The sequence below is a fragment of the Paraliobacillus salinarum genome, from assembly GCF_014083865.1.
GTDB classification, from domain to species: domain Bacteria; phylum Bacillota; class Bacilli; order Bacillales; family Amphibacillaceae; genus Paraliobacillus; species Paraliobacillus salinarum.
The window spans coordinates 173,015-288,357 of record NZ_JACEFA010000001.1 but is presented as its reverse complement, the minus strand read 5'-3'; the positions used below and the strand labels follow the sequence as shown (position 1 = coordinate 288,357).

Genomic DNA, 115,343 nt, shown 5'->3' with positions numbered 1-115,343 from the left:
GCATGATGATTGGGCAAATTGCATTAAAAGATGTCCCTAATTTGGCGTTAGCTGAGCAGGTTCTTTTAAAAGAAGCAGATGATATTATCGAAAAGGCAAATGCCGCCCACCCTTCTATTGTTAATCGTGGTGGTGGTGCCAAGTCTATTGAAACAAGAATAATAGAAGCAAATGATACTTATGATTCTCCCGATTTTCTCGTTGTACATATTCATGTAGAAACGTTGGAAGCGATGGGTGCTAACATTATTAATACAATGGTGGAAGCAATTAAGCCATATATAGAAGAATTAACAGGTGGATCAGCTATTATGGGGATTCTCAGCAACTATGCAACGGAATGTCTGGTAACTTCTACTTGTCGTATTCCTGTACATTTGTTAGAACGTGCTGGATATACAGGTGAAGAAGTACGTGATCGAATTGTGGAAGCTTGTCAATTTGCCTTAGTAGATCCTTATCGTGCAGTAACACATAATAAAGGGGTAATGAATGGTGTAGATGCTGTTGTATTGGCGTCTGGAAATGATACACGCGCTATCGAAGCTGGTGTTCATGCTTATGCTGCAAGATCTGGCCAATATCGTTCATTAACAAAATGGACGAAGGCGGCAAATGGGGATTTATTAGGTGAAATAACATTCCCTCTACCTATAGGAACTGTTGGTGGATCGATCAGCATTCATCAAGCAGCCCAATTTACGAAAGAAGTCTTAGGTTCTCCTTCAGCAAAAGAATTAGAATCTATTATTGCATCGGTTGGATTAGCACAGAATTTCTCAGCGATTCGTGCACTTGTTACAGAAGGAATTCAAAAAGGACATATGGGCTTACAAGCAAAATCACTTGCTATTAGCGCTGGTGCTAAAGGTGATCAAATAGAGAAAGTTACTAAACAATTAAAACAAGCAAAGAATATGAACCTAGAAACAGCAAAAGCATTACTAAGCAAACTAAACAAGTAAAATAAAAACCATTCACCTCATGTAGATGAATGGTTTTTACTATTACTGATCTTTGCGTACATATTGACGCATATGATCTTTAATTCCTGCGAAACAAATAGTTGCTGGATCTTTATCAGTTGGTAAGTCTATATTTTCAACAGCAACTGGTAACGTATCATTAAACTGTGCTTCATACTCAGCAACAGTTAATGCTGTACGATTCGCTAGCATTTGTTCATGCTGCTCTTTATAAAGGTGTTCACGATAGTTCGGTTGCAGTACACCTGTAAAGAATTCCCCAACAGCACCTGAACCATAGCTGAACAGGCCGACTCTAGCACCTGGATCAATATTTGTATTGCCTTCTAGTAGAGACAACAAGCTCAAATATAGCGATCCAGTATAAATGTTCCCAACAGTGGCATTATATTTTTTACTTGTATCAAAATTAGCTAATAAACGCTCTTTGTCTGCCTCATTTGCATCTTCAAGCACAGATTTTAACGCTTTTAATCCCATTTTTGTATATGGTAAATGGAAAAGAATTGCCTCAAGATCGGATAAGCCAACACTTGTTTTTTTCGTATATTCCGCAAATAATTCTTGGAAGAAACCAATATATTTATCGACTGAATATTTTCCTTGTACAAATGCAGTATCTGAGTACAGTGGACGCCAGAAGTCCATTACATCTTCCGTTTGATAAACGCTTGGGCTTTCTACTGTCATAATTTTTGGATCGGCACTCACGACAATAGCAACAGCACCGGCACCTTGTGTTACCTCACCAGATGTTTGTAAGCCATAGCGAGATATATCTGCACCTAATATAAGCGCTTTACTTTCTGGGTTCAAAGCAATATGACCTCTTGCCATTTGAATACCAGCTGTAGCACTATAACATGCTTGCTTTACTTCAATAGAACGTGTGTTTCGGTTTAAACCTAACAATTGATGAATATAAATCGAAGCTGCTTTCGAATGGTCAATACCTGATTCTGTAGCAAAAATCACATAATCAATTGCTTCTTTGTCTTCATCAGTTAATATTTCTAATGCTGCATTTGCTGCTAATGAAACAGCGTCTTGTGTAATCGGTGGAACTGCGATTCTTTCTTGACCGATTCCTATAGTGAACTTGCCAGGTTCAATGTTACGTGCGACTGCTAAATCTTCTGTTTCTACATACATGTGTGGCGTGTAGAAACCAATCTTATCAATTCCAATTTTCAATATCTCTCACACCTTTTAAAATTATATGTCTGCTTTTCCTATTTTAGATGATTTTAATACTTTTTTCTATTAAAAAGACATAATTCTATCTATTTTCTTTATTTTTAAGCAAAATTTATGATTATTTCTTTCACGTTATTTTATGTTATATTAGTATCATGACTTAGGTAGATCCGTATTTTTACCTAGATATATAATCTTTTTTTTTATGAAGGAGTGCTATCTGGATGGAAGAAGTAGTAATTGTAAGTGCAGTTCGAACCCCAATCGGTAAGTTTGGTGGTAGTTTAAAAGATATATCTGCAAAAGAGCTTGGGGCATTCACTGTAAAGGAAGCGCTCAAGCAAGCTAATCTAAAATCTGAAGAAGTTGATTCCGTGATTTTCGGAAATGTTTTGCAGGCTGGTTTAGGACAAAATTTAGCTCGTCAAATTTCTGTACATGCTGGAATTCCGCATGAAGTACCTGCAATGACAATCAATGAAGTTTGTGGTTCAGGTATGAAATCCACTATTCTAGGTGCTCAAGCGATTAAATTAGGCGAAGCAGATATCGTTGTCGTTGGTGGGTCAGAGAATATGAGTCAAACCCCTCACCTTGTTCATGACTATCGTTGGGATAAGAGCATGGAAGGTAAAAAATTAATCGACAGTATGATTCACGACGGTTTAACCGATGCTTTTGAACAGACACATATGGGCGTTACTGCTGAAAATGTTGCTGAAAAATACGGGATTACTCGTGAAGAACAAGATCAATTTGCATTAGAATCTCAAAGAAAAGCACAAGCAGCCGTCGAACAAAATAAATTCGCCGATGAAATTGTACCTATACCTATTAAGAATAGCAACGGAGATGAACACCTTTTTACTACAGATGAACATATCAGACATAATTTACAACTACCAGATTTACAAAAATTAAAAACCCCTTTTATTGAAAGCGGTTCAGTGACAGCCGGCAATGCATCTGGAATTAATGATTGTGCTGCGTCATTAGTTTTAATGAAAAAATCATTAGCAGAAGAAAAAAACATTCCTTATTTAGCAACGATTAAAGGATATGCAGAAATTGGAACAGATCCAGCATTAATGGGTTATGCTCCTTATCATGCTACAAAGAAGTTAATTGAAAAAGAAAATATAGAATTAGATGATATTGATTTGTTTGAATTTAATGAAGCATTTGCTGCACAAAGTGTCGCTGTGTTACGCGACTTAGAACTAGATACATCTAAAGTAAATGTAAATGGTGGTGCAATTGCATTAGGTCATCCAATCGGTGCATCAGGTACACGAATTTTAGTTACATTGTTACATGAAATGAAGAAAAGAGATGCTAAGCTAGGATTAGGTTCGCTCTGTGTTGGTGGCGGTATTGGTCTATCCCTACTAGTCGAACGTTAATAGCTAAAGTTAAGCCACTACTAGATCGGTAGTGGCTATTTTATTTACTTCCCATCTGTATATTTTCTACCTTCAGCTGGGCTTGCCATTTTGGTTGCTCCATTATGACTTAGTGCTTGATCACGATCAGACTCAACTTTTCTACTTCGCTTCAGTTTCTTTTCTTGCCTATCCTTTCCCACATTCAACACCTCCTATTTTTGCTATTAGTTTTGTTTAAAATAGCAAAAATATGCAGTAAGTAATATGAGTTTATAGCTTTTAATCTAAAGGCGTAGGGAATAACCAGTGATTCGATCATTAGGTGCTTATTTCTCTCCTCTTTTGTTCGAAATAATCATTAATTCGAACACTAGGCACTTGTTTTTCTACTCTTTTGTTCGAAATAATGATTGATTCGATCACAAGTCACTTGTTTTTCTACTCTTTTGTCCGAATTAATCACTGATTCGATCACTAGGCGCTTATTTCTCTCCTCTTTTGTTCGAATTAACCACTAATTCGAGCACTAGGCACTCATTTCTCTCCTCTTTTGTTCGAATTAACCACTAATTCGAACACTAATCACCCATTTTCCCTCCCTTTTGTTTGAATTAATTTTTTCCCTCTATTTAAAGCACTGATAGAACAAAACGCACCCCACATTTAGTATAGAGACACAAAAAATCCATTCCTACAGATTGATGTAAAAATGGACTCTTCAAATGCTTTATTCTTTTGTAATCATTTTTTCTGTTAAGCCATAGATAATAGTAATAATCGGGCTCAGTAGACAGAAGAATGCAAAAGGTAAATAATCTATTACAGCCACATCTAAAACGTCCGCAAGAAAAACACCACACACACTCCACGGAACTAGTGGATTAATAACCGTACCCGCATCTTCTAACGTTCTTGATAAATTCTTTCTTGCTAACCCTGCACGATCATATAAATCTTGATAAGCCTCTCCTGTTAACAGGATGGATAAATATTGTTCTCCAACAAAAACATTGATACCAATGGCTGTTGATGCTGTAGCTAATGTTAACGATCGAGCTGATTGCAATCGATGTTGTATATTAGCAATGACAGAAGGAATTACTCCAGTAACAAAAAATAATCCACCAAGCGCTAAAGCTAAAATAACTAATGAAATCGTGAAAAACATACTATCTATGCCACCTTTAGTTAACATTTCATCAATTATTCCATTGTTTGTTTGTGACACATAACCACCAAACCAAATTTCCGGAATCTCTTTCCACTGCGTCACGCCACGTATACCAGCAATAATGGTTGCGATCACACTACTAACAGCGATAGAAACAAATGCAGGTCGTTTCGTTAGTGTCATCATAAGTAATACCACAATTGGTATCCAAGCAGTCCAATGAATCAGAGACGATTGACTCAATGCTGACTGAATGATTTCTAAGTTTTCCATATTTCTCTCTTGAGATGGTGATAATATCGCAAATAAAACAAAAGAAATAATAAATGCAGGAAGCGTCGTCCATGCCATATGCTTAATGTGTTCAAATAAATCTACTTTTACAATAGAAGAAGCTAGATTCGTTGTATCCGATAAAGGTGACATTTTATCACCGAAAAAAGCACCAGATACAATTGCGCCTGCTGTGATTGCAATAGATGCATCCATGGACTGCGCAACACCTAGAAATGCCACGCCTAATGTTGCACTTGTCGTAAATGAACTACCTAATGCTACTCCAGAAATAGCTGTTATGGTAAACACAATAGCAAAGAACCACGGACCATCTGCTAATCCGAAAGCTGTTTCCATTAATACCGGAATGGTTCCACTAATCATCCAACTACTAATTAATATCCCAATAAGAAAAAACAGGAGTATTGCTCCCATTCCTGACTGTGCACCTTCAATCATTCCGTTTTGCAATTTAGAGAAAGAAAACCTTTTAGCAAGTCCGTAACTAATCATAAGCAAAATTGCTATTAGAATCGGTATATGAGGCTTGCTTTCTATTTCAATGATAAAAAAACTAATCATTGCAATAATGATACCCAATACGAGTAGTGATTCAATTAAACTCGGTAATTTTTTTGGTTGTAAATGTAACATTTAAAAGTCCCCACTTTTCTTATGAAAGGGAAATACTTCTATTTAATTTTTCGCGAATTCCCCATCCACTTCTACTGTCTCATATATGTTTATAAATGCTTGTTTATCATGTTTACGGACAATTTTCTTTATTTGTACTGTCTCGTAACGCGTTACTACCATCATTAATATTTGTTTTCTTTCTTCTGTATAGCCTCCATACCCATCCATCACGGTAATACCACGATAAATGGATTGAATTAAATCTTTCCGAATGTCGTCACCTTTCGAAGTAACAATCTGCATCGTTAATTTGATATGGTTTGTATGAATCGTATCAATTACTTTCCCTGTTAAGTATATGGATAACATCGTATATAATGCTAAGTTCCAATCAAATACAGCACCTGAAATTAAAACAATCAAGCCGTTCATACCAGTTAAAAGCATTCCAACACTGACATTACTCGCTCTAGATATTATAATTGCAACAATATCCAATCCACCAGACGTACCAGAGAATTTTAAAATTAAACCGATACCTACTCCACCAAATACACCACCAAAGATGCTGGATAGTAATATATTATCCGTTACAGGAACAATTGGAATGACATATAAAAAAGCTGATAATGCAGTAACACAAACAATTGTATTAATAATAATTGTTCTGCCGAGCTTAAACCATCCCCATATTAATAAAGGAATATTTAATATAAAATTTAAAAAGCCAATATTAAACGGTGTTAAAATACCTAGTAAAATAGCTATTCCACTTAGTCCACTGCTTAATATTTCATATGGTACAAGAAATAAATTAAATGCAATTGCTACGATTAATGATCCAAAAATTACTACAAAATTTTTCAATGGCTACCTCTTACCTTCCTATCCAAATAAAAGCGAAAAAAATCACTTTACTACGATAAAGTTAGCAAAAGTAGCAACAACCTGTCAATAGTATTCATCATTCACATTAAATTCACACTATTCATTCTACCTCACTCTTTAGTCATGAAAAACAACTTCAAATTTCTGCAATGAAACATAATAGATATTATGTTTCATTGTGAAAATGAATGAAAGCTTGATAATATAAGCGATAATCGATATAATAGACTTCTGGTTGTTTTTGTTAGGAAACAAAACGAACAGTACTGTTCATCAATAATTTACCAATAGTCTAATTATTATATTTTTACACACTTACGCACAGATCGATTTTAACGGAATTACATTTCGATTCGTGTATAATCACTAATCTAATTGCTTCTGAGTTAATTATGACGTATACGTTTGTTAGGAGGTGCAGCAAAATGGAAAAAACCGAATATATGACGCATGTTTTTTTTACTAAAGGGGAATATATGTATTTATTAAAAAAATATGGTGACTATGAATTACATAAAAAGATGCAAGAATTAAGTCTATCAAAACAAAAAAGTTTAAAGCGAAGATACGAGATTAAATCAGATTATCATGCAATTATTAGTAAAGGAATGCAAACCGTTCAGCCGATTCGAGATAAGTATCTTATTGAAGCAATGAAACAAGAATTAAAAAAAGTTTCCTACCGTAACTATTTCTTGTTTGTGATGGGGATTAATACAGGATTACGTATAAGTGATCTCCTCCCTCTTCGTGTTGCCGACGTTAAAGATCAAACACACATCGTTATTAAAGAAACAAAAACAAGAAAAATAAAAAGATTTCTAATTAATTTAGAACTTAGAAATCTTATTTTCGAGTACACATTGAATATGCATATGAATGATTATCTATTTCCGTCTCACAAAACGGATTTACCGATCAAACGTGTCCAAGCATATAAAATTCTAAGTCAAGCAGCTAATAACGTAGGTATCAAAGATTTCGGAACACACAGTCTGAGAAAAACATTTGGTTTCTGGCATTATACGATGCACAAAAACGTTGCCTTACTTCAGGATATATTTAATCACTCGTCACCAGACATCACACTAAGATATATCGGGATTAATCAAGACATTGTAGATAAGAGCTTAGAGCATTTCAGCTTATAAAAAAATAGCCTTCCAATTTGTTACGTCTATTATGTAACTTTGGAAGGCTTTTATTATTTATAATGTATCGACTGGCCATTTCTCTAGTTTATATGCCATATCCCAGAACATATATTCATATTGAACACTTGTAAAAAAGTGATGTTTCATTCTATCTCGTTCTTGAGCAGTAACTGTTTCAGCTATTTGATCTAGCCGTGTGATCTGCTCTTCAACTAATGTACGAAACCAGTCCGAACCATATGCACTAATCCATTCTTCAAAAATAGGTTGATTCGGTGTTTTGTCCTTTAAATTCTCACCAACATCATAGTAAATCCAATAACACGGTAATATACTAGCAATAATATCACCTAAATGTCCTTGATATGCTGCTTGATATAAATGCGAGGTATAGGCATATGCGGTGGGAGCGGGCTTAAACTCCTTCAAATCTAATTCACTTATATCCAGCTGTTTTGCGAATGTTCGATGCAAAGCTAATTCCGCCTCATATGTTCCTTGCGCATGTTTATTCATATTATTTGTTGTCTCTAAATCCTTTGCTTTAGCTCCACCTAATGATTGGACTTTTGCAAAGTGACTTAAATAGTATGAATCCTGCATGACATAAAATCGAAAATTCTCCAATGGCAATGTTCCGTTTCCGATTCCTTCAACAAACGGATGCTCCACACTTGCTTTCCATACGACATCAATTTCCTTACGTATTTCTTGCGTGAATGACATGGTTAACCTCCTGTAGACAAAACAAAAAACCACTTACTACCATTAGGAAATAGAAAAGTGGCTGAAAACAACCCTTTTCCACTTCCCTACGCTAGTTTAAACTAGATCAGGTTCAAAGGGTCTCGAAGTTATACTTCAATCTCAGTCTTTTGTAAAAGACTCCCCTAGTGGTGAAAAGTTTGTCAATATTTATTTATATTCATCATAACATTTGTCAGAAAGTTGTCAATCTTATATTAATAACGATTGTTCTAATTGTTTCATTTTATACAAGTAGCCTTGTTGCTTCATTAATGCATCATAGCTACCTAATTCAATGATTTCACCATACTCCATTACAATAATCTGGTCCATCTTCTCCAGGCCGTTAATCCGGTGACTAACTAGTAATAACGTATCATCAGCTGCTAATTGTTCAATTTGCTTCATTATGATTAGTTCTGTTTTAGCATCTAATGAAGAAGTTGGTTCATCCAACACCCATAGATTACCCTTTTTCAACATCGCTCTAGCAATAGCTAAGCGTTGTTTTTCACCACCAGATAAATTTTGTCCTCGCTCAGCAACGGCATCAGATAATGAAAAATGGGAAAGTAAAACATGGTGAAGTGCAGTATTTAATTCCTCTTCTGTTGCTTCTGTGTTTGCAATTAACAAGTTGTCTTTGATTGTTCCATAAAAGAAATGATTTTCCTGAAGCACTACTCTAGCTTGTTGCCAAATGTCTTCAGCAGCTATCTCTTCATAGTCCTGATTATTCCATGTTATTTTTCCATCTTGGGCAAACTGCAGTTTAATCAGTAATTGAAGTAAAGTAGATTTACCTGATCCACTAGCGCCAACAATAGCTGTTTTTGTTCCACTTTCAATCGTTAATGATATATCTGATAACGTCTTACGCCAATCAGCAAAATAATTAAAGCTAACTTGGTCAAACACAATCGTCGGCGTATTCGTTTGCTCTATTTGCGCTTTACCTGAATCAGTCTCTATCGCGGTATCTTCTACTACTTCATTTAACCTAGTAACAGCTGATTGACTTTCTTGATAATAAATCGGAAATACACCCATTGGAGCAATCGGCTCAAAGACAGTTAGTGAAATCATGACAAGCATCGCAAGAAATAGCCCGTCAAGCTGATCACCAGCTACTAAATAGGCACCAACTGCTAAAACAACCCAACTCGTAACAAACGTAACAAAGCTAGTTACCGATTGGTTAAATACTTTGTTCATATTTTCTTTATTTTGTGCTGAAATATAAACATTTGATTTTTGTAATAAATCTTGCTTTTTTGTTTCTGCTTGTTGAAATAATTTTAATTCCTTATAACCATACATATAATCTGTCACTTCGGTAGATAAATCTCCACGATTGGCGCGAACTTGTTGTTTTATTTTCATTTGTTTTAATGAAAAAAGAAACGGAATAACAAATGTCGTTATAAGATAACCAACAAGTAAGATCATTGCTACTGAAAAGGAGTAAAAGCTAGTAAAAAAGATCGTACTAACAAAAACTAATAATAAAACGATTGGTGGATAAAACACGCGTAGAAAGAAATTTTGTAGACTTTCTACATCTCCAACCACTCGTCCTAATAGATCCCCACTTCTATATTTCCTGAAAATTTGAGGAACAAGTGGTTCTAGCTTTTCAAAGAATTGGACACGCAAATTACTAAGTATCGTAAAGGTTGCGCGGTGTGAGACTAAACGTTCTCCATATTTCGTTCCTGCTTTAATAAAGCCTAACAATTTAACGGTTGAAGTTACGACAATCAAAGCATAAAGTGGTGTTTCAAGTGCAGCTTTAGAAATTAAATAACCACTAGCTGCGAATAGTCCAACACTTGCAATCCCAGCAATAAAACCAAATAGGACAGCATAGAAAATATCTTTTTTCTCCATAAATATAACACGAATTAATTGCTTAATTGGAGTCATTGTCTATACCCCCTTGCTGGATCGTTACCATTTCTCGATAAGCTGGTAATGTATGAATTAATTCCTGATGTGAGCCAATACCAGCTATTTGACCATCTTGTAAGAATACAATCTTATCAGCATCTTTGATTGTATGTAACCGATGAGCAATCGTTAAAATCGTACCGAATTGCTGTAATTCACTGGTAGATTGTTGCAATACTTTTTCGGTTTGAAGATCTAACCCTCTTGTCGGTTCATCTAATAAGACGATGTTAGGCTTCTTAATAAACGCACGTGCAATAGCTACACGTTGCTTTTCCCCACTCGATAATCCTCTAGCACCTTCACCGATATACGTTTGATATTTATCAGGCAATGATTCAATCAGCTCTGAAATCCCAGCTTTTTGAGCAGCTAGTTTAATTTCTACCATATCAATCTCTTGGTTGGAGCCAATCGCAATATTTTCAGCGAACGTACCAGAAAAAATATACGGTTCCTGTGAAATATAACTTATCTGTTGCAACCAGTTATTCTCTGTATAAGCATAGAGTGAATGATTGTTAATCAATATATCACCTTGCTCAGCAGTAATCATTCCAGATAACAAATGAAGTAAGGTTGATTTACCAGCACCACTAGGCCCGACAATTGCGATTTTTTCATGAGGTGCAGCATAAATATTTATATTTTTCAAAGCAAAATCCGAACCTTCATATTGAAAAGAGACATTAGCTAATTCCAATGTTGGTGTTTCGTCACTAGCAGTTAATTCAACCTCTCCCCATTCTACAGGAGATACAGATTCTTCAAATGATTCGAAAACTTTCTCCGTTGCCCCCATACTACTACGGCCATTGTGAAAGGTGGTTCCTAACTCTCTTAACGCAGTAAAAAATTCGGGCACTAGAATAAGTACGAAGAATGCAGTGAAAAATGAGATACCATCATATAAAACGAGTTGAAAAGCGATTTCTAATGCGATTAACCCGATACTTAACATAGAAACAACTTCAAGCATAAACGATTGCGTAAAAGCGATCTTTAGTATCTCCATTGTTGCATCTCTGAAACCTAAGCTACTTTTCTCTAGTTCATCCTTTTTTCGATCCGTTTGATTAAATATCTTTAAAGTAACTAACCCTTTCAAAGTATCTAAAAATGTACCAGAAAAGGCTGCCATTTGTTCTAATTTTTCTTCAGATTTCTTCTGTGTTTTTATACCAATTACAATCATGAAAATAGGTATAAATGGTGCAGTAACCATTAGAATGATTCCAGAGTTAACATGCTGTGTAAAGATAATAATCAATGTTAATAAGGGCACAAAAGCACTTTGCATAACTTGTGGGATGAACTGGCTATAAAAGCTATCCATCTCATCCACCCCATCAAGTAGCATACTTACTTTTTCACCTACTACACCTTGTTTTTCACTGACTGAAATTTGATGCTTATATTGCTCTAACAATTCTTTTCTCGTTTCTTCCTTAACAGCACTTGCAATCTTAACACCGATTTTTTTGCTGTAATAATCCGAAATTGATCGAACAGTTAAGGCTACTAATAGAAGCGCAAGCCACTCTATAACGGAAGAGAAGCTAGCTCCTTCTAAAAATATATCATTAACAATCAATGTGATCGTATAAGCCTGCACAATAATAGCGCCACCTAATAACAAGGTTAATAACAGTAGCAAAATTAGGCTAGTCTTATGTGCACGTAATGAATGTTTGATTCGTTGCATAGTTGATCGATCCTTTTAGTAAGGTTATTTTTTTCCTTTGGCATAGTCTGCGTTAAACAAGAACAGACGCATTAATAGTATAAGTGATGGAATAAGTAATAGTAATCCACCAATAAATGCAATAATTAATGCAATTGCCATTGGTTCACTTGTTACACTGTCCTCAATATGAATATACGGATCAAGTAGATATGGGAATTTTGCAATACCATATCCGAAGAATGCGAATAGGAATTGCAGCATGATTGCAATGAATGCAACACCATAGTGCTTTCCAACATACAATAAAGCTAAAGCAACTAAGAAACACGCAATCGAAATTCCGAATACCCACCATAGATCAAGCATATTGTTAAAGTGTCTTTCATTACGTTGACTTAACGCAATCATTGTTGTTAGTGCCATAATGATTGTTGGTGTTGCCCAAAAAATAGCCCATTTTCGAACCAAGTTTAAGGCTTTCTCATCATTAGCACGAGAAGCATAATAGGTTAAGAAGCTAGCACTAATAAATAGTAGAGCCGTAATAGCAAGTGCGACAATACTCCAAGCTAATGGGCTAGTAAATAATTCTGCATATTTTAGTGACACGACACCATTTTCTTCAGTAATAAATCCACCTTCTGAAATAGTAAGTGCCACCGATAGAGATGCTGGAATAAACAATCCCGTTGCTCCATATAAAAACATATATATATTACTTTGTTTAGATCCATAATTTTCGAAGGCATAGAATGAACCTCTAATAGCCAACAGGATAATCGCAAAACTAGCAGGTACTAGTAGTGCGGAACCAAAGTAATATGCCGATTTAGGGAAAAAGCCAACAATCCCTACAAAGAAGAATACTAAGAACACGTTTGTAACTTCCCACACTGGAGATAAGTAACGTGAAATAATTTGGTTAATAATGTGATCTCTCTTTGTGACTTTTGCATAATATGCATAGAAACCAGCACCAAAGTCAATGGAAGCAACGATTAGATAACCATAAAGAAACAACCAAAGTACGGAAATACCAATTACTTCATAACTCATTACTCTGATTCTCCCTTCTCAAATGCAGGGTAACGTTTTTCTAGTTCTACCTCAGCTGGATTATTTTTAAATAGTTTGCGCAACGTAACCACACATAATGTACCTAATACAATATACAGTAACAAGAATAAGAAGAACATATGCGTAATATAAGGAGATGATGTTGCTGCTTCCTCAACTGTCATATAACCACGTAAAATCCATGGTTGTCTTCCTTCCTCTGCGTAGATCCAACCAAATTCAACAGCTAACATTGCTAATGGACCACTCAATGCAATGAGCCATAAGAATAATTTATTATTTGCATTCCATTTTTTAACGAAAGTAAACACTAGATATATAAATGAAATAGCCAATAAGAAGAAACCTATGGAAACCATTAAATCAAACATGTAGTGAATCCATAAAGGTGGTTGTTCATCCTCAGGAAACTCTTCTAAACCGATCACTGGACTCGAAAAGTTTCCGTGTGCTAGGAAACTTAGAAATCCTGGTAAGCGTATTTCCCCAACTACTTCATTATCTTCATTTAGCCAACCGAATAATACCAAATCAGCATTTTCTTCTGTCTCAAAATGCCATTCAGCGGCTGCTAATTTTTCTGGTTGGTGTTCTGCTAAAAACTTTGCAGATAAATCTCCTGCTAAAGCAGTTAAAATAGAAAAGATAAACATCGAAATAACAGTTAATTTTAAAGCTTTCTTATGATATGTTGCAGCTCCTTTTTTACGTAACAAAGCGAATGCTGCTATTGTTGCTAAAATTGCTGCAACAGTGACATATGATCCGCCAAGAACGTGAGCAACTCTTGTTGGTGTAGATGGGTTTAACATTGCAGCAATCGGATTTACATCTGTAAATTCACCATTTTGCAATAAAAATCCATCCGGAGTATTCATAAATGAATTTACTGTTGTAATAAATATAGCCGAAATTCCAGCTCCTATTAAAACAGGTATAGAAAGTAACCAGTGCGTATATGGATTTTTGAATCGATCCCATGTATATAAGTAAATACCTAAAAAGATCGCTTCAAAGAAAAACGCAAATACTTCCATAAATAATGGCAATGCAATTACATTACCAGCAAGCTGCATAAATTGCGGCCAAACTAATGACAATTGCAATCCAATAGCAGTTCCTGTTACAACCCCTATTGCAACTGTAATTACAAATCCACGAGCCCAACGCTGTGCTAATAAAGTGTAATGTTTGTCCTTCTTTTTAATACCAATAAATTCTGCGATTGAAATAAATAATGGCACACCTACTCCTAAGGTGGCGAAAATAATGTGAAATCCTAAAGTCATTGCTGTGATTAGCCTACTCATGAGGACCGTATCAAATTCCACTTTCATCCCTCCATTTTTCTAGTTGTGAAATTCATAACAATTTCATTATAACATCTATTAGATTAGAATGGTTACTCTTATACATTGTAAACTTTATCGTTTATAAAGTTGTGTATATTCTATGGCTATTTTGTGACGTATTTGTGACAATTATATGGATAAAAGTTTTAAAAAAAGAAATAGAAAAAGACATTACACTTCATTATTCGTGTATGTCTTTCTCTATAGTTTACTTTTGGTTATCGTTTTTATTCAGCTATTGCTTTCCAAACATCATTTGAAAATTCTACAGGATCTTCAATAGAGAGTCCTTCAATTAATAATGCTTGATGATACAATATATTGGTTAGTAAATCAGTTTTTTGAATATCTTCTTTTTCATATGCAGCTTGCATTGTTTTAAACACATCATGTTGAACATTAATTTCTAAAATTTTATCTGCTTTTAATTGTGGATTATCAGGCATCATATTTAATACCTTCTCCATTTCAATAGATATGTCACCATCATTACTTAGACAAACTGGATGTGATTTCAATCGTTTAGAAATGCGCACGTCTTTTACCTTATTTGCTAGAACTTCTTTCATATGATCTAACAATGCTTTATTTTCTTTTATTTCCTCTTCTGTATTTTCCTCTTCAGGTTCAAATCCTAAATCACCACTTGATACAGATTTAAATTCTTTTTCTTGATAAGTTGCTAACATTTTAATAGCGAATTCATCAATATCATCTGTTAAATAAAGAATTTCATATCCTTTATCTAATACTACTTCTGTTTGTGGTAAACGTTCAATTCGCTCGTTAGTCTCACCAGTTGCATAATAAATATATGGCTGATCTTCAGGCATACGTTCTACATATTCAGCTAACGTAACCAGCTTTTTCTCTTTTGAAGAATAGAATAGTAATAAGTCTTGCAATGTTTCTTTGTTTTGTCCAAAATCACTATACACACCGTATTTCAGCTGACGTCCAAATGAATCATAAAATTTTTCGTACTTTTCTCGATCATTTTTTAACATCTTTTGTAGTTCTGTTTTAATTTTTTTGTTAATGTTTTTAGCAATTAATTTTAGTTGACGATCATGTTGTAGCATTTCACGAGAAATATTTAGTGAAAGATCCTCTGAATCAACTAATCCTTTAACGAAACTAAAATAATCAGGCAATAGATCTGCTGATTTGTTCATAATAAGTACGCCATTAGAATATAGTTCTAATCCTTTTTCATATTCTGCTGAATAGTAATTGTACGGCATATTTTCAGGTATATACAAAATAGCATCATAGCGAATATTTCCGTCTACACTGATATGGATGTGTTGAAGCGGTTGATCAAAACCGTAATGTTTTTCTGTATAAAACTGGTTATAATCCTCATCACTTAATTCATTTTTATTTTTCTTCCAAATTGGAATCATACTATTAACTGTTTTTTCCTCAATTACTTCAACTGGTTCCTCTCCTTCGCCTTGTGGTTCCGTTGAGGTTATATCCATTTTAATTGGATAACGAATAAAGTCGGAGTATTTCACAATAATCGATTTTAATTGATTTACATCTAAAAATTGGTCATAGTCATCTTCATCTGTGCTTTCTTTTATTGTTAAAGCAATCTCAGTTCCAGTAGTTGACTTGTCTATTGTTTCAATACGATAACCTTCTGTACCTTCAGACTCCCATAAGTATCCTTGATCACTATTTAAGGCTTTTGTCTTTACAGTTACTTTATCTGCTACCATAAATGCCGCATAAAATCCTACACCGAATTGGCCAATGATATCATGCCCATCTTTAATTTCATTTTCTTTTTTAAAGGATAAGGATCCACTTCTTGCAATAACACCTAAATTGTCTATTAGCTCTTCCTCTGTCATCCCGATTCCTGTATCAGTAACCGTTAAGGTGCGGGACTCTTTATCAGCACTTACTTTTATGTAATAGTCTTCTGTGTTAAATGTAAGAGAATCATCCGTTAGTGCCTTGTAATAGAGCTTATCAATCGCATCACTAGCATTGGAAATTAATTCACGAAGAAAAACTTCTCGTTGTGAATAAATAGAATTAATCATCATTTCTAATAGTCTTTTGGACTCTGCTTCAAATTGTTTTTGTGGCATATTTATGCTCCTCTCTTATTTAAATAGATCTTTTTTAGCAGTCAGTTCAATAGAGTGCTAACACTATTTATTTATCATATATAAAAGCAAGTGTCAATTCAAAGCTATAACAAGAGGTTAGTGCAAAACTAAATAAAAATCATTAGAAAACGGATAATAATACCTTATTTAAGGATCATTATCCGTTTTTTTTGAGCAAATATATTAGCTGTGGAAATATACGATACTCCTCGAAAATAAAGAACTATTTTCTTCGTGCGATGTATCGCTGCCGAAGCGTTCCTTGTCCTGCAGGAACAGCGCGAGCTGAAGATCCACTCATTAAAGCGCTTTTTGCTTTAATGAGTTAGCTGAAGCCGTACCTGCGGAAAGAGAGTATATTTCCACAGCGGTGTTTGTTCTTCTTAATTAAAATAAAAGTTCGGATTTTCTATTGAGAAATCTTGTTTTGTCCCAGTCTCTTATAACCATACGTTAGTCTGTTTCACAAGCATTTGTTTTATAATTAGTATCTAGTATATTTTTTTCCTTCGTTCTTTTTAATTTGTTTAGTTGGGAAACTAAGTCATGAAACCAATCTTCATCTCGAGTTTCAAGCGCTATGTCAATTAATGCATTTAGTTGGTTTTCCGTTTTTGAAAAATCACTACTTAGTCGATTAATTTTGGATTGGTTAATTTGAATACTTTGACCAGTCAACATCTTATTATCACTAGCAACGACGCGTAGCTGGACAACATTATGATCTAATTCATTTTTTTCAACAAATCCATGCATCAAAATCCCTTTACTTGATTTCGCCCTAACCCAATCACCAATTTGAAGGCTTATATTTTGATTTATTTCCATCTAACGCCACCACCTTTTTATAATAACAACTATTCAGCATGCCATAGAATTTAAAGACTATTAATATAGTTATAAGTAATTTAACTAAAAATTATGAATAGTTACGCTATATTGTATTTAGAAATCAATGTATTGTCAATCTAAATGCACATAATTCGATAAACTTTAATAAAAATTATATGTTTTATTCTGAATAATTTTTGTCGAACGCTTGCAACCCCTCTACATTTTTGATATGGTGTGAATAATATTTCTATAACTTCAATTATAAATTGAAGTGAGCATAGAGGTGCAAATGTCATTAGTATGCTTTATGAAGCGGATGAACGCTAGGGATTAAAGCAGAAAGGGAAATTTGCCGAAGTGGATAAATGTTCATCTTTTTATTCACTGGTACTGCTATTGAACAAATACAGTACTGTCATATAGTAATGATTTACTGTATGGAGGGCTATCTCACGCATCATAACTATTCAAAATTGATGCAGCGACGAGCCCTTCGTCGCTGTATTTTTTATGATGAGATACGCTCTATTCAAACCCGTAACAGGTTACTTTCTCAAAAATATGAATAGAGGTGGATTACATGCAATTTGGTCGATTATTAACCGCTATGGTCACCCCATTTGATTATAATGGGAACATCAATTATGAAAAAACGAAGGAAGTCATTAACCATTTGATTCAGAATGGAACAGAAGGAATTATTATAACAGGAACTACTGGAGAATCACCTACTTTAACTGAAGATGAAAAAGTCGATTTCATACGTTTTGTCGTTCAATACGTTAACAAGCGCATACCTGTCATAGCTGGAACAGGATCCAATAATACGCAAGCATCGATCATTCTTACTAAGAAAGCTGAAGCAATGGGCGTGGATGGTGTCATGTTGGTAACGCCATATTATAATAAGCCATCTCAAGAAGGGATGTATCAACATTTTAAAACAATTGCTGAAGCAACTTGTTTACCTTTGATGCTTTATAATATTCCAGGAAGAAGTGCTGTTGGGATGTCGGTAGAAACGATTATTCGATTATCTAAAATAGAAAATATCACTTCTATTAAAGAAGCTAGTGGGAACTTAGACATGATGACTTCAATCATTCACGAAACAGATGATAATTTTGACTTGTACAGTGGTGATGATAGTTTAACTTTACCTGTGTTGGCTATTGGTGGTCGCGGTGTTGTTTCTGTTTCATCACATATTGTAGGTACTGACATGCAGCGAATGATCACTAGCTACATGAATGGTGATCCAAGACAAGCTAGCTTGATTCATCAACAACTATTGCCAACAATGAAAGCTTTATTTTCTGCACCGAATCCAACGCCGGTAAAAGAGGCATTATGTATGATTGGTATAAATGTAGGTAGTGTTCGCTTACCGTTGATTCCATTAACTGATGAAGAACGTGCAAATCTGGCAGATACGTTACATTTAAATAAACAAGCACAAGTTGTTTAGATAAATAGAAGGATGGATTACTTTTTGTAGTAAACCATCCTTCTATTTTATTTATTCATTCAATAAACGTGTTTTTCCGTCTACTTGCTCAATTTTTTTGTCTTTCATTAGTTTACCTAATGCCCGTTTGAAAGCAGCTTTACTAATGTGAAATGTTTGATAGATCGTTTCTGGGTCAGTCTTATCGGTTAAAGACATTTCGCCATTATGATCAACTAAATATTGCAAAATGACAGCCGCATCCGTTTGTCTCGCTTCTTTTCTTCGAGGACGAAGAGAAACATTTAATGTGCCATCTTCTTTTACAGCAATTACGCGACCATTGATCCATTGACCTAATCGTGGTTCTACTTTTCTTTCTGTATGATGGATAAATCCTCGATAACCATCTTCTGTTATTAGTACTGCGCCTTCCCTATCCGTTCTAAAAATTCGACCTTCGATATCTTTATCTAATAGTGTTTCAGGCGCAGTATCCCATGTACCTTCAAAATCATTTTCTGCTACAGGTTTAGCAAGTAGTCTACCCTTTTTATCTAAATCTAAAATAACATATAACTCATCACCAATGTCAGGCCATACCGTCTTAAACACAGGTAAATCATCACTAGAAACTAGGATATTTACACAAGTACCTATATCGACAAACACACCTAAATCTGGTTGTACTTTTGTTACTACTGCCCAATCAAACACATCTAATCTTACATTTGGAATTGAAGTTGATGCATATAATTGATTTCTTTCTTGATAGAGAAAAACTTCGTAACTTTCGTTCAGTTCCAATTCTTGTTCGTTAAGCTTTTTATTATATAACACTTGATCGATTCCATTTGATAATATAAAAGAAGTCTCATCTTCACTTACTGCGTCTAATGTAACGATTTGACCTGCTGCTAATTTATTCATCTTTACCCTTCTTTCTAATCCATCGTCTAAATGTTATTATAACCGAAGCTACACTCTGATAAAATAGAAAATAACAATTATCTAGTAAAGGTTGAGTAAAATGAAAATATATGTAGATGCTGATGCTTGTCCTGTAAAAGAAATTATTATTGAAATAGCAATTCCTAACAATATTCCTGTGTATTTGGTAAAAAGTTATGCTCACTTTTCAACACAAGATGATCCAGATGGAGTTACTTCTATCTATGTTGATTCCGAACGTGAAGCGGCTGATTATCGAATTCTATCCATGCTTCGTCCAAATGATTTAGTTATTACACAAGATTATGGCTTAGCCTCTTTAGCTCTAGAAAAAAATGCGTATGTATTACACCATAAAGGATTTATCTATACACAAGAGAATATCGATTATTTGTTGGAAGTTCGATATCAAAATGCACAGGCTAGAAAGAAGAAAATGAAAACAAAAGGACCCAAGCCTCTCACGCAAGAAGATAAAAACCAATTCAGACAGGCTTTCATAGACATTTTAACTAATTTTCAGTAAATTCTGTATTTCCTATTGACAATGAATCACATCATAAGGTAACCTTTATTTAAATTCCGATTAAACAAATAGGAATAATGAATTAAAGTTACTAAACGAGGTGTGGTTCATATGTTTTTAACCATTGATAAACTAAATAAACAATTCTACACTCCTGAAAAACAATTAAGTACGGTGTTAAAGGATATTTCCTTTTCAGCAGACGAAGGGGAATTTATTTCTATTCTTGGTCCATCTGGTTGCGGTAAATCTACCTTATTGTCAATTATAGCAGGGTTAACACCGTCAACTTCTGGCACGGTTGAAGTACAGGGCAATCGCATTATCCACCCAGGCAAAGATCGTGGGATGGTTTTTCAGGAACCAGCTTTATTCCCCTGGCTTACCGTTATTGAAAATGTGATCTTTCCTATAAAAAAAGAACATAGTAAAAAAACTGCTAACGAATTGGCAAACAACTATTTAAAAATGGTTCAATTATCAAAGTATGCACACCATTACCCACACGAAATATCTGGCGGCATGCAGCAAAGAGTTGCAATAGCTAGAGCGTTAGTAATGAATCCTAGTTTATTGTTAATGGATGAACCTTTCGGGGCGTTAGATGAACAAACACGTTCTAGATTGCACGTGCAGCTTGAACATATATGGCGAGATACAAAGAAGACTATTATCTTTATCACCCATAGCATCACTGAATCAATCAAATTGTCTGATCGTGTGATAGTCATGGGTACACAACCAGGAGTTATTTTAACAGATATAAAAATAGATATTCCACGCCCTAGAGAAAAGCATAAAGAACAAATGATCAAGCTTGAATCACAGATTATGGTTCATTTAAAAAGTGAGATTGATAAAGTCATAAGTGAGGAAACTTAATATGAAAACAATCAGTAAACGTATTCTGTTTTTTGCTATATTAATTGGATTTTGGAGTCTTGGATCAGCCTTAAACTGGTGGTCAGAAGTGTTATTCCCCTCACCTATAAATGTATTTCAAGCATTGTTCACAGGGGTTAAAGATATGACATTAATTTACGACTTAATTGCTAGTTTTCGTCGATTAGCTATCGGTCTTAGCATTGCACTTATATTAGGCACAGCTATAGGTGTAATCATCGCTAAATCAAAAACAGCAGATGACACGATTGGAGCTATGCTGCTTGCCCTGCAAAGTGTTCCGAGCATCGTTTGGTTACCACTTGCTATTATGTGGTTCGGTCTAAACGAAAAAGCAGTTATCTTTATTGTTATTTTAGGTGGAACATTTGTTATGGCTTTAAATATTCGAACAGGTATTAAAAATGTGCAACCACTATTTATAAGAGCTGCGCGAACAATGGGTTCTAATGGATTAGATTTATTTAGAAGAGTAATCTTTCCTGCTTCCGTCCCGCATATTGTCACTGGTTCACGACTAGCTTGGGCATTTTCCTGGCGAGCTTTAATGGCGGGTGAATTGCTTAGTACAGGTCCGGGATTAGGATACACCCTTCGCTATGCATCTGACTTTGGTGATATGAGTCTTGTAATTGGTGTAATGATTATCATTGGTGTTATTGGCTCAATTGTTGACCAACTCATCTTCCAACGTATTGAAAAAAATGTAGCCAAACGTTGGGGATTAGTATAAATTAAAAATTTTTTAAGGGGGAAATCGAATGAAAAGAGTCTTACTTGCCATTTCACTTGTCGCATTGTTAGGAGGTCTTGCAGCTTGTGGAAGCTCGTCTTCGTCAACTACAAATAATAGTGATACACAAACCGTTACACTTGGGTATTTTCCAAATATTAATCATGTACCTGCAATGGTGGCCAAAGCAGAAGGGTTTTATCAAGAGCAACTTGGAGAAAACGTATCAATTGAATATAAAACATTTCCAGATGGGGCTTCCTTTATGACTGCATTAAAAACTGGAGAAATTGAGGCTGGTCTTGTTGGTCCAGGTCCAGCAATGAACAACTATACAACAGGGACAGATGTAAAAATACTTGCAGGTGGTTCTACTGGTGGAACAGTAATATTAGCGCGTGAGGATAGTGGAATTGAAACACTTGAGGATATTAAAGGAAAAACCTTTATCACTCCCCGTGTAGGTTGCACACATAATGTTCAATTCGAAACTTATATGAAAGAGAATGGTATTACATCTGAACGAATTGGTGGAACGATGGTGCATTCAACAGGAAAACCTGCACAATATCAGGCTATGTTTGAATCTGGTAAAGTAGATGTTGCAGTTGCTCCTGAACCTTGGGCTTCCGTATTAGCGCAAGAAGCAAATGCGAATGTCATTGTGAGCTCAGATGAAGTTTCTTTCGGTCAAACATTACCTGCATCTGTATTGGTGAGTTCTGGTGAATTAGTTGAAAACAACCCAGATTTAATACAAAAAATTATTGATTCACATAAACAAGCAATCACATTTATAAATAATAATCCAGAAGAAGCAAAAGAAATTACGATACAAGATATTAAAGAAGAAACAGGTCAAGAATTAAGCAAACAGGTCATTGATGGTGCATGGGAGAATATTGGTTTCACCTACGAATTAAATGCAGATGAAGTTCAGGCTTTTGGTGATTCGTCATACGACTTGAAGTTTTTAAAAGAAAAACCTGACTTTACGGATCTAATCGACACACAATTTATTAAGTAAGCAAAAACAAGGCGTTATTCAGACGCCTTGTTTTCTTGTTCTTCATTTACAATTACCGCTAGTCTACTTTGATCCCAGCGTTTTGCCGTTTCATCAGGAACCTCATATTCTTTATCTGCCCGTAATAACTGATCATTGTATTTTGTTTGAACTAACATTTTTACTTTAGCCATTTTTTCCTCACCCTTAACTTTTAAACTAAAAGATAGTCGTGACACGCACTACTATCTATTTTAATTATTATAACATAGAGAGTCTTAGACTTAGTATCTAATTAATCTAATAGATCACAAAACAAAATACCACCATAATAGCTAATGAAGTGGTATTTGTTCTAGTGCCAAATTTATTTTATTGATCAAATAAATTCATACTCAAATATCGTTCTCCTGTATCTGGTGCGATACAAACGACACGTTTTCCTTTTCCTAATCGTTTAGCAAGGTCAATTGCTGCGAAAACCGCCGCAGCTCCAGAAGGTCCAATAAAAATCCCTTCTTTCTCCCCTAGTTGCTTAAACATATTTATTGCATCATCATCTTGAATTGGCATGATTTCATTGTAAATTGATGTATTCAAAATTTCTGGTATGAAACCTGGACTAGTGCCGACCAATTTATGCTTCCCTGGTTTTCCGCCAGAAAGTACAGGAGATCCTTTAGGTTCCACTACCATAATATAAATGTCAGGTAAGAGTTCTTTTAACGTTTCTCCTGTGCCAGTAATTGTTCCACCAGTACCAGCGGTAGCCACAAAAGCATCAATGTTTTTGTCCATTTGTTGATAAATTTCTTGCGCAGTTGTTGTTCGGTGGATGTCTGGATTAGCTGGGTTTTCAAACTGTTGTGGCATGAAACTATTAGGTATTTCTGAAACTAACTGCTTTGCTTTTTTAATTGCACCTGGCATCTTTTCGTCACTTGGTGTTAATACAATTTCGGCACCGTATGCTTTTAGAATATTAATACGTTCCTTTGTCATATTATCAGGCATAACTAAAATGGCTTTGTACCCTTTAGCAGCAGCTGTCATCGCTAAGCCTATCCCTGTATTTCCACTTGTCGGTTCAATAATTGTTGCGCCGGATTTTAATACACCTTTCTCTTCTGCAACTTTGATCATATTATAAGCTGCTCTGTCCTTCACACTTTTAGACGGATTAAACATTTCTAATTTAACATACACATCGGCCGCATCTTCTGGTACTAATCGATTTAATTTAACAATAGGTGTTTCTCCTATTAATTCAGTGATATTATTTACTACTCGCATCCAAGTCCATCCTCTCTTCACTAATCATTACAAAACATATCATTTTACTGTGTTTTAATTATAACAATTTCTAATTTGCTATGCCATTGTTTTATAGAAAAAAGACAAAGGGAATATCCCTTTGTCAAATAAGTAAGTGAAATAAATCTTCATCTTTATTAATTTCTATATAAGTGAAGCCGTTTGTCTCCATTCTTGCAATGAGTGGCTGATAATCACTCTGATGTTTTAGTTCAATACCAACTAAAACCGGCCCCTTATCTCTATTATTCTTCTTGGTATATTCAAATCGGGTAATATCGTCATTCTCACCCAGTACTTCAGTTAAAAACTCTCGCAAAGCACCTGCTCTTTGAGGGAAATTCACTATGAAATAATGTTTGTATCCTTCATAAATTAAAGACCGCTCCTTAATGTCTTGCATGCGATCAATATCATTATTTCCGCCACTTACAATAATAACGACATTGTTTCCTTTTATTTGATCTTTATATTGATCCAAAGCTGCAACTGGCATAGCTCCAGCTGGTTCAGCAACAATAGCATTTTCATTGTATAAGTTTAATAATGTACTACATACCTTGCCCTCGGGGACAATGGCAATATCATCAATCACTTCTTTAGCAATTTCATAAGTTAAATTACCAACTTGCTGTACACTTGCTCCATCAACAAATTTGTCTACCTCATCTAATTTGACTACTTTTTTCTGTAAAAGAGATTGTTGCATAGATGGTGCCCCAGCAGGTTCTACCCCAATGACTTGTGTAATCGGACTAATACTTTTAATGTAGGAGCCTACACCAGAAATCAAACCACCTCCACCAACAGACATAAAAATGTGTGATAGCGGTTCTTCCATTCCATCTAACACTTCTAATCCTATCGTACCTTGGCCTACAATCGTACGATAGTCATCAAATGGATGAATAAATGACATATCATGCTCGTCACAATAAGTTTTTGATTCCTGATAAGCATCATCAAACGTATCGCCAACTAAGATAATCTCAACAAAATCCCCACCAAAGAAACTAACGCGTTTCACTTTTTGTCTTGGAGTAGTAGTAGGCATAAAAATCTTCCCTTTGACTCCTAATGCTTTACATGAATAAGCAACACCTTGTGCGTGATTTCCAGCACTGGCACAAACTACTCCATTTTTCAGCTCGTCTTTAGATAAACTTTGCATTAGGTTATAAGCGCCTCTTATCTTAAAAGAACGAACTACTTGTTGATCTTCTCTTTTCAAATAAACATTACATTGATATTTTTCCGATAATATTGGATCTCTTTGTAGAGGTGTTTTTAAAACAACGTCTTTTAAATTTTGGTGCGCAATAATAATATCTTTAATTTGAATCGTATTTACTTTTGTGCTCATTATTCATAGAATCCTTCCTGCAAAAAATAGTTAGATTAATACTATCATATTCAGATAAATTAGAAAACTAGCACAACTAACTTTTTTTAGAAAATTAGAAAAAGACAACTAAGAATAAATCCCAGTTGTCTTAATTAAATTATGCTAGTACTTCTTGGATATTCGGAACAATCTGTTTCTTACGTGAAACTACACCTTTTAATAGTGCTTGATTGTTTTCTAATGACACATTAAACGCTTTTTCTACTGCTGCTTGTTTGTCTCCTAATGCTAGAATAACGGAATCATTATTTAAAATATCCGTTACAACAAATGCGAATAAAGAAAGATCCTTCTTAGTTATTACTCCTTGTATTGCTGACTCAAGTTCTGCTTGTTTTGCTAATACTTCATCCGTATCGACTGTATTAACTTGAGCTACTTCTACTACATGGCCAGCCATGTTAAATTCTTTTGCATCTAATGAAATTAATTCTTCTATCGCTTTATCACTCAAATCAGCTCCTGCTTTAAGCATATCCAAACCGTACACTTGTTCATCAACCTCTGCGATAGCAGCTAATTCTTTTGCAGCTTGAACATCTTCTTCGGTGCAAGTTGGCGATTTAAATAATAAAGAGTCTGAAATAATTGCTGATAACATTAATCCTGCAATTTCTTTCGGAACAGTAACCTGATGTTCTTTAAATAATTTATTCAGAATAGTAGCTGTACATCCAACAGGCTCAGCACGGTAATATACCGGGTCATTCGTTTCAAAGTTTGCAATCCGGTGATGATCAATTACTTCTTTTACTTGAACTTTCTCAATATCATCTACACTTTGTTGGCGTTCATTGTGGTCTACTAAAATAACTGTATCTACTTCATTTGCAACTGTTTCAACAAATCTAGGTGCTTCCACGTTAAAATAATCTAGAGCATACTTTGTTTCATCATTTACTTCACCTAGTCGTACAGCCTCCACATTGTCACCTAACTGTTTCTTTAAATAGGCATATGCTAGTGCTGCTGTAATCGTATCTGTATCTGGATTTTTGTGTCCGAATATTAGTGTTTTGTTCAATTTGGTTCTCTCCTTTATCTCTTACATTGCATACAAAATGAAAAATCCATATCTATTGTAACGTAAATGATTCATTCTTTCATCAACAATTATTTAATTTGTCCAGTTCCATGTAACGTGTATTTTGTTGACGTTAATGCTTGTAGCCCCATTGGACCTCTTGCATGTAGTTTTTGCGTGCTAATACCAATCTCTGCCCCGAAACCAAATTCAAAACCATCTGTAAATCGAGTAGATGCATTATGATAGACACATGCAGCATCCACCTCATTTAAAAACTGAATGACGTGTTGATCATTCTCAGAAATAATTGCTTCTGAGTGCTTGGTTCCATATTGATTAATGTGACTAATTGCCTCATCTACATTTCCAACTGTTTTTATCGCTACAGTTGTGTCTAAATACTCAGTATGCCAATCTTCTTCCGTAGCTAATGGGAACTCTTTATGATAAGATGCAATCGTTTCATCTACATGCATTGTCACATCATTATCTTCTAGCGCTTGAATCAATTGATTACCGTATTGTTCAAACCACTGTTTATCAACTAAAATCGTTTCAATCGCGTTACACACAGATGGCCTTTGTGTTTTAGCATTAATTGCAATCTCGATAGCCATCTTTACGTCAGCTGTTTGATCGATAAAGAGATGACAGTTACCAGCACCAGTTTCTAATACAGGGACAGAAGATTTTTCAACAACCGTGTCAATTAACTTTTTACTACCCCTAGGAATTAAAACATCTAAATATGTGTTTAAACGAAACATCTTTTCTGCGGTCGAACGGCTCGTATCTTCCACTAATTGAACAGCATCGACTGGTAATTCGGAATGTGATAATGCTTCTTGAATCACTTTAACTAACGCAATATTTGAATAAATGGCAGAAGAACTACCTCGTAACAGCACAGCATTTCCTGTTTTCAAACAAAGACTAGCAGCATCTACGGTGACATTGGGTCTCGCTTCATAGATAATACCAATCACACCAATAGGAACGGTCACTTTTTTGATTGCTAAACCATTTGGACGTTCCCAGTCTTCTTGGATCTTACCGATCGGATCATCTAATTGAATTAGCTGCTGCAATGATTCAGCCATTCCTTCGATTCTTTGTTGATCTAAACGAATTCGATCAATAATTGATTTAGAAATACCTTTTTCTTTCGCTGAAATAATATCTTTTTCATTTTCTTCGATGATGTACGTTTGTTGCTTTAATAAAGCATCAGCAATTAACTGAATCGCTCTATTTTTCTGTTCTGTTGTTACCTTACTTAACTGAATTGTTGTTCCTTTGGCCTTTTTTGCAATGGTTAAAAGATCATTCATTCTTCATACCCCCTGTAAAGTTAATACTAAATGATCACGATGAATGACTTCCGATTTATGCTGGTTCGTCATATCCATCGCGTTTACACTACTCAATCCTTTAATTTGATCAATCTCTGCAGAACTATAGTTGACCTTTCCTTTTGCAATGACATTATCTTGAAATACAATTTCTACTACATCGTTTGGTTTAAAGTCACCTGTAACTGAAGTCACCCCTGCTGGAAGCAAACTTTTTCCTTTATTCAACAACGCAGCCTTTGCACCTTGGTCAATAACTATCTGTCCAGTAACCTTTGAGTGAAAAGCAATCCATTGTTTTTCTTTTCTAACATACTGTGTTTGATGATTTCCGATGTAAGTACCATCACCATTTCCATTCACAATGTCGATAAATTTATTCTGCCCCTCACCAATACCAACAAAAGCATGAACTCCCAATGATAATGCGGTTTGGGCAGCTAATAGTTTAGATTTCATTCCGCCTGTGCCTACTTTTGAGCTAGAATCTTGACTTGTTTGACTAATTAACTCATCAGAAACATGATCTAATTGATCATACCGAATGGCATCTGCGTGATAATTCGGGTTCGCGTTATACAAACCATTAATATCAGTTAACATAATTAAATAATCTGCGTTAACTAAACCACTTATGAGTGCTGATAACATATCATTATCTCCAAATGTTAACTCATCAATCGCTACAGAGTCATTTTCATTAATGATTGGAATAACGGACCTTTTTAATAATTCATTAATTGTTTGATATACATTCGTAAACTGTTGATGATGAACAAACACATCTCTAGTCACAAGTAGTTGCGCACTAACAATACCGTAAGCTTTAAATGCTTCAGCATAGGCTTCAATCAAAAGTCCTTGACCTACAGCTGCAGCTGCTTGCTTGCCGGAAACAGTAACAGGACGACTAGAATACCCAAGATCCCTAAAACCTGCTGAAACTGCTCCTGATGATATTAATATTACTTCTATGTCTTGTTTCATTAATGCAGCAATCGCACGTGTATGCTCTTGAAGTTTTTTTAAACTTAAACTCCCATCTGATTCTGTAAGTGAACTACTTCCTATTTTAATTACTACTCGCTTATTCGCCATGTCGTTCGCCTCTTCTTACCTACTAGTTATATTTGTTTATAAAAAAACCTTCTCCACCCAATACAAGTTATTGTAAAGGACGAAAAAGATTTAATCCGCGGTACCACCTTTGATTGACAAGTAATACTTGCCCACCTCTCCCATAACGCCGGGGTAGCGAATGAAGTTTATGCTTCTTAGCTCTGAGGCAGGTTCAATAAAAAGGCGAATATGCAGGACCTTTCAGCCTATGGATCCCATTCTCTGTCATTGCTTTTTATTTACTAATCCTCTTCATAGCTTTTTTTATATAGTTATATATAATTATGCTTTATAATGCATAAAAAGTCAATTTGATTTAAGACTGAAGCTCAATAACCCAATTCAAGAAATCTTCTTCTCTTCCATATTGAATTCCTGTAAGTGTATCATATAATTTTTTAGAAGTTTCACCTGTCTTACTGTTGTTGATTTCTAACATTTCTCCGTTCCATGACAAGGTACCGATTGGAGAAATGACAGCGGCTGTTCCTGCTCCAAACGCTTCTTCTAACTTACCAGCTTGATGCGCTTGATAAATTTCTTCCATGGATATTGTTCTTTCAGTTACTTGTACGCCCCAATGTCTGAGTAATTGGATAACTGAGTTACGTGTGACACCTTCAAGTATGCTTCCATTTAAGGCTGGTGTAATCACTTCTCCATCAATTTTGAAGAAAACGTTCATACTGCCAACTTCTTCAATATATTTTTTCTCTAATCCATCTAGCCACAAAACTTGGGCAAACCCTTGTGCTTCCACAATCTCTTGCGCTTTAAGACTTGATGCATAGTTACCAGCTGTTTTTGCTTCACCAGTACCACCTTTTACTGCTCTTACATATTCATTCTCAACAGCAATTTTGACTGGATTAATTCCTTCTTTGTAGTAAGCACCAACAGGAGAAAGTATAATAATAAATTTATATTGTTTAGAAGGCGCAACACCAAGATAAGGTTCTGTCGCAATAACAAATGGTCTAATGTAGAGTGATGTTCCTGGTGCATTCGGTACCCAGTTGGCATCTAGAGCAACTAATTGTTTAATGGCTTGTAATGCAAGCTCTTCATCTATAGTAGGAATACACATGCGTTCATTAGAGCGGTTTAAACGTTTAATATTTTTTTCTGGTCTAAATAAATTCACCGTTTCATTATCTGTTAAATATGCTTTCAATCCTTCAAAAACGGTTTGGCCATAATGATATACCATTGCTGCTGGATCCAGAGCTATTGGTTGATATGGAATAATTCTCGGATCATACCACCCTTTGTCTTGATGGTAATCTAGGATAAACATGTGGTCTGTAAATACCTCTCCAAAGGCTAACTCAGTTGGATTTGGTTTTTGTTTTTTTGAAGTTGTTTTGGTTATTGCGATGTTATGATCTGTCATAATAGAAGTCCCCTTGCTTTTTTAATTCTCAAAACAGTTAGTGATTATTACTATTCTATTACTAATGGTTAGGATTGCACAACCTATTTTAATAAAAAATTCAAATAATTTAAAAAATGGTGGCTGAATTTATGAATTTAAAAAGAACGCTAAAGATTTATTAGCGATCTTTTTAACAAACTATACTTTTATCTTTTAGTATTATCTTTTTTTGCTTTTGCTTCTAATTGGGAGAATGGCTGTTGATCTGCTTTTTCTTCTGTTAGCCCTTGCGGATTAACTCCGGCCTTCTTCTGGCGATTGTTTCGATCATTTTTATGCTTAGTCAACTGATTCACCACCTTTTTGATTATTTTTCGTTTATAGAAAGAAATCTATTCATTTAAATGGACAAATTTTTAGTTTTTCGTTACATTTAACATTACGGAAATAAAGGGGGAGTCAGTTTATGACAAAAGCAGTAGCAACTTTTGCTGGTGGATGTTTTTGGTGTATGGTAAAGCCGTTTGATCAATGGGATGGCGTATATGAGGTAGTTTCAGGATATACAGGGGGACATATAAAGAACCCTACTTATGAACAAGTCAAATCTGGTGAATCAGGTCATTATGAAGCCGTTCAGATAACATATAACCCAGAATTAATTACTTACCAACAAATACTTGATCTGTATTGGCCACAAATCGATCCAACCGATCCAGACGGACAGTTTCATGATCGAGGCAAACAGTATCGTACAGCAATTTTTTATCATAATGAGGAACAAAAACAGTTAGCAATCTCATCAAAACAAGCATTACAAAACTCGAATAAATTCAAAAAGGAAATTGTTACAGAAATATTGCCAGCCTCTACTTTCTATCCTGCAGAGAAGTACCATCAGAATTTTTATAAGAAAAATGAGGAAGAATATGAAAAGGATCGTGCCAAATCAGGTAGAGATGAATTTATTAAAGATTATTGGGAATAGATCAATTTAAACAAAGCAAAAGTCCACACTTAGACTTTTGCTTTGTTTAGTTTACATAATATTATTACGGTGTATTATAGTTATTTTGGAACTGATTTCATTTTTTGTTATTTTACTACTTAATATTTTATTTCCCAATCTACAATACGTCTTGTTTTACCTGGAGAACCAGAACTAATATAATAGTCAAATATCTCCGGATGTGTATCATTTAACTTCATTTTTAATTCATTTTCATCAGAAACGATATACCCTAAATCATTTTCGAGTTTAAAAACTCCATTTCCTAATACTTCATAACGCGCATTTAATATTGTTTTGTGATCAGTAGTCATTATCTTCACATTATTTGTTGATGGAAATAAATAATATCCTCCTGTTTTTTTAGGATTCTTCTGTGGAGAGTAATATGTTTGCATAGGTATGACAGTTCTTTTTAAAAGTAATTCTGCCTCGTAATTCTGGGCATAATAATAACCTGTAGAAAATAGCAAAAGAATATTCAACAAAATACTTATCACAAGAACCTTTCTTTTTTTCAACCACACAATTATTTTGTTCATCTTCGGCCATACCCTCTCAAAAATAATTTAAAATCATCTTCTTAATAAGGACGTTAAAATATTGCAAATAGTTCCTCATTTTTGATGAAATTAAACCTATTCCTCATAAAAAAATCAAGAAGCTTTACCACTCCTTGATTTCTGGTCTGTCACCTTTGCTATTGCCTTTTTTAAAAGTACGTTTTGCAAGTTCTTTCTTAACTTGTTCTAGTGAAACACCTTGTTCACTCATTAAGACAAATGTATGATAGATTAAATCACTTACTTCAAGTACAACTTCTTCAGGATTTTGATTTTTAGCTGCTAAAACTACTTCTCCAGCTTCTTCAATCACTTTTTTTGATATTTTATCAATCCCATTATCGAACAAGTAGTTGGTATACGATTTTTCGATAGGATTGCTCTTTCTTTCTTCAATCTCATCCATAACATATTCCAGTACATTCGAAATGCTTGTTGACTCCGTATCGTGTTTATTTAAAATCGGATTGAAAAAACATGACTCCTCGCCTGTATGACAAGCAGGACCATTCGGTTCAACATGAATCAATATACTATCTTGATCACAGTCCAATGCAATGGATACTACATCTTGTGTATTTCCTGAAGTAGCCCCTTTATGCCATAATGCCTCTCTGGAACGTGAATAAAACCAAGTTTGTTTAGTTTCTAATGTTTTGTTATATGATTCCTCATTCATATATGCTAGCATCAGCACGTCTTTAGAATACGCATCGATAATTATTGCGGGTAATAATCCTTTTGAAAAATCAGGCTTCACGTATATTCACTCCTCGTTCTTTGCAGCTTTCTTTTACTTCTGCAATGGTAAACGTATTTTCATGAAAAATGGAAGCTGCTAATCCTGCTGAAACATCTGTTTCTTGAAATACTTCAGAAAAATGGTCAGGATGTCCAACCCCACCTGAAGCGATGACAGGAATTCTCACAGCGTCTACTATTGCTTTTGTTAAAGCGAGATCAAATCCATTTTTTACTCCATCGGTATCGACACTCGTTAAAAGGATTTCTCCTGCACCTCTTTTTTCCACTTCCTTTGCCCACAACACAGCATCTAAACAACTATCCTTCGTGCCACCGTGTGTCATCACATGCCAACCATCATCAAACTTTTTTGCATCGATAGCGACAACAATACATTGTGAACCAAAACGGGAGGAAGCGGTTGTGATTAACTTTGGATTATGTACTGCTGCTGAATTAATCCCAACTTTATCTGCTCCTGCTTGCAGTAATTTTGTCACATCATCAATTGTTCTTACTCCACCACCAACGGTAAATGGTACAAAAACATTTTTTGCTGTCTCACGTACAATATCAATCATGGTTTGCCTGCCTTCATTAGTTGCAGATATATCTAAGAAAACAATTTCATCTGCTCCAGCTTTAGAGTACGCTTCTGCCATCACAACAGGATCTCCTAATTCTCTTAACCCAACAAAATTTGTTCCCTTTACTACCTTTCCTTCTTTCACATCTAGACAAGGAATAATTCGCTTTGCAATCATAGGCTCGCTCCTTTCAAAGTAACTTTTCCTTGATAAATTGCTTTTCCTACAATCGCTTCGGTTATGCCAATTTTTTCTAGTGTATCAATATCGCTATTATCTTTAATTCCACCTGATGCTACAATTGTGCATGTCACTGCTTCATGCATTTCTTTCAATCCTTCAACATTTGGCCCTGACATTGTCCCATCCTTTGAGATATCCGTATAAACAATCGTTTGTACACCCAATTGCTCCATCTCTTTAGCAAAACGTATTGCATCAATTTCTGATACTGTTTCCCAACCATGGGTAGCTACCTTCCCATCCTTGGCATCAATTCCGATCACGATCTGTGAAGAATATTTTGCTAAGGCTTCTTTTAGAAAAGTTGGATTTTCAATCGCAGCTGTGCCGAGCACTAAACGGTCTGCACCAGCCTCAATTAGCTTTTCGATTGTTTCAACTGATCGTATGCCTCCTCCTACTTGTACAGGAACGGTTGCGATATTACAAAGCTTCTCAATTAGTTTATATTGACGTTTTTGTTCTCCTTCGCGCGCGCCATCTAAATCTACAATATGAACCATTTCAGCACCATCTGCTATAAATGTTTGCAGTTGTTCGATTGGGTCATTAGCCACTTGCTCTGTTTTATTAAAATCTCCTTGATAAAGACGAACACATTTCCCGTCAATTAAATCAATTGCAGGTATTATTTTCATTTTGACACCTCTTTTAAAAATACTTGTAAAATACTCTTACCCACTTCGCCACTTTTCTCTGGGTGAAATTGTATGCCATATATATTATCTTTTTTTACGATCGCAGTAATATCAGGTCCATATTCTGCGGTTGCAACGACATAATCAGCCTTTGTCTGAACCATGAATGAATGCACAAAATAAACATGCTGATCTTGAAATGTTGAAAAAGCAACATCGTCCATTGCTATTTTTAACGCATTCCAACCTATGTGAGGCAACAAATAAGGCGTTTCTATTTTTTTAACAGTCCCAGGTATTAAATCTAGTCCTTTTGTATAAGTACCTTCATAGCCTTCTGAAAATAGTAATTGCATGCCCAAACAAATACCAAAAAATGCTTTCTCTTTCGCTAATTCTATTAAAATATCTCTTAAGTTCCGTTTATCGATTTCTTCCATTGCTGCTTGGAATGAACCTACGCCAGGTAAAATAATATGTGATGCTTTCTTCAGTTGGATTGGATCATCTGTAATCACAACCTCATATCCTAAGGCATGAAAAGCAGTTTGTACACTTGCTGTATTCCCCATCCCATAGTCTACGATCGCAATCATTCAATTAACCCCTTAGTAGAGTTAACACCTTCAATTGCTGGATCAATTTGAATGGCTTGTGCTAACGCTCGTCCTAATGCCTTGAATATCGCTTCAATTTTATGATGTGTATTTAATCCGTAAAGAATTCGGGCATGTAAGGTTATACCAGCTTGAACCGCAAAAGCTTGTAAAAATTCTCTAACAAGCTCTGTATCAAAGTTACCTAATCTTTGATTCTCAAACGTTGCATCCAGTACGAGATATGGGCGCCCGCTAATATCCAAGGAGACAAATCCTAATGATTCATCCATTGGAACATATGCTGTGCCATATCGTGTAATTTGTTTTTTATCACCTAATGCTTCCCTGATGACCTGCCCCATGACAATCGCAACATCTTCAACGGTATGATGACTATCTATGTGTAAATCACCATCCGCATTTACGATCAATCCAATCCGCCCATGTCTAGCAAATAACTCTAACATGTGATCAAAAAAACCGACTCCTGTTTTTATAGAAACTTGTTTAGGATTATCTAAATCAACTGATACTTCAATAGCTGTTTCATTAGTTTTTCTTGCTTTATTTGCTATTCTCATTTTACTAGCCTCATTTCTACTTATTGATCCGTTTTTCTACTGCTCTTGCGTGTCCTATTAATGCTTCTTCATTTGCAATTGTAATAATATCCTCTGATGCTTGTTTTAAAGCATCTTTTGTATAATAAATGAATGTCGTCTTCTTAATAAAATCATCTACAGAAAGTCCAGAAGAAAATCGAGCTGTACCTGACGTTGGCAACACATGATTTGGACCAGCATAATAATCTCCTAGTGGCTCTGGTGTAAAATGTCCTAAAAAGACAGAACCTGCGTTTTTCACTTTTCCTAGATAAGATAATGCATCATCTAAATGAATTTCTAAATGCTCAGGTGCAAATTGATTAGATAACTCAAATGCTTCATCTAAATCCTCACAAAGAACAAGTGCACCTTGGTTGGTTAAGGCTGCTTCAGCAATCTCCTTCCTTGGCAATATATCACATTGCTGCTTCACTTCTAATGCAGTAGCTTCAATTAATTGCTCAGAGGTAGTAAACAAACAAGCTCTAGCTACAGTGTCATGCTCTGCTTGTGCAATCAGGTCTGCTGCAACAAAACTAGGATCAGCCGAATCATCCGCTATAATTGCTACTTCAGATGGACCTGCAATCATATCAATACCAACATCGCCATAAACAAGTGCTTTTGCAGCAGCGACATACGCATTACCAGGTCCAACAATTTTATCTACACTAGGAATTGATTCTGTTCCATAAGCTAAAGCAGCAACAGCTTGGATACCACCAATTTTATATACCTTACTAACCCCTGCAATGTCTGCTGCTACAGATAAAATAGGTGCTATCATTTCTCCGTTTCTAGCTGGTGTTACCATAATAATTTCCTCTACACCTGCTAGTACCGCCGGGATGGCATTCATTAATACAGAGGAAGGATAGCATGCGGTGCCACCTGGAACATAAATTCCTACCCGTTCAATTGGTCGATATAATTGTCCAGAAATAATGTTGTCATCACTTTGCATCATACGAGAGCTTTGTAGTTGTTTCTCATGAAAAGATCGAATGTTCTTAGCTGCTCGTTGAAGTGCATCAATTGTTTTTTGATCTACTTTTTCCCAAGCCTGTTTCTTTTCCTCTTCAGAAACTGCCCAATTTTCAGGTACAAACTGATCAAATTTTTCAACGTATCTTTTTAATGCTTGGTCTCCTTCTTGACGAATAGCTTGAATGACTTCTTTTGCGACTTCGTAATACTGATCTTCTGTTTGATTCCCTTTAACATTTTCAATAAATTTTTTCTGAAAATCAGCCGGTTTATATGTCGGTATCATACATATTCCTCCTGTTTTTGGAAAGATTCAATAATTGGTGTAAGCACGTCACGTTTTATTTTCAATGAAGATCGATTAGCAATACATCTAGCACTAAAAGAAAAAAATTCTTCTTGCACGACTAAACCATTTTCTTTTAACGTTGTACCTGTTTCAACAATATCGACAATACCATCAGCTAAACCTAATATAGGTGCTAATTCTACAGATCCTTCCAACTTAATAATATCAACCGATTCACCTTTATTTCTAAAGTATTCTTTTGTTATACCTGTATATTTACTAGCAATCTTTTTCTTTTGATTAGGCCAAACCTTACCATCCTCAGTTGCAACCGCCATTCGACAATGTCCAAAAGGTAATGGAAATAGATTAAATACATCTGGTTGAAATTCTGCTATTATATCTCCACCAACAATGCCTAAATCTGCAATACCATGTTCGACATATGTTGTTACATCCGGTCCCTTCGCAAAAATAAATTGGAAAGTATCGGTCTCCACTCTTAGTTTTCTACCTTTATTTATTATAGGTTCTACTTCATAGTTCAAAGATTGCAAAAATTTAATAAATTGTTTCTCTAACCGTCCCTTTGTTAATGCAATGATTGGTTTCATTCTTTACCACCTAATCGTTTTAATTTGTATTTTCATTTACATGAATAATCGTATCATAAGCATCACTATCTTTGATTTCATATTGAATATCTACATTTGCATTTGGATAATTACTTCGTAGCTGTTCTGCTTGAATATGGGTAGCTTTTGATGCAACAATACAAATACTTTCTTTCCGTTCGTTGTTATTGATATGTGTAGCTAACACATCGATATCGAATGCTAATCCTACAGCAGAAACCTTCTCATCAAATTGCTCATACAGTTTATCGTATCGTCCACCAGAGAAACAGCTCTCTCCATTTTCTTTTAAATAACCTTTAAACATAACACCACAATAATATGGCAGATTCTTCACCCTACCTAAATCAAGCAGTACTTCACCACCATTAGATTCAATAACATTCGCTAATTCTATTAAGTGATTCAAAATACGCGTTAATCGTTTGTTGTCTTTCCAAATTGATCGATATTTCTTTAGTTGATCAACCGATCCATATGCATCAATTAACTCTGTTAACTGTTCAGCCTGTTGTATGGAGCCATAATCTATAGCAATCTCATAAACAATATCTCTACGCTTATCGTGCATTGCATCCAATAGTCGCTCTTCTGTTTCTGAATCTAGCTTTAGTGAATTGGTCAACTCTTCGAAAATCCCTGTATGCCCAAGCTCAATAAGATAATTAGAAATCTCGAGTTCTTTTAAATAAGCAACGGCGGTCAAGACACTTTCTGCTTCTCCTAAAAATGGTTCTGTTCTAATTATTTCTATTCCTGCCTGTTTCGATTCTATTCCTTCCCTGTCATTTCGAAAGACCGATCCTTCGTAAAACCACTTTGTCTGCTTTGACTTTTGATTACTTATTGCTCTAGCAACAGCTGTCGTCCAGTCTGCTCGTAAGACCTCAATTTCTCCTTCTTTATTAAACCACTTCAATAAGCTGTGTAACTTCATCCCAACGTGCGTGTTAGTAAATGTTTTTGCATATTCAACGACAGGAGTAGATATAGCTTTAAATCCACGCTCTGTTGCTACTTTTCTAAATAATTCAGTTGCTTTTGCCTTATTATTTAATGGTAATCCGATTTCGTCTTGGCTTCCATCTGGTAAAAACAAATAATAACCTCCCTCGTCACTTTACCACGTTACCACTTTACTTTAATAAAGTGTTTGTTTTACATACAATAGCATGATCTAAACGCTGCCGTCAATAAAAAATGTCAATGTTTTTTGCAAAAAATATATAATTGGTTTCATTCATTATACTAGAAAAATGGAATTTGCTGTGACATTGTTAGAAATCTTATTCTATTTCTTTGATTAATCTCTTGAAAAAAGATGTTACAATGTAAAAAAGAGGAGTGAATAACATGAAATTTAATGGGGATTTTCATATACATACTAATTATTGCCCACACGGCTCAGCGGATGAAATGGAGTTATATGTGCATAATGCAATAGAAAAAGGACTTGATGCCATATCATTTACGGAGCATGCTCCATTACCACCATCATTCACTGATCCAGCTCCTAAACAAGATAGTGCTATGAAAATGAATGACGTTGATAGCTATCTATTAGAAGGAAATAAGCTAAAGAAAGCCTATAAAGATAAAATAAAAATTAATATTGGTTTTGAGGTTGATTATATTAAGGATTATGAAACTGAGACAAAACAATTTCTTAATCAGTATGGAGAGCAAATCGATGATGCTATATTGTCTGTTCATATGCTTCGTGCGCCAAATGATCAGTTTGTGTGTCTTGATTATAGTGTAGAAGCATTTTCAGATATCATCACATTATTTGGATCTGTTAATGATGTATACAACGCATATTATCAAACCATGAAGTCTAGTATTCTTTCTGACCTTGGGCCATATAAACCTACTAGAATTGGCCATATTAACTTAGTTGAAAAATTTTCATTGCAGTTTCCAGCCACTCATAAGCACGAAGATGAATTGATTGACTTACTACATTTAATTAAACAAAAAAACTATTCGTTAGATGCAAATACAGCGGGGTTGTTCAAACCATTTTGTCAGCAGATGTATCCTTCCCCAAAAATTATGGAAGTAGCACATGAATTGGGGATTGCCTTAATACCTGGCTCAGATAGTCACACTGCAGGCACACTTACTAGAGCATTTGATAAGTATCCTTCCTCCATTTCACTCTCCACTCCGGAGAATGTAACACAAAAGCGAATGTCGAAATAGACATTCGCTTTTGTGTTAACCCTTCAACTGATCAATGGTACCATCCATATAATTATTTTGAATCTGCTGCCTGGTAATTTCTAAACCTTCTTTTTCTTCTTCTGACTGTTGCTTTATCTGCTCATTTTCTTGAGCATTTTTAAATGGTTTATTTTGTTTTTGACTCATAGCCTCTATTCACCCCAATCTTACATTTATTATTGGGTGAATCGCTTGTAATTATGCGTGTACTACACTTTTTTCATATAAGGCATATGCTCCGTTGTATCGATCTTTCCTAACATTTTTGTCATCCATACATTTTTTCCATTTAACCATTCATCAAAAACAATCATCATTGGCCTTCGATTCGAACCTAACGCGATACCTACCATAGCAGTATCTATGTCATACAATGCAGTATGCAACGTTCCTGCTGATTGCTTATAATCAGTGGAAAATATCTCATGCTCAATATGATTAAATAATTGATACGCCTTTTCCACGGATAGATCAGTAGGTTGCTCTTCTAAAATAGCTATTCGCCTTTTGGAATCAGCTAAATGATAACGATTGGAATCAGTCAGTATATCAAAATGATTGGTGCTAAATCGCTGTTCTTTTATACGAATTGCTTGAGCTGTTGCTTCAACTACATGACGTGCACCATATTTATCTGCTAGTACATAATTAAAAGCATAGCGATGTGGTATTTCTCTTATTAATGCTAAAGCTTCTTCATTAGACTTGCACTGCTCCAATATTAGACGAGTAATAATGGTTGGGATAAAGCCATCTCCTGTATGCCTTCGATTCACAAAATTATATCCGGCGACAAGCCCTTTCTCATTCATTCCGTCCGTTCTTCCTACGATGCGCTGAGAAGGACCAATCGTTGCGTAACCTTGATTAGGCTGATACAAAACAAATCTACCCTCATAGGTTTTAGGATGATAATCATAGTTGCGTACGAAAAAGTGATCACCTGTCAGTATCGAACAACCGGAATTTTGCCACTCCTGCTGAAATCCGCTGAAATGGACAATGGTTTGGTCTAATGATAGTTTCAACCCTTCGGCGAGACCTTTCAATTCTTCTAAAAAATTAGGGGATATGTGCGTTAACCAGTCCATCGCTTTTTGCTGATCTACTGCAAATTTACTTTTCAATGTAGATGCTTGCTTCGTATATATAGCGTACAATGGAGAATTTCGCAACCACTTGCCTTGGTTAAAACCAAATGCACCGTGATCACCTCTAAATTGAATAACATCTGAGTAATAAGTTTTCATTTCTCTAGTCCTTTTTTAAAAAATATTAATTGTTTACTTCAAAATGATCTTCAGTATTAATATTTGCAACTATTGCAATAAAAAACGATCATTTATCTATTATAAGACAAATAATCGCTTTTTTTGAATTAATCTGTTTTATCTTCTTCAAATGCTTTTGTGTAATTCGCTTGCTTCCAACTATCGATGACAGCACCTGTTTCGTCCGTGTCTAGTATAAATGATCCGTTACTATATCGGTCACTTACACCTAATTCCATTGGATATAACGTTTGTTTGTGTCCATTTTCAGTAACTAGATGAACAATATCTTGATGATCAACTAATAATAAACTAACTAATCGATGAGGTTTTTGTTTTAATTCTCGTAACATGGCTTGACCGCGTTTCGCACGACTTAATTGCTCAAAATCATTCAATGTCATGCGTTTCGCTGCACCTCTTTGCGTGATAGCGACTAAATGAACGGCTTGATTTGTTGTCTCCCAAACGACACCATTTATTACGTTTTCCTTATCCTTTAACTGGATCGCTTTTACCCCAGCTGCTCGCTGTCCGATAGGTGTAAGTTCTGATTCTTTATACCATAATCCATAGCCACGATTTGAAGCGATAAAAATATCGGCATTTCCGTTTGTTCGTTCTACATTTAGTAGTTCATCTTCATCTTTTAAATTAATAGCAACTAACGCCTTGGAATAACGTTGCGCTTCATATAGATCTAATTTACTTCGTTTTATTAGTCCATTTTTCGTAATAAACACTAAATAGCTGTCTTCCTTGAAATTACGAACCGGAATTGCTTTAATAATGTGTTCCCCTTTATCGATTGCCACAATATTTGATATATGCTGGCCTAAGTCTTTCCAACGAATATCTGGTAACGTATGCACTGGGGCAAAGATATATTTTCCTTTATTGGTAAACAAGAGAATGGTGTCTGTTGTATTCATTTCCAATAAAGCTACAAGGTGGTCATCATCTTTAATCGCCAAATCATCGCCATTAGAAGCGGCATAGGAACGTAAACTAGTTCGTTTAATATAGCCATCTCTAGTTACGGAAAGTAAGATATCTTCACTTGCTACCATTACTTCCAAATTAATTTTTAATTCTTCAATCTTGCTTTCGATTTTTGTTAATCGTGGTGTTTGATATTTTTTCTTAATTTGTTTTAAATCTGATTTAATAACAGAAAATAATTTCTTTTCATCTGCGAGAATTGCTTCTAATTCTTCAATCTTTGTACGCAATTCTTCCGCTTCTTGCTGTAAAGAAGTAATGTCTGTATTAGTTAAACGGTATAATTGCAAATTAACAATTGCTTCGGCCTGAGCTTCTGAAAAATGATACGCATCTTTAATTCTTTTCTTGGCATCTTGTTTATCTTTTGATGCGCGAATGGTTGCAATTAATTCATCTAAAATAGATATAGCCTTAATTAAGCCTTCAACAATATGTGCACGATCTTTTGCTTTCTTCAAATCATATGTAGCTTGTCTCGTTACTACTTCTTTCTGATGTGAAATGTACGCACTAAGTAATTCATTTAATCCTAATAACTTCGGGGTTTTATCTTTAATGGCAACCATATTAAAATGGTATGTCACTTGCAGGTCAGTATTTTTATATAGGTAATGCAGAATTCCTTCGCTTTCTGCATCTTTCTTTAATTCGATAACAATTCGTAACCCTGTACGATCGGTTTCATCTCTTACCTCTGCAATACCTTCTACCTTCTTATCAATACGTAACTCATCCATTCGCTTTACTAAAACGGCTTTATTGACTTCATAAGGAATTTCATCAATAACAATTTGTTCTCTATTTCCACGTAAGGCCTGAATTTCTGCTCTACCACGAACAACCACTTTTCCTTTTCCAGTCTCATAGGCTTGTTGTAAACCTTCTACACCTTGAATAATTCCTCCAGTAGGAAAATCTGGCCCCTTGATTACTTTCATCAACTCTTGAACTGTAATATCAGGATTATCTATCTTCTTTATCGTAGCGTCAATTACTTCGCCTAAATTATGTGGTGGTATGTCTGTTGCATAACCAGCAGATATTCCTGTAGAACCGTTAACAAGGAGATTAGGGAATCGAGCAGGTAATACAACAGGTTCATCGATAGAATCATCAAAATTAGGAATGTAATCTACAGTTTCTTTATCAATATCTCTTAACAATTCGCCTGATATACTAGACAAACGCGCCTCTGTATAACGCATAGCAGCAGGTGGATCACCATCAACACTACCATTGTTTCCATGCATTTCTACAAGCACGTTCCGAACTTTCCATGTTTGACTTAAACGAACCATCGCCTCATAAACAGAACTATCACCATGCGGATGGTAGTTACCGATTACTGTACCGACAGTTTTAGCTGATTTTCTAAATGGTTTGTCAAAGGTGTTTCTTTCTTCATGCATCGCAAATAAAATCCTTCGCTGTACTGGCTTTAGACCATCTCTAGCATCAGGTAATGCACGATCTTGTATAATATATTTACTGTATCGACCAAATCGATCTCCAATTACTTCTTCTAAAGGTAAATCGAGAAACTTTTCTGTTGAAGCCAACTATGTTTCCTCCTCTTACGTATGAATATTCTCATTATCCATAATGTTTGCATCATCTTGTAAACCAAATTCTACATGTGTTTCTATCCATTTTCTTCGCGGTGCAACTTTGTCTCCCATTAATGTCGTTACACGTCTTTCTGCACGGGCAAGATCATCAATAGTTACACGAATCAATGTTCTTGTTTCTGGATTCATCGTTGTTTCCCAAAGTTGCTCGGCATTCATTTCTCCAAGTCCTTTATATCGTTGCAAAATATAGCCGTTTTTCATTTCCGCTATAATCTTTTTCATTTCTTCTTCATTCCAAGCGTAGTGAATGACCTCTTTCTTCCCTTTCCCTTTCGAAACTTTATAAAGTGGTGGCAATGCAATATACACTTTCCCTGCTTCTATCAGCTCTCTCATGTATCGATAGAAAAAAGTAAGTAATAGAACTTGAATATGTGCACCATCCGTATCTGCATCTGTCATAATGACAATTTTATTATATTGTACGTCTTCTAAATTAAAGTCTCCACCTACACCAGCACCAATCGTATGAATGATGGTTGCAATCTCTTCATTTTTAAACACATCTGCTAATTTAGCTTTCTCTGTATTTATTACCTTTCCACGCAACGGCAGAACGGCTTGAAATTTACGATCTCTACCTTGTTTCGCTGATCCTCCTGCCGAATCACCCTCCACAAGATAAAGTTCATTTTTATCAGCATTTCGTGATTGTGCTGGGGTAAGCTTCCCACTTAATAATGCATCTTTACGCTTTTTCTTCTTTCCATTTCGTGACTCTTCACGTGCTTTTCTTGCCGCTTCTCGCGCTTCTTTCGCACGTACCGCTTTTTTCAATAACAAAGTAGCTATTTCTGGGTTTTCCTCTAAGAAATATGCCAGGTTTTCTGATACTACAGCATCCACTGCAGAACGCGCTTCAGAAGTACCTAACTTTCCTTTCGTTTGCCCTTCAAACTGTAATTGTGCCTCTGGAATTCGAACAGAGACGATGGCAGTAAATCCTTCTCTTACATCGTTTCCTTCTAAATTCTTATCTTTTTCTTTAAGTAAATTAGTCTTTCTAGCATACTCATTAAATACTCTTGTAATTGCTGAGCGAGCACCTGATTCATGTGTCCCGCCATCTTTTGTCCGTACATTATTTACAAAAGAGAGCATACTTTCTGCATAGCCATCATTGAATTGAAATGCGAAATCAATTTCTAAATTTTGTTGTTCTCCTTCAAAGGACACGACTGGATGTAGGGTATCTTTTTCTTCATTTAAATAAGCAACAAATGATTTCAAACCTTCTGGATAGCAAAATGATTCTGTTTCATCATTGCGTTCATCTTCTAATACAATTTCCATGCCTTTTAAAAGAAATGCCGCTTCGCGTAAACGCTCAGCTAATATTTCGTATTGAAAAGTTGTTGTAGAAAAAATAGAAGTATCCGGCTTAAAATGAATCATTGTTCCTGTTTTTCTCGTTTTACCAATGACGTCTAAACCTGTTTCAGGCAAACCTCCATGATGAAAAGATTGCTGATAGATGCTACCGTCTCGATGGATCGTCACAGTTAACCATTCTGATAATGCGTTAACAACCGATGCACCAACACCGTGTAACCCACCAGATGTCTTATAGCCACCTTGTCCAAACTTACCTCCTGCATGAAGGATTGTCAAAATTACTTCAGGTGTGGGTCTACCAGTACGGTGCATACCAGTTGGCATCCCTCTCCCATGGTCCGTTACAGAAATACTATTATCTTTATGTACTTTCACAATAATTTTAGTTCCAAAGCCAGCAAGAGCTTCGTCAACTGCATTATCTACTATTTCAAACACAAGATGGTGTAATCCTCTTGCGTCTGTACTTCCAATATACATACCCGGTCTTTTTCGTACTGCTTCCAGTCCTTCTAAGACCTGGATAGAATCATCAGAATAAGCGCTTGTTTGTTTAATCAACGTAAGTGCCCCTTTCTCCAAACACTAGTAACAATGACTATGTTACCATAAAATCGTGAAATATCTATATTTTAGAACAAATGTTTGATGAATTATTAATTAAATTTAAATGTTGCGAATAAAAAAATCTCTGAATGAACAGAGATTTTTAATCTTTTATTGGGTTGTTGCATGTGCAACCTTAATACAATAATCCATAATAACCGTAAAGTCTTGTTTTTTCAACCATTCATATACATCTTGATCAAAAATTCCTTGCTGTGCCCAAAAAACTTTTGCATCTGTTGTTACTGCATCTTTAGCCACATCTTTAAGAAATATAGATCTTCTAAAGACATTTATAATATCGATCTGATCTGGTACATCACTTAGAGAGTCGTATGCTTTTTCTCCTAATGCCTCGTCGATTGTAGGATTTACTGGAATAATACGATACCCGTTCTCTTGCATTACGCTTGCCACTTTATAGGATGTCTTTTCCGGCTTATCTGATAACCCTACCACTGCAATAGTTTTTGCATTATGCAAGATGTTACTAATTTCTTCCTTACTAGGATGTTTATAATTCATTCTAACATTCCTCCTGTTTATATCTTTTAACAATCAGATTATTTACTTATCTTCTTTACAAATTATTCCCTTTATCAGTCCTAATAAACTTTAGATTCTAGGTAATATATGAATTAACTATACATTATCCTCTCATTTCGTGTTAAAATAACGTTACTGTATTTTAGTTAAAGGGGTAAGTATGATGACATATGTTTTTTTATCAATTATAGCTTATTTATTAGGTTCCATTCCATTTGGCTTAATCGTTGGAAAAATCGGATATAATATCGATATTAGAGAACACGGAAGTGGTAATCTAGGTGGAACAAACACCTTTAGAGTACTTGGTAAAAAAGCAGGCCTTATTGTTACACTTGCTGATATTCTAAAAGGAACATTAGCAACGTTATTACCTGTATTAATAGGTGTTAGTACAGAAGTTAGTCCATTGGTTATTGGTGTTTTTGCTGTTATCGGTCATATTTATCCTATTTTCGCAAAATTTAAAGGCGGAAAAGCAGTGGCAACCTCTGCCGGGATGCTATTGGGTGCAAGTCCGCTTCTGTTCGGTATGATGTTTATTACGTTTTTCATTGTTTTATTCCTTAGTAAATATGTTTCATTAGCTTCCATGGTTACTAGTGTAATTGCAATTATTACAACAATTTTCTTACAGGAAACCGGGTTGTTAATTGTAACAATAATACTTGCGACATTTGTCTTTTATAGGCATACAGCTAATATTAAACGTATTATTAACAAAACCGAACCCAAGATTAAGTGGATGTAAAATGAGTATTAAAAGAGATTTGCTCAAAAGGAATGGATGAGCAAATCTCTTTTACTATACATTTGTAATTGCTTTATTAATGCATAAAAATTGAATACCATTCGTATTTAAATTATACTTTTAAAAAGCAGTAAATGAGAGGGGGTTTTATTGTGCAGTTAAATACAAATAATAAAAGAGCACTACCAAATAAATATGAGAGACACAAGTTATTCGGATCAGTAGAACCTGGCCCAAAAACAAAACCTACTGAAAAGGAAGGTATGGCCGATTTACAAAATAAACAAAATGATTTTTTATTTGATCTTGATGCAGTTGGGATTGCCAATGTTAAATATCCTGTTTTTATAAAAAGTGACATAGACCCTGTCAATCAAACATCAATTGGTGAATTTTCATTTTCTTCATCAGTTTCTAAAAATAGTAAAGGGACAAACATGAGCCGCTTTACAGAACAATTACACGCTTATCTTATTGACGGTTCTATTGATATTAGTCTTGAGAATTTAAAGCAATTCACAAAAGAACTCGCAGTACGCTTAAAACAAAATGATGCTTTTTTGGAAGTGTCTTTTGCATGGTTCTTTGAAAGAAAGAGTCCATCTGTTATGTATAGTGGATTTAATCATGCAGATGCTTTCATCCGTATTCAATACAGCAAGGAGTTTGGTTATGATATTACTACAGGATTAACCGGAACAATTACAACGCTTTGCCCTTGCTCAAAAGAAATTAGTGAATATAGCGCACATAACCAAAGAGGAAATGTAACGATGGAAATCGAGTTAGACGAAAGCTTTGATGAAACATCGACAGATTGGAAAACAGTTTTGTTAGAAGCGGCGGAAAGTAATGCGAGTGCTCGTATTTATCCAGTGCTTAAGCGACCTGATGAAAAAAGGGTAACGGAAGAAGCCTATGAAAATCCACGCTTTGTTGAGGATATGGTACGATTAGTTGCAGCTGATTTGTACGAACAAGCATTCATACGTGCATTTCATGTTAGTTGTCGCAATGAAGAATCCATTCATTTACATGATGCAGTTGCATCTATTACTTATGATAAAACAAACGAAATGAATTGAAATGAAGTGATCCTGTGAAACATATTTTTATTGGAATTATCCGTTTTTATCAAAAAGTTATTAGTCCGATTAAGCCGCCCACATGTAGGTTTTATCCAACATGTTCGCAATATAGTCTAGATGCAGTAAAGCGATTCGGCGCATTTAAAGGTGGATACTTAATGGTTAAACGCATAGCCAAGTGTCAACCATTTCATCCCGGTGGCTATGACCCTGTTCCAGAGAAGAAAAAATAAAGTTTATACAATAAAAGGTACAGCGTCATCGACTGTACCTTTTTTGTTATATAAAAAACGAATGATTTCTTGTGAAGTAACAAACACCTTTCTACAATCCAAACCGATCTAATTGCTGCTGTTGTCCTTCTTTCACAAGAATTTCTTTTTGTTTTGATCCAAATAAATCAAAATGCGGATACTTTTCATCTTGATGTATCCAGTTTGGTGATAGTTGATGCTTCTCTCCCCACTTAATCAGTGTGTTTAAATTATTACACCCTACTTTTGTGACCGTATTACAACCAGGAAAGCGCTCATCCAACCAGTAATGCGTTAAAAAGGCTATTCTGCCATTCTCCACATTTCTTTTCCATTCAATTAATTCAGCTCTTTTCAAACCGAACGCCATTTACTTTCCCTCCAACGCTTGTAAGTATGCTTGATGCCATTCTGGGAATTTTCTTCTCAATGATGTTGGTTTAAAATTCTCTTTTTTCACAATAACGTGCTTTGTTGTACCAGAAACAGCAATATTCCCATCTTCGTCAGTCACTTCATATCGATATGTTGTGCGAATACCATCATATGAATCTAGAAATGTATGAACATATGCTTTTTGACCATAACGAATTGGCTGATTAAAATATACATGCGCATCAATGACTGGAGAAACAACCCCTTGCTCCTCCATCACTGCATATTCAAAACCAAGTGCTTCAACAAATGCTGTTCTACCTATCTCAAACCAGACTAGATAGTTAGCGTGATAGACAACACCCATCTGATCTGTCTCTTGATAACGCACTTGTATTGGAGTTGTTACTTTCATAATTAGTCTCTTCCTTTCACTGTATCCCAAGCTTTTTCTACGTCAGCTTTTGTTAATAAAACAAATGACTCCTCATCATCACGTTCCAGGTCCATTCGTAAGGATTGAAACTGAATTGCTTCATCAATTAAATTAACGATAAACCGCGCATTTCCGTTTATTTGATTGTTTCTAAATTGCTCTTGTAAAAAACCCTCTGCGCCGCTAGCTAATTCGTATTGATATCTATTGACATGGTAATGTACAATTTCGATTAATTCATCTACGTTATAATCCTGAAAATGAAAATACTTTTTAAAACGAGAAGCTAGACCTGGATTACTATCTATAAATTGCTCCATTTCCCTTTGATAACCAGCTAAGATGACAACTAAATTCTCATTATGCTTTGTCATTTCGTCAACTAATGTATCAATCGCCTCTTTGCCGAAATCATTTTTTCCTCTAAATAGAGAGTATGCTTCATCAATAAATAATACACCGCCCAGAGCTTCACGTATCTTCTGTTTTGTTTTGATCGCTGTTTGACCCACATAACCAGCAACTAGATCACTTCTTGACGCGATAACGAAGTGCCCGCGCTTTAATAAGCCACATTCCTTTAGTAAATTGGAATAAATTTTTGCTACTGTTGTTTTACCAGTACCAGGATTACCAGAAAATACAGCGTGTAACTGAATAGGGACGGACGGATAACCGAGCTGCTTGCGTTTTTGTTGTATTCTTACAAAAGATGAAAGCTTCTTCACTTCTTCTTTAATATTAGCTAAGCCAATTAAATTATCAAGTGATTGCATTGGGTCTGTTGAGTCTTGCTTATTGCTGATTAGATCTAAATCTTGTTGATCGATTCGCATATGATCTAGCCAATTATTATTATCACCGACAGTTTCTGCGGCACCTTTATTAAATATTGCTTTTAAAACAATATCACGGACCGTCCTAGCGTTTCCAAACGTATCATCAACTTTTGCTTGATCAATTAATGTTTCTAAACGTTTCAATGCCTCTTCCGTAAAAAAATAGTCATTGCTTAATGCAGTATTCTCAGCAATGTGTTTTAATTCTTCCATTTCAAAATCAGGAAGCGTAATAAAATTCTGATCTGGGAACCTACTTCTTAAGCCTGGATTCGACCATAAAAATTGACGCATTTCTTCTGGATAACCAGCTAATATAACAACAAATCTGTCACCATATTCTTTACTCGTCATAGCAGAAACTAGTGTATCAATTACTGCCTGACCATAATCACTGCCTTGCTGGTCTTGTCTCTTAAGACTATAAGCTTCATCAATAAAAAGAATGCCACCTAACGATTTTTTGATATAGTTAATTGTGTTTTCTTCACTTTGGCCAACGTAAGAACCAACAAGGTGAGAACGATTCACTTCAGTAACTTCTTTTGATTCTAATAGCCCTAACTCATAATATAACTCTGCTAACAGCCTTGCAATTGATGTTTTACCAGTACCAGGATTACCTGTAATAACCATATGTAATCCTTGCTCATCAACCATATGAAAGCCTAATTTTTTTCTATCCTTTTGGTATTTAAGATAGTGATAATATTTTTCGATATAACCTTTCACTTCATCTAAACCAATCATTTCATTTAATTTATCTAAAGCTGTTTTGTGTTCGTTTGATTGCAAAATAGAAGGGATCGATTGATACAATTCATTCTGCAAATGAAGTAAATCTTTAGCATATTGATTTAAGCGTGAGACAGGAATACCATTACGCTTGTTTTGTAGCATATCTATTGAGCTTTCTATCTCTGTTTTGAAATCGATAATTTTTTGTTGAATCTCTTCATACATATTGTTTAGCTCTTTATTTTGTATAGACAGATCTACCATATCCATTTGTAGATCATCTAACCAATCATGCCATTCCTGCATTTTTTTCAGCTTGGCTGGATCAAAATCGGTTTCTCTAAGTGACCATGTATCTAAATTTAACTGTTTTAATTGTAAGTAAAATTGAAAATAGGACTTTAATTCCTTAATAGATTGATACACCTCAATGGTGGAATCATGCATACGCGCTTTATCTAAAATAAAGTCAATCAATTCATCTTCTTCTGTATGACGTTTAAGACGATGGAAGGCCAACATAGTATATAGCGTAGCAAGTGTATTGTTCTGCAGCGGTATATCTTGTGTATTCACTTCATTTAAAATTCTTAGAATATCAATTTCGCTTAATGGAGGTCTTTTTCCAATTGTATTCCAATCATTAATTAACGTTTCATTTACATTATGTTTTTCTAATAGGTTAGTCATAGGAACCGCTCCCTTCACTTTGTCCATTCTATCATATCTTTATCTATTCGTTGATTAAGATGCTTTCTAATTTTAATATCGTGTTACTGTAAAATTAGAAAAAATGGCTATGGAAATACACTCCCTTTCCGCAGGCACGGCTTCAGCTAACTCCGTAAAGCAAAAACCGCTTTACGGAGTGGATCTTCACCTCGTGCTGTTCCTGCTGGACAAGGAACGCTTCGTAAGCGATGCATCGCACGAAGAAAATTGCTTTTTATTTTCGAGGAGTGTCGTGGATTTCCACAGCTAAATGGTTACTTCAAATAAAAATACGAATCTTGATTCTTTTTGTAGAATCAAGATTCGTATTTTTAGAATCATTTTTAAGTTTTGTCCTAGCTTCTTTAATGCGGGTTATTTTTATATTCATCTTTTATTTCAGCACGCATACTTTCAATTGATGCTTCCCTGCGTTTATTTTTATCTTTGATTAACTGCTTTTCTTTCTCATTAGCAAATTGCATTGTCTCATGAGAAGCTTCTATATTAGAAATCGTATTTTGCACCATTTCCTGTAGCTTTTCAACATTATCTTCACGATTATCTGGATTTGGTTTATGTTCGGTCATTTACATCTCTCCTTACTTTCCTTTTTGATCAACTAAATCAGGTGCATGTTCTTCCTTTAATCCCATCTGTTTAGCTTTATTCGCCTTTGCTTTCCTCGGCTGTGTTCCTAACACATCAGGTCTAAATTGTTCACTATTTTTCTTTGGATTACTCAACTGAATTCCCTCCTTCTCCATTATAGTGTGATTCTTGCTTTCATTTTTATTCATCAAAAAGTAATTATAATTATCAGAAAAATGGAAAAGATAGTAATGTTATTTACTATATATTGGAGGGTTATATATGCTAAGAAGACGAACAAACGTAGACTTTGAATCATTAGTGGATTTAAATCGAAAGGAGATTTTGAATGATCTAAAAAAACTAAATGAAATAGAAGAGCGAATAGATGCAAAAATGCATGCTACATTATACATTGATCAAAAATAAAAAATAGAGCCAATTAGGAATGAACACTAATTGGCTCTATGTTAGTTATGCTTCTAGTTTATTTCTTAAAACCATTTGAAGTATACCACCATGTCGATAATAATCAATCTCCACTTCACTATCGAAGCGAGCAATTGCATCAAATGTTAATTTCTCTCCGTTCTGCTTTGTTGCAGTAACTTTAACTGTTTGATTCGGTTGAATGGATTCATCTATAGCAACATCAAATGTTTCAGTTCCTGTTAAGCCTAGTGTTTCAGCAGATTCACTATCTTTAAATTGTAATGGTAATACACCCATCATTACAAGGTTGCTTCGGTGGATTCGCTCATAGCTTGCTGCAATGACTGTTTGTATTCCAAGCAGACTTGTACCTTTGGCAGCCCAGTCACGTGAGCTTCCCATACCATAATCATTACCTGCAATGACAACTAATCCTGTATTATCTTGTTGATATTTCATTGCTGCATCATAAATAGGCATCACTTCATCTGTAGGCCAGTAAGTTGTATAACCGCCTTCTGTTCCTGGAGCTAATTTGTTTTTAATACGAATATTTCCAAAAGTACCTCTCATCATCACTTCATGATTTCCACGACGAGAACCATAAGAGTTAAAGTGGCGTGGTGTAACGCCTTTTTCTTGTAAATATTGTCCTGCTGGCATATCTTTTGCAATCGCACCCGCTGGTGAAATATGATCTGTAGTAACTGAATCTCCAAATAAACCAATTGCACGTAAATTAGTTAAATCCTTCACTTTACTTGGGTCTTTAGACAACCCTTCGAAAAATGGCGGATTTTGAATATATGTTGATTGATCATTCCATGCATATAATGGCTCATCTGTTGTTTCAATTGCATTCCACTTTTCATTGGCATTAAAGACATTTTCGTATTCTTTCTTAAAGATTTCTGGTGTTACAACTTTTTCTACTTCTGACCGAATTTCATCAATAGAAGGCCATAAATCATTAAAATATACCGGTTGTCCGTTTGAGTCTTGCCCTAAAGGTTCATCCTTAATATCAATGTCAACGGTTCCTGCTAAAGCATAAGCTACTACTAATGGTGGTGATGCTAAGTAATTTGCTTTAACAAGTGGGTGAATTCGTCCTTCAAAATTTCGGTTCCCAGAAAGTACAGAGGATACAGTTAAATCATTATCTGCAATCGCTTGTTCGATTTCCGGTAATAATGGACCAGAATTACCAATACATGTTGTACAACCATAACCAACAAGATTAAATCCTAGCTTGTCTAAATATGGCATAAGTCCAGCATCCTCTAAATAGCGTGTTACTACTTTAGAGCCTGGAGCGAGTGAAGTCTTTACATATGCAGGAACTGTTAAGCCTTTTTCTACGGCTTTTTTAGCAAGTAGACCTGCACCTAGCATAACATAAGGATTGGATGTATTCGTACAGGATGTAATTGCCGCAATAGCAAGAGACCCAGTTTGCATTGTAGCTTTTTCACCATTAGCAAGTTCAATATCAACTTTTTTATCGAATTCCGATTTATCCAAACCAAAGCCTTGGTTCCCTGCTGGTGCTGTTACTGCATTTTCAAAAGATTTTTTCATCTGAGATAGAGGAATTAAATCTTGCGGACGCTTAGGACCAGACAAGTTTGGTTCTAATTCAGAAAGATTAATCTCTACAACATCTGTATAGTCAGGATCAGCTTGTTCTGATGAATACCACAAATTATTTTCTTTACAATATTTCTCAACTAAGGCAATGTGATCTTCATCTCTTCCAGTCAGACGCAAGTAATTTAATGCTTCTTCATCTACTGGGAAGAAACCACATGTCGCACCATATTCTGGAGCCATATTAGAAATCGTTGCACGATCAGCCAATGGCATGTCTTTTAAACCAGGGCCGAAATACTCAACAAATTTGCCAACCACTTTCTTTTCTCTTAAAACTTGAGTAACTTTCAACGCCAAATCAGTTGCTGTTGTACCATTTGGGAAGCTGCCTGTGAATTTGACACCAATTACCTCTGGTGCAGGGAAATAAGATGGTTGTCCTAGCATGCCAGCTTCCGCTTCAATACCTCCAACACCCCAGCCAAGAACGCCAAGACCATTAATCATCGTTGTATGTGAATCAGTACCAACTAATGTATCTGGGTACGCTTCTAATTCACCATCATTATTTTCGTTAGCATGAACAACATTTGCAATATATTCTAAGTTAACTTGGTGAACGATACCAGTTGCTGGCGGTACAGCACGGTAATTTTCAAATGCTTTTTGTGCCCAGTTTAAAAATTCATAACGCTCTGCATTACGCTCGAATTCAAGCTCCATGTTTGCAAGTAGCGCTTGTCTTGTTCCATATTCATCAACCTGAACAGAGTGATCAATAACTAAATCGACGGGAACTTCAGGATTGATTTTATCAGGTGATCCACCCATATCAACCATTGCTTTTCTTAATGAAGCTAGATCGACTACAGCTGGAACTCCTGTGAAGTCTTGTAATATTACTCGTGATGGTTTAAAAGGAACATCTGTTTTATCTACTTTCCCCCATGATGCTAATCCTTTTACATGAGACGTTTTTATCACATGTCCATCAAATTGACGAATTAACGACTCTAATAAAACGCGAATAGTAAATGGTAGTCGCTCTACCTTACCTAATCCCGCTTCCTCTAATGCCTTTAATTGATAGAAATGATACGTCTGTCCGTTTAAATCAAATTGTTTTTTAACATTTAAGTTATCTAAATTTTCTGTCATGTATTTACGCCCCCTTTTGTAGTACTACGTAAGCCAAATGCTTTTACAAAATCCTAATATACGTATGTACTTGTTTATTTTATAGGAAATCTGCAAATAAGTAAAATATTTCAGTATTCTTTTCATTGGAAAGTCAGATAGTATAAATACAATTTATTTACTCATACTAGTCCATAATGATGAAAGATTATGAAGCAGAAAGGAGTATTTTTTATGACGAAGCAGGATAATAATAAAAAACCAAATCAACCTTTAAGTGGTTCTAAAAAAGTTAAAAATAAAAACCACAGTAAACAAAAAAACCATAGTAAACATGATATGTAACGATAAACAAGGGAAACATTCACATGAGTAAATGTTTCCCTTGTTTATCGTTCAATTTTGATTAGGTAATGGCAGACATATTGAAAAGACGCTTCCATTGCCTTTAATGGTTTGAATATCTATCGTACCTTCATGATTTTTTATAATTTTATTCGAAATCATTAGTCCAAGACCTGTTCCATCTTTTTTTGTAGTAAAGAAAGGTTCATTTATTTTATGTATTAAATGTCTTGGTATTCCTGGTCCTTGATCAATGATTTTAATATAGCAATGTTCTTCACTTGATAGCACTTCAATTATAATTGATCCGTCCTTAGACATGGCTTCAATGGCATTTTTAATTAGATTAATAAATACTTGTTTTATTTGGGATCGATCGCATAATATCGCAAGTTCTTTTGTAACAATAAGCTCTATTTCAATATTTTTTCTTTTTGCTTGCGTATTTAACAACGTAACAACTTCATGTAGCATAGGCGTAATGGCTTCTAGTTTTTTATTGTCTGTCATTGGTTTGGAGATAAAAAGAAGCTCTGAAGTAATTGTATCAATTTTCTCTATTTCATCCACCATAATAGAATAGTAAGCTTCTTTTCTTTCAATGCCTGCTTGTAGTAATTGAATAAATCCTTTTAATGATGTTAATGGATTTCTAATTTCATGCGCTACACCAGCGGCGAGTTGTCCAGCTACTGACATTTTTTCAGATCGAATTAGCATTTCCTCTGCTTCTTTTTTATCAGTGATATCCTTAGCTAATATGAAATTCATTATTTCCTTAGTGCTAGATATATAAATAGAAGCAACAGACAAATCAAACCAAATATAATTTTCATTATTGTTTCGCATACTAACGGTAAATTTTTGAATATTACTGGTTTCTTGATTAAAATCCCGAATAACTAGTCTTTTATGATTTGGTGGGAAAAAGTCAATTATTGATTTACCAATTAAATCACCTGGCAAATAGCTGAGATTTTTTTCGATAGATGATGATACAGATTCTATTCTACCTGAAGGTGTGCATAGCATATAAAAGTCAAAACCATTTAATTCAATCCAATCGATAATGTCATGGGGTAATTGTGTTAGGGAGATTGAATCAGGAAGTTTATCAATATGAAAGGTAGCGCAAACTGTATCGAAATCTAAAACATTTTTTCCAATTTCCTTCATACCAACCGTCCTCCTTATCTCACAATCCGTTATAACCTGCCATTACTTGACAATTATAACATACTCTTTACATATATATTAGTTCAATTTAAAATTTATTACCGAAAAGTTACAAAATTTTAGATTTTTAGTACTAATTTACGAAAAAAATAATTGATTAAAGAGGTTCGTTTTATAAAAAAATTATTTTTCAAGCCTTTTTACAAGTTTTTTATATTGAAAATACATTGATAATCTCCAAGTAATGATCATACCAAAAGCTAATAAAAAGAAAATTCCACTTGTTTCACCTAAAGAAATTTGAGCACTTACTAACCATTTAAGCAATAACCTTATAATTAGTAGAACTACTAGTAGTAATATAAAATATTTAGACGGTTTAAGATAAATCTCTTCGTTCTTTACCTCCATATGCGTAGATTTAATTAAAAAGATAGAGAATAAAATACCAACTAATAGAGCTACTATCACCTCTAATAACGGAACACGAAATTGAGGGAATAAAAACATTAGTGCTCCTGTGCTCATGAAAAATGGAGGTAGTAAAATACGCTTAGCATTTGTCGGTTTCTTTGAAGCTTTGGCTCTAATTACAATCATAGTTGTTGCCATAAACAATCCTACAATGGTACTACCTATTACCCAAAACATAATAACTATTCCTTTCTCACATTACATAGTACAATTTATAAATCCCTTGTCACCAATAGGCGCAAGGGATTTATAAATTGCAATGTTTATCTATAATGATCTTACTTCATGTCATTTTGATTATTCATTGCACGCATCATTTGATTAATTTTCTTCTGTGATGGCTTTTGCCCCATCTGCATCATCATTGTACGTAGCATTTGTTCATTAATTGGTGGGTTCTTTTTAAGATAATTCATCATGTATTTACGAGCAATAAAGAATCCTAAAGCCACACCAGCAAGTAAAGCAATAATTGCAATTACAACTACCCAAATCGTGCTTAACATGTGTTACTTCCTCCTTCACATTCTCTCTCATACAGTATAGTAGACAATAAACAAGATTACAATAGTTGAATTAAGAAAGCAAGGCTTGTTTTTTTATCGGGGATAGCCACCCATAATTATGTCCACTTTTCTCAACTATAAAGCAACAGGAATCAAATTGTTCGAGCCATTGAAAAAAATGAATATAGGCACGTTGTAATGAGTCAAATTCAACTTCTACCCATCGTTGTTTTATTTGATTTGGAATAGCATAATCAGCTTTATTTATCTTAAAATCACTTAATAACTCTGAAGATTCGTGTGGAACTTCATTTTCTATAAAACGAAATAAATCTTCTATTTCTATTAATCGAGTAATATAACGAAATTGTTCTTGTAAATCCTTTCGATAAGGTTGCGTGAGAAAAGAATGAAAAAAACGACATAATATATCTGATTTATAGAAATAATTTGCTTGTACCTCTTGTTCTAAAAAAAACATATAATATTTTTGCATCGACTCATCCTCCGCTTTTTGACATAGTATACCCGATATTTTTTGCATATACTGTCATATTCTGAAGGGAAAAAAGATTTATTTTGTCATGCTTACTATACTTATGTTGTCATATGCGAAATAAAGCCTCCATACGGTAATATGGAGGCTTTACATATTTATCTCTTCATCATTTTCTCAAAACGATCTACAACATTCTCTACGGTAAATCCGTATTCTTCCATAATTTTATCACCATTAGCTGATGCACCGAATGTATCGATAGCAAGAATGTCTCCTTGGTCACCTGTGAAACGCTCCCAGCCAAATGGAGAAGCCATTTCAATAGCTAGACGCTTCTTCACGGTTGGAGGCAATACTGCATCTTGATATGCTTGATCTTGTGCTTTAAAACGATCCCAAGATGGAATGCTTACTACACTTACATCATAGCCTTTATCTTTCAATTCTACTTGAGCTTTTACAGCAAGTTGAACTTCTGATCCAGTTGCAAGTAGTAAAGCATCTGGTGTTTCCTTTTGTGCAGGGCTAACGACATATGCACCTTTTTTAACACCTTCGTATGCATTTTCTTTCGTTCCTGCTAATGTAGGAAGATTTTGTCTAGTTAAAACTAGCATAGTCGGTAATTTCTTAGATTCTAGGGCTAAACGCCAAGCAGCTTGTACTTCATTTCCATCTGCTGGACGAATAACAGATAAATTAGGCATTGCACGGAATGCCGCTAATTGTTCTACTGGTTCGTGTGTTGGACCATCTTCACCAACTGCAATCGAATCATGTGTTAATACATAAGTAACAGGTAATTCTTGAATTGCTGATAAGCGCACAGCTGGACGTAAGTAATCACTGAATACAAAGAACGTACCACCGAATACTTTTAGACCACCGTGAAGCGCCATTCCGTTCAATGCAGCTGCCATAGCAAACTCACGCACACCAAACCAAATGTTTCTTCCAGAATAATCGAATTTAGAAAAATCTTTTTCATCATTGATCGTTGTTTTGTTTGAGCCAGCTAAGTCTGCACTTCCGCCGAAGAAATATGGTACAGCTTTTGCTACTCCATTTAATACTTTACCTGAGGAAGCACGTGTTGCAACAGTATCTTTTTCAGGTTCAAATACCGGTAAATCCTTTTCCCAATCTACAGGTAGTTCACCTTTAATTGCAAGGTCTAATTCTTTTGCTAATTCAGGATAAGCAGATTGGTAGCTTTCAAATAACTTATTCCACTCTTGCTCTGCCTTTTCGCCTTTTTGGACAATCTTTTCATTGAAATCTTGATAAACTTCTTCTGGAACATGGAAGTCTTCATGATCCCAACCATAATATTCTTTTGTTAATTTAATTTCATCTTTTCCTAATGGTGCACCGTGTGATGCAGATGAAGCTGATTTGTTAGGAGAACCATAACCAATTACTGTTTTCACTTCAATTAATGTAGGTTGATCTGTATTTGCTTTTGCTTGCTCAATCGCATTACGAAGAGCTTTTACGTCATTTCCATCTTCAACGCGAATCACTTGCCAACCGTAAGCTTTAAAACGATCTTCCACATTTTCAGAGAATGCTTGATTTAATTCACCGTCTAGTGAAATATCATTTGAATCATAAAGTGCAATCAATTTTCCTAATCCTAAATGACCAGCTAAAGAAGCAGACTCATGAGAGATACCTTCCATTAAATCGCCATCACTTACTAAAGCAAATGTATAATGATCAACTACATTATATTTGTCTCTATTATATTTTGCTGCTAAATGAGTTTCAGCCATTGCCATCCCTACTGACATTGCAACCCCTTGTCCAAGTGGACCAGTAGTAGCTTCAACACCGTCAGTATGTGTTACCTCAGGGTGACCAGGTGTCTTAGAATCCCACTGTCTGAAATTTTTCAAATCATCAATCGTAACTTTATATCCGGATAAATGAAGTAAAGAATATAATAACATGGAGCCATGACCAGCTGATAAAACAAAACGATCACGATTAAACCAGCTTGAATTCTTTGGATTATGATGCATAAAGTCCGTCCATAATGTATAAGCCATTGGAGCTGCCCCCATTGGAAGTCCCGGATGTCCGGAATTTGCGTGCTCGATTGCATCTATTGCAAGCGTTCTTACTGTGTTAATAGAAAGCTGTTCAATTTGATTTGCCATCTTTGTTACTCCTTTCAACATTTAAAAATTATGTACCTATTTTATCCTATAATGAAAACGGATATTATACAAGTCTTTGAGGGGTTAAATTACGATTTATCCCCATTATCTTGTAGATCTTTCACTTTTTGGGGTGTAACATCCTCCCCATTAGGATCAACTATTTTCATACCTTTAAATTGATTCTTAAAAGATTTCCTTACATTCTTTAAATACGCTTGTCTTAGTTCTTGTTGTTCTTTTTTCTCTTCTGCAGTTAATTCTTGTTGCTTCGATTTGTTAGCTAACTCATTGATTCGATTTAACTTATCTTTTGATAACACGATGACTCACCTACTTTATTTAAAAATTAAAAAAGACAAGGCTATCATCCATGAACCTTGTCTTTTTATTTTATATGAAATGTACCTTCTTTTTCAAGTGTTACATACTCTTGGTATCTTCGGTGTACCGTTGCTTTAGAAACATCATAACCTAATCCTCTCAGCGTAGATGCAATTTCAGCAAATGTTAATTTGTTTTCTCTTAGCTTCTTCACTTCTTCAATAGGAAAGGCTATTCGTTCTCGTCCCGGAGCTTGATCTTTATGAGCAAGGTTTTTCTCTGGCTTATATCCGTTTTCCATCGCTCGTTTTATTCCGCGCTTTATCTTTATATTATGAATTTTTCTTTGATATTCTTCTACAATCCCGACAATCTGTAACACCATACTATCCGCTTCAGATAATTGTAATTCACCTTGGTTAGATAATGAATAAATTTTAACACCTAGCTTTGCAAACTGATGAAACAAAGCAATTTTAGTATTTCCTCTACCAAGTCTTGTCTCATCTTGAATTAGTATGGCGTCAATTTCTCCTGAAGCACACCTTTCTAATAGATCCAACATGCCCTCACGTTCAATCTCATAGCCACTATGCTTATCTTCAATAATAGCAACAACATCTATTCCTTTGTTTTGAGCTAGTTGTGTTAACTCCTGTCTTTGCCTAGATAATGAAGAGGCCTGTTCTTCTTTTTCTGTACTTACTCTACAATAAATGATTGCCTGCATACTCAAACCTTCTATCTATATTAAATTAACTGGTTACTAATCCCACATACATAAATACTAACGTAAAAATAAATAAAATAAAATAAAATGCATCTACTTTTGAAATTTTAGTAAACATATTAAAACTCCTCCATTTTTAACTTTCAAGAACCTTTGTTCGCATCTACCTATTATTATATACGAACAAAGGTTCTTGTCAACCGTTTTACTCGAACTTATGTTTGTCTTTTCTGTTTTAGCATGCTATACTAACACTAGTAAAAAATATGTACGGAGGTGATTGTTTATGATAAAAATATCGAAACGACAACAAGCAATTCTTGATTTTATAAAAGAAGAAGTTTTAGATAAAGGCTATCCACCTTCAGTTAGAGAAATTGGAGAGGCTGTGGGGTTGGCTTCTAGTTCGACCGTACATGGACATCTATCTCGCTTAGAAAAAAAAGGATATATAAGAAGAGATCCAACAAAACCAAGAGCAATCGAAGTGCTTAGCTTAGAAGATGATCAATCAACTATATTAAAAAGAGAAGCAACTTTTGCACCAGTTATTGGTAAGGTAACAGCTGGTTTACCTATTACAGCAATTGAAAATATCGAGGAATATGTACCTCTACCACTATCATTAACTCACGGAGATGCTACCGATCAATCTATATTTGTTTTAGTTATTGAAGGAGAAAGTATGATAGAAGCAGGTATACTAGATGGGGACATGGTAATTGTTAAGCAACAACAAACCGCACAAAATGGTGAGATAGTTGTTGCAATGACTGATGAAGAGGAAGCGACAGTAAAACGCTTCTTTAAAGAAAATAACCATATCCGCTTACAACCTGAAAATGCAACAATGGAACCACTAATTTATCAAAATGTTTCTATTTTAGGTAAGGTTATTGGTCTATATCGCGACATTCATTAAACAAACGCTTTACTCAAAGGAGTAAAGCGTTTGTTTTTTAAGGTTTTACAGCATCAATAAATGCGTCAAACCCCTTCTTTTTTAATTGATTCATTCTATCATTTGCATTTTTCTTATCTTGAAACGATCCTACTACCACACGATAGTAGATTTTATTTTTCATCTTATATTTATCGACAAAACTATCATATCCATGTTTGCTTAATACATTCATGCGTTCCTTGGCATTATTAAGGTCTTGGAATGAGCCGCATACTACGCGATAAAAAACATCTTTTTTTGTAGGTTTCTTATCAAGCTTTAATGCGTTTTGTAATCCAGTAGCATGCGCTTGAGCTACTTTTTTAACCCACGTATCCGTTTTCATTTTTTTCGCTTCTACAACATTATCAATAAATCCATTTTCAGTTAATGCAGCAGGCATACTAGATTCTCTTAGCATGTGAAAATTAGCTTCTTTCTGTCCTCTATCTCTCCACCTTAACTGCTCAACATTCGCTTGATGAATAACGGAACGCAATTTATCTGTATTTGATTTACTTCGATAAGCTCCATTCCAAATGTAGCTCTCAAATCCCTCTCCACCACCCGCATTAATGTGGATGGACAATAAATAATCTGCATTCCATCGATTCGCTTCATTTGTTCTTTCTGTTAGGCTTTTTGTTTGATCATTTGTTCTAGATAAACGTACATCTGTATTTTTGTATTCTGATTCTAAAATGCTTTTTAACTGTAAAGCTATATCTAGCGTTATATCTTTCTCCAATAATCCATTTGCACTTGCGCCAGGATCATTACCACCATGACCAGGATCAATAAAAATCTTCACCATTATTTTACCTCCTTCTACTATTTGTATATGAAAAAGGTAGCTAATAATTATGGATTAGTTCCTAGAAGTAATAGAAATGATTTATTTAACGTAGTACATTTTTATAACTTTTACCAAAACAAAAACCCTCAATACCAGTAGTATCAAGGGTTTCCTTCTATTAATAAGCCTTCATGTATTGTTCACGTTCCCAAGGGTGGACTTGTGTTCTAAACATATCCCACTCTATTTCTTTAGACTCAATAAAGTGTTCGTATAAGTGTTCGCCTAGCGCGTCAGATACTACTTTATCTTGTTTCAATAACTGAATGGCATCATACAGGGTAGCAGGTAGGTCTTTTACTCCGTTTGCTTCCCTTTCTTCTTTATTCATTACATATATATTTCTATCTATAGATTCAGGAGGCGTCAGATCATTCTTAATTCCATCTAAACCGGATGCTAATAGGACAGATAGTGCCATATATGGGTTAGCTGCTGGGTCAACGCTACGCACTTCAATACGCGTACTCAATCCTCGTGCAGATGGAATACGAACTAATGGACTTCTATTTAATCCAGACCACGCAACATAACATGGCGCTTCGTAACCTGGTACAAGACGTTTATACGAATTTACCGTTGGGTTTGTAATTGCAGTAAAATGTAGCGCATGCTTTATAATACCTGCGATAAATTGATATGCAGTCTTACTTAACTCTAATTCACCACTTTTATCTAAGAATGCATTTTCCCCATTTTTGAACAGCGACATGTTACAGTGCATCCCTGAACCACTCACACCGAATAACGGTTTAGGCATAAAGGTAGCATGAAGACCGTGCTTACGTGCAATTGTTTTTACTACTAATTTAAATGTTTGAATATCATCAGCGTGTTTTACAGCATCGGAATATTTAAAATCAATTTCATGTTGTCCTGGAGCAACTTCGTGGTGAGAAGCCTCCATTTCAAAGCCCATTTCTTCTAATTCCAACACGATATCACGACGACAATTTTCACCTAGATCGGTTGGAGCTAAATCGAAATAACCACCGTGGTCATTCAATTCTAGTGAAGGCTCGCCTCTTTCATCTAACTTAAATAGAAAGAATTCTGGTTCTGCACCAATATTAAATGCAGTAAACCCTAGCTTCTCCATTTCTTTAAGGTTACGTTTTAAGTTGTAACGCGGACATCCGATAAAAGGCTCATCATGGTAATCATAGATGTCACAAATAAAGCGGGCAACTTTCCCTTTTTCTGAAGTCCATGGAAATACTACAAATGTATCAAGATCAGGGTGAAGCTTCATATCTGATTCTTCAATTCGAACAAACCCTTCAATGGAGGATCCATCAAATACCATTTGATTATCTAGCGCTTTGTCTAACTGACTGAGTGGAATTTCAACGTTTTTAATTGTACCTAGTAAATCAGTAAATTGTAAACGAATGAACTTAACGTTTTCTTCCTCAATCCGTTTTTTAATTTCTTCTCTTGTATACTTTGCCATGTTCTTCCTCTCCTTTTTGTTTAACTTTTAGTGGAAAAATCGAGATAATTCCCCTTGGCGCAATGATGTTTTACCCAAATGGCCTGATTCAAATAACTCTTTTTGCAACATTTGACGAAGCTCTTTCTCTGTTAAGTCATTCCGTTTGTCTTGTTCGATCACTTTATTATTTGTAGGTAAGGCATTGATTGATAACACTTGCTTTATCCCTGCCAAATTAATTCCCTTTTCAATAAGCTCTTTAATCTCTAGCAAACGATCGACATCATTAAATGAGAATAACCGTTGATTGCCTCCGGTTCGAGAAGGGTGAATCAATCCATGTTGTTCATAGTATCGAATCTGTCTTGCTGTTAAGTCAGTTAACGACTTTACTACTCCAATGGGAAATAAGGGCATTGAACGTCTTTCTTTATCGCTCATTTCTTTCACCCCTTCCTAATTACTCTAACTATTTTATACGCATGACACTATAGTTGTCAACTCATGTTAACTTACCTTACATATGTTTTCGTTAACTTTTTTCAAATTAAATATCGACCTAAACTAATTCTTTTTCTTCTATTGTGATATAGCCTTTTTTTATGAAGAGTTCGATTGCTTCAATGATAGCTAGTTTCACGTGCGCATAAATCAATCCACCTTGAACAAATACAGTATAAGGCGGTCTAATTGGACCATCAGCGGTCAGTTCTAGGCTTGCCCCTTGTATAAAAGTGCCCGCTGCCATAATTACGTCATTCTCATAACCTGGCATTTCTGCTGGATATGGTGTTACATGCGAATTAATTGGTGAGGCGTGCTGAATAGATTGACAAAAAGCGATCATTTGTTCTTTGTTGTCAAACTCAACCGACTGAATGAGATCCGTTCGTTTCGTATCAAAAGCAGGAGAAGTTTTAAAACCAAAGTATTCTAGTGATTTTGCTGAAAAAATCGCTCCTTGAATCGCTTCACTTACTGTATGGGGAGCTAGAAATAGTCCTTGGTACATCTCTTGTAACATCCCAATACTTGCCCCTGTTTCTTTCCCTAATCCAGGTGCAGTCAATCGATTTGCGGCTAATTGAACCAAATCTTGATTCCCTACAATATAACCTCCTGTTCTAACAATTCCTCCACCAGGGTTCTTTATTAATGAACCCGCGATCAAATCCGCCCCAACATGTGTTGGTTCCAATTCCTCTACAAATTCACCATAACAATTATCAACAAACACAATGACATCTGATTTTAATGCTTTTATTTTTTTAATCATGTCTTTTATTTCATTTATTGTGAAGGAAGGTCGATTTGCATACCCTTTTGACCGTTGTATACCAATCACCTTTGTTTGTTGATTTACACGTGTCTGGATTTGCTCCCAATCAACCTGTCCATTTTCCGTTAAAGAAATTGCTTGATAATGAATACCAAAATCCATTAATGAGCCGTTGTTATCCCCTCTGACACCAACAACCTCTTCTAATGTATCGTAAGGATCACCCGTTATATACATTAATTCATCACCAGGGCGTAAAATCCCAAATAAAGCGGTAGTAATCGCATGTGTACCAGAGATTAATTGTGGACGAACTAATGCATCCTCTCCACCAAAAACATCTGCATATACTGCTTCTAGAGCATCTCGTCCAAAATCATCATAGCCGTATCCAGTCGTAGGAGAAAAATGACTATCACTAATTCTCTGATTACGAAAAGCATCCAATACACGTTTTTGATTCACTTCCGCGATACGATTGACATATTTTCTTTGTTCTTCAATTTCTTTTTCTAGCTGTTCGATTTTTTCTCTAATCATATTATTTAAACTTTCTCCTTTAATTAAAAAATATTGGATGTTGATTCGGGGCATAACCTTGTACAACATAGACCTCATCATCAGGATCAAATACTTCATCATGTATAATCGTTTGTTGTCTTAGTGATTGTAGTAGCTTTCCATCTGAAGCTTGTACCACTTTTTGATAAAATTCCCAGTTATCGATTAATAATCTTTCTGTTTCTTTTAGCAATTGCACGCGATCGGATTGATCAAAAGCGCTCATTTTCAATGAAGGTTGCGATAGTGGGATAAAATCACTTTGTAACTTGTCGCTTTTATTGTAAATAGTTAGGATTGGTAAGTGATCGACCTCTAATTCTTTTAACAATTGCAATACCGTTTGTTGATGCTGCTCTTTATCAGGGTGTGTACTATCAACGACATGATAAATAAGATCCGCTTCCTTCACCTCTTCTAACGTTGAACGAAATGCTGCAATTAACGCAGTGGGAAGATCTTGCATAAATCCTACAGTATCGGTAATAATTGCTTGGAATCCAGAAGGAAACTTTATTTGTCTTGACATTGGATCAAGCGTTGCGAATAATTGATCCTCTTCCAATGATTCACTTTGAGTTAGTCGATTAAATAATGTTGATTTCCCAGCATTGGTATACCCTACGATCGCAATTTGTGTCACTTTGTTTCTTTTTCTTCGTTTACGATATTGGTCTCTTTGATTAACAACCGTATCTAACTGCCGTTTAATCTCATTGATTCGACGGTTAATGTGCCTACGGTCTGATTCTAACTTTGTTTCACCAGGTCCTCTTGTGCCGATTCCTCCACCTAACCTCGATAGGTGTTGTCCTTGTCCATGCAAGCGTGGAAGCATATATTGATATTGTGCTAATTCCACTTGTAATTTACCTTCTTTTGTATGTGCTCTCTGTGCGAAAATATCTAGAATTAACTGACTTCGATCGATAATTCTAACTTCTAAATATTTTTGCAAATTACGCATTTGCGTTGCAGTTAACTCATCATTAGCAATGACTAGATCAATGTCATCACTTTCAATTACCTCTTGAATTTCTTCTAGCTTTCCTTTACCCATATATAAAGCGGGATGAGGATGGTCCCGCTTTTGTAGCATTGTTTGTTTTACATCACCTTTTGCAGTATTTGTTAAAGAAATAAGTTCTTCCAGGGAATACTTTATTTGTTCATCATCAACTAAATTTTTCTGTATAGCTATAATTAATACATTTTCTTTTGCCATTAAGTTGTGTCTCCTTCTTTACGCATCACTTTATTCTATCATAATATCTTTTGCATTTAATAACATCAAATCATCAACAGTGTAATAGTTTTTATTTAGTAAGCGAACAGCTTGTTTACGAATTGCTTTTTCCATAATATTTCTTACTAAGCGACCATTCGCAAAATGTTCGGACCGGTTCTCATGAATATCATTTAATAACATTGATTTTAATTTCCATGCTGCTTCATTTGATAAACGATAGTCTCGTTCGTTTACTAATCTCTTAGCAATCTTCACCAACTGATCAGCTGTATAATTAGGGAAATCAAAAATGAAAGGAAATCTAGATCGAAGCCCTGGATTTAACGATAAAAAGTGATCCATTTCTTCAGGATATCCAGCTAATATTAAAATAAACTGATCATGATGATCTTCCATCTGCTTGACTAGCGTGTCGATCGCTTCCTTCCCAAAATCTTTTTCTCCGCCTCGAGCCAATGAGTAGGCCTCATCGATAAATAATATCCCACCTAATGCCTTCTCAACTAAACTTTTTGTTTTCTTTGCAGTATGACCAATATACTCACCAACTAAATCTGCTCGATCTGCTTCAATTAAATGGCCTTTAGACAATACATTTAATTCTTGAAACAATACTGCTAATTTTCTAGCGATCGTTGTCTTCCCTGTACCGGGATTACCCTTGAACAGCATATGCCATACTTGTTTTTCCCCTTTTAAGCCTAGCTTCTGTCTTTCTTGATTAATTAATATATTGGCATAAATTTCTTTTATATTCTCTTTTATTTCATCCATTCCAATAATGTCTGTAAATAGCTTTTCCACCAGTAGAAAAGAGGTATTCAAATCTTGTTTTCCCATTTCAGACTTTTTCTGACGATCATGTAAAATGATATTTATTTGATTTTGTTTTTGAGAAGAAACTTGCGACTCCACTTCATCACCCCTTACCAATTACATTATACGTTGATAAGAAAAATAGTGTGACAAACGCCTAATATGCTTTTAATAAGAAAGTTAAAAGTTCTTTATCATATGTGACAGTGCGTACCGTAAAGAAAAGCATCTATATTAAATGATGTGATGTTGTTCTATAATGATTTCAACAGGATACGCAAATATTTAGAATATATGAGCATTAGCAGAGGAAATATTCGAGACTCCTCGAAAATAAAGAGCCATTTTCTTCGTGCGATGTATTGCTGTCGAAGCGTTCCTTGTCCTGCAGGAACAGCGCGAGCTGAAGATCCACTTGGTAAAGTGATTTTCTTTACCAAGTTAGCTGAAGCCGTGCCTGCGGAAAGCGAGTATATTTCCTCTGCGATTCTAGTACAATCAGTGTTTATTGTGCATCTTTAAATAAGAAAGATGGTTGAATGAAAAACATTCACTAACGCAAAAAGCGATTCATCAATCAGTTGATTGACAAACCGCTTTGTTCTAAAGATAAAATTATTCCTTTTCTAACGTAACATTTTTAACAGGCGCAAAAGTTGAAATTGCATGTTTAAACAATAACTGTTGTTTACCATCTGTTTCTAAAAGCACAGTGAAATTATCAAATGCTTTTACTGTTCCACGTAATTGAAAGCCATTGGTTAAGAATACTGTAACCTGAATATGATCTTTCCTTAATTGATTTAAATATTGATCTTGAATATTAACTGTTTGAGACATATTTTTTCCTCCTCTATTCTATCTCTACTACTATAATTATTCTACTTATTGTCAATCATTCCTGCTAAATCTTTTAAAATTGTTGAAAAATTTATATTTTTATCATTTGGGGTGATGGTATACCAGTGCACATCCATTTTATTTTTGAACCAAGTGTACTGTCTTTTTGCATATCTTCTTGAATTACGTTTTAATAGTTCAATTGCCCTTTCAAGTGTCTCTTCCCCTTTTAAATACGGGATAAACTCTTTATAGCCAATTGCTTGCATTGCTTGGTTATTAGACAATCCTTGCTTATATAAACCAGTGACCTCTTCTAATAGACCATTTTCCATCATTTGATCCACTCGATCATTAATTTGTTGATACAATAATTGTCGATCCATTTCTAAACCAACTAAAATGGGCTCGTACTCAGAGGTAAGGCTTTGCTTTTCATGATTCGCAGCCATCGATTTCCCCGTACGCTCAAATACTTCAAGTGAGCGAATCACTCTTCGCACATTATTCGGATGTATTTTTTCAGCTTGTTCAGGGTCAACCTCCTTTAACCTTTGATGTAAAGCATATGCACCTTTTTGTTCCGCTTCTTCTTCTAGTTTTTTTTGAAAAGATTCATCTCTTTTATTATCGGTAAATTGATAATTAAATAAAGACGCCTGAATATATAGTCCAGTTCCTCCAGCTATAATCGGTAATTTATCACGACTACTAATTTCATCAATATGGTTTCTTACCATATGTTGAAAATCAGCTACAGAGAATGTTTGTTCCGGACTAATAATATCTAACATATAATGATTGATTCCTTGTTGTTCTTCTTCTGTGATTTTCGCGGTTCCGATATCCATTCCTTGATAGATTTGCATCGAATCTCCACTAATAATTTCACCATTGAACTTTTTTGCTATTTCAATACTAAGGCTAGTTTTACCTACTCCTGTAGGTCCAACAACAGCCACTACTTTTTGTTTCATTATGTAATCTCCTTACAAACTTATGCTATAGGTTATGTTTCATTATACAAAAATGATCAAGAATGGTGCAAGATTGTATATGTATAAATAAAGCACCTAACCATTTATAAAAAGACAGCATTAAGTTGTTATGACCTTAACACTGTCTTGTTTTGAAACATAGTACTCTAATGAAAAGCTTGCTACATGACGCGTTTAAACATTTTTTCTAAATCATATCCGGAAAAGTGAATGATGATTGGTCGGCCATGTGGACATGTAAATGGGTCTGTCGATTTGCGTAAATCTTCTAACAGATAAAACATATCCTCTTTATTCAGATAATGATTTGCTTTAATTGATCGTTTACACGACATAAGAATAGCAGCATCTTCTCTTAATTTAGCTATGTCAATTTTTTCTTCTTCCATGATCTGCTCTATCATTTCTCTTATAATTTCTTCTTCAAATCCTTTTGGAAACCATTGTGGATGTGAGCGAACGATATACGTTTGTTGACCAAAATGCTCAAAAAAGAGTCCCACTTCTTTCAAGTGTTCCTGATATTGGTCGATTAATAAAGCTTCTTGTTTTGAAAAATCAAAGGTTAAAGGAATTAATAGATCTTGTAATTCATTTGACACTTCACCAATTACATCACGGAAAAATTCATACTTAATTCTTTCCTGTGCTGCGTGCTGATCAATCATATACAAACCATTCTCGTTCTCCGCTACAATATAAGTGCCGTGATGTTGTCCAATTGGGTACATCGGGGGAACACGCTCCGCTGATGGTTTGTTTAATTCCCCTTGTTTATCAACATTATCTGTTGAATTCCCCAAATCTTCCGAGTCATCTGTTGGCAAATGTACCTTAGAAGCTGATTGATAATCTCCTAAAGTCTCCAATGCTTGGTCCTGAGCTGATGTGTACGTATCCCTATTATTTATTATTTCTTTCTCAACACCCTCTTGCTCTTTTTCTTGAGTAGTTGATGTATCGTTATCACGATTAAATTCAAAAGAAAATGTGTGCTGTGTGGATTGAGGACGTTCTTTCTTTTCCTTTTTTGTCACTTCAGGAATTAACGTTTGCTTTCTGAAAGCCTCTCTAATCGTTTCTTCCACCGCTTGATATAGTTCCTTATCCTTACTAAATCGAACTTCTAATTTCGCTGGATGGACATTTACATCTACTAATATCGGATCCATCTCAACATGTAATACCACCAATGGATAACGTCCAATTGGTAATAGTGTATGGTAGCCGTTCGTTATTGCTTTATTTAACGGGATACTTCTTATAAAACGATGATTGATCATCGTTGATATATAATTTCGTGATGCTCGCGTCACTTCAGGCTTCGCTATATAACCTTTAATAGAAAAATCAAGTGTTTCGTAGGATACAGGAATCATTTTCTTCGCTACACTGACCCCATAAATTTCTGCGATAATTTGAATGATATCCCCGCGGCCAGAGGTTTTAAACATTTGTTTGCCATTATGAAATAATTCAAAGCGAATTTCTGGATTGGATAACGCCATACGATTCACCACATCACTAATATGTCCTAATTCTGTATGAATGGTTTTCATATATTTTAATCGTGCAGGGGTGTTATAAAATAGTGTATCAACTGTAATCTCAGTTCCTTTTCTAGCATCACCTTTATCACGTTCTATTAACTTCCCGCCCTCAAGCTTTAATATTGTCCCAGCATGTTTACCAGTTGACGTTTTTACGATTAGTTGACTGACCGCTGCAATCGAAGCAAGCGCTTCTCCACGGAACCCAAGTGTACGAACATGGAATAGATCATTTTCATTGCGAATTTTACTTGTGGCGTGACGTGCAAAGGCAATTTCAGCATCATCATCTTCCATGCCAGCCCCATTATCGGATACTTTAATTCTGCGAAGGCCCGCTTCTTCAATTTCAATTTTAATTTCTGTACTTTTTGCATCAATACTATTTTCGACTAGTTCTTTTACTACAGAAGCTGGGCGTTCCACTACCTCTCCAGCGGCAATTTTGTTCGCTAATTGCTCTGGCATCGGTAATATGTGCATGATTATTCCTCCTCATTTGCTTGCTTTTGTAAGCGATACAATTCATTCATTGCTTGTAAAGGAGTCATCTCCATAATGTTTAATTTTTTCAACGTTTCAGAAATAACATTTTTCTGGGTCTTGCTTGGCTTTTTGTCTATTTGTTTTTGCTCGGCGATGAAAAAGCTTAACTGTTGCTCATCACTCATTTGATTTGTTTCGTGTTCTTGATTAGATTGCGGCGATTCTAATTGCTCTAAAATAACTTGTGCTCGTTTAATTAACACATCCGGTAGCTCAGCTAACTTTGCTACATGAATTCCATAACTTTGATCAGCAGCTCCATCTTCTACCTGATGTAAAAATACGACTTTATCATTGTATTCTTCCGCTCGTACATGGACATTTTTCAAATGATTTAATGATTGATCCAGCGTAGTTAATTCATGATAATGTGTCGAAAATAGCGTTTTTGCTTTTACGTGATGATGTACATATTCTACAATGGCTTGTGCTAATGCCATACCGTCATATGTGCTCGTCCCACGTCCAATTTCATCTAATAAAATCAAGCTATTTTCTGTAGCATTTGTGAGTGCATGATTTGCTTCAAGCATTTCGACCATAAATGTACTTTGTCCAGAAACTAAGTCATCCGCAGCGCCAATACGAGTAAATATTTGATCAAAAATGGATAAATTAGCGTATTCACATGGAACAAAACAACCGATTTGTGCCATAATCGCTATTAAAGCAAGCTGTCTCATATACGTACTTTTCCCTGACATATTCGGTCCAGTAATGAGTAAAATGTTCGTCTCTTGATCCATTAAAACATTATTCGGAACATACATACCATCTTTCATTACTTTTTCAACCACTGGATGTCTGCCATTTGTTATCTTTATTTCTCGATCTTGATTAAATGTTGGACGAACATAATTAGCTGATTCACTAATGGTTGCAAAACCTTGCAATACATCAATTTCACTAATCTGGTGAGCCAACGTTTGTAATACAGGAATATACTCCTTTACCTTTTCACGTAAAGCTAAAAAGATTTCATATTCCAAGTCAACGCTTTTTTCTTCCGCTTCAAGAATTAACGTTTCTTTCTCTTTTAGATCAGGTGTTATAAATCTCTCTGCATTAGTAAGCGTCTGCTTTCGTTCATATTTTCCTTCAGGTAATAAATGCAAGTTTGCTTTTGTCACTTCAATGTAATAACCAAACACTCGGTTGTAACCAATTTTTAAAGATTTGATATTTGTTTCTTGTTTCTCTTTTTGTTCTAGTTCTGCAATCCATTGCTTCCCATTTTTCGAGGCATAACGATATTTATCTAATTGTTCGTTGTAGCCATCTTTGATCATTCCACCATCTTTAATGGTAATTGGAGGATCTTCTTTCACAGCACCTTCTAGTAATGTGTACAAGTCATCTAGCGGATTAATCTCTTCTCCTAGCTTTTGTACTTCCTTCGCATGAAAAGATGCTAATAATTGTTTTAATTGTGGAATTTTTTCTACGGAATGTTTTAGTTGTAACAAATCTCGCGCATTAACATTACCAAATGCAACTCTTCCAGATAGCCTTTCTAGGTCATAAATGGATTTTAAAATTTCTCTTAATTCTTCTCTTTCGATGAACTGATTTATAAAGCCTTCTACCAATCGATATCTCGACTCAATATAAGATTGCTTTAATAATGGGCGTTCTAACCATTTTTTTAGCTTTCTTGCTCCCATGGCAGTGACCGTTTGATCGACAACCCACAATAAGCTACCTTGCTTCCCTTTACGCATAATTGTTTCTGTAAGTTCTAGGTTGCGCTTCGAGTACATATCTAATTGCATATATTGCTTTAATTCAATTTCTTGTACAGGCTGCATATGATCTAATGCACGTTGTTGTGTTGATTCAATATAGGACAACAATCGCCCGAATGCTTCTTTTGCTTGCTCGTCAGTTATATTTTCTAATAGATAAGTAAAATCTTGATTTATGATGGTTGATTCATGATAAGACAAAGTGATATCAAGTCGTTTCGTTAACGCTTCTTGATGGGCTTCTGGAAGGGTTTCTGATATAACAATTTCTTTAATTGGTCGATTATACAATTCACCAATTACTTGTTCCCACCCAAATTCTATTCGTGCAATACTATTCTCACCAGTGGATAAATCATTATAGGAAATAATATATGTGCGCTCGTCAAATTGACTAATACTAGCTAAATAATTATTTTGTTTCTCATCTAGCATAGTACCTTCCATTACGGTGCCAGGTGTAATTAATTGAACAACTTCTCTTTTTACTACTCCTTTAGCCGTTTTTGGATCTTCAACTTGTTCGCATATAGCTACTTTAAAACCTTTTTCCACTAAATTTTTTATGTAATTAGATGCAGAGTGATACGGCACACCACACATAGGTATGCGTTCCTCTCCTCCACCATCTCTACTCGTTAACGTAATCTCTAATTCTCTTGATGCCTTAACCGCATCATCAAAAAACATTTCATAAAAGTCTCCTAATCGAAAAAACAGAAAACTATCTTTATGAACTGCTTTAATCTTCAAATATTGTTCTATCATTGGCGTATAATTCGACATTTTTCTTCCCCCAACGCATGAAATCTCATTGTCCCATTATAGCATAAGTTTTGTTTGATTTCGCATAAGTAACACATTCGATTTTACACAAAAAAAAGAACGCGAGGTAACCCACACGTTCTGCATTAATCTTTTTGCTTATTAGATAGAAAATCTGTGTCAATGCTTTCAAATTCATCATCTGATAATTCTAAATCAATGTCATCATCATCAAGCACCAAACCATTAGGATCTACCTTCACGGTAACTTTTGTGTCACCAATGACTTCAACTAGAAATTCACGTTCTGATTCAACTACGATCTTTTTGTCATGCTTAGAAATATTACACTCTAAACAATTCGGTTGCTGTAATACTTTAGCGAAAACCTTTTCTTCATCACCCAATGTATGTTTATCTTTAACCGATAATTTAATTAGGTCATGATAGGTCACTCGCTCTGTTACTACCTCTGTTTTCGTATTATCATTGTAAGAGTACCATACGTTCACATCATAGCTCCCGTTTACTTCAACTAATTCATCACCTTTTCTTTTCGCTTGATATAGGTGATTAATGATCCAACAACCTAGAATACTAGATGGTTTGTGTGTTGGTGTAATTGTATTTGTATCTTGTGTGAATTTACGCCCTTTTCCTATTACTGCTTTCGTAATAATTTCTCGAAATTCTTGATCAAGAAAAGACATAGAACTAAAACCTCCTCCTTCTTCATATTCAGTTTATGCACATTACCCAACCGAAGTGCTTATAAAATAAGGTGAATAACATGTCATAGGTTTCTAGTTCATGGTATGCATTTGCCTAGAAAAGGTGCAATTTCTTTAAATGATAATACAGAATAATATAAAACACTGTTACCAGCGAACAAATTGTTCGTAGCAACAGTGTTTTGTTATTGTTTCTGATCGAGGCGTTCGTTCATTGATGTTTCTACTTCATCCGAAATTGTTTGTGTTACACGCTGCAGCAAATCATTTATAACTACTTGGGATTCTTTGAACTCCTCAACAATCGGAATAGCATCAATCTCTGCTTGCTTTTCATCAATCTCTAAATCAACTTTTTTTAAAGCTTCTGTTTTACCATAGGCTTGAAAATTGACCGCTTGCTTCTGCAAGGCTTTAATATTATTGATTAAACTTTTTAGTTTTTTACTTTGATTTAATCGTTGTTCGATTTCTTTATATCTGCTGACATCTTCAAGATCTTGTATTTGCTTAGCGAGCGCATTAGCTTCTGTCAACACTTCTTCTCTACTATAAGTAGCCATTTACAACACACCTACTGTTTCTTCTGCAAGTTCGCCATCTAGTGACCATGTTTTAGCTTTGGTAATTTTAACGTCAACAATTTTTCCAACAAGTGATTTCGGCGCTCTAAAGTTAACTAGTTTATTTCGCTCTGTATAGCCAGAAAGCACATCAGGGTTTTTCTTGCTTTCCCCTTCAACAAGCACTTTTACGACTTCACCTTCATATTTCTCCATTGCTTGCTTTGCCTGCTCATTAACCAGGGCATTTAAGCGTTGTAGTCTTTCTTTTTTCACTTCCATCGAAATATTATCTTCCCAACGTGCAGCCGGCGTACCTTCTCTAGGAGAATATATAAATGTATATGCAGCTTCAAAGCCAACCTCTTTAACTAGCGTCATCGTTTCTTCAAATTGTTCATCAGTTTCATTTGGAAAACCAACGATAATGTCTGTTGTTAAAGTAGCGTTTGGCATTGCTTCACGAATTTTTCTAACTAGTTCTAGATAGCTTTCTCTTGTGTATCGACGAGCCATCACACGTAACACTTCTGAACTACCCGATTGTACTGGCAAATGAATATGATCTAAAAGGTTTCCACCTTTTGCTAAAACTTCAATTAATCGATCATCAAAGTCACGCGGATGTGATGTTGTAAAACGCACGCGCGCAATATCAATTTTACGAATCTCATCCATTAAATCACCAAGACCGTATTCGAAATCTAGGTCTTTACCATAAGCATTAACATTCTGACCGAGTAAAGTGATTTCCTGATAACCTTGCGCAGCTAAATGACGTACTTCTTGTATAATATCTTCAGGTAAACGACTACGTTCTTTCCCACGAGTATACGGTACAATACAATACGTACAGAATTTATCACAACCATACATAATATTTACCCAGCCTTTAATTCGGCCTTTACGTACCTTAGGTAAATTCTCAATAATGTCGCCTTCTTTGGACCACACCTCAACAACCATTTCCTTACTAAACATTGCTTCTTTTAATAAGCTTGGTAAACGGTGAATGTTATGTGTACCAAAAATCATATCAATAAACGGGTGTTTCTTAAGGATACGGTTAACAACTGCTTCCTCTTGAGACATACAACCACAAACACCAATAATTAGGTCTGGATTTTCTAATTTTAATGGCTTTAAGTGACCAATTTCACCGAATACTTTATTTTCAGCATTTTCACGAATCGCACATGTATTCAATAAGATTACATCTGCTTCATTTGTATCATCTGTTGTTTGATATCCCATATCCGTTAAAAGACCAGCCATTACTTCAGTATCATGCTCATTCATTTGACATCCGTATGTACGAATAAGAAATTTCTTCCCTTCCCCAATAGATTGCATTTCTTCAGGGATTGAAAAGTCATAATGAATATCCACGTCTTTCTTAAGACGCTTTTTGGCTTTCTTTAAATTTGGAGGTTCATACGTTGTTTGAAAGTATTTTCCTATTAATTCATCAGAACCCATATTTTTTAATCGATCTAAGTTTGCATCCGAATCGGATTTTACGTCCGCTGGATTTCCTTGTTTGATTTGACTAGCTTGCTTACGTTGCTGTTCATTCATCTGTCATGACTCCTCTCTATCCTATTGCTTAGGTAGTCTTTTAGCTACTACTTCAATTCTACTATTATAGCAAGAAATCTTTGTAAAAACAAAGTCTTTTAAAGATCACATTATTTTACTGCGGGAATTTATTTATAAAGTTTTGATATGCGATCTTTGCCCATTCAGTTGGTGTAAGTATTGATTGTAATTCATCTGAAAGCGTTTGATATTGCTCGATGCTTTCTAATCCATTAATGTAGGTATCAATTCCATCAAAATCTGATCCAAATCCTAAACAAGATTTCGCACCAGCATCTATATAATATAATACGTGTTTAATTGTATCATGATACGTAACCTTTGTCTTTTCACTTGTAAACGACGGAACGAAGGTTACACCTATCCAACCATCTTTATTAATGATTGCTTGTATTTGTTTATCATCTAAATTCCTTCGATGTTTACAAATCGAATACACGTTAGAATGCGATGCCATGACATGTGTTGCTTGATCGATTACATCGAAAAATCCTTGATAAGATAGATGAGAAACATCAACCCAAACGTTCTCTTTATTTAATAATGCAATTACTTCTTCTCCAAAACTACTTAATCCTGCACCTCTTTTTTCACCAATACCGTCTGCTACTGCATTAGCTTGATTCCATGTCAGACCAACCACTCTAACACCTAATTGAAGTAACGTTTTTAATTTATTTATATCTCGACCAATCACATGACAACCTTCTAATGTAAGCATGGCACCACGTTCATTTTTTTTCAAATTGATTAAGTCATTTTTATTCTGAATAAATTTAATGTCTTCATGTGGTTTAACAATTTGTTCAAAGAAAATAGTGATCATTTCTAATGCAACTTGAAATTGCCTTTCGTTTGATACTTCAGGAGGAACAAATATGGCAAAGCATTGTACCTTCACTGGGCTTTCTCGCCATTTATTTAAATTCACCTGCAATTCCTTACTCGTTACGAAATCAAGCTTATCTGACCATAATTTAAATAAAACGTCACAATGAGCATCGATAATCATCATAATCCCCTGCTTTCTTTGTAATACGGTGAGACAGATCGCACATGAACAAAAATCCTGTTCGCAAATTAGCAAACAGGATTTTGATGTTTTATCTAGGTTCGACAATTAGTTTTATTGCTGTACGTTCTTCATTATCAATCATGATATCAGTAAAAGCTGGAATACAAATTAAATCAACTCCACTAGGTGCTACGAATCCTCTAGCAATCGCTACTGACTTTACGGCCTGATTTAATGCACCAGCACCGATAGCCTGAATTTCTGCTGAACCGCGTTCTCTTAAAACATTTGCAAGTGCTCCTGCTACTGAATTAGGATTTGATTTTGCTGAAACTTTCAATACATCCACTTTTGCTACCTCCTTCGTTAACTAAAGTAGTTCCACTTTTACTATATTCTCACAGATGATAGTTATTCCTTAATTTTTTGTTGTGAAGGATAATATCTTATTTTAAATGCTATCCAAAAAAAGGATGATCATCATTGATAATAATTCGGTTTATTTGTTTCGCTTTGCCAGTTTGATCATCTATATCAATAATAACTGCATTTAATTGTGTCTTCCCTTTTTTAGTAACTTCAAATCTAACAGGTAAGTTCGTTAAAAATTTCTTAATAACTGCGTCACGATCTGTTCCAAGAATTCCATCATAAGGACCAGTCATCCCAACATCAGTAATATAAGCTGTTCCATTATCTAAAATTCGTTCATCTGCTGTTTGTGTATGTGTGTGTGTGCCAACTACTGCGCTTACCCTACCATCTAAATACCATGCTAATGCTTGCTTTTCACTTGTGGCTTCTGCGTGAAAGTCAACAAAGATAATTGAAGCCTCTTTCTTAGCTATTTCTATTAGTTCATCAGCTTTTCGGAAGGGGTCATCAGTTGGAGGAAGAAAAGTTCTTCCTTGTAAATTAATTACGGCAACTTTAACACCATTACAATCTATAATTTGTAAACCCTTTCCTGGAGTTCCTTCTGGAAAGTTTGCAGGGCGTATAATGTTTTTGGCATCATCAATAAACTCAAAAATTTCTTTTTTATCCCATGTGTGATTACCCATTGTGATGACTTGTGCACCCCAACCAAGCATTTGTTTGTAAATCTTTTCTGTCATTCCTTTACCTGATGCCGCATTCTCACCGTTAACAATAGTTAATTGAGGTTGATACTTTTGCTTCAATTTAGGCAAGTAATTTTCTAATTCATTCCTGCCCGGCGAACCGACAACATCACCAACAAATAATATTTTCATTTTTATCTTCCTTATCTCTGTAATTATAATTAGTGTCACATATGCATGCAGAAATGTCAAAATAACATATTGTAAGATATCCACATGAAAATGTGAAATAAATAAAATAAAGCGACCAATTGGCCGCTTTATTTTGCATATTCGATTGCTCTTGTTTCTCTGATTACTGTTACTTTGATGTGTCCTGGATAATTCAATTCACTTTCAATGCGCTTTTTAATTTCTCGTGCAATACGCAATGATTCCAAGTCATCAATTTCTTCTGGTTTCACCATGATTCGAACTTCACGTCCGGCTTGAATGGCAAACGATTTTTCAACACCTGTATAAGATTCGCAAATCTCCTCAAGTTTTTCTAATCGTTTAATATAATTCTCTAAAGTTTCACTTCTTGCGCCAGGTCGTGCAGCTGACAGGGCGTCTGCGGCTGCAACAAGAACAGCAATAATAGATGTTGCTTCTTCATCACCATGATGTGAAGCAATGGAGTTAACTACTATGTCATTCTCCTTGTACTTCATCGCTAATTCTTTTCCAATTTCAACGTGGCTACCTTCCACTTCGTGATCGATAGCTTTTCCGATATCATGTAACAAACCAGCACGCTTAGCAACAGTAACATCTTCACCTAATTCCGAAGCAAGTAAGCCTGATAGATACGCAACTTCCATTGAGTGTTTTAATACATTCTGACCATAACTTGTACGATATTTTAATCTTCCAAGTATCTTTACTAAATCAGGGTGAAGGCCATGAACACCAATATCAAAAGTAGTTTGTTCTCCTACTTCACGAATGTGCTCATCTACTTCACGTCTAGATTTATCAACCATTTCTTCTATACGAGCCGGATGAATTCTACCATCTTGTACTAGTTTCTCTAGTGCAATCCGAGCAGTTTCTCTTCGAATAGGATCAAATCCTGACAAAATAACTGCCTCAGGGGTATCATCAATAATTAAATCGATACCGGTTAAGGTTTCAAGTGTACGAATATTACGTCCCTCTCTACCAATTATCCGCCCTTTCATTTCATCATTTGGAAGATTTACAACTGATACGGTTGTTTCAGCTACATGATCAGCAGCACAACGTTGCATTGCGATAGAAAGAATTTCTTTTGCTTTCTTGTCCGCTTCTTCTTTCGCACGATTCTCAGCTTCTTTAATCATCAATGCTGTATCATGTGTTACTTCTTTTTCTACTCGATCTAGAATAATTTGTTTCGCTTGGTCAGAAGTGTAGCCAGAAATGCGTTCTAATTCAGCCTGTTGCTCGCTTAACATAGCTTCCACTTTGCTTTCCATTTCTTCAATTTGTTGTTGTTTTTCTGTTAGCGAATTTTCTTTTCTTTCTAACATGAGCTCACGCTTATCTAGCGTTTCATCTTTTCGGTCCAAATTCTCTTCTTTTTGCAATAGACGATTTTCTTGTTTCTGTAGTTCAACTCTTCGCTCTCGAAGGTCTTGATCTACTTGTTGACGAATTTTATGACTTTCATCTTTTGCTTCTAGTAGCGCTTCTTTCTTAGCTACTTCAGCATTTCGATGTCCTTCTTCAACAATTTGCCTAGCTAATTCTTCCGCACTAGAAATCTTCTTTTCTGCAATAGATTTACGAATCAGATAACCAACAACAATACCGACGATTAGGAGCAAAATGGAGATGACGATGCCTATGCTTTCCATGGTTTCACCTCCTCTTGCTATGAATTTGTACAAAACAATTTAAGTCGGCATGTACAGTTTTACCAATATAAATGCATAATTAATCAAAAATGTATAATAAAATTATACATTTTTAATTTTAATCTTGCTTGTTTGTTATGTCAAGGAAACGTCAAATATTATCAAAAAAACTGATAACAAATTTTGCTATCAGCTTTTTAATCTATCGTAATTATTTATCGTTCTCTTCAGCTTCTTCAGCTGATTCAGGAACATCCATATCGTAATGATTACGAACTTTATTATAAATTTCTTCAGCAATAAGCGTATTTTCTTTTAAGAATTGTTTAGAATTTTCTCTACCTTGTCCTAAACGCTCTTCATTGTAAGAATACCAAGCACCACTTTTTTGAACAATATCTAGATCAGAAGCGATATCTAGTAATTCACCTTCTCTAGAGATTCCTTCTCCATACATAATATCAACTTCTGCTTGTTTAAATGGTGGGGCTACTTTATTCTTCACTACTTTAATTCTTGTTCTATTACCTACCATATCATTACCTTGCTTTAACGTCTCCGCTCGGCGTACTTCTAAACGTACAGATGAATAGAACTTCAGTGCACGTCCACCCGGTGTAGTTTCCGGATTACCAAACATAACACCAACTTTTTCACGGATTTGGTTGATGAAAATAGCGGTAGTCTTTGATTTATTAATCGCACCAGATAATTTTCTTAGAGCTTGAGACATTAATCTTGCTTGTAATCCAACATGGGCATCACCCATTTCACCTTCAATCTCAGCTTTTGGAACAAGTGCAGCCACAGAGTCAATTACAATCATATCCACTGCGCCACTTCGAACTAATGCTTCGGCAATTTCTAAAGCTTGCTCACCAGTATCCGGTTGAGATAATAATAATTCATCAACATTGACTCCTAAGTTTCTAGCATATGTTGGATCTAAAGCGTGCTCCGCATCAATAAACGCTGCTTGACCACCTTGCTTTTGCGCTTCTGCAATAGCATGTAATGAAACAGTTGTTTTACCAGAAGACTCTGGTCCATATATTTCTACAACACGTCCTCTAGGATAACCACCTACACCTAATGCAACATCCAAAGCCAATGAACCACTTGAAACTGTTGCTATTCTTTGCTCCGCTTGCTCACCAAGTTTCATTATTGAACCTTTACCAAATTGTTTTTCTATTGATTTTAACGCCATGTCTAAGGCTTGTTTACGATCGCTCACACTATCTTCCCCCTCGAAATTTCAACTATTACTATCATAACTTGTTTTTTAAGATTTAACAAGCAAAAAGCGAATAAATGTTCGATTATTTTAAAGTTAATTAACTGGTGTAAATTGAATGTTTATATCTAATAAACATCCAATTTAGCTCATAAAAAGTGATTCGAAACATTATTTTAACTATTTTTTAAATAACGATATAAAAGCTCCAGTCCCTTTTTCACTGAACGCTTTCGAATATAGTTTCGCTCACCTGAAAAATGATAAGCATTCGTTTCCATAACTTTTCCATCAGCATATATACTAATATATACCGTACCAACTTCTTTTCCCTCTGACTGTTCTGGTCCTGCAACACCTGTAAAGCTAATTGCTACATCTGCACTCAATAGATTAGCTGCATTTGTTGCCATTTCTTCTGCACATTGCTGACTTACAACACCATGATTGTTAACCGTTTGTTCTGAAACCCCAAGTACATCTTGTTTAGCACCTACAGCGTAGCTAACAAAGCTCCCTAAAAATGCATTGCTTGAACCCGGATTTGATACTAATGCATCAGCAAAAAGCCCACCCGTCAAACTTTCAGCCCCAGCAATTGTCTTGTTTTGCTCATTAAGCAAGCTAAGTACCGCCTTATCAATGGAGGTTTCATCATATCCATAAAAATAACTTCCAACGATATCTAGCAATTCTTTCTCTGTCTGCTGAATAAGTTGATTAGCTCGTTCTATTGTCTCTGCTTTCGCTGTTATACGAACACCTACTTCCCCATCAGTCGCTAATGGAGCAATAGTTGGATTACTTTGTCTAGATATAATTGAATGAATTTCTTCTTCTAAATACGATTCTCCTATACCAATAAATCGTAGCATTCTAGACTGTATTACATCCATTAATTCAAATTTTTCTTTAAAATAATCGATAACGAATGTGGACATCATTCTTTTCATTTCTCTAGGAACACCAGGCATAAAAACAAATGTACTATCACCATGGGTATGAATCATTCCTGGTGCAGTACCAATTGGATTAGGTATAATCACCGCATCTTCAAATGTCATTGCTTGTTTATAATTATTCTTTGTCATTTGATGCTTACTTTTCTTGAAAAAAGTAGCTATGTCGTTTAGTACTTGCTCGTTCAAAACCAATTCTTTATCAGACAACTTTGCAAATGCTTCCCTTGTTAAATCATCATCTGTCGGTCCAAGTCCTCCAGTAACAAATACAAAATCCGAACGACGCGCAGCGGCTTCAAAGCAATCTACAACGCGATCCAAATTATCACCAACCACTTGATGATAAAACGTATTAATACCTAAATTAGCAAGCTTTTCAGAGATCCATTGCGCATTTGTATTTGCAATTTGGCCTAATAACAGTTCTGTTCCAACACCGATGACTTCAGCTTTATATGATACCCCCATTATTTAGACCCCTTCATCACATGCCAGTTTTTAACAAAGTAATCAACACCGGATATAACAGTTAAAATTAGCGCGATATATAATGTTACGATATCTATCGGAAGATTAATAAATGAGAATGGAAAGTTATGCAACAGTAATAGTGAAATGGATACTAATTGAAAAGTTGTCTTCCATTTCCCCAAATTGCCAGCGGCTAACACAATTCCTTCTCCAGCAGCAACTAAACGCAGACCAGTAACAGCAAATTCTCTACTAATGATAATAATAACAATCCATGCAGGAATCATATCCATTTCGACTAATAGAATAAAAGCTGATGATACTAACAATTTATCGGCCATCGGATCTAAAAACTTTCCTAAGTTAGTAACTAGCTGATACTTTCTTGCATAATAACCATCAACCCAATCTGTGCCTGCTGCAACGATAAACAACATTGCCGCAATAAAATCTACAATTGGTAATGTTGTTGTTCCAATTGACCACTCTCCAAAGTCTAGTGGTAAAGTTAAAAGTAAAATAAAAACCGGAATTAAAAAAATACGTGATAAAGTTATTTGATTAGGTATGTTCATATGTATTCTCCTTTGTTCTCTATATTAACTAGATTTGATCTTTAAAAGATATACCCTTCTCACCGTATGATGAAAAGGGTATATTTCATACTCTATTCTTGTTTCTGATTCAGATTAATCCAAGCGCGTTGAACTGCTGTCGGGCTACTAATATCGTCGGATAATTCCAATGGTGCACCATTTAAATCAATTGATAAGGTAGTTGGTTCACCATATCTTACATAAATTTGATCGTTACCAGAAACGTCAAACTCCATAGGCGAATCTGATTGTTGAAAGGTCCCGTAATAAAGACTTTCTCCATTACCATCTTCAACTTCTAACCAGTTCTGTCCTTCTGTTTCAAAAGTTATGACAACTTTGTCCTCAGTGTAAGTAAAGTCATAAGTAGACTGATCATTATTAAATTCAGTAAGTTTTAATTCAGGCTCTTCATTAACACTTTCATCTGTACCTTCATCTTTACTTTCGTCCGTATTTTCATCAGTAGTATCATCTTCTGGTTTTTGAGTATTTGGCTCTTCGTCTGTTTCAGGTGGTAACTTCACCTGATCCCCACCATTATCTTCAGAAGCAGGCGGTGTACTAGTTCCATTTTCATCACTTGAGAAATAGTCACTAGATATAAGATAGATGATGAAAAGCACTCCGATAATTAAGACACCAACAATAATGGTTGGCAGTAAAGAAAGTAACGGTGATTTTTTTGAAGATAAGTCATTATTTCTCTTATTACGTTGCAATCGAGTATACTCGATTGTTGTGTCTTCCGTAGTAGAAGGAAGTTCATGACTGTACTCTTCTAGTATTTGGGCTGAATCTAAACCTAAAGCTATTGCGTATTCTTTAACGAATGCTCGTGTATAAAAAGTACCAGGAAGTAATGAAAATTCGCCTTTTTCAATTGCGTGTAAATACCTTGGTTGTATCTTAGTCATTTTTTCTATGTCATTGATAGATAACCCTTTTTCTTCCCTAACTTCTTTCAGTTTATTTCCAATTTCCATGTTAACACCATCCAATTAAATAATAACAGGTATCTATAGCTTTTTACACTAACTTTATAATAAATGATTATAACAATTTTTGAAAGTTAAATGACATTATTTTTTCAAATTTTTATTTCTAAGGTTTATAAACATGGAATAACAGATTAAATATACAAGTAATAACAGAAAAAGCCTTGCTTAAAAGCAAGGACTTTTATATTAGCGATCTGTACCTTCGTTTTGAACTAACTTCACCATCATATTGGCAATCGCATGTTGTTCTTCTTTATCTCCGGCATTCCATAATTCTTTGATTACAGCTTCTTTATCATTCTTAGCATCTACATGGTTAGAAAGATAGTTACCAATATCGTACGCTAGATCTGAAATTGCTTCTTGACTTATTCCTTGCGATTGAGCTTGGTGTAATCGATCACCGAGGAAATCTTTCCATGATTCGAAATTATCTAATACTGACATATACACTTTCCCTCCTTCATTAGACTACATCTTTAGCTTGTGAAAAAAGGAGGAAAATATACATGATAGATTTACCAGGCACCATCAATTTTAATTATTTCACCATTGATATAATTCGAACTATCGTTTGCTAAAAAAACAGCAAGATTTGCTACTTCATCTGTAGTACCCATCCGATTAGCAGGTATTGTATCTGTTAGTGCTGTAATTTCTTCAGAAGTTAAGTTTTGATTCATTTTAGTATGAATTAGACCCGGGCTAATTCCATTAACCTGAATGTTGTTAATAGCGACTTCTTTAGCTAGTGCTTTTACAAAACTATTTTGTGCACCTTTTACTGAAGAATAAACCACTTCGAAACTGGCACCTACTTCTCCCCATATCGATGAAATGATAATTAGTTTTCCATATTGGTTCTTGATCATATTTGGAAGAAATGCCTTTGTAATCATCCAAAGAGACTTCACATGTACGTAATATAATTCGTCCATTAATTGAGTGGATGTTTCTTGAAATATCCCCGTTAATGATTGTCCGTTTGCAAACACAATATGAGTTGGTTCAAAAGCAACAGATTTAATGAATTGAGTAATCCCTTCTTCTGAACTTAAATCAGCTTGTATGCTATCCAACACGACCATTTCAGGTAATAGCGCACACAATTCATCAATCGCTTGTTTGTTATTAAAAAAATGCAGTGTTAAGGTATAGCCTTCTTCTGCTAATTTCAATGCTATTCGCTTACCAATATCTCCGCTTGCCCCAATAATTAAACAATGATTGAGCATTACTCTTTTTCCTTAGTTGGCATCACTTGAAAGACGGTTAAGTTATCTTGACTTACCCATTTCTGCAAAAAGGAATTGGCTTCTTCTATCGTTAACTGCTCAAGCGTAGTTAATAGCTCAAAATAATCAAAACCTAATGTCTTATAATGAATAAATTGCTGAGCAATAGATTCCAGGCTATTCATACTACTCAATATCTCACCTGTTTTCTTACGTTTCATTCGCTCAAAAGATGCGTCTGTCAAAGAAGTGCTTTTCCATTGATCAAGCTGCTTTTTAATTGCATCTGCTAATTGATCCGGCTTCATTGTATTCCCGCCAAGGATAGAGAAAGCAAAATTCTTTTCCCGATTGGATTCAAAACTAAAACTATCATCAATTAAGTCTTGTTCGTAAAGCTCTTGATAATAGCTTCCACTTTTTGAATAGAAATAATCAAGCAACATATCAGCTAATAAATCTTGTTTCATAAAATCATCATTCACTTGTTGCAAATCTTCTTTAATGCCAACCATACATTTCGATACAGACACAGGCATTTCTAATATTTTGTGACGTTCAGCAACAGTTGCTGGTTCACTTGGGAATGTTCTTTCAATCTCGCTTAAAGGCTGAAATGTTTTTTTCTTTTGATTTGTTTCGATTAATTCCATCATATGCTCGACTTGGAAATTTCCACTGATAAATAAAATCATATTTGATGGATGATAGAAGGTTTCATAACATGTATATAAATCTTCTTTCGTAATTGCTTGGATAGAATCAACCGTACCAGCAATATCTATTTGTACCGGATGGTTGTGATACATGTTGCCAATTGTTCCGAAAAATGAGCGCCAATCCGGCTGATCATCATACATGCGAATTTCTTGGGCGATAATCCCTTTTTCTTTTTCAACAGATTGATCAGAGAAATAAGGATCTTGTACAAAGTCAATTAGTGTCTCCACATTACTCTCTATTTCCTCAGTCGCCGAAAACAAATAGGCTGTTTTTGTAAAAGATGTAAACGCGTTTGCTGAGGCACCACGCTTGGTGAAATCTTGAAACACATCGCGATCTTCTTTTTCAAAAAGCTTGTGTTCTAAAAAATGGGCAATGCCATCAGGAACAGTGATCGAATCATTTTGATTAATAGGTGTAAAAGATTGATCGATGGATCCATAATCAGTCGCAAAAATGGCAAATGTTTTTGACATCTCTTGTTTAGGCAGTAAGTACACTTGTAACCCATTGGCTAAATGTTTAGAATACAACGTTTCTTTTAATTGCTCATAGTAATGTTTATTCATGACTATCTCCTTCCTGAGCTGTTAACAAATAAATCGTATCTAATTGTAGTTGGTTTGCTACTTCCATCAAATCAGATTTGGTTACACGATTTATTTGGGATAGTATTTCGGATGGTGCAAGTTGATTATTCGCTATTACTTGATGATAAAGTATTTCAATTAGCCCATTTGGATGGTCAATCGTTTCTTTCCATTGGTTTTCTACTTGTTTCTTCGATTGATCAATATCCTCATCTCTAAATTCACCTTTTTTCATCGCTTCTACTTGTTGTAAAATAATTTGTTTTGCTTTATCAAAATCTTCAGGTGCAATACCACTAAAAATGAGCAATAAACCTTTATGACTTTCAAACCTTGAAGCAGCATAATAAGCAAGGCTATTCTTCTCTCTCACATTAATAAATAATTTGGAGCTTGGAAAGCCACCAAGAACACCATTAAAGACTTGAAGTGCAGGATACAGTGAATCACCGTAAGTAATATCTGTTCTAAAACCTAGATGTAATTTTGCTTGCTGAACATGCTGTTTATCTACAATTTCCTTTGGAGAATCAACATGATACACTTCATTGATACTTTCAAATTCGTTGCTATTTCTTTCTTGATTAAAGGACGAGCCAATCGTTTCTTCCACATTTATAGACGACAAGTCACCTAACACATAGATATCCATTTGGTCTTGTTCTAACAGTGACTGATAATACGTGTAAAGATTCTGTTCATCAATATGCTCTAAATCCTCTTCGTAGCCGTGAACATGCAAACGATAAACTTCTTCACCGCACATCTCATCAATTAATCGCATATTAGCATAACTCATTTTATTATCGACAATAGATTTAATCTTCTGCCTTAATGTCTGTTTTTCTCTCGTTACAATAGACTTATCAAAGGCTTGTCCACTCAATTTTGGAGAATAAATTACTTCATTCAACAACTTAATGGATTCATTAAGTATATTCATATCAGTATTTAAGTATGATTGATTAGCAATCTCCATTCTAAAAGTTAAGATATGATTATTACCTTTCTTTGCACCATCAATACTTAATTCAGCGCCATATAAGTTATCCAATGCTTGTTGAAGTTCATTCTGACTAGGATAAGAACTGGTACCTTGCTGTAAAACGAACGGTAATAATGCTCTCTTGGTAATCGATTCTTTATCAAGTGTCGTTCTCAATTTCAATACAACATGAATCGTCTTAAATTTTTTGGTATCAATTATGTGTAATCGAAAACCATTTTGTTCAGTAATCGCTTCATTTAAAATAGACAAATGAATGCCTCCTTAATCTTTATATAGATTCAACTCTTTTTCTTATTATACCCATAGAATATATTCTATCGAAAAAAGAGCCCGGTAACAATTACCAGACTCTTTTCTTATTAAATATTTAACGTGTTCCTTTAATGTAAGGGTCACCGTTAGCTTTTGGAGCTTCTGCTCGCCCGATAAATCCAGCTAACGCTAGGATTGTTAACACGTACGGAGCAATAGTCAAGTAAACTTTAGGTACGTCAGCTAAGAATGGGATATTTGCACTTATAATACTTAAGCTTTGTGCAAACCCGAAGAATAATGCAGCCCCTAAAGCTCCTAGAGGGTGCCATTTACCAAAGATTACTGCCGCTAAGGACATAAAACCTTGCCCAACAATTGTTGCACCAGAGAAGTTAAGTGCAATAGTTAGTGCGAAAACCGATCCACCTAATCCACCTAGCGCACCAGATAGCATAACAGCTATATAACGAATTTTATAAACATTAATACCGTTCGTATCAGCAGCCATTGGATGCTCCCCTACTGAACGAAGCTGTAAACCAAATGGTGTTTTATAAAGTACAAACCAAGAAAGTACAGCTAAACCAATTGCCAAGTATGACGTATAGTAAGCGCCCGAGAAGAACATCTCTCCTATAATCGGTATATCAGATAAAACAGGTACATTCTTTGAGTAGAAAGGTTGTGAAACCATATCCGTTTGTCCCTTACCATACCATTGTTTTGTTAAGAATACACCTAAACCTAAAGCAAGAAAGTTGATTGCTACACCACTTACTACTTGATCCGCTCGGAAAGATACAGATGCAACAGCATGTAATATAGAGAAGATCGAAGAAACAATAGCAGCAACAAGAATAGACAACCAAGGTGTAAATGAGCCAAATACATCAGCAAACGTCAAGTTAAAGACGATTCCCACAAATGCCCCCATGACCATCAAACCTTCTAATCCTATGTTTACAACACCAGATCTTTCACTAAATACTCCTCCAAGAGCTGTAAAGATAAGTGGAGCAGAATAGAATAGTGCAATTGGTATAATCGATTGTAAAACATCTATAATTGCCATTTATTTCTCCTCCTTTCTCAAACGCAATAGCACCCAACGAATAATATAACTTGATGCTACAAAGAAGATAATTAAAGCGATAACTATTTCTACTAACTCTGATGGTACTCCAGCAGATGTAGGCATATTTAATGCACCTATTTTCAAGATACCGAATAAGAAAGCAGCAATTACAGTACCGAATGCTGTATTACCACCTAAGAGTGCTACCGCAATCCCATCAAAACCCAAATTAGTAAAAGCAGAGTGAGAAGGCATATAACCAAATGTACCTAAACCTTCCATTGCACCAGCTAAACCAGCAAACGCACCTGAAATAACCATTGATAAAATAATATTTTTCTTAACATTCATCCCAGCATATTTTGAAGCGTGAGGATTAAAACCAACAGCTTTAAATTCATATCCTGAGCTAGTTTTTTCTAAAATAAACCACATAACAACTGCCATAATAATCGCTAAAATAATACCATAGTGCATTCTGGAATAGCTTGTCATTTCCATGATCCAGTTCGATGCTAGAGATGCTGTGTCTGCAACACGATTTGACGTGTCACCACCATCACTAATTACGTTTCTTATCATATAGTTAGAAACGTGTAGAGCAATATAGTTCATCATTATAGTTATTATAACTTCGTGTACACCTTTTACAGCCTTTAATAGTCCAGGTAAAAATCCCCATAAGGCCCCAGCAAAAGCTGCAGCTAATATAGCTAAAGGTAAATGGATAAACATTGGTGCTTCAATGCTTGATCCAACCCAAACAGCGGCAACCCAACCAACGATAACTTGACCCTCTGCTCCGATGTTAAATAAACCACTCCTAAAAGCAAAGGCAACCGCTAAACCAGTTAAGATATATGGTGTGACCTGACGAATTGTTTCACCAAAGAAATAACTATTTCCAAAAGCACCATTCCATAGCGCTATATACCCTTCAACTGGATTGTAGCCAAAAGAGAACATGATGATCGCACCAGCTAGTAATCCGAGTAATACAGAGATAATTGGTACTAAAAGGTTAAATAATCGATTTGAGAACATTACTGCTCACCTACCTTCTGTTTCTTACTTCCCGCCATCAGCAATCCTAATTCTTGTTCATTAGTTTCTTCTGGCTTGACATTAGCAACAATATTACCATCAAACATTACTGCAATACGGTCACTTACATTTAGTATTTCATCTAATTCAAATGATAAGAGTAACACTGCTTTACCTTTATCACGTTCTTCAATTAATTTCTTATGAATAAATTCTATTGCACCAACATCCAATCCTCGAGTTGGTTGTGCAGCAATTAACAAATCAGGTGAACGATCAACTTCACGAGCAATAATTGCTTTTTGTTGATTCCCTCCTGATAATGCTTTTGCTTTTGTGTATGGGCTTGGTGTACGAACATCGTATTCTTCAATTAAGCGATTTGCATAGTTATAAATCTCTTTAAAGGATAGAATACCCATATTAGAAAAAGGTTTTTGGTAATAACTTTGTAAGACCATGTTTTCTCCAATAGCATAATCCAAAACAAGTCCAAATTTATGACGATCTTGTGGAATATGAGCAACACCTGATTCTGTGATTTTTCTAGGAGATAAATTAGTGATATCTTTTCCACTAAGATTTATTTTCCCATTTTCAATTTTCCTAAGTCCAGTTAATGCCTCAATTAATTCGGTTTGACCGTTTCCGTCAATACCAGCGATTCCTACAATTTCTCCAGCTTTAACAGAGAGGTTTAAACCTTTCACCATCAAAGCATTACGAATATCTTTTACTTCTAGAGCTTCTACTTTTAACACTTCGTCTTTCGGTTGTGCTGGTGTTTTTTCCGTTTTGAAACTAATTTCTCTTCCTACCATTAATGAAGCTAATTCATTTGGATTGGATTCTTTGACATCAACTGTACCAATACCTTCACCTTTTCTTATTACAGTACAACGATCACAAACTTCCATTATTTCTTTTAACTTATGTGTTATGAGAATAATAGAAATACCTTCTTGAGTAAGGGATCTAAGTATTTTCATTAATTCCTTAATTTCTTGAGGTGTTAAAACCGCTGTTGGCTCATCAAGGATCAAAACATCTGCTCCACGATATAGCGTTTTTAAAATTTCAACCCTTTGTTGCATACCTACAGAAATATCACGGATTTTAGCTTTAGGATCTACATCCAATCCATACTTCTTAGATAATTCAATAATTTCTTTTTCAGCTCGTTTTGTGTCAACAACGATACCATTTTTAGGTTCACTACCTAAAATAATGTTTTGGGTTACAGTAAACGTATCTACTAGCATAAAATGCTGGTGTACCATCCCAATACCAAGTTCATTGGCAATGTTAGGATCAGTTATTTTAACTGTATCACCTTTAACACGTATTTCACCCTGTTCCGGTTGATAAAGTCCAAATAAAACGTTCATCAATGTAGACTTTCCAGCACCGTTTTCACCTAAGAGAGCGTGAATCTCTCCGTGCTTCACTTGAAGGTTTATATTATTGTTTGCAACGATACCAGGAAATTCTTTGCGTATGCGAAGCATCTCAATTACATAATTCTCCATGCATCTTCACTCCTTATACGGAAAATGTATGATTAAAATCACCAAATGAAAAGGGGAGAGTAAATTCTTTTCATTTGAAGACTTATATAGATTAATAGAGATTAAAAAGGCTAGAAATCTCTAGCCTTTTAATCATTAAAGCATGTTAAGGTTTGTTAGATTTTAAAGTGAATCCATATAAGTTTCTAATTCTTCATCAGTTGATGGTACAGTAACATCACCATCAAGGATTTTTTGCTTCCAATCTTGAACTGCTTTGTCAACTTCTTCTGTATAAGCTTCTTCATTTGTATCAGCTACACTAATACCTTCTTCTTCAATACCGAAAGTAAGAATTTCTCCACCTGGGAATTCGCCATTCATTGCTTGAGCAGTTACTTGTTGAACAGCAGTATCTACACGCTTAACCATTGAAGTTAATGTTACGTTTGTATCATTAATTGCACCTTCATCATATTGGTCACGGTCTACACCAATTACCCAAACGTCACGATCAGGTTCACCGTTTTTGATATCTTTTGCTTGTGCAAATACACCATTACCAGTAGCACCTGAAGCATGATAAATTACATCCACTCCATTGTTGTACATGTTTGCTGCAATTGCTTTACCTTTGTCAGGAGCACCAAATGATTCAGCATAGTCTACTTCTACTTCAATGTTAGGATCTACAGCAGCTACTCCTGCAACAAACCCAGTTTCAAACTTCTTAATTAATTCACTTTCTTCCCCACCAACGAAACCAACTTTTCCAGTTTCAGATTTCATTGCTGCTGCAACACCTACTAGGAATGAACCTTGGTGCTCAGCGAATGTAATGCTTGCTACGTTATCACCTTCAACAACGGAGTCAATAATTGCAAAGTTAGTATCTGGATTTTGATCCGCTACTTCCTTCAACGCTTCAGCTAATTTAAATCCTACACCGAAAATCATGTTGAAATCTTGTTGAACCAAACGATTTAAGTTTGGTAAGAAATCTGCATCTTGATCAGATTGAGCGTAGTCATATCCAGTACCCTCTTCTAAACCATTTTCTGCGCCAAATGCTTGTAAACCTTCCCAAGAAGATTGGTTGAATGATTTGTCATCCACTCCACCAATATCAGTAACCATAGCTACACTGAAATCATTTGTTTCTTCTGAAGCATTTCCATCTGAACCATCTGTACCTTCATCTGCAGAATCAGCATCATCTGAGTTTCCGCAAGCGCTTAAAACTAAAATAGCACTAAGTAATAAACCAAACAATAACAATAAACGATTTTTCTTCATCTTAATACCCCCAATAGTAATGTTTAATTTGAAACAATGTAGTAAAACCTGATTACCTTTGCAATCGGTGCAGACATCACCTCCTCAAAGTGAGCTAAATCAAATTCTTTTCCGAACGACGTAGAACTGAAACACATCTGGTCTAAAGTAATTCTCAGATAAAAGAATAGGTTCATCCGAATCGGTGTAATGAATTTGCTTCAGCAACAATAATGCTTGATCTGGTTGACAATTCAATATCGGTGAAATTTGTGAGTCAAAACTGATCGGTTCAATGAATGCAACAGCATAAGCAATTTTATTTTTGCTGTGTTCTTCTAGCAATTGAAAGATGGAGTGTTTACTATGTATTTGATCCATCGGCATTAACTTGTGATCAACTTTATCAATACAATATACAACAGGTTCACCATCAGCAGTTCGCACACGTTCAATTTTGGCTAGACCATCTATATGATCGTCTTTGAAATAATTGAAATCGCTTTTACTTGGTTGAACAACTTCTGCTGAAACATATTGAGTTCCTGGTGTTTTTCCAGCATTACTAATCATTTGTGTCACACTTCCTAATTGTTCAATTCCTAAGGAAAAGATTGGTTGTGTACTAACAAACATACCGACACCAGGACGACTAATAATAATCTCGTCTTGAATGAATTGCTGAATGACAGCTTTCATTAATTGTTTCGAAACATTGTATTGTTCAGCTAGTGAGACTATTGATGGGAGTTTCTCTCTTCGTTGTATTGTATCATTTTCGATATCTTGCTTTAATGCAAATGATAGTTTGTAAAATGAATCATCCCATTGTGCTTCAATTGACATTCATAAACCTCCAGTATTTACACCGTATTAACATTGTCAAACATTAATATAACATTATTAATTCGATAAATAAATACTAAATAGAACATAAGGTCGATGAAAACGATGACATTTGTCATATCAACTATGAAAACGTTATACATTTTAGTAGGACGTCCAACGTCTTTTAGTTGAAAGCGGTGCCATTTCATCTAACTTCATTTTAAAGGTTGGACGTCTGATAAGTCAATATATTTTCCTATTTTTTTAAATTATTTTTTAAAAAAATAAGTACAACCTGTTAAAAAGGTCGCACTTATTTTGATTTAACTTGTTTTTTGCTCATGATATTCACTGACGAGTACAGTTCTAGGTTTACTACCTTCGTAAGGTCCTACGATCCCACGGTCCTCCATTGCATCTATTAATCTAGCCGCTCTTGTGTACCCGATTCTAAATCTTCTTTGTAACATCGATACACTTGCACTTTGCATTTCAACGATCATTTGTACCGCATCATTAAACAACTCATCTTCAACTTCATTTTGTAATTCCGTTTCTTCTTCTGGAATCATTTCTTCTTGATATTGCGCTTTTTGTTGTTCAATACAATGATCAACAACATGCTCTACTTCTTCATCAGATAAAAAGGCACCTTGTATACGAGTAGGTTTAGAAGAGCCTACAGGTATGAACAACATATCCCCTCTCCCTAATAATTTTTCTGCTCCACCAGAATCTAGTATTGTGCGTGAATCGGTCTGGGAAGATACGCTAAACGCGATTCTTGAAGGTATGTTAGCTTTAATTACGCCAGTTATCACATCAACAGAAGGACGTTGTGTTGCAATTATCAAATGAATACCAGCCGCTCTGGCCATCTGTGCAAGTCTAGTAATTGCATCTTCCACATCATTAGATGCTACCATCATTAAATCAGCAAGTTCATCAACTAAGACAACAATATATGGCAGTAGTGGTTGTTGCTCCTCTTCATTAGCTGACTGATTGTATCGTTTAATATATTCATTATATCCCTCAATATTTCGATTACCTGTATCTGAGAAAAGCTCATATCTTCTTTCCATTTCTGAAACAACTTTTTTTAATGCTCTTGATGCTTTTTTCGGATCAGTAACAACAGGAGTTAACAGGTGTGGTATTCCATTATATATATTTAACTCTACTTTTTTCGGATCAATCATCATCATCTTTACTTCATGTGGCTTCGCACGCATTAAAATGCTTGTTATAATTCCATTAATACATACACTCTTACCACTACCAGTAGCACCCGCGACTAATAGGTGAGGCATTTTATTTAATTCTGCAACTACCGCATCACCTGAAATATCTCTTCCCAAAACAAAAGATAATATTGATGCCTTTCCTGCTTGACTTGTTTCTAGTACTTCCCTTAAAGACACTGTCGATACTTCTTGATTAGGTACTTCAATTCCTACAGCTGATTTACCTGGAATTGGTGCTTCAATTCTAATATCTTTAGCTGCTAATGCTAACGCTAAGTCATCATGTAAATTTACAATCTTAGAAACCTTTACACCAGCTTCAGGGTAAACCTCATACTTTGTTACTGCTGGACCAACATGTACCCTTGTAACTCTCGCCTTTACACCAAAGCTTTGGAATGTCCGCTCCAATTTTCTTACTGTTGCCTGAATTTCTCCTTTTGCTTGCTGGTGATGCTGATTTTTCGGTTCATCTAACAAATCAATTGGAGGAAGTTGATAATCAACATTCTCCATCTCTGTTAATGGTAATGGTTGATCACCTTCTGTTTCATCACTATTACTAGAACGCTCTGATTCTCTCTCCTCTTCTTCATTGCCAGATAATTGTTGAGTTGGATACGCAACATCCGTAAACTCTTGAATGACCGGTTCTATCACTGTATCAACATCATCACGTTGAACTTCTTCATTTTCGTCATGAAAGGGCCCATCAATTTCTATCTCTTTAGAAGTAGCTTGTGATTTTTTAAGTTTCTTTTTTTCTTTTTTATTCTTTGAAAACTGAGCCATTCGCGACTTAAATCCCTTCAATCTTTTTTCTAAGAAGGCTCCAATTGAGAAATCTGTTATAAAAACAATTCCAATTACAAATGAAAAGAAAGCTACAATTTGTGCTCCAGGCGCCGAAAACAATACATATGTAAATGCAAATAAAAGTCCACCTATTAATCCACCGCCCAAGTCAGAGCCTGGCATTGTATTATTCAAATAACCTAAGTAATGTGACCATGTTAATTGCAAAACAGAATTATTTTGTGATAGTGCAAATTCGAATTTTTCAATATGTGTCAGCAATAATACTGATAAGAAAACAATGACACTCCCAATAAGTCTCCTATTCAATAAAACTGGTAACTGTCGCTTTATCATTAAAAATAACCCAAATAATAAAAGAGCAATAGACGCCATGATATACCAAACACCAAACAATAATCTAAAAAACAATTCTAACCAGTTCGGGATTGCTCCATCACTTATTGCACTAGCTCCACTTCCTAAAATGGCAAGGAAAATAAGTAATATACCTATTAATTCAAACTTTAATTGTTGTTGTATCTTCTTTTTGTTCTTTCTCTTTTTACGCTTTGCCATTTCCCTCACCTCACTTTAAACTATCATTCTAGCTAATTTACTATATATATTGTACTCCATAGAATGGAAGATAGAAACCCTCGCCTGACAGACAAGGGTTTTTAAATATCGTTATAAATAATTTGTGCTAAGAATAACCTCATTTATCATTATTATAGCACAAGTGTTTGTTTCTGTTATCTATTTTTAGTAGTAAATATCTGTATTGGTATTCATTAGAATGTTTAGTTATTTACTATTTCACCTGGTTGAAAAGGTGATTCTAGGTAATCATGTGGATTTGTCGATAAAAGTTGAACTACTTGATATGTTCCATCAGGTAGACAATTTACTAATACAGGTCTTCCTTCTACTTCCATCATTTTTTGTTTTTTATACTGATCTTGCGTAGTGGTAAATATATCATTATGATCTAAAGGGGTATATAGTATCATTGGATCATCCCTTCATTTACTTTATTACTGTCAATTTGTTTATTTAATTCGATCATCGCTTCTTTAACACCACCGACAGCATCAATTAAACCAAATTCCACTGCATCTTTACCAACTACATTTGTTCCGATATCTCTTGTTAAATTACCCTTTTCAAACATTAGTGATTTAAACTTCTCTTCACTTACATTGGAATGACTAGTTACAAATTGAATCACACGCTCTTGCATTTTATCTAGATATTCAAATGTTTGCGGGACACCGATTACTAATCCTGTAAGACGGATCGGGTGAATGGTCATTGTTGCTGAAGGTACAATAAATGAATGGTTAGCTGCCACAGCTATTGGAACACCAATGGAATGACCGCCACCTAATACGACAGATACCGTTGGCTTTGAAAGTGATGCAATCATTTCAGATAAAGCTAAACCAGCTTCCACATCGCCTCCAACTGTATTTAATAGAATAATCAAGCCTTCTATTTTAGGGTTTTGTTCAATAGCAATTAGTTGAGGTAAAAGGTGTTCGTATTTTGTTGTTTTGTTTTGTGGTGGTAATTGTACATGCCCTTCGATCTGGCCAATTATTGATAATACATGAATATTAGAATCAGGTGCAGTAGGAATAGAACTTTGACCCAATTGTTGTATTTTATCTACTAAAGAGGATTGTTTTTGCTCTTCTTCTTGTGATTTATCTGATTTAGACATTTGCTCAGCTCCTTTACTTATTACTTACTAGTATGAACAAATAAAGAAACATCATACAAAAGATAGTAAAAAGCCTCCACTATTAAAAGTGGAGGCTTTAAATGGATTAATGTAAGTCATTCATTAACTCTTTAATAAGTTCTTCCTCTATTTCAGAAAGAGGTACTAACGGTAAACGAACCTTACCAGTGTCTATTCCTTGTAACTGTAATGCATATTTAACAGGGGCTGGAGAAGGCGCAACAAATAATCCTCGCATGATAGGTAATATTTTTCGATGAATTGCAGCCGCTTGTTGTACATTTCCATTGTCAAAGTGATTCAGCATTTGCTTCATTTCATCACCGATAACATGTGAGGAAACAGAAACAACGCCATTTGCACCAATTGATTTTAATGGTAAGGTCAAGCTATCATCTCCACTATAAACAGTGAAGTCGTCATCTGTTTCTTCTATAATTTGCGATATAGCATCCAAATTGCCACTAGATTCTTTAATCGAAACAATGTTATCTATTTGAGATAACGCGACGATTGTTTCGACCGATAAATGTACCATTGTTCGACCTGGAATATTATATAACATAATAGGCAGAGTAGTTGCTTCTGCTATAGCAGAAAAATGCTCATACAATCCAGCCTGATTTGGTTTATTATAATAAGGAGTGACTAATAGAATGCCATCTACACCGGCTTTTTCAGCAGCTTTAGTTAGTTCAATGGTTTCTTGGGTATTATTTGAGCCTGTACCTGCAATGACAGGTATTCTACCGTTCACTTTTTTTACTGTTAATTCAAACAGCGCTACTTTTTCTTGTTTAGAAAGTGTTGGTGACTCTCCCGTCGTTCCTGCTACAATTAATCCATCTGTTTCATGCTTAATTAAATGTTCAATTAGTTTCTCTACTTGTTGATTATCTACGTTATTTGACTGATCAAATGGTGTTACCATCGCTGTTAATAAACTGCCAAAATTCATGATAGTCACATCCCCTTTCATACCTTATCATTCCTAACTAGTTCCAGCTAATTCGCTGTACTATCTAATTCAAAAGTTTTGTGTAACGCATTAATAGCAGGCACAAGATCCTCATGCTGTACTAAGACCCAAATTGTTGTATGACTATCTGCAGACTGTAAAATTTGCACACCAGCTTTTGCTAAAGTCTGCACAATTTTTGCTGTTACACCAGGTACACCTGTCATACCAGCTCCTACTAACGAAACCTTTGCACAATGGTGAATCATTTCAGGCTGGTAATTTAATTCATTTAACAATTGCTTTGCCTTCCCTGAATAAATTTCAGGAATAGTGTAAATTACACTATTAGGAGAAATATTAATAAAATCAACTGAAATTCCTGCCTCAGCCATTGACTTAAATACATTCGAATGTAATTGATCAATATTTTCCGTTGTATCTACTTTAATTTGTGTAATTCCAGACATGTGAGCAATTCCCGTGATTAGGCGATCTGAAATATCTTTTCCTTTTGCCTCATCCAGGGAGGAAGTCACTAGTGTTCCAACCTCATCTGAGACCGTTGATCGCACTCGCATCGGAATTTTAGCTTGCATCGCTATCTCAACCGCACGTGGGTGAATTACTTTTGCTCCTTGATAAGCAAGGTTGCAGATTTCATTATACGTAACAACGTCTAATATTTTTGCATCTTCCACAACTCTCGGATCAGCTGTCATAATTCCTGCTACATCTGTAAAAATATCGATATAACTTGCATCAAGCGCTGCACCGAGCGCAGCTGCAGAAGTATCGCTACCACCCCTACCTAAAGTAGTAACTTCACCATTTTCAGAAATCCCTTGAAAGCCTGCCACAACTACAACTTGATGTTGACTTAACTCCTGTTTCAGGCGCTCTACTTGCATTTCTTTTATTTTTGCAGCAGTAAAATCTTCCGTAGTTAAGAAGCCTGCCTGTGCTCCTGTAAGTGCAGTCGAAGAAATGTTATTTTGTTTTAACTCATTAGAAAAAACAACAGATGATATAACTTCACCACAAGACAAAAGCAAATCTTGCTCACGATTAGAAATTGATGTATTTGGAAAATCAACTAAGGATAGTAGTGAATCTGTTGCATATGGTTCAGGACTTCTACCTATAGCTGAAACAACTACGACCACCTTATATCCTTGTTTAATAGATGCTTCAATTCGGTTGATTGCCTTCTGCCTAACTTGTTTATTTTGGACGGAAGTTCCGCCAAACTTTTGTACGATTATTTCCATGTTGACACCTCGACATTACAACCAATTATTTTTAATTAACGATTCAGCAATTTGAACAGAGTTCCATGCTGCACCTTTTAATAAATTATCTGAAACAACCCATAAATGAAAACCTTTTGGTTGATCTAAATCTTTACGGATTCTTCCAACAAATACATCCGATTTTCCAGTCGCACTTAATGGTGTTGGATATACTTGATTTTCAGGATCGTCTTCTAACACAACACCGGGAGCTTCCGTTAATACTTTTTGTATTGCTTCCACGGATGCGTGATCATCTTCTACTTCAATATAAACACTCTCTGCATGCGAAGTGAAGAATGGCAATCTTACACATGTAGCTGCTACAGGTAGTTTATCATCATGTAGGATTTTCTTTGTTTCGTTGATCATTTTCATTTCCTCAAAAGTATAACCGTTTTCTTGAAACACATCAATTTGAGGTAATGCATTAAATGCAATTGGATAATGCTTTTTCTCTCCACTTACCGGTAATATCTCAGGCTCAAGGTCTTCACCGTTTAAAAATGCTTGAGACTGGTCCGATAATTCTTCTACTGCTTGATTTCCTGCACCTGAAACTGCTTGGTAAGTAGAAACTAGCACTCGTTTTAGTCCAAATGATGCTTTAATTGGCTTTAATGCGGCTACCATTTGTATTGTAGAACAGTTCGGATTAGCAATAATACCATTGTGATTTTTAATATCTGATTCATTTACCTCTGGAACAACAAGTGGTACATTCTCATCCATTCGGAAGGCACTCGTATTATCAACTACAACAGCTCCTCGCTTAACTGCTTCATGTGCTAGTGCTTTCGAAACAGACCCTCCAGCAGAAAATAAAGCAATATTTACACCTTCAAAGCTTTCTGGCTTAGCTTCTTCTACTGTATAAACTTCACCGTTGTATTTTAGGTTGGTTCCAGCGGAACGCTTGGAAGACAACAAAATTAATTTTGCAATTGGAAACTGTTTTTTTTCCAATGTTTCTAAAATTTTCTGACCTACAGCTCCTGTAGCACCTACTACAGCAACCTGATAACCTTTCAATTCAGACATAAAAAATCCCCTCTCCATTGCAATGATTTACTCTTGATTTTAATTGTAATCATTATTTTAACATAGAATAGGGGAAAAAAGTAATTATAGCAATGAAACTTACATTAAACTCTTTTTACTAAAACCGGTTGTATTTGCTTGAAATCCAATGCTTCTGCAATGGTTTCTGGTATTAAGCTCATGTCAGCAACTAATGAGTTTGGCTTATTATTAGGATCATCTTGCCCAAATGGAACAAAATAAATTAGTTTTGTAGCCATTAAACGCATTAAGTTCACACCATTAAGACCTAGAGCATCATTCGTAGAAATTCCTAATACTACAGGGCTGCCATTTCGCATCGTTGCTTTTGTTGCCATTAAAACAGAGGAATCCGATATTGCATTTGCTAGACGACTCATCGAATTTCCTGTCAGGGGAGCAATAACCATACAATCAAGCGGTTCTACTGGTCCTAATGGCTCAGCATCCACAATTGTCCGAATCGGATCTCTTCCTGTAATTTCCTCTATCTTTTTCAATAAATCGTCTGCCTTACCAAACCGGGTGTCTGTTTGTTGGACAGTATCGGATACAACCGGAACAATTTCTGCTCCAAGTTCAACTAATTTTTCTATTTGAGGTAATACCGCTGCATAGGTACAGTGTGAGCCTGTTATCCCAAAACCAATTTTTTTCCCTTTCAACACAAGAAATTCTCCCTTTCCATTCGTTTTAATGTGTGAATATAAGTTGGCTTATGATATTCGCAAGTATTTCTCCTGCAGTTTTTGGCGCTACCATTCCCGGGAGTCCTAAGGCATGTTTTGTTTGTATTCCTCTTTGTTTAGCGTAATCAAAATCAATTCCGCCAGGCTTAGAAGCCAAATCAATAATTAATGCGTTTAGCTTCATTTGGTTCAATACTGGTTCTGTAACTACTTTAACTGGAATCGTGTTAATTAGAATATCACACTGCCCAGTATATGCAGCTAAGTCATTCATGTGAAAACTATCCATCCCAGACTCATAAATCCTAGCTAAATCAGAAGCCTTTCGTGCACCTACCTGAACATTTGCTCCTAATGATTTAAACTTACTTGCCACAGTCATTCCTACCCTGCCATATCCTAAGACTAGAACATTTGATTGGTGCAACGTAAAGTTAGTATGCTGTATCGCAAGCATGATCGCTCCTTCGGCAGTGGGTATCGAATTATATATAGCAACATCGTCACGATCCATTAAGGGTATTAATTTTAAATTATTTGTTTGTTTCATTTGTTCAAGATAAGGGGTAGATATCCCTGTGAATAGAACACATGAATCAGATAATCTTGAAAACCATTTATCATCAAGATATATACACTCATTAGAAAATACTGCATGTAACTGTCCATTTTGATCAACACCAGGTATTGGTAAGATCACTGCATCTAATTTTTCTACTTCCAAAGAAGTAAAGTCTGTTTGTTTAACCCCTGTGAATCCCTGATTTAATTGGTCAAAACCTACTAATTCCATTTTAATTTGTTCATTTTCGGATAATTTTTTAATCATATCAAGATATCTAGCGTCACCGCCTAATATCGCTATATGCATATGATTCATTTTTACACCTCTTCTTTTATAAGAATAACCATTTTTCGTAATATCATATGAGAAAGACTGATCAAAGTGAAGGTACATGTACCCAATCTGATTCATTACTTAAGCCGCCTTAAATAGAATTAATTGTTTGGTCTTTGTTTAGAAATAAGAAAAACTGTTTAAAGGAATGCTTTAAACAGTTTAGCAATAAGTTAGTATTTACTTTGAAATAGGTGTTTGTCTTATCATGATCATGTCTTCACCTATTTTTTCTATATCTGACCATAAGATGCGTAAATTTTCTTCTTCTTTTTTCATACCAAACCAGCTGTAATTAGGAATGATAAAAGCAACTATTTCTCCAGTTTGTTGATCCAACTCTATATCTGTTTGTCCAAGAATACCAAGTCTAGTACCAGTTTGAATATCTACAATTTCTTTGTTGCTCAAATCTCGATATCTCATGACACTTCCTCCCTTTTCTATCTTAGAATATGATTGAAAGAGAGGAACTATGACGTTTGCTTAGATAAAGTGAAACTACGATACATTACGGACTGATTAATGCTGTAGAATATTTATTATCAAATATTTTATTTAATACACGATCGGTCGATTCTTTATTTACTTGATTGATTTGCTCTGTCAATTCATCCAAACTTCTATGTCTACCGAGTATTAATTCATTCTTTGCATTTCTACTCATTCGACTATTCGTGCTTTCTAAACCAAGTAACAGATTTCCTTTTAGTTGTTCCTTACTGTTTGTTAATTCTTTGTCTGTTAAACCATTTGAAACAAAGTTGTCTATTGTTTGTTCAATAGTTTCTTGAAGTGTAGATAGATATTGTTTGCCTGTACCAGCATAGATAGTTAATAAGCCATTATCTACAAATGAACTATGATAAGAGAAAACAGAATAAGCTAATCCTCGCTCTTCTCGGATCTCTTGGAACAATCTAGAACTCATACTCCCACCTAAAACATTATTTACTATAATTAAACTGAAAATGTCTTCGGCTTCTGTTGGCAAACCCTGATATCCAATACAGAGGTGTGCTTGTTCAGTTGGCTTTTGTTTTGTTAATTGAATAGGCTCAAATTGAGGTTTCACTAAGATTTTTGATCTGCTTTCATTATCAAATTGATCAAAAGCGACTTCTACATCCTTAGTAAATGACTCATCTACATTACCAGCAATTGAGATGACAATATTGTTCGGCGTGTAGTGCGCATGTTTATAATTAATTAAATCTTCACGAGTAAATTTTTTAATCGTTTCTTCTCTACCTAAGATCGGATAGCTTAAGGCATGATTGCCAAAGGATGCTTCAGCTAATAAATCATGAACAATATCATCCGGGGTATCCTCTGCCATTCTAATCTCTTCTAACACAACATTTTTCTCTTTCTCTAATTCCACTTCATCAAAGGTAGAATGGAATAACATATCGGATAAAAGATCGATAGCAAGATCTTTATGTGCATCTAACACTTTAGCATAGTAACAAGTATACTCTTTAGAGGTAAATGCATTGACTTGACCTCCAATAGCATCAAATGATTCTGCGATATCCTTTGCCGATCTCTTCGTCGTACCTTTAAAAAACATATGTTCCAGAAAGTGAGAAATACCGTTATTTTCAATTGTTTCATCTCTAGATCCCGTTTTGACCCATATACCAATTGTTACAGATCTAACAGTGGGTATCGTTTCTAAAACAATGCGTAAACCATTATTACAGTAATTTTTATGTAACATTCTTGTACTCCTTTTACTTGTTGTCATAAGAAAGAAAAGAAACTGGAGAGCCAGTTTCTTTTTTGATTACTTGCTTTCTTTATTTTGTTGCTCATCAAGCAAAACTGCTTTGCGTGATAAATTAATTCTGCCTTGACGGTCCACTTCTTTAACTTTGACCATAATTTGATCACCGATAGAAACAACATCTTCTACCTTGTTGATTCGCTCTGGAGCCATTTCTGAAATGTGAACAAGTCCTTCTTTACCTTTGAACAATTCAGCAAAAGCACCGAACTTCTCAATACGTTTAACTGTTGCAAGGTATAATTGACCAACTTCAACTTCACGAACAATATCTTCAATGATTTTCTTCGCTTTCATATTCATTTCATTGTCTGTTGATGAAATAAATACATTACCATCTTGTTCGATATCTATTTTTACACCAGTTTCTTCGATAATTTTATTAATTTGCTTACCACTTGGTCCAATAACATCTCTAATCTTATCTGGATGAATACTCATTGTTAAGATTTTTGGTGCGTACGTAGATAATTCTTGTTTTGGTTCTTTAATTGTTTCTAACATGTGATTTAGAATATGGATACGACCTTTTTTAGCTTGTGTTAAAGCTTCTTCTAAAATTTCTTTAGATAGGCCATCGATTTTAATATCCATTTGAAGTGCTGTTACACCGTTCGCTGTACCAGCAACTTTAAAGTCCATATCTCCTAAGAAGTCTTCCATTCCTTGGATATCACTTAAAATAGAATAATCCTCACCTGATTTAACAAGACCCATTGCAATACCAGCTACAGGAGCTTTAATTGGAACACCTGCATCCATCATCGCTAATGTACTTGCACAAATACTAGCTTGTGATGTGGAACCATTTGATTCTAACACTTCTGACACAAGTCTTATTGTATAAGGAAAAGCCGCTTCAGAAGGCATTACCTTTTCTAAGGCACGCTCACCTAAAGCACCATGACCGATTTCTCGACGACCCGGACCTCTAATTGGACCAGTTTCTCCCACACTGAAAGATGGGAAATTATAATGGTGCATAAATCGTTTTGACTCTTCTAAATCAAGTCCATCAAGAATTTGCACATCACCTAAAGCACCTAACGTACAAACACTTAACGCTTGCGTTTGTCCACGAGTAAATAGACCTGAACCGTGTGTACGTGGTAAAAGACCAATGCGAGAAGATAACGGACGAATTTCATCAATTTTTCTTCCATCTGGACGAATTTTTTCTTTGGTGATTAAACGACGTACTTCTTCTTTCACCATTTTGTCTAAAACAGCTTTAACTTGTCCAACTGTTTCTTCGTCTGCATCATTTTCTTCATAGGAAGCCACAACTTCACTTTTCACTTGTTCAATTGCTTCTTCTCTAGCATGTTTTTCGTAAACTTGAATAGCAGCTACTAATTTGTCATGTGCTTGAGCTTCAACTGCTTTATTAATTTCTTCATCTAAAGAAAATAGTTTTACTTCCATCTTTTCTTTACCGACTGCAGCGATAATTTCTTCTTGGAATGCAACTAATCGTTTAATCTCTTCATGACCAAACATAATTGCTTCAAGCATTACTTCTTCAGGTACTTCATTCGCTCCAGCCTCAACCATATTAATGGCATCTTTCGTTCCTGCAACAGATAGATCTAGATCACTCTTCTCTCTCTGTTCCGTCGATGGGTTAATAATGAACTCTCCATCTACACGTCCAACGATAACACCTGCAATCGGGCCACCAAATGGAATATCTGAAATGCTTAGCGCAATAGATGAACCAATCATAGCTGCAATTTCAGAAGGTGCATTTTGATCAACACTCATTACTATACTAATTACTTGTACATCGTTTCGGTAACCATCAGGGAACAACGGACGGATTGGGCGATCAATTAAACGAGAAGTTAATACTGCTTTTTCACTTGGTCTTCCTTCACGTTTAATAAATCCACCTGGAATTTTACCGACTGCATATAATCTTTCTTCATAATTAACGGTTAGTGGGAAAAATGGTAAGTCTTTTGGTTCCTTAGATCCAGTTGCTGTAGCTAACACAGATGTATCACCGTAATGGATCATACATGCTCCGTTTGCTTGTTTCGCTAGTTCTCCAACTTCTACGGAGAATGTCTTACCAGAAATTTCTGTTGTAAAAATCTTTTTCTCTGACATTATAATTTTTAACCCCTCTCAATTTCCACGATTCATTTAAGCTAGAGGGCTAATGCTATTTTATCTCATTCTAGTTATATCCTTTTGCGTCTCATTTTTTACTTTGCTCCATCCTGATCAAACAGTTGAAACAATTTTTCAGCTGTTTGATCAGAATCGAGCGAAAGGATTTTATTGATAATAGCATTGTACCTATATTTCAAGCTTTTCAAATAAAAAGTGGGGTAATAAAATGTTTACATTAATATATTTTACCAAAAAAATAATTCTAAACATACAGAAAAAGCGGGAATACTCCCGCTTTAATGTACAGATTATCGACGTAATCCAAGTCTCTTGATTAGCTCACGGTAGCGTGTAACATCTTTATTACGTAGGTAATTTAAAAGATTACGACGTTTACCAACCATTTTCAACAAACCACGACGTGAATGGTGATCTTTCTTGTGGAAACGTAAGTGCTCATTCAAGTTTGTGATTTCTTCTGTTAGGACAGCGATTTGAACCTCTGCAGATCCAGTATCGTTATCATGTGTTTTGAACTCATTAATAAGTTCATTTTTACGTTCTTGAGTAATTGCCATCCTGTTCACCTCCTATAACTATTGTAAAACCCCAATCACCTAGCAAACGGCGGAGAGTCGTATTGCCAAGTAGATGGTTTCCGTTAACTAGATTACATCTTTTTGACTAAAAATGCAAGGGTTTGACCTTTAATTTATGAAAAGAATTGTCGAATTTGTTGTTCATCTTGTTTTAATTGTTCAACTAACAATTCTACACCTGTAAATTTTTGTTCTTCTCTGATGTATGTATGCCATTCAATCGTAATTTGTTGGCCATACACTGATTGATCAAAATCAAATAAATGAACCTCTATCGTTTGTTGCGAGTGATTTTCTATGTTATGAAAAGTTGGTTTGTAACCAATGTTAGCCATTCCATAAAAAGTTTGATTGTTTAACTTAACTTTCACACCATATACTCCAGGTTTAGGGATAGCATAAGATAAGTCGGATAAAATGTTGGCAGTTGGATATCCAATGGTTCTACCACGCTTCTCCCCTTCAATTACTTTACCTGATGTAATCAAAGGTCGCCCCATTAGTTCATGAACCTCCTCTACCTTACCTTGAGTTAACAATTGACGTATACGAGTTGAACTAACTTTTTCATCGTTTTGTTGATACTTTTCTACAACAGAGATATGAAAGCACCCGTCCGCATCATCCTGCAATGTGTGAATATTTCCTTTTCCTTTATGACCATATGTAAAATCAAATCCTGTAATTAAGTGCTTAATATTAAGACCAATGATAAAATGATCGACAAATGCTTTTGGTGACAATTGTGATAATGTTTCATTAAAGGTAATAATGTACATGATATCTATATTCATCTCGTTTAGAATCGCTTGTTTTTCATACAAAGGTGTCAAATATTGCACATCTTCTTTACTTTTATTCAAAACAACAGACGGATGTGGTGAAAAAGTAATTACCGCACTTTTTCGGTTTTGCTGCTTTGCTAGTTTTTGTGCTTTTAGAATTAATTGCTGATGTCCTTTATGAATGCCATCGAAAAAGCCAATCGCTGCAACTGCCTCTTCTTGTTTTATTGCTTCTAAATGATGTGGGTAGCTTAACGTAATCACTTGCACGTATATGACCTACTTTCTTTTATTACTTGAATACTCGAACAGGTTTAATTTCATATTCATTTTCTGGATGTTTTTGATAAATAGCTAATAAATCCCCCTGATGCTGGACACGAAAAGGTTTATCTAAAGGTATATCGTTTGGTCTAGGAAGCTTTTGACCATTTAACACTCTAGATGCCGTTTCACTATCTACTTGATAAACAGGTAAATGTTCTATCCCTCTAGAAATAGGGGATAATACATCCGTCAATTTATTTTCCTCTTGCTTTTCCTTTATCTGTGCTAAAGTGAAAGATTCCGTTTGTGAGAAGCCGCCTGTTTCTGTTCGAACTAATGCAGACATATGTGCTGGATACCCTAAAGCCTCACCAATATCTACACATAATGTACGAATATAGGTTCCTTTCGAACAAGTAACTTCAAATGAAAACCGAAATAATCCAGCTTCTTCTCTAATCGAATCTTCGATAAAATCAATCGAGTCTATCTTCACTTGTCTAGAAGGACGATCAACCGGAATATTATTTCGGGCATATTCATATAATTTCATTCCATTTACTTTAACAGCAGAATATAATGGCACGGTTTGAGTAATAGTTCCTACAAACTTTTGTAAGATCTCTTTTATATTATTATCATTAATTAATTCTTGAACTTGTTTCTCTGAAATCGTCTTACCTGTGAAGTCTTCTGTTTCTGTACTATATCCCAAAGTTACTTCAGCAAGATAAGTTTTTTTAGTATCGGTTAAAAAAGGAACAATTTTAGTTGCCTGATTTATACAAATGGGTAAAACACCCTCCACTTCAGGATCTAATGTACCTGTATGCCCTACTTTTTTAATTTGACATATTCGCCTTAATGCAATAACACAATCATGGGATGTTTTTCCTTTTTCTTTCCATAATGGAATAATACCGTCCATTTGACTTTCCTCCAGTACCTCTGAAAGTTATTGTTTTATATACAAAACAAAACCCTTGTTTCATTATAGAACAAGGGTTTTGTGAAGTAAATATTATTGATCTTTATCGTGTAAATCACGTAGTAGATCTTCAATTCGATTTCCCTTTTCAATTGTTTCATCAAATTCAAAAAACAATTCAGGAACTTTACGAAGACGGATTCTACTGCCAATTTCCGAGCGAATAAAACCCTTTGCTTTAGCTAAACCAACTAAAGATTCTTGTTTCTGTTTTTCTTCTCCTAAAACAGAGATGAAAATCTTCGCTTGTTGTAAATCACCTGTCACTTCTACATCAGTAATAGTTACAAAACCAACTCGAGGATCTTTAATTTTTCGACTAATAATGTCCCCTAGTTCTTTTTTCATTTGTTCTGCGACTCGATTTGCTCTCATTTGATTCATCAAAATCACCTCTTATGATTGAAAACATTCAAAGCCATTGTTTCTCTGTGATTGTGCGTTCAATCTCAGGAAATGAGTCGATCAAACGGAGACATTGATCCATTACTTTCTCCGCTTGAACTTTTGTATTTGAGACCGTCACAATACCAAACATTGTTTTTTGCCATAATTCTTGATAAGCTAATTCACTTATCGACACATTATAATCATTTTGGATACGATGAACAATTCGTTTAATCACTGATCGTTTATCTTTTAATGACTGTGTATTATAGATAAAACAAGTTACTTCTAAAAAATAGATCATTTACGAGCAATCTCTTCCATAACAAAGGCTTCGATTACGTCTCCTTCTTTAATATCATTGAAATTCTCAATGGTAATTCCGCACTCATAGTTTTGTGCAACTTCTTTTACATCATCTTTAAAACGTTTAAGTGTATCAATTTCGCCTTCAAAAATAACAATTCCATCACGAATGATACGTACACCTGCGTTTCTAGTAATTTTACCATCAGTTACATAACTACCAGCAATTGTTCCAATCTTAGACACTTTAAATGTTTCACGGACTTCTGCTTGACCGATAACTTTTTCCTCATATTCTGGATCAAGCATCCCTTTCATTGCTGCTTCAATTTCTTCAATTACTTTATAGATAATTCGATGTAGACGAACGTCTACATTTTCAGATTCAGCCGCTTTCTTAGCATTCACATCTGGACGCACATTAAAACCAATAACAATTCCATTGGAAGCAGAAGCTAAAATAATGTCTGATTCTGTAATCGCACCTACACCAGTGTGAATAATATTAACTTTAACACCTTCTACATCAATTTTTTCTAATGATGAAGCAAGTGCTTCAGCAGAACCTTGAACATCAGCTTTTAGGATTAAATTAATGTCTTTAATCTCACCCTGTTTTATTTGCTCAAATAAATCATCTAAGCTAACTTTTGCCTTGTCTCCACGACGTGCTTCTAGTTGTTTTTGTTGACGATCTTCACCAATACTACGTGCTTTCTTCTCGTCTTCAAATACAACGAAACGATCACCGGCTTGAGGTACATCATTTAAGCCTGTAATTTCTACAGGGGTAGATGGTTCAGCTACTTTCACACGTCTTCCAAGATCGTTCACCATTGCTCTTACTCTTCCGAAAGTATTACCTACAACAATTGGATCCCCAACATGTAAAGTACCGTTTTGAACAAGTAAAGTCGCTACTGAACCGCGCCCTTTATCTAATTCAGCTTCGATTACTGTACCAACTGCGCGACGCTTAGGGTTTGCCTTTAATTCTTCGACCTCTGCAACAAGTTGGATCATTTCAATTAGATCTTCAATACCTTCACCTTTCACCGCTGAAACTTGAACAAATATTGTACTTCCTCCCCAATCTTCAGGGATTAGTTCATGTTCAGTCAATTCTTGCATCACACGGTCAGGATTTGCTGCTTCTTTATCCATTTTATTTACTGCTACAATAATTGGAACTCCAGCTGCTTTCGCATGATTAATCGCTTCAACCGTTTGTGGCATTACACCATCATCCGCGGCTACTACTAAAATTGCTATATCTGTAACTTTAGCCCCTCGAGAACGCATGCTTGTAAATGCTGCGTGTCCAGGTGTATCAAGGAATGTAATTTTTTTATTGTTATTTTCTATTTGGTATGCACCAATATGTTGCGTAATACCGCCAGCTTCACCTTCAGTAACTTTTGTATGTCTTACAGAGTCAAGTAAAGTTGTTTTCCCGTGATCAACGTGACCCATAATCGTTACAACAGCAGGGCGTTCGATTACATCATCTTCATTATCTTCAACAGAAATGTACTGGTCTAAATCTGTTTCATCTATTTCTACTTCTTTTTCTGCTGTCACACCATATTCTTCACAGATTAAATCAATTGAATCCTCATCAAGATCTTGGTTTTTCGTTGCCATCACGCCTAAAAACATTAATTTCTTAATTAATTCACTAGCATCTTTACCTAGTTTTTCAGCTAATTCACCCACAGTTAAAGTACCAGTATAAGTGATCTTGGATGCATCGACTTCCTTTTTCTGTGGTTGCTTGTTTACTACAGGATTCGGTTCTTGTTTATTTTTACGTTGTTTTTTCTTATTTTTATTAGAATTCTTTTTGGAATTCTCATTATTCTCAACAACCTTTTTTGTTTGGTTGTTCTTCTTTTCATTCTGTGATTCTTGTTGGTTTTTCTTATTGCCAAATAACTCATCTAACTTACTCTTTGTATCACTTGTAATAGTGGACATGTGATTCGTTACATCCACATTCATTTCTTTTAACTTGTTAATTACCTCTTTACTTGCTACATTCTTTTCTTTTGCGTATTCATATATACGTATTTTACTCATACATTCACCCCCGAATTTATTTAATCGAGTAACGAGTTCAGTTTAGAAGCAAAACCATCATCATTGATAGCAATAGCTACTCTTCCAGTTTTTCCAATCGCATGAGAAATCGTATCCCGGTCATCCACGATACAAATTGGTACCTGATAATAATCGCATTTATCCATTAATTTCTTCTTGGTTTGTGATCCGATGTCATTAGCAAGTAAAACTAATTTTGCTTTCCCTTTTTGAATATCTCGTATAATCGATTCTTCACCTATCGTAATTTTCTTGGCACGGTAAGCCAATCCTATCAAGTTTAAATATGCCTGATTGTTATTCAATATTTTTACCCTCTATAACACGTTCTAGCTGTTCATAAATTGTATCATCAATTGTTGTTTGTAATTGACGATCAAGAACTTTCGCTTTCCTAGCTTGTTCAACAACATCTTTATCTTTAGAAATATATGTTCCACGTCCATTTTTCTTACCAGAAGGATCAACAAATACATCTCCTTCTTTTGTTCGAACAATCCGAACTAATGACTGTTTTGGTTTCATTTCTTGTGTCACAATACATTTTCTAAGAGGTATTTTTTTATTCTTTTTTGGCATGATCTATTCCCCCTTAATCAAATAAATCTTCACCTGAATCAAATAATGGTTCATCCATTTGGTCATCTATTTCTGCATTTTCATCAAGAAGACCTAACTTCTTCGCATCTGATTCACTTTTAATGTCTATTTTCCATCCAGTTAATCTAGCAGCAAGACGAGCATTTTGTCCACGCTTCCCAATAGCTAGGGACAATTGATTGTCTGGCACAATTACTGTCGTTGCTTGCTCTCCTTCATTCACAAGTACTTTTACAACCTTTGAAGGACTAAGCGCATTAGATACATATTCTACTGGATCTTCTGACCATTCTACAATGTCGATTTTTTCACCTTTTAGTTCGTCAACAATTGTTTGAACGCGTTGTCCACGTTGTCCTACACAGGAGCCTACTGGATCAATCTCTGGGTTGGGAGCATGTACAGAAATCTTCGAACGATCTCCTGCCTCTCTTGCTACAGAGCGAATTTCTACGATACCATCGTATATTTCTGGCACTTCCATTTCAAACAATCGCTTTAATAAACCAGGATGCGAACGAGAAACGAAAATTTGTGGGCCTTTATTTGTATTTTCCACTTTTGTAACAAATACTTTAATACGGTCATGGACATTGTAGCTTTCTGTTGGCATTTTCTCTCCTTCAGGTAATTTTGCTTCTACTTTACCTAAATTAACGTAAACGAAACGAGGATCAGTTCGTTGAATAATGCCGTTCATGATATCTTCTTCACGATCGATGTATTCATTAAAAATGACACCACGTTCTGCTTCGCGGACGCGTTGTGTTACTACTTGTTTTGCTGCTTGAGCTGCAATTCTTCCAAAGTCTCTTGGTGTTACTTCTAACTCGATGACATCACCAATTTCATAATTAGGGTTTATTGCCTTTGCTTCTTCCCAATCAATTTGTTGCTGACTATCTTCTACTTCTTCTACAATTTCTTTGCGAGAGAACACATGCATGCTTCCTGTTTGTTCGTTTATATCAACACGAACATTTGTTGCTGATTTAAAATTCTTTTTATAAGCAGATATTAATGCAGCTTCTAATGCTTCCATTAACACTTCTTTATTAATACCTTTCTCTTTTTCCAAATACTGAATGGCGTCAAAAAGCTCACTACTCACTACTCTTCCCCCTTTAATTAAATGTTACTGCTAAACGAGCCTTCGCTATCTTCTTAT

The 115,343-nt window shown here is 35.2% G+C and carries 115 protein-coding genes, 2 riboswitches and 1 other annotated feature (2 of these 118 running past the window's edge); of the genes, 17 read left to right on the top strand and 98 right to left on the bottom strand.

Annotated features, from left to right (window positions below):
- Nucleotides 1-965: the 3' portion of a hydroxymethylglutaryl-CoA reductase, degradative gene (locus HP569_RS01450; protein ID WP_182199299.1), read on the top strand. Its footprint begins 325 nt before the window's first position; 965 of the gene's 1,290 nt are visible here — the last part of the coding sequence; its start codon lies off the left edge, out of view; the stop codon is at nucleotides 963-965.
- 42 nt (nucleotides 966-1,007) lie between these two features.
- Here HP569_RS01450 and HP569_RS01445 read toward each other — a convergent pair whose 3' ends face one another.
- Nucleotides 1,008-2,180 carry a hydroxymethylglutaryl-CoA synthase gene (locus HP569_RS01445; RefSeq protein WP_182199298.1) on the bottom strand — a complete coding sequence of 391 codons (1,173 nt, stop codon included), beginning with the start codon at nucleotides 2,178-2,180 and terminating at the stop codon, nucleotides 1,008-1,010.
- A 227-nt stretch (nucleotides 2,181-2,407) separates the two neighbouring features.
- Here HP569_RS01445 and HP569_RS01440 point away from each other — a divergent pair, with 227 nt between their 5' ends.
- A complete protein-coding gene (locus HP569_RS01440; protein WP_182199297.1) occupies nucleotides 2,408-3,586 on the top strand; it encodes an acetyl-CoA C-acetyltransferase in 1,179 nt (392 codons plus the stop codon).
- 44 nt (nucleotides 3,587-3,630) lie between these two features.
- Here the strand turns inward: HP569_RS01440 and HP569_RS01435 are convergent, their stop codons facing one another.
- The 3 genes from HP569_RS01435 to HP569_RS01425 form a co-directional block, all read right to left on the bottom strand.
- The gene (locus tag HP569_RS01435; RefSeq protein WP_182199296.1) at nucleotides 3,631-3,768 is read right to left on the bottom strand and encodes a YpzI family protein; all 138 of its coding nucleotides are present in this window, start codon (nucleotides 3,766-3,768) and stop codon (nucleotides 3,631-3,633) included.
- 527 nt (nucleotides 3,769-4,295) lie between these two features.
- On the bottom strand, nucleotides 4,296-5,669 hold the full coding sequence (gene nhaC / locus HP569_RS01430; RefSeq protein WP_182199295.1) for a Na+/H+ antiporter NhaC: 1,374 nt from the start codon (nucleotides 5,667-5,669) through the stop codon (nucleotides 4,296-4,298).
- Nucleotides 5,670-5,711: 42 nt separating this feature from the next.
- Nucleotides 5,712-6,518, bottom strand: a complete 807-nt coding sequence (locus tag HP569_RS01425; protein WP_182199294.1) for a YitT family protein — start codon at nucleotides 6,516-6,518, stop codon at nucleotides 5,712-5,714.
- Between the two features lie 629 nt (nucleotides 6,519-7,147).
- Between HP569_RS01425 and HP569_RS01420 the strand changes: the two genes are divergently transcribed.
- Nucleotides 7,148-7,690 carry a site-specific integrase gene (locus tag HP569_RS01420; RefSeq protein ID WP_182199618.1) on the top strand — a complete coding sequence of 181 codons (543 nt, stop codon included), beginning with the start codon at nucleotides 7,148-7,150 and terminating at the stop codon, nucleotides 7,688-7,690.
- 57 nt (nucleotides 7,691-7,747) lie between these two features.
- On the opposite strand, the gene tenA is transcribed toward HP569_RS01420, so the two are convergent.
- From tenA to HP569_RS01385, 7 genes are all read right to left on the bottom strand, one after another.
- On the bottom strand, nucleotides 7,748-8,419 hold the full coding sequence (gene tenA, locus HP569_RS01415) for a thiaminase II (RefSeq protein ID WP_182199293.1): 672 nt from the start codon (nucleotides 8,417-8,419) through the stop codon (nucleotides 7,748-7,750).
- A 66-nt stretch (nucleotides 8,420-8,485) separates the two neighbouring features.
- A riboswitch (TPP riboswitch) is annotated at nucleotides 8,486-8,595 on the bottom strand.
- Nucleotides 8,596-8,650: 55 nt separating this feature from the next.
- Nucleotides 8,651-10,366 carry a thiol reductant ABC exporter subunit CydC gene (gene cydC / locus HP569_RS01410; protein WP_182199292.1) on the bottom strand — a complete coding sequence of 572 codons (1,716 nt, stop codon included), beginning with the start codon at nucleotides 10,364-10,366 and terminating at the stop codon, nucleotides 8,651-8,653.
- A complete protein-coding gene (cydD, locus tag HP569_RS01405; protein WP_182199291.1) occupies nucleotides 10,353-12,095 on the bottom strand; it encodes a thiol reductant ABC exporter subunit CydD in 1,743 nt (580 codons plus the stop codon). The genes cydC and cydD overlap by 14 nt, the downstream gene beginning before the upstream one ends.
- Before the next feature lie 24 nt (nucleotides 12,096-12,119).
- On the bottom strand, nucleotides 12,120-13,133 hold the full coding sequence (locus HP569_RS01400) for a cytochrome d ubiquinol oxidase subunit II (RefSeq protein WP_182199290.1): 1,014 nt from the start codon (nucleotides 13,131-13,133) through the stop codon (nucleotides 12,120-12,122).
- Nucleotides 13,133-14,491, bottom strand: a complete 1,359-nt coding sequence (locus HP569_RS01395) for a cytochrome ubiquinol oxidase subunit I (protein ID WP_182199289.1) — start codon at nucleotides 14,489-14,491, stop codon at nucleotides 13,133-13,135. Before HP569_RS01395 ends, HP569_RS01400 begins: the two co-directional genes overlap by 1 nt.
- A 242-nt stretch (nucleotides 14,492-14,733) precedes the next feature.
- Nucleotides 14,734-16,611, bottom strand: coding sequence for a molecular chaperone HtpG (gene htpG / locus HP569_RS01390; protein ID WP_182199288.1), 1,878 nt, complete (start codon nucleotides 16,609-16,611; stop codon nucleotides 14,734-14,736).
- Between the two features lie 474 nt (nucleotides 16,612-17,085).
- Nucleotides 17,086-17,460 carry an IDEAL domain-containing protein gene (locus HP569_RS01385; protein ID WP_182199287.1) on the bottom strand — a complete coding sequence of 125 codons (375 nt, stop codon included), beginning with the start codon at nucleotides 17,458-17,460 and terminating at the stop codon, nucleotides 17,086-17,088.
- Between the two features lie 276 nt (nucleotides 17,461-17,736).
- A riboswitch (Lysine riboswitch) is annotated at nucleotides 17,737-17,922 on the top strand.
- Between the two features lie 124 nt (nucleotides 17,923-18,046).
- On the opposite strand from HP569_RS01385, the gene dapA (HP569_RS01380) reads away from it, so the two are divergent.
- The gene (dapA, locus tag HP569_RS01380; RefSeq protein ID WP_182199286.1) at nucleotides 18,047-18,934 is read left to right on the top strand and encodes a 4-hydroxy-tetrahydrodipicolinate synthase; all 888 of its coding nucleotides are present in this window, start codon (nucleotides 18,047-18,049) and stop codon (nucleotides 18,932-18,934) included.
- 51 nt (nucleotides 18,935-18,985) lie between these two features.
- On the opposite strand, the gene HP569_RS01375 is transcribed toward dapA (HP569_RS01380), so the two are convergent.
- On the bottom strand, nucleotides 18,986-19,843 hold the full coding sequence (locus HP569_RS01375; RefSeq protein ID WP_182199285.1) for a CvfB family protein: 858 nt from the start codon (nucleotides 19,841-19,843) through the stop codon (nucleotides 18,986-18,988).
- A 100-nt stretch (nucleotides 19,844-19,943) separates the two neighbouring features.
- Between HP569_RS01375 and HP569_RS01370 the strand changes: the two genes are divergently transcribed.
- From HP569_RS01370 to HP569_RS01355, 4 genes are all read left to right on the top strand, one after another.
- Nucleotides 19,944-20,390, top strand: a complete 447-nt coding sequence (locus HP569_RS01370) for a YaiI/YqxD family protein (RefSeq protein WP_182199284.1) — start codon at nucleotides 19,944-19,946, stop codon at nucleotides 20,388-20,390.
- 111 nt (nucleotides 20,391-20,501) lie between these two features.
- Nucleotides 20,502-21,272, top strand: coding sequence for an ABC transporter ATP-binding protein (locus HP569_RS01365; protein ID WP_182199283.1), 771 nt, complete (start codon nucleotides 20,502-20,504; stop codon nucleotides 21,270-21,272).
- Nucleotide 21,273: 1 nt separating this feature from the next.
- Nucleotides 21,274-22,026 carry an ABC transporter permease gene (locus HP569_RS01360; RefSeq protein WP_182199282.1) on the top strand — a complete coding sequence of 251 codons (753 nt, stop codon included), beginning with the start codon at nucleotides 21,274-21,276 and terminating at the stop codon, nucleotides 22,024-22,026.
- A gap of 28 nt (nucleotides 22,027-22,054) precedes the next feature.
- Nucleotides 22,055-23,053: an aliphatic sulfonate ABC transporter substrate-binding protein gene (locus HP569_RS01355; protein WP_182199281.1), complete on the top strand. Its 999-nt coding sequence runs from the start codon at nucleotides 22,055-22,057 to the stop codon at nucleotides 23,051-23,053.
- A gap of 14 nt (nucleotides 23,054-23,067) precedes the next feature.
- On the opposite strand, the gene HP569_RS01350 is transcribed toward HP569_RS01355, so the two are convergent.
- The 8 genes from HP569_RS01350 to HP569_RS01315 all read right to left on the bottom strand — a co-directional run bounded on the left by HP569_RS01350 (nucleotide 23,068) and on the right by HP569_RS01315 (nucleotide 30,971).
- Entirely contained in the window at nucleotides 23,068-23,226 is a 159-nt protein-coding gene (locus HP569_RS01350) for a hypothetical protein (protein WP_182199280.1), read from the bottom strand.
- 178 nt (nucleotides 23,227-23,404) lie between these two features.
- Nucleotides 23,405-24,325, bottom strand: a complete 921-nt coding sequence (cysK, locus tag HP569_RS01345) for a cysteine synthase A (protein WP_182199279.1) — start codon at nucleotides 24,323-24,325, stop codon at nucleotides 23,405-23,407.
- Between the two features lie 124 nt (nucleotides 24,326-24,449).
- On the bottom strand, nucleotides 24,450-25,709 hold the full coding sequence (gene ilvA, locus HP569_RS01340) for a threonine ammonia-lyase IlvA (RefSeq protein ID WP_182199278.1): 1,260 nt from the start codon (nucleotides 25,707-25,709) through the stop codon (nucleotides 24,450-24,452).
- A 139-nt stretch (nucleotides 25,710-25,848) separates the two neighbouring features.
- On the bottom strand, nucleotides 25,849-26,775 hold the full coding sequence (locus tag HP569_RS01335; protein ID WP_182199277.1) for a manganese-dependent inorganic pyrophosphatase: 927 nt from the start codon (nucleotides 26,773-26,775) through the stop codon (nucleotides 25,849-25,851).
- An 89-nt stretch (nucleotides 26,776-26,864) separates the two neighbouring features.
- Nucleotides 26,865-28,109 (bottom strand): glutamate-5-semialdehyde dehydrogenase, encoded by a 1,245-nt coding sequence (locus HP569_RS01330; RefSeq protein ID WP_182199276.1) that lies wholly within the window; start codon nucleotides 28,107-28,109, stop codon nucleotides 26,865-26,867.
- A gap of 3 nt (nucleotides 28,110-28,112) precedes the next feature.
- Nucleotides 28,113-29,228 (bottom strand): glutamate 5-kinase, encoded by a 1,116-nt coding sequence (gene proB / locus HP569_RS01325; protein ID WP_182199275.1) that lies wholly within the window; start codon nucleotides 29,226-29,228, stop codon nucleotides 28,113-28,115.
- Between the two features lie 72 nt (nucleotides 29,229-29,300).
- Nucleotides 29,301-29,514, bottom strand: a binding site (T-box leader).
- A 51-nt stretch (nucleotides 29,515-29,565) separates the two neighbouring features.
- Nucleotides 29,566-30,642 (bottom strand): branched-chain amino acid aminotransferase, encoded by a 1,077-nt coding sequence (locus HP569_RS01320; RefSeq protein ID WP_182199274.1) that lies wholly within the window; start codon nucleotides 30,640-30,642, stop codon nucleotides 29,566-29,568.
- A 188-nt stretch (nucleotides 30,643-30,830) separates the two neighbouring features.
- On the bottom strand, nucleotides 30,831-30,971 hold the full coding sequence (locus HP569_RS01315) for a small, acid-soluble spore protein L (protein ID WP_182199273.1): 141 nt from the start codon (nucleotides 30,969-30,971) through the stop codon (nucleotides 30,831-30,833).
- 119 nt (nucleotides 30,972-31,090) lie between these two features.
- On the opposite strand from HP569_RS01315, the gene msrA reads away from it, so the two are divergent.
- Nucleotides 31,091-31,612, top strand: a complete 522-nt coding sequence (gene msrA, locus HP569_RS01310; RefSeq protein ID WP_182199272.1) for a peptide-methionine (S)-S-oxide reductase MsrA — start codon at nucleotides 31,091-31,093, stop codon at nucleotides 31,610-31,612.
- Nucleotides 31,613-31,731: 119 nt separating this feature from the next.
- Here msrA and HP569_RS01305 read toward each other — a convergent pair whose 3' ends face one another.
- The 9 genes from HP569_RS01305 to HP569_RS01265 all read right to left on the bottom strand — a co-directional run bounded on the left by HP569_RS01305 (nucleotide 31,732) and on the right by HP569_RS01265 (nucleotide 38,622).
- Complete coding sequence (locus tag HP569_RS01305; protein ID WP_182199271.1) at nucleotides 31,732-32,175, bottom strand: hypothetical protein; 444 nt, start codon at nucleotides 32,173-32,175, stop codon at nucleotides 31,732-31,734.
- A 124-nt stretch (nucleotides 32,176-32,299) separates the two neighbouring features.
- Nucleotides 32,300-32,956, bottom strand: coding sequence for a bifunctional phosphoribosyl-AMP cyclohydrolase/phosphoribosyl-ATP diphosphatase HisIE (hisIE, locus tag HP569_RS01300; protein WP_182199270.1), 657 nt, complete (start codon nucleotides 32,954-32,956; stop codon nucleotides 32,300-32,302).
- The gene (gene hisF, locus HP569_RS01295) at nucleotides 32,946-33,704 is read right to left on the bottom strand and encodes an imidazole glycerol phosphate synthase subunit HisF (protein ID WP_182199269.1); all 759 of its coding nucleotides are present in this window, start codon (nucleotides 33,702-33,704) and stop codon (nucleotides 32,946-32,948) included. Before hisF ends, hisIE begins: the two co-directional genes overlap by 11 nt.
- Nucleotides 33,701-34,408 (bottom strand): 1-(5-phosphoribosyl)-5-[(5-phosphoribosylamino)methylideneamino]imidazole-4-carboxamide isomerase, encoded by a 708-nt coding sequence (hisA, locus tag HP569_RS01290; RefSeq protein ID WP_182199268.1) that lies wholly within the window; start codon nucleotides 34,406-34,408, stop codon nucleotides 33,701-33,703. Before hisA ends, hisF begins: the two co-directional genes overlap by 4 nt.
- Nucleotides 34,405-35,004 (bottom strand): imidazole glycerol phosphate synthase subunit HisH, encoded by a 600-nt coding sequence (gene hisH / locus HP569_RS01285; protein WP_182199267.1) that lies wholly within the window; start codon nucleotides 35,002-35,004, stop codon nucleotides 34,405-34,407. The genes hisA and hisH overlap by 4 nt, the downstream gene beginning before the upstream one ends.
- A complete protein-coding gene (gene hisB / locus HP569_RS01280; RefSeq protein WP_182199266.1) occupies nucleotides 35,001-35,588 on the bottom strand; it encodes an imidazoleglycerol-phosphate dehydratase HisB in 588 nt (195 codons plus the stop codon). Before hisB ends, hisH begins: the two co-directional genes overlap by 4 nt.
- A gap of 16 nt (nucleotides 35,589-35,604) precedes the next feature.
- Nucleotides 35,605-36,885, bottom strand: coding sequence for a histidinol dehydrogenase (gene hisD / locus HP569_RS01275; RefSeq protein ID WP_182199265.1), 1,281 nt, complete (start codon nucleotides 36,883-36,885; stop codon nucleotides 35,605-35,607).
- Complete coding sequence (gene hisG / locus HP569_RS01270; protein WP_182199264.1) at nucleotides 36,882-37,502, bottom strand: ATP phosphoribosyltransferase; 621 nt, start codon at nucleotides 37,500-37,502, stop codon at nucleotides 36,882-36,884. The genes hisD and hisG overlap by 4 nt, the downstream gene beginning before the upstream one ends.
- 19 nt (nucleotides 37,503-37,521) lie before the next feature.
- The gene (locus HP569_RS01265; RefSeq protein WP_182199263.1) at nucleotides 37,522-38,622 is read right to left on the bottom strand and encodes an ATP phosphoribosyltransferase regulatory subunit; all 1,101 of its coding nucleotides are present in this window, start codon (nucleotides 38,620-38,622) and stop codon (nucleotides 37,522-37,524) included.
- Between the two features lie 254 nt (nucleotides 38,623-38,876).
- Between HP569_RS01265 and hisJ the strand changes: the two genes are divergently transcribed.
- Nucleotides 38,877-39,728, top strand: coding sequence for a histidinol-phosphatase HisJ (gene hisJ / locus HP569_RS01260; RefSeq protein WP_182199262.1), 852 nt, complete (start codon nucleotides 38,877-38,879; stop codon nucleotides 39,726-39,728).
- A gap of 15 nt (nucleotides 39,729-39,743) precedes the next feature.
- Here hisJ and HP569_RS01255 read toward each other — a convergent pair whose 3' ends face one another.
- The 5 genes from HP569_RS01255 to HP569_RS01235 form a co-directional block, all read right to left on the bottom strand.
- Nucleotides 39,744-39,896, bottom strand: coding sequence for a hypothetical protein (locus tag HP569_RS01255; protein WP_182199261.1), 153 nt, complete (start codon nucleotides 39,894-39,896; stop codon nucleotides 39,744-39,746).
- 62 nt (nucleotides 39,897-39,958) lie between these two features.
- Nucleotides 39,959-40,999, bottom strand: a complete 1,041-nt coding sequence (locus HP569_RS01250; RefSeq protein ID WP_182199260.1) for a C45 family autoproteolytic acyltransferase/hydrolase — start codon at nucleotides 40,997-40,999, stop codon at nucleotides 39,959-39,961.
- A gap of 128 nt (nucleotides 41,000-41,127) precedes the next feature.
- Nucleotides 41,128-43,584: a DNA topoisomerase IV subunit A gene (gene parC, locus HP569_RS01245; RefSeq protein ID WP_182199259.1), complete on the bottom strand. Its 2,457-nt coding sequence runs from the start codon at nucleotides 43,582-43,584 to the stop codon at nucleotides 41,128-41,130.
- A 15-nt stretch (nucleotides 43,585-43,599) separates the two neighbouring features.
- Nucleotides 43,600-45,552, bottom strand: coding sequence for a DNA topoisomerase IV subunit B (parE, locus tag HP569_RS01240; RefSeq protein WP_182199258.1), 1,953 nt, complete (start codon nucleotides 45,550-45,552; stop codon nucleotides 43,600-43,602).
- Between the two features lie 156 nt (nucleotides 45,553-45,708).
- Entirely contained in the window at nucleotides 45,709-46,122 is a 414-nt protein-coding gene (locus HP569_RS01235; protein WP_182199257.1) for a CoA-binding protein, read from the bottom strand.
- Between the two features lie 184 nt (nucleotides 46,123-46,306).
- Between HP569_RS01235 and plsY the strand changes: the two genes are divergently transcribed.
- The 3 genes from plsY (at nucleotide 46,307) to yidD (ending at nucleotide 48,215) form a co-directional block, all read left to right on the top strand.
- Nucleotides 46,307-46,894, top strand: a complete 588-nt coding sequence (plsY, locus tag HP569_RS01230) for a glycerol-3-phosphate 1-O-acyltransferase PlsY (protein ID WP_182199256.1) — start codon at nucleotides 46,307-46,309, stop codon at nucleotides 46,892-46,894.
- 134 nt (nucleotides 46,895-47,028) lie between these two features.
- Nucleotides 47,029-47,979: a GTP cyclohydrolase FolE2 gene (folE2, locus tag HP569_RS01225; RefSeq protein WP_182199255.1), complete on the top strand. Its 951-nt coding sequence runs from the start codon at nucleotides 47,029-47,031 to the stop codon at nucleotides 47,977-47,979.
- A gap of 14 nt (nucleotides 47,980-47,993) precedes the next feature.
- Nucleotides 47,994-48,215 (top strand): membrane protein insertion efficiency factor YidD, encoded by a 222-nt coding sequence (gene yidD / locus HP569_RS01220; protein ID WP_182199254.1) that lies wholly within the window; start codon nucleotides 47,994-47,996, stop codon nucleotides 48,213-48,215.
- 91 nt (nucleotides 48,216-48,306) lie between these two features.
- On the opposite strand, the gene HP569_RS01215 is transcribed toward yidD, so the two are convergent.
- The 5 genes from HP569_RS01215 to sspN form a co-directional block, all read right to left on the bottom strand.
- Nucleotides 48,307-48,606, bottom strand: a complete 300-nt coding sequence (locus HP569_RS01215) for a hypothetical protein (protein WP_182199253.1) — start codon at nucleotides 48,604-48,606, stop codon at nucleotides 48,307-48,309.
- The gene (locus HP569_RS01210) at nucleotides 48,607-49,029 is read right to left on the bottom strand and encodes an acyl-CoA thioesterase (RefSeq protein WP_182199617.1); all 423 of its coding nucleotides are present in this window, start codon (nucleotides 49,027-49,029) and stop codon (nucleotides 48,607-48,609) included. It abuts the gene before it with no gap.
- Complete coding sequence (locus tag HP569_RS01205; protein ID WP_182199252.1) at nucleotides 49,029-51,314, bottom strand: AAA family ATPase; 2,286 nt, start codon at nucleotides 51,312-51,314, stop codon at nucleotides 49,029-49,031. The genes HP569_RS01210 and HP569_RS01205 overlap by 1 nt, the downstream gene beginning before the upstream one ends.
- Before the next feature lie 386 nt (nucleotides 51,315-51,700).
- A complete protein-coding gene (tlp, locus tag HP569_RS01200; protein ID WP_182199251.1) occupies nucleotides 51,701-51,925 on the bottom strand; it encodes a small acid-soluble spore protein Tlp in 225 nt (74 codons plus the stop codon).
- Between the two features lie 12 nt (nucleotides 51,926-51,937).
- Nucleotides 51,938-52,081 carry a small acid-soluble spore protein N gene (sspN, locus tag HP569_RS01195; protein WP_182199250.1) on the bottom strand — a complete coding sequence of 48 codons (144 nt, stop codon included), beginning with the start codon at nucleotides 52,079-52,081 and terminating at the stop codon, nucleotides 51,938-51,940.
- A gap of 127 nt (nucleotides 52,082-52,208) precedes the next feature.
- Here sspN and HP569_RS01190 point away from each other — a divergent pair, with 127 nt between their 5' ends.
- Entirely contained in the window at nucleotides 52,209-52,355 is a 147-nt protein-coding gene (locus tag HP569_RS01190; RefSeq protein WP_182199249.1) for an FbpB family small basic protein, read from the top strand.
- 45 nt (nucleotides 52,356-52,400) lie between these two features.
- Here HP569_RS01190 and acnA read toward each other — a convergent pair whose 3' ends face one another.
- Nucleotides 52,401-55,109 carry an aconitate hydratase AcnA gene (acnA, locus tag HP569_RS01185; protein WP_182199248.1) on the bottom strand — a complete coding sequence of 903 codons (2,709 nt, stop codon included), beginning with the start codon at nucleotides 55,107-55,109 and terminating at the stop codon, nucleotides 52,401-52,403.
- A 213-nt stretch (nucleotides 55,110-55,322) separates the two neighbouring features.
- Between acnA and HP569_RS01180 the strand changes: the two genes are divergently transcribed.
- Entirely contained in the window at nucleotides 55,323-55,433 is a 111-nt protein-coding gene (locus tag HP569_RS01180; RefSeq protein ID WP_182199247.1) for a small acid-soluble spore protein P, read from the top strand.
- A gap of 51 nt (nucleotides 55,434-55,484) precedes the next feature.
- On the opposite strand, the gene HP569_RS01175 is transcribed toward HP569_RS01180, so the two are convergent.
- From HP569_RS01175 to HP569_RS01145, 7 genes are all read right to left on the bottom strand, one after another.
- Nucleotides 55,485-56,609 carry an ATP-binding protein gene (locus tag HP569_RS01175; protein ID WP_182199246.1) on the bottom strand — a complete coding sequence of 375 codons (1,125 nt, stop codon included), beginning with the start codon at nucleotides 56,607-56,609 and terminating at the stop codon, nucleotides 55,485-55,487.
- A 183-nt stretch (nucleotides 56,610-56,792) separates the two neighbouring features.
- The gene (locus HP569_RS01170; RefSeq protein ID WP_182199245.1) at nucleotides 56,793-57,260 is read right to left on the bottom strand and encodes a CcdC family protein; all 468 of its coding nucleotides are present in this window, start codon (nucleotides 57,258-57,260) and stop codon (nucleotides 56,793-56,795) included.
- Between the two features lie 101 nt (nucleotides 57,261-57,361).
- Entirely contained in the window at nucleotides 57,362-57,589 is a 228-nt protein-coding gene (locus HP569_RS01165) for a YneF family protein (protein ID WP_182199244.1), read from the bottom strand.
- Nucleotides 57,590-57,659: 70 nt separating this feature from the next.
- Complete coding sequence (gene sirA, locus HP569_RS01160; RefSeq protein WP_182199243.1) at nucleotides 57,660-58,085, bottom strand: sporulation inhibitor of replication protein SirA; 426 nt, start codon at nucleotides 58,083-58,085, stop codon at nucleotides 57,660-57,662.
- A gap of 158 nt (nucleotides 58,086-58,243) precedes the next feature.
- On the bottom strand, nucleotides 58,244-60,250 hold the full coding sequence (gene tkt, locus HP569_RS01155) for a transketolase (protein WP_182199242.1): 2,007 nt from the start codon (nucleotides 60,248-60,250) through the stop codon (nucleotides 58,244-58,246).
- Nucleotides 60,251-60,339: 89 nt separating this feature from the next.
- The gene (locus tag HP569_RS01150) at nucleotides 60,340-60,573 is read right to left on the bottom strand and encodes a DUF896 domain-containing protein (protein ID WP_182199241.1); all 234 of its coding nucleotides are present in this window, start codon (nucleotides 60,571-60,573) and stop codon (nucleotides 60,340-60,342) included.
- A gap of 65 nt (nucleotides 60,574-60,638) precedes the next feature.
- Nucleotides 60,639-61,304 (bottom strand): YneB family resolvase-like protein, encoded by a 666-nt coding sequence (locus HP569_RS01145; protein WP_182199240.1) that lies wholly within the window; start codon nucleotides 61,302-61,304, stop codon nucleotides 60,639-60,641.
- 286 nt (nucleotides 61,305-61,590) lie between these two features.
- On the opposite strand from HP569_RS01145, the gene lexA reads away from it, so the two are divergent.
- On the top strand, nucleotides 61,591-62,226 hold the full coding sequence (gene lexA, locus HP569_RS01140; protein WP_182199239.1) for a transcriptional repressor LexA: 636 nt from the start codon (nucleotides 61,591-61,593) through the stop codon (nucleotides 62,224-62,226).
- A gap of 37 nt (nucleotides 62,227-62,263) precedes the next feature.
- Here the strand turns inward: lexA and HP569_RS01135 are convergent, their stop codons facing one another.
- From HP569_RS01135 to HP569_RS01110, 6 genes are all read right to left on the bottom strand, one after another.
- The gene (locus HP569_RS01135) at nucleotides 62,264-63,061 is read right to left on the bottom strand and encodes an N-acetylmuramoyl-L-alanine amidase (RefSeq protein WP_182199238.1); all 798 of its coding nucleotides are present in this window, start codon (nucleotides 63,059-63,061) and stop codon (nucleotides 62,264-62,266) included.
- A gap of 160 nt (nucleotides 63,062-63,221) precedes the next feature.
- Nucleotides 63,222-64,556 (bottom strand): type I glutamate--ammonia ligase, encoded by a 1,335-nt coding sequence (gene glnA / locus HP569_RS01130; protein ID WP_182199237.1) that lies wholly within the window; start codon nucleotides 64,554-64,556, stop codon nucleotides 63,222-63,224.
- Between the two features lie 27 nt (nucleotides 64,557-64,583).
- Nucleotides 64,584-64,979 (bottom strand): MerR family transcriptional regulator, encoded by a 396-nt coding sequence (locus HP569_RS01125; protein ID WP_182199236.1) that lies wholly within the window; start codon nucleotides 64,977-64,979, stop codon nucleotides 64,584-64,586.
- Nucleotides 64,980-65,097: 118 nt separating this feature from the next.
- A complete protein-coding gene (locus tag HP569_RS01120) occupies nucleotides 65,098-66,357 on the bottom strand; it encodes a methionine gamma-lyase family protein (RefSeq protein WP_182199235.1) in 1,260 nt (419 codons plus the stop codon).
- A gap of 19 nt (nucleotides 66,358-66,376) precedes the next feature.
- Nucleotides 66,377-67,603: a GTPase HflX gene (hflX, locus tag HP569_RS01115; RefSeq protein ID WP_182199234.1), complete on the bottom strand. Its 1,227-nt coding sequence runs from the start codon at nucleotides 67,601-67,603 to the stop codon at nucleotides 66,377-66,379.
- Nucleotides 67,604-67,633: 30 nt separating this feature from the next.
- Nucleotides 67,634-68,542 (bottom strand): AAA family ATPase, encoded by a 909-nt coding sequence (locus HP569_RS01110; RefSeq protein ID WP_246366864.1) that lies wholly within the window; start codon nucleotides 68,540-68,542, stop codon nucleotides 67,634-67,636.
- Between the two features lie 258 nt (nucleotides 68,543-68,800).
- Here HP569_RS01110 and HP569_RS01105 point away from each other — a divergent pair, with 258 nt between their 5' ends.
- Nucleotides 68,801-68,965, top strand: a complete 165-nt coding sequence (locus HP569_RS01105) for a hypothetical protein (protein ID WP_182199233.1) — start codon at nucleotides 68,801-68,803, stop codon at nucleotides 68,963-68,965.
- A gap of 93 nt (nucleotides 68,966-69,058) precedes the next feature.
- On the opposite strand, the gene hfq is transcribed toward HP569_RS01105, so the two are convergent.
- The 45 genes from hfq to rimP all read right to left on the bottom strand — a co-directional run.
- Complete coding sequence (gene hfq, locus HP569_RS01100) at nucleotides 69,059-69,283, bottom strand: RNA chaperone Hfq (RefSeq protein ID WP_182199232.1); 225 nt, start codon at nucleotides 69,281-69,283, stop codon at nucleotides 69,059-69,061.
- A 41-nt stretch (nucleotides 69,284-69,324) separates the two neighbouring features.
- Nucleotides 69,325-70,260, bottom strand: a complete 936-nt coding sequence (miaA, locus tag HP569_RS01095) for a tRNA (adenosine(37)-N6)-dimethylallyltransferase MiaA (protein WP_281366355.1) — start codon at nucleotides 70,258-70,260, stop codon at nucleotides 69,325-69,327.
- Between the two features lie 182 nt (nucleotides 70,261-70,442).
- A complete protein-coding gene (gene mutL, locus HP569_RS01090) occupies nucleotides 70,443-72,314 on the bottom strand; it encodes a DNA mismatch repair endonuclease MutL (RefSeq protein WP_182199231.1) in 1,872 nt (623 codons plus the stop codon).
- 2 nt (nucleotides 72,315-72,316) lie between these two features.
- The gene (gene mutS, locus HP569_RS01085; RefSeq protein ID WP_182199230.1) at nucleotides 72,317-74,908 is read right to left on the bottom strand and encodes a DNA mismatch repair protein MutS; all 2,592 of its coding nucleotides are present in this window, start codon (nucleotides 74,906-74,908) and stop codon (nucleotides 72,317-72,319) included.
- A 125-nt stretch (nucleotides 74,909-75,033) separates the two neighbouring features.
- Nucleotides 75,034-75,597, bottom strand: a complete 564-nt coding sequence (cotE, locus tag HP569_RS01080; protein WP_182199229.1) for an outer spore coat protein CotE — start codon at nucleotides 75,595-75,597, stop codon at nucleotides 75,034-75,036.
- A gap of 206 nt (nucleotides 75,598-75,803) precedes the next feature.
- On the bottom strand, nucleotides 75,804-76,181 hold the full coding sequence (locus HP569_RS01075) for a YlbF/YmcA family competence regulator (protein ID WP_182199228.1): 378 nt from the start codon (nucleotides 76,179-76,181) through the stop codon (nucleotides 75,804-75,806).
- Entirely contained in the window at nucleotides 76,182-77,759 is a 1,578-nt protein-coding gene (gene miaB / locus HP569_RS01070) for a tRNA (N6-isopentenyl adenosine(37)-C2)-methylthiotransferase MiaB (protein WP_182199227.1), read from the bottom strand.
- Nucleotides 77,760-77,874: 115 nt separating this feature from the next.
- Complete coding sequence (locus HP569_RS01065) at nucleotides 77,875-78,792, bottom strand: dipeptidase (protein WP_182199226.1); 918 nt, start codon at nucleotides 78,790-78,792, stop codon at nucleotides 77,875-77,877.
- 91 nt (nucleotides 78,793-78,883) lie between these two features.
- Nucleotides 78,884-79,144: a stage V sporulation protein S gene (locus HP569_RS01060; RefSeq protein WP_079709518.1), complete on the bottom strand. Its 261-nt coding sequence runs from the start codon at nucleotides 79,142-79,144 to the stop codon at nucleotides 78,884-78,886.
- Nucleotides 79,145-79,253: 109 nt separating this feature from the next.
- Nucleotides 79,254-80,051: a TIGR00282 family metallophosphoesterase gene (locus tag HP569_RS01055; RefSeq protein WP_182199225.1), complete on the bottom strand. Its 798-nt coding sequence runs from the start codon at nucleotides 80,049-80,051 to the stop codon at nucleotides 79,254-79,256.
- 128 nt (nucleotides 80,052-80,179) lie between these two features.
- A complete protein-coding gene (gene rny / locus HP569_RS01050) occupies nucleotides 80,180-81,739 on the bottom strand; it encodes a ribonuclease Y (protein WP_182199224.1) in 1,560 nt (519 codons plus the stop codon).
- Nucleotides 81,740-81,950: 211 nt separating this feature from the next.
- Nucleotides 81,951-82,976, bottom strand: a complete 1,026-nt coding sequence (gene recA, locus HP569_RS01045) for a recombinase RecA (RefSeq protein ID WP_182199223.1) — start codon at nucleotides 82,974-82,976, stop codon at nucleotides 81,951-81,953.
- Between the two features lie 176 nt (nucleotides 82,977-83,152).
- Nucleotides 83,153-84,406 (bottom strand): competence/damage-inducible protein A, encoded by a 1,254-nt coding sequence (locus HP569_RS01040; RefSeq protein ID WP_182199222.1) that lies wholly within the window; start codon nucleotides 84,404-84,406, stop codon nucleotides 83,153-83,155.
- Nucleotides 84,406-84,984, bottom strand: a complete 579-nt coding sequence (pgsA, locus tag HP569_RS01035; protein WP_182199221.1) for a CDP-diacylglycerol--glycerol-3-phosphate 3-phosphatidyltransferase — start codon at nucleotides 84,982-84,984, stop codon at nucleotides 84,406-84,408. The genes HP569_RS01040 and pgsA overlap by 1 nt, the downstream gene beginning before the upstream one ends.
- A gap of 92 nt (nucleotides 84,985-85,076) precedes the next feature.
- A complete protein-coding gene (locus HP569_RS01030) occupies nucleotides 85,077-85,991 on the bottom strand; it encodes a helix-turn-helix domain-containing protein (protein WP_182199220.1) in 915 nt (304 codons plus the stop codon).
- A gap of 201 nt (nucleotides 85,992-86,192) precedes the next feature.
- Complete coding sequence (locus HP569_RS01025) at nucleotides 86,193-86,453, bottom strand: DUF3243 domain-containing protein (RefSeq protein WP_182199219.1); 261 nt, start codon at nucleotides 86,451-86,453, stop codon at nucleotides 86,193-86,195.
- 71 nt (nucleotides 86,454-86,524) lie between these two features.
- Nucleotides 86,525-87,241, bottom strand: a complete 717-nt coding sequence (gene ymfI / locus HP569_RS01020) for an elongation factor P 5-aminopentanone reductase (protein WP_182199218.1) — start codon at nucleotides 87,239-87,241, stop codon at nucleotides 86,525-86,527.
- Nucleotides 87,241-88,533, bottom strand: a complete 1,293-nt coding sequence (yfmH, locus tag HP569_RS01015; RefSeq protein WP_182199217.1) for an EF-P 5-aminopentanol modification-associated protein YfmH — start codon at nucleotides 88,531-88,533, stop codon at nucleotides 87,241-87,243. The genes ymfI and yfmH overlap by 1 nt, the downstream gene beginning before the upstream one ends.
- Entirely contained in the window at nucleotides 88,526-89,812 is a 1,287-nt protein-coding gene (gene yfmF / locus HP569_RS01010; RefSeq protein WP_182199216.1) for an EF-P 5-aminopentanol modification-associated protein YfmF, read from the bottom strand. The genes yfmH and yfmF overlap by 8 nt, the downstream gene beginning before the upstream one ends.
- Before the next feature lie 118 nt (nucleotides 89,813-89,930).
- Nucleotides 89,931-90,890, bottom strand: a complete 960-nt coding sequence (locus HP569_RS01005) for an ABC transporter permease (RefSeq protein WP_182199215.1) — start codon at nucleotides 90,888-90,890, stop codon at nucleotides 89,931-89,933.
- On the bottom strand, nucleotides 90,891-91,937 hold the full coding sequence (locus tag HP569_RS01000; protein WP_182199214.1) for an ABC transporter permease: 1,047 nt from the start codon (nucleotides 91,935-91,937) through the stop codon (nucleotides 90,891-90,893).
- Nucleotides 91,937-93,466: an ABC transporter ATP-binding protein gene (locus tag HP569_RS00995; RefSeq protein ID WP_182199213.1), complete on the bottom strand. Its 1,530-nt coding sequence runs from the start codon at nucleotides 93,464-93,466 to the stop codon at nucleotides 91,937-91,939. The genes HP569_RS01000 and HP569_RS00995 overlap by 1 nt, the downstream gene beginning before the upstream one ends.
- Nucleotides 93,467-93,628: 162 nt before the next feature.
- Nucleotides 93,629-94,741 (bottom strand): BMP family lipoprotein, encoded by a 1,113-nt coding sequence (locus tag HP569_RS00990; protein ID WP_182199212.1) that lies wholly within the window; start codon nucleotides 94,739-94,741, stop codon nucleotides 93,629-93,631.
- A 99-nt stretch (nucleotides 94,742-94,840) separates the two neighbouring features.
- On the bottom strand, nucleotides 94,841-95,566 hold the full coding sequence (locus HP569_RS00985; RefSeq protein WP_182199211.1) for a GntR family transcriptional regulator: 726 nt from the start codon (nucleotides 95,564-95,566) through the stop codon (nucleotides 94,841-94,843).
- Between the two features lie 305 nt (nucleotides 95,567-95,871).
- A complete protein-coding gene (locus HP569_RS00980) occupies nucleotides 95,872-98,169 on the bottom strand; it encodes an FtsK/SpoIIIE family DNA translocase (protein ID WP_182199210.1) in 2,298 nt (765 codons plus the stop codon).
- A gap of 224 nt (nucleotides 98,170-98,393) precedes the next feature.
- On the bottom strand, nucleotides 98,394-98,603 hold the full coding sequence (locus HP569_RS00975) for a YlzJ-like family protein (RefSeq protein ID WP_182199209.1): 210 nt from the start codon (nucleotides 98,601-98,603) through the stop codon (nucleotides 98,394-98,396).
- Complete coding sequence (locus HP569_RS00970) at nucleotides 98,600-99,316, bottom strand: ClpP family protease (RefSeq protein ID WP_182199208.1); 717 nt, start codon at nucleotides 99,314-99,316, stop codon at nucleotides 98,600-98,602. Before HP569_RS00970 ends, HP569_RS00975 begins: the two co-directional genes overlap by 4 nt.
- Nucleotides 99,317-99,422: 106 nt before the next feature.
- Nucleotides 99,423-100,295 (bottom strand): 4-hydroxy-tetrahydrodipicolinate synthase, encoded by an 873-nt coding sequence (dapA, locus tag HP569_RS00965; RefSeq protein WP_182199207.1) that lies wholly within the window; start codon nucleotides 100,293-100,295, stop codon nucleotides 99,423-99,425.
- A 47-nt stretch (nucleotides 100,296-100,342) separates the two neighbouring features.
- Nucleotides 100,343-101,566, bottom strand: coding sequence for an aspartate kinase (gene dapG / locus HP569_RS00960; protein ID WP_182199206.1), 1,224 nt, complete (start codon nucleotides 101,564-101,566; stop codon nucleotides 100,343-100,345).
- Between the two features lie 15 nt (nucleotides 101,567-101,581).
- Complete coding sequence (gene asd / locus HP569_RS00955) at nucleotides 101,582-102,628, bottom strand: aspartate-semialdehyde dehydrogenase (protein WP_182199205.1); 1,047 nt, start codon at nucleotides 102,626-102,628, stop codon at nucleotides 101,582-101,584.
- A gap of 104 nt (nucleotides 102,629-102,732) precedes the next feature.
- Nucleotides 102,733-103,317, bottom strand: coding sequence for a dipicolinate synthase subunit B (locus HP569_RS00950; protein ID WP_246366863.1), 585 nt, complete (start codon nucleotides 103,315-103,317; stop codon nucleotides 102,733-102,735).
- Nucleotides 103,318-103,342: 25 nt separating this feature from the next.
- Nucleotides 103,343-104,218, bottom strand: a complete 876-nt coding sequence (gene dpaA / locus HP569_RS00945; RefSeq protein ID WP_182199611.1) for a dipicolinic acid synthetase subunit A — start codon at nucleotides 104,216-104,218, stop codon at nucleotides 103,343-103,345.
- Between the two features lie 198 nt (nucleotides 104,219-104,416).
- Nucleotides 104,417-104,662: a YlmC/YmxH family sporulation protein gene (locus HP569_RS00940; RefSeq protein ID WP_182199204.1), complete on the bottom strand. Its 246-nt coding sequence runs from the start codon at nucleotides 104,660-104,662 to the stop codon at nucleotides 104,417-104,419.
- An 85-nt stretch (nucleotides 104,663-104,747) separates the two neighbouring features.
- A complete protein-coding gene (locus tag HP569_RS00935; RefSeq protein WP_182199203.1) occupies nucleotides 104,748-105,959 on the bottom strand; it encodes a M16 family metallopeptidase in 1,212 nt (403 codons plus the stop codon).
- Nucleotides 105,960-106,025: 66 nt separating this feature from the next.
- Nucleotides 106,026-108,137 (bottom strand): polyribonucleotide nucleotidyltransferase, encoded by a 2,112-nt coding sequence (pnp, locus tag HP569_RS00930; protein ID WP_425501789.1) that lies wholly within the window; start codon nucleotides 108,135-108,137, stop codon nucleotides 106,026-106,028.
- Between the two features lie 314 nt (nucleotides 108,138-108,451).
- Nucleotides 108,452-108,721: a 30S ribosomal protein S15 gene (gene rpsO, locus HP569_RS00925; RefSeq protein ID WP_182199202.1), complete on the bottom strand. Its 270-nt coding sequence runs from the start codon at nucleotides 108,719-108,721 to the stop codon at nucleotides 108,452-108,454.
- A gap of 134 nt (nucleotides 108,722-108,855) precedes the next feature.
- Nucleotides 108,856-109,797 (bottom strand): riboflavin biosynthesis protein RibF, encoded by a 942-nt coding sequence (gene ribF, locus HP569_RS00920; RefSeq protein ID WP_182199201.1) that lies wholly within the window; start codon nucleotides 109,795-109,797, stop codon nucleotides 108,856-108,858.
- 22 nt (nucleotides 109,798-109,819) lie between these two features.
- Entirely contained in the window at nucleotides 109,820-110,722 is a 903-nt protein-coding gene (gene truB, locus HP569_RS00915) for a tRNA pseudouridine(55) synthase TruB (protein WP_182199200.1), read from the bottom strand.
- Between the two features lie 93 nt (nucleotides 110,723-110,815).
- Entirely contained in the window at nucleotides 110,816-111,166 is a 351-nt protein-coding gene (gene rbfA / locus HP569_RS00910) for a 30S ribosome-binding factor RbfA (protein WP_182199199.1), read from the bottom strand.
- A 28-nt stretch (nucleotides 111,167-111,194) separates the two neighbouring features.
- A complete protein-coding gene (locus HP569_RS00905) occupies nucleotides 111,195-111,473 on the bottom strand; it encodes a DUF503 domain-containing protein (RefSeq protein WP_182199198.1) in 279 nt (92 codons plus the stop codon).
- On the bottom strand, nucleotides 111,470-113,554 hold the full coding sequence (gene infB / locus HP569_RS00900; RefSeq protein WP_182199197.1) for a translation initiation factor IF-2: 2,085 nt from the start codon (nucleotides 113,552-113,554) through the stop codon (nucleotides 111,470-111,472). Before infB ends, HP569_RS00905 begins: the two co-directional genes overlap by 4 nt.
- A gap of 20 nt (nucleotides 113,555-113,574) precedes the next feature.
- The gene (locus HP569_RS00895; RefSeq protein WP_182199196.1) at nucleotides 113,575-113,880 is read right to left on the bottom strand and encodes a YlxQ family RNA-binding protein; all 306 of its coding nucleotides are present in this window, start codon (nucleotides 113,878-113,880) and stop codon (nucleotides 113,575-113,577) included.
- Nucleotides 113,873-114,154, bottom strand: coding sequence for an RNase P modulator RnpM (gene rnpM, locus HP569_RS00890; RefSeq protein WP_182199195.1), 282 nt, complete (start codon nucleotides 114,152-114,154; stop codon nucleotides 113,873-113,875). Before rnpM ends, HP569_RS00895 begins: the two co-directional genes overlap by 8 nt.
- 13 nt (nucleotides 114,155-114,167) lie before the next feature.
- Nucleotides 114,168-115,286 carry a transcription termination factor NusA gene (gene nusA, locus HP569_RS00885; protein WP_182199194.1) on the bottom strand — a complete coding sequence of 373 codons (1,119 nt, stop codon included), beginning with the start codon at nucleotides 115,284-115,286 and terminating at the stop codon, nucleotides 114,168-114,170.
- A 13-nt stretch (nucleotides 115,287-115,299) separates the two neighbouring features.
- Nucleotides 115,300-115,343, bottom strand: the 3' end of a protein-coding gene (gene rimP / locus HP569_RS00880) for a ribosome maturation factor RimP (protein WP_246366861.1). The gene runs 430 nt beyond the window's last position; only the last 44 of its 474 coding nucleotides appear in the window; the start codon falls outside the window, past its right edge — the gene reads right to left on this strand; the stop codon is at nucleotides 115,300-115,302.

Excerpts from the sequence above, each read along its gene's own strand:
- HP569_RS01440 (WP_182199297.1), top strand. The coding sequence starts at position 2,408 with ATGGAAGAAGTAGTAATTGTAAGTGCAGTTCGAACCCCAATCGGTAAG.
- nhaC (WP_182199295.1), bottom strand. The coding sequence starts at position 5,669 with ATGTTACATTTACAACCAAAAAAATTACCGAGTTTAATTGAATCACTA.
- HP569_RS01420 (WP_182199618.1), top strand. The coding sequence starts at position 7,148 with ATGCAAACCGTTCAGCCGATTCGAGATAAGTATCTTATTGAAGCAATG.
- tenA (WP_182199293.1), bottom strand. The coding sequence starts at position 8,419 with ATGTCATTCACGCAAGAAATACGTAAGGAAATTGATGTCGTATGGAAA.
- cydC (WP_182199292.1), bottom strand. The coding sequence starts at position 10,366 with ATGACTCCAATTAAGCAATTAATTCGTGTTATATTTATGGAGAAAAAA.
- cydD (WP_182199291.1), bottom strand. The coding sequence starts at position 12,095 with ATGCAACGAATCAAACATTCATTACGTGCACATAAGACTAGCCTAATT.
- HP569_RS01400 (WP_182199290.1), bottom strand. The coding sequence starts at position 13,133 with ATGAGTTATGAAGTAATTGGTATTTCCGTACTTTGGTTGTTTCTTTAT.
- HP569_RS01395 (WP_182199289.1), bottom strand. The coding sequence starts at position 14,491 with ATGAAAGTGGAATTTGATACGGTCCTCATGAGTAGGCTAATCACAGCA.
- htpG (WP_182199288.1), bottom strand. The coding sequence starts at position 16,611 with ATGCCACAAAAACAATTTGAAGCAGAGTCCAAAAGACTATTAGAAATG.
- HP569_RS01385 (WP_182199287.1), bottom strand. The coding sequence starts at position 17,460 with ATGGAAATAAATCAAAATATAAGCCTTCAAATTGGTGATTGGGTTAGG.
- dapA (WP_182199286.1), top strand. The coding sequence starts at position 18,047 with ATGCAATTTGGTCGATTATTAACCGCTATGGTCACCCCATTTGATTAT.
- HP569_RS01375 (WP_182199285.1), bottom strand. The coding sequence starts at position 19,843 with ATGAATAAATTAGCAGCAGGTCAAATCGTTACATTAGACGCAGTAAGT.
- HP569_RS01370 (WP_182199284.1), top strand. The coding sequence starts at position 19,944 with ATGAAAATATATGTAGATGCTGATGCTTGTCCTGTAAAAGAAATTATT.
- HP569_RS01365 (WP_182199283.1), top strand. The coding sequence starts at position 20,502 with ATGTTTTTAACCATTGATAAACTAAATAAACAATTCTACACTCCTGAA.
- HP569_RS01360 (WP_182199282.1), top strand. The coding sequence starts at position 21,274 with ATGAAAACAATCAGTAAACGTATTCTGTTTTTTGCTATATTAATTGGA.
- HP569_RS01355 (WP_182199281.1), top strand. The coding sequence starts at position 22,055 with ATGAAAAGAGTCTTACTTGCCATTTCACTTGTCGCATTGTTAGGAGGT.
- HP569_RS01350 (WP_182199280.1), bottom strand. The coding sequence starts at position 23,226 with ATGGCTAAAGTAAAAATGTTAGTTCAAACAAAATACAATGATCAGTTA.
- cysK (WP_182199279.1), bottom strand. The coding sequence starts at position 24,325 with ATGCGAGTAGTAAATAATATCACTGAATTAATAGGAGAAACACCTATT.
- ilvA (WP_182199278.1), bottom strand. The coding sequence starts at position 25,709 with ATGAGCACAAAAGTAAATACGATTCAAATTAAAGATATTATTATTGCG.
- HP569_RS01330 (WP_182199276.1), bottom strand. The coding sequence starts at position 28,109 with ATGAATGATCTTTTAACCATTGCAAAAAAGGCCAAAGGAACAACAATT.
- proB (WP_182199275.1), bottom strand. The coding sequence starts at position 29,228 with ATGGCGAATAAGCGAGTAGTAATTAAAATAGGAAGTAGTTCACTTACA.
- HP569_RS01320 (WP_182199274.1), bottom strand. The coding sequence starts at position 30,642 with ATGACAGATCATAACATCGCAATAACCAAAACAACTTCAAAAAAACAA.
- msrA (WP_182199272.1), top strand. The coding sequence starts at position 31,091 with ATGACAAAAGCAGTAGCAACTTTTGCTGGTGGATGTTTTTGGTGTATG.
- HP569_RS01305 (WP_182199271.1), bottom strand. The coding sequence starts at position 32,175 with ATGAACAAAATAATTGTGTGGTTGAAAAAAAGAAAGGTTCTTGTGATA.
- hisF (WP_182199269.1), bottom strand. The coding sequence starts at position 33,704 with ATGATTGCAAAGCGAATTATTCCTTGTCTAGATGTGAAAGAAGGAAAG.
- hisA (WP_182199268.1), bottom strand. The coding sequence starts at position 34,408 with ATGAAAATAATACCTGCAATTGATTTAATTGACGGGAAATGTGTTCGT.
- hisH (WP_182199267.1), bottom strand. The coding sequence starts at position 35,004 with ATGATTGCGATCGTAGACTATGGGATGGGGAATACAGCAAGTGTACAA.
- hisB (WP_182199266.1), bottom strand. The coding sequence starts at position 35,588 with ATGAGAATAGCAAATAAAGCAAGAAAAACTAATGAAACAGCTATTGAA.
- hisD (WP_182199265.1), bottom strand. The coding sequence starts at position 36,885 with ATGATACCGACATATAAACCGGCTGATTTTCAGAAAAAATTTATTGAA.
- hisG (WP_182199264.1), bottom strand. The coding sequence starts at position 37,502 with ATGAAACCAATCATTGCATTAACAAAGGGACGGTTAGAGAAACAATTT.
- hisJ (WP_182199262.1), top strand. The coding sequence starts at position 38,877 with ATGAAATTTAATGGGGATTTTCATATACATACTAATTATTGCCCACAC.
- HP569_RS01255 (WP_182199261.1), bottom strand. The coding sequence starts at position 39,896 with ATGAGTCAAAAACAAAATAAACCATTTAAAAATGCTCAAGAAAATGAG.
- HP569_RS01250 (WP_182199260.1), bottom strand. The coding sequence starts at position 40,999 with ATGAAAACTTATTACTCAGATGTTATTCAATTTAGAGGTGATCACGGT.
- HP569_RS01235 (WP_182199257.1), bottom strand. The coding sequence starts at position 46,122 with ATGAATTATAAACATCCTAGTAAGGAAGAAATTAGTAACATCTTGCAT.
- plsY (WP_182199256.1), top strand. The coding sequence starts at position 46,307 with ATGACATATGTTTTTTTATCAATTATAGCTTATTTATTAGGTTCCATT.
- folE2 (WP_182199255.1), top strand. The coding sequence starts at position 47,029 with ATGAGAGGGGGTTTTATTGTGCAGTTAAATACAAATAATAAAAGAGCA.
- HP569_RS01215 (WP_182199253.1), bottom strand. The coding sequence starts at position 48,606 with ATGGCGTTCGGTTTGAAAAGAGCTGAATTAATTGAATGGAAAAGAAAT.
- HP569_RS01205 (WP_182199252.1), bottom strand. The coding sequence starts at position 51,314 with ATGACTAACCTATTAGAAAAACATAATGTAAATGAAACGTTAATTAAT.
- tlp (WP_182199251.1), bottom strand. The coding sequence starts at position 51,925 with ATGACCGAACATAAACCAAATCCAGATAATCGTGAAGATAATGTTGAA.
- HP569_RS01190 (WP_182199249.1), top strand. The coding sequence starts at position 52,209 with ATGCTAAGAAGACGAACAAACGTAGACTTTGAATCATTAGTGGATTTA.
- acnA (WP_182199248.1), bottom strand. The coding sequence starts at position 55,109 with ATGACAGAAAATTTAGATAACTTAAATGTTAAAAAACAATTTGATTTA.
- HP569_RS01180 (WP_182199247.1), top strand. The coding sequence starts at position 55,323 with ATGACGAAGCAGGATAATAATAAAAAACCAAATCAACCTTTAAGTGGT.
- HP569_RS01175 (WP_182199246.1), bottom strand. The coding sequence starts at position 56,609 with ATGAAGGAAATTGGAAAAAATGTTTTAGATTTCGATACAGTTTGCGCT.
- HP569_RS01170 (WP_182199245.1), bottom strand. The coding sequence starts at position 57,260 with ATGTTTTGGGTAATAGGTAGTACCATTGTAGGATTGTTTATGGCAACA.
- HP569_RS01165 (WP_182199244.1), bottom strand. The coding sequence starts at position 57,589 with ATGTTAAGCACGATTTGGGTAGTTGTAATTGCAATTATTGCTTTACTT.
- sirA (WP_182199243.1), bottom strand. The coding sequence starts at position 58,085 with ATGCAAAAATATTATATGTTTTTTTTAGAACAAGAGGTACAAGCAAAT.
- tkt (WP_182199242.1), bottom strand. The coding sequence starts at position 60,250 with ATGGCAAATCAAATTGAACAGCTTTCTATTAACACAGTAAGAACGCTT.
- HP569_RS01145 (WP_182199240.1), bottom strand. The coding sequence starts at position 61,304 with ATGCAGGCAATCATTTATTGTAGAGTAAGTACAGAAAAAGAAGAACAG.
- lexA (WP_182199239.1), top strand. The coding sequence starts at position 61,591 with ATGATAAAAATATCGAAACGACAACAAGCAATTCTTGATTTTATAAAA.
- HP569_RS01135 (WP_182199238.1), bottom strand. The coding sequence starts at position 63,061 with ATGGTGAAGATTTTTATTGATCCTGGTCATGGTGGTAATGATCCTGGC.
- glnA (WP_182199237.1), bottom strand. The coding sequence starts at position 64,556 with ATGGCAAAGTATACAAGAGAAGAAATTAAAAAACGGATTGAGGAAGAA.
- HP569_RS01125 (WP_182199236.1), bottom strand. The coding sequence starts at position 64,979 with ATGAGCGATAAAGAAAGACGTTCAATGCCCTTATTTCCCATTGGAGTA.
- HP569_RS01120 (WP_182199235.1), bottom strand. The coding sequence starts at position 66,357 with ATGATTAGAGAAAAAATCGAACAGCTAGAAAAAGAAATTGAAGAACAA.
- hflX (WP_182199234.1), bottom strand. The coding sequence starts at position 67,603 with ATGGCAAAAGAAAATGTATTAATTATAGCTATACAGAAAAATTTAGTT.
- HP569_RS01105 (WP_182199233.1), top strand. The coding sequence starts at position 68,801 with ATGTATTGCTGTCGAAGCGTTCCTTGTCCTGCAGGAACAGCGCGAGCT.
- hfq (WP_182199232.1), bottom strand. The coding sequence starts at position 69,283 with ATGTCTCAAACAGTTAATATTCAAGATCAATATTTAAATCAATTAAGG.
- miaA (WP_281366355.1), bottom strand. The coding sequence starts at position 70,260 with ATGAAACAAAAAGTAGTGGCTGTTGTTGGACCTACAGGAGTAGGTAAA.
- mutL (WP_182199231.1), bottom strand. The coding sequence starts at position 72,314 with ATGCACATATTACCGATGCCAGAGCAATTAGCGAACAAAATTGCCGCT.
- mutS (WP_182199230.1), bottom strand. The coding sequence starts at position 74,908 with ATGTCGAATTATACGCCAATGATAGAACAATATTTGAAGATTAAAGCA.
- cotE (WP_182199229.1), bottom strand. The coding sequence starts at position 75,597 with ATGTCTTTTCTTGATCAAGAATTTCGAGAAATTATTACGAAAGCAGTA.
- HP569_RS01075 (WP_182199228.1), bottom strand. The coding sequence starts at position 76,181 with ATGGCTACTTATAGTAGAGAAGAAGTGTTGACAGAAGCTAATGCGCTC.
- miaB (WP_182199227.1), bottom strand. The coding sequence starts at position 77,759 with ATGAATGAACAGCAACGTAAGCAAGCTAGTCAAATCAAACAAGGAAAT.
- HP569_RS01065 (WP_182199226.1), bottom strand. The coding sequence starts at position 78,792 with ATGATTATCGATGCTCATTGTGACGTTTTATTTAAATTATGGTCAGAT.
- HP569_RS01055 (WP_182199225.1), bottom strand. The coding sequence starts at position 80,051 with ATGAAAATATTATTTGTTGGTGATGTTGTCGGTTCGCCGGGCAGGAAT.
- rny (WP_182199224.1), bottom strand. The coding sequence starts at position 81,739 with ATGGAAAGCATAGGCATCGTCATCTCCATTTTGCTCCTAATCGTCGGT.
- HP569_RS01040 (WP_182199222.1), bottom strand. The coding sequence starts at position 84,406 with ATGGGGGTATCATATAAAGCTGAAGTCATCGGTGTTGGAACAGAACTG.
- pgsA (WP_182199221.1), bottom strand. The coding sequence starts at position 84,984 with ATGAACATACCTAATCAAATAACTTTATCACGTATTTTTTTAATTCCG.
- HP569_RS01030 (WP_182199220.1), bottom strand. The coding sequence starts at position 85,991 with ATGGAAATTGGAAATAAACTGAAAGAAGTTAGGGAAGAAAAAGGGTTA.
- HP569_RS01025 (WP_182199219.1), bottom strand. The coding sequence starts at position 86,453 with ATGTCAGTATTAGATAATTTCGAATCATGGAAAGATTTCCTCGGTGAT.
- ymfI (WP_182199218.1), bottom strand. The coding sequence starts at position 87,241 with ATGCTCAATCATTGTTTAATTATTGGGGCAAGCGGAGATATTGGTAAG.
- yfmH (WP_182199217.1), bottom strand. The coding sequence starts at position 88,533 with ATGAATAAACATTACTATGAGCAATTAAAAGAAACGTTGTATTCTAAA.
- HP569_RS01005 (WP_182199215.1), bottom strand. The coding sequence starts at position 90,890 with ATGGCAATTATAGATGTTTTACAATCGATTATACCAATTGCACTATTC.
- HP569_RS01000 (WP_182199214.1), bottom strand. The coding sequence starts at position 91,937 with ATGTTCTCAAATCGATTATTTAACCTTTTAGTACCAATTATCTCTGTA.
- HP569_RS00995 (WP_182199213.1), bottom strand. The coding sequence starts at position 93,466 with ATGGAGAATTATGTAATTGAGATGCTTCGCATACGCAAAGAATTTCCT.
- HP569_RS00990 (WP_182199212.1), bottom strand. The coding sequence starts at position 94,741 with ATGAAGAAAAATCGTTTATTGTTATTGTTTGGTTTATTACTTAGTGCT.
- HP569_RS00985 (WP_182199211.1), bottom strand. The coding sequence starts at position 95,566 with ATGTCAATTGAAGCACAATGGGATGATTCATTTTACAAACTATCATTT.
- HP569_RS00980 (WP_182199210.1), bottom strand. The coding sequence starts at position 98,169 with ATGGCAAAGCGTAAAAAGAGAAAGAACAAAAAGAAGATACAACAACAA.
- HP569_RS00975 (WP_182199209.1), bottom strand. The coding sequence starts at position 98,603 with ATGATACTATATACCCCTTTAGATCATAATGATATATTTACCACTACG.
- HP569_RS00970 (WP_182199208.1), bottom strand. The coding sequence starts at position 99,316 with ATGTCTAAATCAGATAAATCACAAGAAGAAGAGCAAAAACAATCCTCT.
- dapA (WP_182199207.1), bottom strand. The coding sequence starts at position 100,295 with ATGAATTTTGGCAGTTTATTAACAGCGATGGTAACACCATTTGATCAG.
- dapG (WP_182199206.1), bottom strand. The coding sequence starts at position 101,566 with ATGGAAATAATCGTACAAAAGTTTGGCGGAACTTCCGTCCAAAATAAA.
- asd (WP_182199205.1), bottom strand. The coding sequence starts at position 102,628 with ATGTCTGAATTGAAAGGTTATCAGGTTGCTGTAGTAGGTGCTACAGGA.
- dpaA (WP_182199611.1), bottom strand. The coding sequence starts at position 104,218 with ATGAATCATATGCATATAGCGATATTAGGCGGTGACGCTAGATATCTT.
- HP569_RS00940 (WP_182199204.1), bottom strand. The coding sequence starts at position 104,662 with ATGAGATATCGAGATTTGAGCAACAAAGAAATTGTAGATATTCAAACT.
- HP569_RS00935 (WP_182199203.1), bottom strand. The coding sequence starts at position 105,959 with ATGTTACATAAAAATTACTGTAATAATGGTTTACGCATTGTTTTAGAA.
- pnp (WP_425501789.1), bottom strand. The coding sequence starts at position 108,137 with ATGTCAGAGAAAAAGATTTTTACAACAGAAATTTCTGGTAAGACATTC.
- rpsO (WP_182199202.1), bottom strand. The coding sequence starts at position 108,721 with ATGGCAATTACTCAAGAACGTAAAAATGAACTTATTAATGAGTTCAAA.
- truB (WP_182199200.1), bottom strand. The coding sequence starts at position 110,722 with ATGGACGGTATTATTCCATTATGGAAAGAAAAAGGAAAAACATCCCAT.
- rbfA (WP_182199199.1), bottom strand. The coding sequence starts at position 111,166 with ATGAATCAAATGAGAGCAAATCGAGTCGCAGAACAAATGAAAAAAGAA.
- HP569_RS00905 (WP_182199198.1), bottom strand. The coding sequence starts at position 111,473 with ATGATCTATTTTTTAGAAGTAACTTGTTTTATCTATAATACACAGTCA.
- infB (WP_182199197.1), bottom strand. The coding sequence starts at position 113,554 with ATGAGTAAAATACGTATATATGAATACGCAAAAGAAAAGAATGTAGCA.
- rnpM (WP_182199195.1), bottom strand. The coding sequence starts at position 114,154 with ATGCCAAAAAAGAATAAAAAAATACCTCTTAGAAAATGTATTGTGACA.